At 52.8% G+C, this 115,343-nt stretch carries 99 protein-coding genes (1 of these 99 running past the window's edge); 42 read left to right on the top strand and 57 right to left on the bottom strand.

Annotation, left to right across the window (positions count from 1 at the left end; all coding sequences use genetic code 11):
- Positions 1-389 carry the 5' portion of a very short patch repair endonuclease gene (locus Q8W24_RS03655; RefSeq protein ID WP_305474444.1) on the bottom strand. It extends 67 nt beyond the left edge of the window, so 389 of the gene's 456 nt are visible here — the first part of the coding sequence; it begins with the start codon at positions 387-389; the stop codon falls past the left edge of the window.
- Positions 390-464: 75 nt separating this feature from the next.
- On the opposite strand from Q8W24_RS03655, the gene Q8W24_RS03650 reads away from it, so the two are divergent.
- Positions 465-2,030, top strand: a complete 1,566-nt coding sequence (locus Q8W24_RS03650; RefSeq protein WP_305474442.1) for a DNA cytosine methyltransferase — start codon at positions 465-467, stop codon at positions 2,028-2,030.
- On the opposite strand, the gene Q8W24_RS03645 is transcribed toward Q8W24_RS03650, so the two are convergent.
- The 13 genes from Q8W24_RS03645 to Q8W24_RS03585 form a co-directional block, all read right to left on the bottom strand.
- Complete coding sequence (locus tag Q8W24_RS03645) at positions 2,020-4,089, bottom strand: AIPR family protein (protein WP_305474441.1); 2,070 nt, start codon at positions 4,087-4,089, stop codon at positions 2,020-2,022. The two genes, Q8W24_RS03650 and Q8W24_RS03645, sit on opposite strands and share 11 nt — an antisense overlap.
- Positions 4,090-4,097: 8 nt before the next feature.
- Positions 4,098-5,081 carry a PD-(D/E)XK motif protein gene (locus Q8W24_RS03640; protein ID WP_305474439.1) on the bottom strand — a complete coding sequence of 328 codons (984 nt, stop codon included), beginning with the start codon at positions 5,079-5,081 and terminating at the stop codon, positions 4,098-4,100.
- On the bottom strand, positions 5,056-7,728 hold the full coding sequence (locus Q8W24_RS03635; RefSeq protein ID WP_305474437.1) for a Z1 domain-containing protein: 2,673 nt from the start codon (positions 7,726-7,728) through the stop codon (positions 5,056-5,058). The genes Q8W24_RS03640 and Q8W24_RS03635 overlap by 26 nt, the downstream gene beginning before the upstream one ends.
- Complete coding sequence (locus Q8W24_RS03630; RefSeq protein ID WP_305474435.1) at positions 7,725-9,203, bottom strand: ATP-binding protein; 1,479 nt, start codon at positions 9,201-9,203, stop codon at positions 7,725-7,727. Before Q8W24_RS03630 ends, Q8W24_RS03635 begins: the two co-directional genes overlap by 4 nt.
- A 306-nt stretch (positions 9,204-9,509) precedes the next feature.
- Positions 9,510-10,316, bottom strand: a complete 807-nt coding sequence (locus Q8W24_RS03625; RefSeq protein ID WP_305474434.1) for a sterol desaturase family protein — start codon at positions 10,314-10,316, stop codon at positions 9,510-9,512.
- 41 nt (positions 10,317-10,357) lie between these two features.
- Positions 10,358-11,386: a methyltransferase domain-containing protein gene (locus tag Q8W24_RS03620; RefSeq protein WP_303431286.1), complete on the bottom strand. Its 1,029-nt coding sequence runs from the start codon at positions 11,384-11,386 to the stop codon at positions 10,358-10,360.
- A gap of 44 nt (positions 11,387-11,430) precedes the next feature.
- Entirely contained in the window at positions 11,431-12,075 is a 645-nt protein-coding gene (locus tag Q8W24_RS03615; RefSeq protein ID WP_305474432.1) for a TIGR04282 family arsenosugar biosynthesis glycosyltransferase, read from the bottom strand.
- The gene (locus tag Q8W24_RS03610; protein ID WP_305451434.1) at positions 12,072-12,821 is read right to left on the bottom strand and encodes a TIGR04283 family arsenosugar biosynthesis glycosyltransferase; all 750 of its coding nucleotides are present in this window, start codon (positions 12,819-12,821) and stop codon (positions 12,072-12,074) included. The genes Q8W24_RS03615 and Q8W24_RS03610 overlap by 4 nt, the downstream gene beginning before the upstream one ends.
- Positions 12,790-13,785 carry a DUF547 domain-containing protein gene (locus Q8W24_RS03605; RefSeq protein ID WP_305474431.1) on the bottom strand — a complete coding sequence of 332 codons (996 nt, stop codon included), beginning with the start codon at positions 13,783-13,785 and terminating at the stop codon, positions 12,790-12,792. The genes Q8W24_RS03610 and Q8W24_RS03605 overlap by 32 nt, the downstream gene beginning before the upstream one ends.
- The gene (locus tag Q8W24_RS03600) at positions 13,778-16,000 is read right to left on the bottom strand and encodes an FAD-dependent oxidoreductase (RefSeq protein WP_305474428.1); all 2,223 of its coding nucleotides are present in this window, start codon (positions 15,998-16,000) and stop codon (positions 13,778-13,780) included. The genes Q8W24_RS03605 and Q8W24_RS03600 overlap by 8 nt, the downstream gene beginning before the upstream one ends.
- 18 nt (positions 16,001-16,018) lie before the next feature.
- Positions 16,019-16,972, bottom strand: a complete 954-nt coding sequence (gene arsS / locus Q8W24_RS03595; RefSeq protein ID WP_303431293.1) for an arsenosugar biosynthesis radical SAM (seleno)protein ArsS — start codon at positions 16,970-16,972, stop codon at positions 16,019-16,021.
- Positions 16,973-17,430: 458 nt separating this feature from the next.
- Positions 17,431-18,072: an LON peptidase substrate-binding domain-containing protein gene (locus Q8W24_RS03590; RefSeq protein ID WP_305474425.1), complete on the bottom strand. Its 642-nt coding sequence runs from the start codon at positions 18,070-18,072 to the stop codon at positions 17,431-17,433.
- A gap of 127 nt (positions 18,073-18,199) precedes the next feature.
- Positions 18,200-18,787, bottom strand: a complete 588-nt coding sequence (locus Q8W24_RS03585; protein ID WP_305451430.1) for a gamma carbonic anhydrase family protein — start codon at positions 18,785-18,787, stop codon at positions 18,200-18,202.
- 146 nt (positions 18,788-18,933) lie between these two features.
- Between Q8W24_RS03585 and Q8W24_RS03580 the strand changes: the two genes are divergently transcribed.
- The 6 genes from Q8W24_RS03580 (at position 18,934) to Q8W24_RS03555 (ending at position 26,110) form a co-directional block, all read left to right on the top strand.
- Complete coding sequence (locus tag Q8W24_RS03580) at positions 18,934-20,007, top strand: alkene reductase (RefSeq protein ID WP_305474422.1); 1,074 nt, start codon at positions 18,934-18,936, stop codon at positions 20,005-20,007.
- 151 nt (positions 20,008-20,158) lie between these two features.
- A complete protein-coding gene (gene prlC, locus Q8W24_RS03575; RefSeq protein WP_303431297.1) occupies positions 20,159-22,234 on the top strand; it encodes an oligopeptidase A in 2,076 nt (691 codons plus the stop codon).
- On the top strand, positions 22,234-22,515 hold the full coding sequence (locus Q8W24_RS03570) for a YheV family putative zinc ribbon protein (protein WP_303431298.1): 282 nt from the start codon (positions 22,234-22,236) through the stop codon (positions 22,513-22,515). The genes prlC and Q8W24_RS03570 overlap by 1 nt, the downstream gene beginning before the upstream one ends.
- A gap of 126 nt (positions 22,516-22,641) precedes the next feature.
- On the top strand, positions 22,642-24,327 hold the full coding sequence (locus tag Q8W24_RS03565) for a hypothetical protein (RefSeq protein ID WP_303431299.1): 1,686 nt from the start codon (positions 22,642-22,644) through the stop codon (positions 24,325-24,327).
- A 79-nt stretch (positions 24,328-24,406) separates the two neighbouring features.
- Positions 24,407-25,039: a penicillin-binding protein activator LpoB gene (locus Q8W24_RS03560; RefSeq protein ID WP_303431301.1), complete on the top strand. Its 633-nt coding sequence runs from the start codon at positions 24,407-24,409 to the stop codon at positions 25,037-25,039.
- A 3-nt stretch (positions 25,040-25,042) separates the two neighbouring features.
- Positions 25,043-26,110 carry a hypothetical protein gene (locus tag Q8W24_RS03555; RefSeq protein ID WP_305474420.1) on the top strand — a complete coding sequence of 356 codons (1,068 nt, stop codon included), beginning with the start codon at positions 25,043-25,045 and terminating at the stop codon, positions 26,108-26,110.
- Positions 26,111-26,153: 43 nt separating this feature from the next.
- Here the strand turns inward: Q8W24_RS03555 and Q8W24_RS03550 are convergent, their stop codons facing one another.
- On the bottom strand, positions 26,154-26,723 hold the full coding sequence (locus Q8W24_RS03550) for a YceI family protein (protein WP_303431304.1): 570 nt from the start codon (positions 26,721-26,723) through the stop codon (positions 26,154-26,156).
- Between the two features lie 77 nt (positions 26,724-26,800).
- A complete protein-coding gene (locus Q8W24_RS03545) occupies positions 26,801-27,340 on the bottom strand; it encodes a cytochrome b (RefSeq protein WP_303431305.1) in 540 nt (179 codons plus the stop codon).
- 181 nt (positions 27,341-27,521) lie between these two features.
- Here Q8W24_RS03545 and Q8W24_RS03540 point away from each other — a divergent pair, with 181 nt between their 5' ends.
- Positions 27,522-28,439 (top strand): LysR family transcriptional regulator, encoded by a 918-nt coding sequence (locus Q8W24_RS03540; RefSeq protein ID WP_305474419.1) that lies wholly within the window; start codon positions 27,522-27,524, stop codon positions 28,437-28,439.
- Here the strand turns inward: Q8W24_RS03540 and Q8W24_RS03535 are convergent.
- On the bottom strand, positions 28,436-29,026 hold the full coding sequence (locus tag Q8W24_RS03535) for a hypothetical protein (protein ID WP_303431307.1): 591 nt from the start codon (positions 29,024-29,026) through the stop codon (positions 28,436-28,438). The two genes, Q8W24_RS03540 and Q8W24_RS03535, sit on opposite strands and share 4 nt — an antisense overlap.
- A gap of 97 nt (positions 29,027-29,123) precedes the next feature.
- Entirely contained in the window at positions 29,124-30,542 is a 1,419-nt protein-coding gene (locus tag Q8W24_RS03530; RefSeq protein ID WP_305474417.1) for an MATE family efflux transporter, read from the bottom strand.
- Positions 30,543-30,580: 38 nt separating this feature from the next.
- Between Q8W24_RS03530 and Q8W24_RS03525 the strand changes: the two genes are divergently transcribed.
- Positions 30,581-31,219 (top strand): SCO family protein, encoded by a 639-nt coding sequence (locus Q8W24_RS03525; RefSeq protein WP_305474415.1) that lies wholly within the window; start codon positions 30,581-30,583, stop codon positions 31,217-31,219.
- A gap of 56 nt (positions 31,220-31,275) precedes the next feature.
- Here Q8W24_RS03525 and znuB read toward each other — a convergent pair whose 3' ends face one another.
- From znuB to Q8W24_RS03510, 3 genes are read right to left on the bottom strand one after another with little or no spacing between them, the layout of a single operon-like run.
- The gene (gene znuB, locus Q8W24_RS03520) at positions 31,276-32,073 is read right to left on the bottom strand and encodes a zinc ABC transporter permease subunit ZnuB (protein WP_305474413.1); all 798 of its coding nucleotides are present in this window, start codon (positions 32,071-32,073) and stop codon (positions 31,276-31,278) included.
- Positions 32,070-32,837, bottom strand: coding sequence for an ATP-binding cassette domain-containing protein (locus Q8W24_RS03515; RefSeq protein WP_305413650.1), 768 nt, complete (start codon positions 32,835-32,837; stop codon positions 32,070-32,072). The genes znuB and Q8W24_RS03515 overlap by 4 nt, the downstream gene beginning before the upstream one ends.
- Positions 32,830-33,333: a Fur family transcriptional regulator gene (locus tag Q8W24_RS03510; RefSeq protein ID WP_303431312.1), complete on the bottom strand. Its 504-nt coding sequence runs from the start codon at positions 33,331-33,333 to the stop codon at positions 32,830-32,832. The genes Q8W24_RS03515 and Q8W24_RS03510 overlap by 8 nt, the downstream gene beginning before the upstream one ends.
- 57 nt (positions 33,334-33,390) lie before the next feature.
- On the opposite strand from Q8W24_RS03510, the gene Q8W24_RS03505 reads away from it, so the two are divergent.
- Together Q8W24_RS03505 and glmU are read left to right on the top strand one after the other, a co-directional pair.
- A complete protein-coding gene (locus tag Q8W24_RS03505) occupies positions 33,391-34,365 on the top strand; it encodes a metal ABC transporter solute-binding protein, Zn/Mn family (protein WP_303431313.1) in 975 nt (324 codons plus the stop codon).
- A 187-nt stretch (positions 34,366-34,552) separates the two neighbouring features.
- Positions 34,553-35,956: a bifunctional UDP-N-acetylglucosamine diphosphorylase/glucosamine-1-phosphate N-acetyltransferase GlmU gene (glmU, locus tag Q8W24_RS03500; protein WP_305474411.1), complete on the top strand. Its 1,404-nt coding sequence runs from the start codon at positions 34,553-34,555 to the stop codon at positions 35,954-35,956.
- 122 nt (positions 35,957-36,078) lie between these two features.
- Here glmU and Q8W24_RS03495 read toward each other — a convergent pair whose 3' ends face one another.
- The gene (locus tag Q8W24_RS03495; RefSeq protein ID WP_303431315.1) at positions 36,079-37,425 is read right to left on the bottom strand and encodes a TolC family outer membrane protein; all 1,347 of its coding nucleotides are present in this window, start codon (positions 37,423-37,425) and stop codon (positions 36,079-36,081) included.
- Positions 37,426-37,579: 154 nt separating this feature from the next.
- Between Q8W24_RS03495 and Q8W24_RS03490 the strand changes: the two genes are divergently transcribed.
- From Q8W24_RS03490 to parE, 5 genes are all read left to right on the top strand, one after another.
- The gene (locus Q8W24_RS03490; RefSeq protein WP_303431316.1) at positions 37,580-38,194 is read left to right on the top strand and encodes an NUDIX domain-containing protein; all 615 of its coding nucleotides are present in this window, start codon (positions 37,580-37,582) and stop codon (positions 38,192-38,194) included.
- A gap of 36 nt (positions 38,195-38,230) precedes the next feature.
- Positions 38,231-38,722 carry a DUF1249 domain-containing protein gene (locus tag Q8W24_RS03485; RefSeq protein WP_305474534.1) on the top strand — a complete coding sequence of 164 codons (492 nt, stop codon included), beginning with the start codon at positions 38,231-38,233 and terminating at the stop codon, positions 38,720-38,722.
- A gap of 45 nt (positions 38,723-38,767) precedes the next feature.
- The gene (gene cpdA / locus Q8W24_RS03480) at positions 38,768-39,574 is read left to right on the top strand and encodes a 3',5'-cyclic-AMP phosphodiesterase (RefSeq protein WP_305474409.1); all 807 of its coding nucleotides are present in this window, start codon (positions 38,768-38,770) and stop codon (positions 39,572-39,574) included.
- A gap of 31 nt (positions 39,575-39,605) precedes the next feature.
- Complete coding sequence (locus tag Q8W24_RS03475; protein ID WP_305474408.1) at positions 39,606-40,214, top strand: YqiA/YcfP family alpha/beta fold hydrolase; 609 nt, start codon at positions 39,606-39,608, stop codon at positions 40,212-40,214.
- 68 nt (positions 40,215-40,282) lie between these two features.
- Positions 40,283-42,217, top strand: coding sequence for a DNA topoisomerase IV subunit B (parE, locus tag Q8W24_RS03470; protein ID WP_305474407.1), 1,935 nt, complete (start codon positions 40,283-40,285; stop codon positions 42,215-42,217).
- Between the two features lie 133 nt (positions 42,218-42,350).
- Here parE and Q8W24_RS03465 read toward each other — a convergent pair whose 3' ends face one another.
- The 12 genes from Q8W24_RS03465 to Q8W24_RS03410 all read right to left on the bottom strand — a co-directional run bounded on the left by Q8W24_RS03465 (position 42,351) and on the right by Q8W24_RS03410 (position 53,655).
- Positions 42,351-43,289 carry a TonB family protein gene (locus tag Q8W24_RS03465; protein WP_305474405.1) on the bottom strand — a complete coding sequence of 313 codons (939 nt, stop codon included), beginning with the start codon at positions 43,287-43,289 and terminating at the stop codon, positions 42,351-42,353.
- The gene (locus Q8W24_RS03460) at positions 43,286-43,789 is read right to left on the bottom strand and encodes a biopolymer transporter ExbD (RefSeq protein WP_305474404.1); all 504 of its coding nucleotides are present in this window, start codon (positions 43,787-43,789) and stop codon (positions 43,286-43,288) included. Before Q8W24_RS03460 ends, Q8W24_RS03465 begins: the two co-directional genes overlap by 4 nt.
- Entirely contained in the window at positions 43,786-44,307 is a 522-nt protein-coding gene (locus Q8W24_RS03455; RefSeq protein ID WP_303431323.1) for a biopolymer transporter ExbD, read from the bottom strand. Before Q8W24_RS03455 ends, Q8W24_RS03460 begins: the two co-directional genes overlap by 4 nt.
- Before the next feature lie 13 nt (positions 44,308-44,320).
- Positions 44,321-44,971: a MotA/TolQ/ExbB proton channel family protein gene (locus Q8W24_RS03450; protein WP_303431324.1), complete on the bottom strand. Its 651-nt coding sequence runs from the start codon at positions 44,969-44,971 to the stop codon at positions 44,321-44,323.
- Between the two features lie 167 nt (positions 44,972-45,138).
- Positions 45,139-45,435: a hypothetical protein gene (locus tag Q8W24_RS03445; protein ID WP_303431325.1), complete on the bottom strand. Its 297-nt coding sequence runs from the start codon at positions 45,433-45,435 to the stop codon at positions 45,139-45,141.
- A complete protein-coding gene (locus tag Q8W24_RS03440; protein WP_305474403.1) occupies positions 45,435-46,196 on the bottom strand; it encodes a tetratricopeptide repeat protein in 762 nt (253 codons plus the stop codon). Before Q8W24_RS03440 ends, Q8W24_RS03445 begins: the two co-directional genes overlap by 1 nt.
- Positions 46,177-48,888, bottom strand: a complete 2,712-nt coding sequence (locus Q8W24_RS03435) for a tetratricopeptide repeat protein (protein ID WP_305474401.1) — start codon at positions 48,886-48,888, stop codon at positions 46,177-46,179. The genes Q8W24_RS03440 and Q8W24_RS03435 overlap by 20 nt, the downstream gene beginning before the upstream one ends.
- A gap of 112 nt (positions 48,889-49,000) precedes the next feature.
- Positions 49,001-50,932, bottom strand: a complete 1,932-nt coding sequence (locus Q8W24_RS03430; RefSeq protein WP_305451418.1) for a hypothetical protein — start codon at positions 50,930-50,932, stop codon at positions 49,001-49,003.
- A 3-nt stretch (positions 50,933-50,935) separates the two neighbouring features.
- Positions 50,936-51,442, bottom strand: coding sequence for a hypothetical protein (locus Q8W24_RS03425; protein WP_303431329.1), 507 nt, complete (start codon positions 51,440-51,442; stop codon positions 50,936-50,938).
- A gap of 10 nt (positions 51,443-51,452) precedes the next feature.
- Complete coding sequence (locus Q8W24_RS03420; protein WP_303431330.1) at positions 51,453-51,971, bottom strand: TlpA disulfide reductase family protein; 519 nt, start codon at positions 51,969-51,971, stop codon at positions 51,453-51,455.
- Positions 51,941-53,011 (bottom strand): hypothetical protein, encoded by a 1,071-nt coding sequence (locus Q8W24_RS03415; RefSeq protein WP_305451417.1) that lies wholly within the window; start codon positions 53,009-53,011, stop codon positions 51,941-51,943. Before Q8W24_RS03415 ends, Q8W24_RS03420 begins: the two co-directional genes overlap by 31 nt.
- Entirely contained in the window at positions 52,993-53,655 is a 663-nt protein-coding gene (locus Q8W24_RS03410; RefSeq protein ID WP_303431333.1) for a hypothetical protein, read from the bottom strand. The genes Q8W24_RS03415 and Q8W24_RS03410 overlap by 19 nt, the downstream gene beginning before the upstream one ends.
- Before the next feature lie 877 nt (positions 53,656-54,532).
- Here Q8W24_RS03410 and Q8W24_RS03405 point away from each other — a divergent pair.
- Together Q8W24_RS03405 and parC are read left to right on the top strand one after the other, a co-directional pair.
- A complete protein-coding gene (locus Q8W24_RS03405; RefSeq protein WP_305474400.1) occupies positions 54,533-56,365 on the top strand; it encodes a bifunctional diguanylate cyclase/phosphodiesterase in 1,833 nt (610 codons plus the stop codon).
- Positions 56,366-56,420: 55 nt separating this feature from the next.
- Entirely contained in the window at positions 56,421-58,679 is a 2,259-nt protein-coding gene (parC, locus tag Q8W24_RS03400; RefSeq protein ID WP_303431335.1) for a DNA topoisomerase IV subunit A, read from the top strand.
- 21 nt (positions 58,680-58,700) lie between these two features.
- Here the strand turns inward: parC and rsmD are convergent, their stop codons facing one another.
- Positions 58,701-59,252 carry a 16S rRNA (guanine(966)-N(2))-methyltransferase RsmD gene (gene rsmD, locus Q8W24_RS03395; protein ID WP_305413664.1) on the bottom strand — a complete coding sequence of 184 codons (552 nt, stop codon included), beginning with the start codon at positions 59,250-59,252 and terminating at the stop codon, positions 58,701-58,703.
- A gap of 170 nt (positions 59,253-59,422) precedes the next feature.
- Here rsmD and ftsY point away from each other — a divergent pair, with 170 nt between their 5' ends.
- The 4 genes from ftsY (at position 59,423) to rpoH (ending at position 63,593) form a co-directional block, all read left to right on the top strand.
- Positions 59,423-60,853, top strand: coding sequence for a signal recognition particle-docking protein FtsY (ftsY, locus tag Q8W24_RS03390; RefSeq protein WP_305474399.1), 1,431 nt, complete (start codon positions 59,423-59,425; stop codon positions 60,851-60,853).
- A gap of 9 nt (positions 60,854-60,862) precedes the next feature.
- On the top strand, positions 60,863-61,540 hold the full coding sequence (gene ftsE, locus Q8W24_RS03385) for a cell division ATP-binding protein FtsE (protein WP_305474532.1): 678 nt from the start codon (positions 60,863-60,865) through the stop codon (positions 61,538-61,540).
- The gene (gene ftsX, locus Q8W24_RS03380) at positions 61,521-62,555 is read left to right on the top strand and encodes a permease-like cell division protein FtsX (RefSeq protein ID WP_305413667.1); all 1,035 of its coding nucleotides are present in this window, start codon (positions 61,521-61,523) and stop codon (positions 62,553-62,555) included. The genes ftsE and ftsX overlap by 20 nt, the downstream gene beginning before the upstream one ends.
- Before the next feature lie 165 nt (positions 62,556-62,720).
- Positions 62,721-63,593, top strand: coding sequence for an RNA polymerase sigma factor RpoH (gene rpoH, locus Q8W24_RS03375; RefSeq protein WP_303431340.1), 873 nt, complete (start codon positions 62,721-62,723; stop codon positions 63,591-63,593).
- Between the two features lie 170 nt (positions 63,594-63,763).
- On the opposite strand, the gene rho is transcribed toward rpoH, so the two are convergent.
- Positions 63,764-65,026, bottom strand: a complete 1,263-nt coding sequence (gene rho, locus Q8W24_RS03370) for a transcription termination factor Rho (RefSeq protein ID WP_303431341.1) — start codon at positions 65,024-65,026, stop codon at positions 63,764-63,766.
- Between the two features lie 185 nt (positions 65,027-65,211).
- The gene (gene trxA, locus Q8W24_RS03365) at positions 65,212-65,538 is read right to left on the bottom strand and encodes a thioredoxin TrxA (protein ID WP_303431342.1); all 327 of its coding nucleotides are present in this window, start codon (positions 65,536-65,538) and stop codon (positions 65,212-65,214) included.
- A 160-nt stretch (positions 65,539-65,698) separates the two neighbouring features.
- Here trxA and ppx point away from each other — a divergent pair, with 160 nt between their 5' ends.
- Complete coding sequence (gene ppx, locus Q8W24_RS03360) at positions 65,699-67,210, top strand: exopolyphosphatase (protein WP_305474398.1); 1,512 nt, start codon at positions 65,699-65,701, stop codon at positions 67,208-67,210.
- Positions 67,211-67,276: 66 nt separating this feature from the next.
- Here the strand turns inward: ppx and ppk1 are convergent, their stop codons facing one another.
- The 4 genes from ppk1 to rpiA all read right to left on the bottom strand — a co-directional run bounded on the left by ppk1 (position 67,277) and on the right by rpiA (position 74,068).
- A complete protein-coding gene (ppk1, locus tag Q8W24_RS03355) occupies positions 67,277-69,376 on the bottom strand; it encodes a polyphosphate kinase 1 (RefSeq protein ID WP_303431345.1) in 2,100 nt (699 codons plus the stop codon).
- 9 nt (positions 69,377-69,385) lie between these two features.
- Positions 69,386-70,396, bottom strand: coding sequence for a porphobilinogen synthase (gene hemB / locus Q8W24_RS03350; protein WP_303431346.1), 1,011 nt, complete (start codon positions 70,394-70,396; stop codon positions 69,386-69,388).
- A gap of 217 nt (positions 70,397-70,613) precedes the next feature.
- The gene (locus tag Q8W24_RS03345) at positions 70,614-73,394 is read right to left on the bottom strand and encodes a YdbH domain-containing protein (protein ID WP_305474397.1); all 2,781 of its coding nucleotides are present in this window, start codon (positions 73,392-73,394) and stop codon (positions 70,614-70,616) included.
- Complete coding sequence (gene rpiA, locus Q8W24_RS03340) at positions 73,394-74,068, bottom strand: ribose-5-phosphate isomerase RpiA (protein WP_303431348.1); 675 nt, start codon at positions 74,066-74,068, stop codon at positions 73,394-73,396. The genes Q8W24_RS03345 and rpiA overlap by 1 nt, the downstream gene beginning before the upstream one ends.
- A gap of 143 nt (positions 74,069-74,211) precedes the next feature.
- Here rpiA and ilvA point away from each other — a divergent pair, with 143 nt between their 5' ends.
- Positions 74,212-75,729 carry a threonine ammonia-lyase, biosynthetic gene (gene ilvA / locus Q8W24_RS03335; RefSeq protein WP_305474396.1) on the top strand — a complete coding sequence of 506 codons (1,518 nt, stop codon included), beginning with the start codon at positions 74,212-74,214 and terminating at the stop codon, positions 75,727-75,729.
- 17 nt (positions 75,730-75,746) lie between these two features.
- On the opposite strand, the gene Q8W24_RS03330 is transcribed toward ilvA, so the two are convergent.
- The 3 genes from Q8W24_RS03330 to smrA form a co-directional block, all read right to left on the bottom strand.
- On the bottom strand, positions 75,747-76,061 hold the full coding sequence (locus Q8W24_RS03330) for a ribbon-helix-helix domain-containing protein (RefSeq protein ID WP_303431350.1): 315 nt from the start codon (positions 76,059-76,061) through the stop codon (positions 75,747-75,749).
- A gap of 94 nt (positions 76,062-76,155) precedes the next feature.
- On the bottom strand, positions 76,156-76,710 hold the full coding sequence (locus tag Q8W24_RS03325) for a DJ-1/PfpI family protein (RefSeq protein ID WP_305474394.1): 555 nt from the start codon (positions 76,708-76,710) through the stop codon (positions 76,156-76,158).
- Between the two features lie 125 nt (positions 76,711-76,835).
- A complete protein-coding gene (gene smrA / locus Q8W24_RS03320; protein WP_303431353.1) occupies positions 76,836-77,420 on the bottom strand; it encodes a DNA endonuclease SmrA in 585 nt (194 codons plus the stop codon).
- A 198-nt stretch (positions 77,421-77,618) separates the two neighbouring features.
- Between smrA and Q8W24_RS03315 the strand changes: the two genes are divergently transcribed.
- On the top strand, positions 77,619-78,317 hold the full coding sequence (locus Q8W24_RS03315) for a hypothetical protein (protein ID WP_305413676.1): 699 nt from the start codon (positions 77,619-77,621) through the stop codon (positions 78,315-78,317).
- 87 nt (positions 78,318-78,404) lie between these two features.
- On the opposite strand, the gene Q8W24_RS03310 is transcribed toward Q8W24_RS03315, so the two are convergent.
- Together Q8W24_RS03310 and Q8W24_RS03305 are read right to left on the bottom strand one after the other, a co-directional pair.
- Complete coding sequence (locus Q8W24_RS03310; protein WP_303431355.1) at positions 78,405-79,124, bottom strand: YdiY family protein; 720 nt, start codon at positions 79,122-79,124, stop codon at positions 78,405-78,407.
- Positions 79,125-79,305: 181 nt separating this feature from the next.
- Positions 79,306-79,521, bottom strand: coding sequence for a DUF2798 domain-containing protein (locus tag Q8W24_RS03305; protein WP_303431356.1), 216 nt, complete (start codon positions 79,519-79,521; stop codon positions 79,306-79,308).
- Between the two features lie 367 nt (positions 79,522-79,888).
- On the opposite strand from Q8W24_RS03305, the gene phaZ reads away from it, so the two are divergent.
- A complete protein-coding gene (phaZ, locus tag Q8W24_RS03300; protein WP_305451407.1) occupies positions 79,889-81,394 on the top strand; it encodes a polyhydroxyalkanoate depolymerase in 1,506 nt (501 codons plus the stop codon).
- A gap of 155 nt (positions 81,395-81,549) precedes the next feature.
- Here phaZ and Q8W24_RS03295 read toward each other — a convergent pair whose 3' ends face one another.
- Both Q8W24_RS03295 and Q8W24_RS03290 read right to left on the bottom strand, forming a co-directional pair.
- Positions 81,550-82,728 (bottom strand): acetyl-CoA C-acetyltransferase, encoded by a 1,179-nt coding sequence (locus Q8W24_RS03295; protein WP_303431358.1) that lies wholly within the window; start codon positions 82,726-82,728, stop codon positions 81,550-81,552.
- A gap of 123 nt (positions 82,729-82,851) precedes the next feature.
- On the bottom strand, positions 82,852-83,364 hold the full coding sequence (locus tag Q8W24_RS03290; protein ID WP_303431359.1) for a MarR family winged helix-turn-helix transcriptional regulator: 513 nt from the start codon (positions 83,362-83,364) through the stop codon (positions 82,852-82,854).
- Between the two features lie 292 nt (positions 83,365-83,656).
- Between Q8W24_RS03290 and ectA the strand changes: the two genes are divergently transcribed.
- From ectA to tal, 9 genes are all read left to right on the top strand, one after another.
- Positions 83,657-84,202: a diaminobutyrate acetyltransferase gene (gene ectA, locus Q8W24_RS03285; RefSeq protein ID WP_303431360.1), complete on the top strand. Its 546-nt coding sequence runs from the start codon at positions 83,657-83,659 to the stop codon at positions 84,200-84,202.
- A gap of 13 nt (positions 84,203-84,215) precedes the next feature.
- Positions 84,216-85,487 carry a diaminobutyrate--2-oxoglutarate transaminase gene (gene ectB, locus Q8W24_RS03280; protein ID WP_303431361.1) on the top strand — a complete coding sequence of 424 codons (1,272 nt, stop codon included), beginning with the start codon at positions 84,216-84,218 and terminating at the stop codon, positions 85,485-85,487.
- Positions 85,488-85,568: 81 nt separating this feature from the next.
- Positions 85,569-85,970, top strand: a complete 402-nt coding sequence (locus Q8W24_RS03275) for an ectoine synthase (protein WP_303431362.1) — start codon at positions 85,569-85,571, stop codon at positions 85,968-85,970.
- A gap of 60 nt (positions 85,971-86,030) precedes the next feature.
- On the top strand, positions 86,031-87,491 hold the full coding sequence (locus Q8W24_RS03270) for an aspartate kinase (protein WP_303431363.1): 1,461 nt from the start codon (positions 86,031-86,033) through the stop codon (positions 87,489-87,491).
- Positions 87,467-88,411, top strand: a complete 945-nt coding sequence (locus tag Q8W24_RS03265; RefSeq protein WP_303431364.1) for a hypothetical protein — start codon at positions 87,467-87,469, stop codon at positions 88,409-88,411. Before Q8W24_RS03270 ends, Q8W24_RS03265 begins: the two co-directional genes overlap by 25 nt.
- 180 nt (positions 88,412-88,591) lie before the next feature.
- Entirely contained in the window at positions 88,592-91,972 is a 3,381-nt protein-coding gene (locus tag Q8W24_RS03260) for a hypothetical protein (protein ID WP_305474392.1), read from the top strand.
- A gap of 100 nt (positions 91,973-92,072) precedes the next feature.
- Positions 92,073-93,164, top strand: a complete 1,092-nt coding sequence (locus Q8W24_RS03255) for a hypothetical protein (RefSeq protein WP_305474390.1) — start codon at positions 92,073-92,075, stop codon at positions 93,162-93,164.
- A 16-nt stretch (positions 93,165-93,180) separates the two neighbouring features.
- Positions 93,181-94,488 (top strand): sugar ABC transporter substrate-binding protein, encoded by a 1,308-nt coding sequence (locus Q8W24_RS03250; RefSeq protein ID WP_303431367.1) that lies wholly within the window; start codon positions 93,181-93,183, stop codon positions 94,486-94,488.
- Between the two features lie 237 nt (positions 94,489-94,725).
- On the top strand, positions 94,726-95,676 hold the full coding sequence (gene tal, locus Q8W24_RS03245; protein ID WP_305413685.1) for a transaldolase: 951 nt from the start codon (positions 94,726-94,728) through the stop codon (positions 95,674-95,676).
- A 35-nt stretch (positions 95,677-95,711) separates the two neighbouring features.
- On the opposite strand, the gene Q8W24_RS03240 is transcribed toward tal, so the two are convergent.
- The 3 genes from Q8W24_RS03240 to glnE all read right to left on the bottom strand — a co-directional run bounded on the left by Q8W24_RS03240 (position 95,712) and on the right by glnE (position 100,595).
- Positions 95,712-96,524: a class II glutamine amidotransferase gene (locus Q8W24_RS03240; protein WP_303431369.1), complete on the bottom strand. Its 813-nt coding sequence runs from the start codon at positions 96,522-96,524 to the stop codon at positions 95,712-95,714.
- Between the two features lie 169 nt (positions 96,525-96,693).
- On the bottom strand, positions 96,694-97,623 hold the full coding sequence (locus Q8W24_RS03235; protein WP_303431370.1) for a branched-chain amino acid transaminase: 930 nt from the start codon (positions 97,621-97,623) through the stop codon (positions 96,694-96,696).
- Positions 97,624-97,646: 23 nt separating this feature from the next.
- On the bottom strand, positions 97,647-100,595 hold the full coding sequence (glnE, locus tag Q8W24_RS03230) for a bifunctional [glutamate--ammonia ligase]-adenylyl-L-tyrosine phosphorylase/[glutamate--ammonia-ligase] adenylyltransferase (protein WP_305474388.1): 2,949 nt from the start codon (positions 100,593-100,595) through the stop codon (positions 97,647-97,649).
- A 245-nt stretch (positions 100,596-100,840) separates the two neighbouring features.
- Here glnE and mrcB point away from each other — a divergent pair, with 245 nt between their 5' ends.
- Together mrcB and Q8W24_RS03220 are read left to right on the top strand one after the other, a co-directional pair.
- Entirely contained in the window at positions 100,841-103,438 is a 2,598-nt protein-coding gene (gene mrcB / locus Q8W24_RS03225) for a penicillin-binding protein 1B (RefSeq protein ID WP_305413690.1), read from the top strand.
- Positions 103,417-103,920: a M48 family metallopeptidase gene (locus tag Q8W24_RS03220; protein WP_305413691.1), complete on the top strand. Its 504-nt coding sequence runs from the start codon at positions 103,417-103,419 to the stop codon at positions 103,918-103,920. Before mrcB ends, Q8W24_RS03220 begins: the two co-directional genes overlap by 22 nt.
- Positions 103,921-103,991: 71 nt before the next feature.
- Here Q8W24_RS03220 and Q8W24_RS03215 read toward each other — a convergent pair whose 3' ends face one another.
- The 4 genes from Q8W24_RS03215 to Q8W24_RS03200 all read right to left on the bottom strand — a co-directional run bounded on the left by Q8W24_RS03215 (position 103,992) and on the right by Q8W24_RS03200 (position 108,286).
- Positions 103,992-104,636 (bottom strand): hypothetical protein, encoded by a 645-nt coding sequence (locus tag Q8W24_RS03215; protein WP_305453332.1) that lies wholly within the window; start codon positions 104,634-104,636, stop codon positions 103,992-103,994.
- On the bottom strand, positions 104,636-105,931 hold the full coding sequence (gene hemL / locus Q8W24_RS03210) for a glutamate-1-semialdehyde 2,1-aminomutase (RefSeq protein ID WP_305474387.1): 1,296 nt from the start codon (positions 105,929-105,931) through the stop codon (positions 104,636-104,638). Before hemL ends, Q8W24_RS03215 begins: the two co-directional genes overlap by 1 nt.
- 111 nt (positions 105,932-106,042) lie before the next feature.
- Positions 106,043-106,465, bottom strand: a complete 423-nt coding sequence (gene hemJ / locus Q8W24_RS03205; RefSeq protein WP_303431376.1) for a protoporphyrinogen oxidase HemJ — start codon at positions 106,463-106,465, stop codon at positions 106,043-106,045.
- A gap of 57 nt (positions 106,466-106,522) precedes the next feature.
- Positions 106,523-108,286, bottom strand: a complete 1,764-nt coding sequence (locus Q8W24_RS03200) for a chloride channel protein (RefSeq protein WP_305474386.1) — start codon at positions 108,284-108,286, stop codon at positions 106,523-106,525.
- Between the two features lie 129 nt (positions 108,287-108,415).
- Here Q8W24_RS03200 and argC point away from each other — a divergent pair, with 129 nt between their 5' ends.
- The 4 genes from argC to erpA are packed head-to-tail and all read left to right on the top strand — an operon-like array spanning position 108,416 to position 111,066.
- Complete coding sequence (argC, locus tag Q8W24_RS03195; protein WP_303431378.1) at positions 108,416-109,453, top strand: N-acetyl-gamma-glutamyl-phosphate reductase; 1,038 nt, start codon at positions 108,416-108,418, stop codon at positions 109,451-109,453.
- A gap of 31 nt (positions 109,454-109,484) precedes the next feature.
- Entirely contained in the window at positions 109,485-110,225 is a 741-nt protein-coding gene (locus Q8W24_RS03190) for a DUF6776 family protein (RefSeq protein WP_305474384.1), read from the top strand.
- Between the two features lie 12 nt (positions 110,226-110,237).
- Entirely contained in the window at positions 110,238-110,663 is a 426-nt protein-coding gene (locus tag Q8W24_RS03185; RefSeq protein WP_303431382.1) for a polymer-forming cytoskeletal protein, read from the top strand.
- A 55-nt stretch (positions 110,664-110,718) separates the two neighbouring features.
- Positions 110,719-111,066: an iron-sulfur cluster insertion protein ErpA gene (erpA, locus tag Q8W24_RS03180; protein WP_303431383.1), complete on the top strand. Its 348-nt coding sequence runs from the start codon at positions 110,719-110,721 to the stop codon at positions 111,064-111,066.
- A gap of 39 nt (positions 111,067-111,105) precedes the next feature.
- Here the strand turns inward: erpA and Q8W24_RS03175 are convergent, their stop codons facing one another.
- Complete coding sequence (locus Q8W24_RS03175) at positions 111,106-112,209, bottom strand: anhydro-N-acetylmuramic acid kinase (protein WP_305474382.1); 1,104 nt, start codon at positions 112,207-112,209, stop codon at positions 111,106-111,108.
- On the bottom strand, positions 112,206-113,465 hold the full coding sequence (locus Q8W24_RS03170; RefSeq protein WP_305474380.1) for a peptidoglycan DD-metalloendopeptidase family protein: 1,260 nt from the start codon (positions 113,463-113,465) through the stop codon (positions 112,206-112,208). Before Q8W24_RS03170 ends, Q8W24_RS03175 begins: the two co-directional genes overlap by 4 nt.
- A 144-nt stretch (positions 113,466-113,609) precedes the next feature.
- Here Q8W24_RS03170 and tyrS point away from each other — a divergent pair, with 144 nt between their 5' ends.
- Complete coding sequence (gene tyrS / locus Q8W24_RS03165; protein ID WP_305474378.1) at positions 113,610-114,908, top strand: tyrosine--tRNA ligase; 1,299 nt, start codon at positions 113,610-113,612, stop codon at positions 114,906-114,908.
- The last annotated feature ends 435 nt before the right edge of the window (positions 114,909-115,343 follow it).

Raw genomic sequence — 115,343 nt, 5'->3', positions numbered from 1 at the left:
AGTGCTTCTACAGGCAAGCGCTGTTTGCCTTTGATTGCACACTCCCAGATTACCAGAGTGCGCCAACCCAGATCGTGCAGTAATTTGATATTACGCTGGTCTCTGGAGTAATTGCCTTCCAGCTTCTTGCGCCAGAAGTCTGGCCTGGATGATGGCCACTTGAACAGGTGACATTCATGTCTATGCCAGAAACACCCATTGATCAAGATTACCGCCCGGTATTTAGGGAAAACCAGGTCGGGTTTTCCTGGTAAGCGGCTGCTGTGCAAGCGGTAGCGAAAACCTCGTGCAAACAAGCTCTTACGGATCAGTACTTCCGGTTTTGTGTTCTTTCCCCGGATTGCCGACATCATGCGGGACCGAATACTTTTATCAACGATGTCAGTCATCTGGAAGGCTCCCCTGGAATTAGGATGATTTGACCAGTATTCTGGCGAACTCACACGGAAGATTTGCCCTTATTTATGACATCCCGTATCAATATTATCGATTTGTTCGCAGGCCCTGGTGGTCTTGGTGAAGGTTTCAGTGCATTTGTCAAGAATTCGTCTGATGGGAGTGGAGCATCACCATTCAAAATCCGAATGTCTGTTGAAAAAGAGCCCAGTGCCCACCAGACACTTACCTTGAGAGCATTTTATCGAATACTCAAGGAGCGCAATGATACTTCTGCATATTTTGAATATACGCAGGGGATTCTTGAAAAAAAGGAGATGATTAACAGATTTCCTGATGAGTGGGAGGAAGCTTGCAGGGAAACCCTTGATAGGCCTACTGCTCTAGGGGAAGATAATGAAACAATTCACCATAGACTCAATGAGCTAAAGGAACAGTATTCTGGTGAGTCCTGGATCGTTATTGGAGGGCCTCCATGTCAAGCCTATTCCTTAGTCGGGAGAGCGCGAAACAAGGGGATTAAAGGTTATGAAGCAGAGACAGACCTTCGTCATTTTCTGTATCAGGAATATCTGAAAGTATTGTCCATTATTCAGCCTGATGTCTTTGTTATGGAGAATGTAAAAGGAATATTGTCATCACAAGTTGATGGTGAGCGCATATTTCCCACGATCAGGAGAGATTTGAGCAATCCATCTATAGCTTGTGGTGATTTTTCTGGAGGGAATGAATACAATATCTATTCATTTGTAAAGGCGCCAGATGATGAAGAGCAAAAATATAAAGATGACCATGATTATATTATTCGCGCAGAAAAATATGGAATTCCCCAGGCTCGACATCGTGTGATTTTGCTAGGTGTGGCAAAAAAAATAAAACGAGAGCCAGAATATCTTCAAAAACAGAAAATGATACCTATAGAACATGTACTGCATGGACTTCCTGTTCTTCGTAGCAAACTTTCTAAAAAGAAAGACTCCCCTGAAGCTTGGAAGGAAGTACTTCAAGAACAAATTTCTTCGATGAGTAATGAATTGAAGGAGATGAATCATACTGTTTTATTGAAGAAATTGATAGATACCAAAAAACTCCTTAAGTATGATTCACCTGCGCTATCCCGTATATATCCAGAAGAACGTTTTTCAAATTGTTTACCTGTTAATTTGCGTAATTGGTATAGTATAAATTGCCCGGAATATGTATTGAATCATGCAGCACGAAGTCATATGGAAAGTGACTTGGGTCGATATATATTCAGCGCTTGTTGGGCCTTGATATATGGTGATTATGATAAACCATTTCCAAAGTCAGAAGATTATCCTGAAGTTCTTGCTCCCAATCATGCAAATTGGAACACGGGAAAGTTTGCAGACCGGTTTCGTGTTCAGCGTTATGGTAGACCTGCAACAACAGTAACTAGCCATATTTCAAAAGATGGACATTACTTTATTCATCCAGATGCAAGGCAATGCCGAAGTCTTACTGTACGGGAAGCCGCTCGGATACAAACATTTCCTGATAACTATTTTTTTGAAGGAAATAGGACTCAGCAATACGTACAGGTCGGTAATGCTGTACCACCATACCTGGCGGTACAGCTGGCAGAGGTGGTGTTCAAGTTGTTTAAGGTTTGATACATCCTTCTTCTTTGGCTTTGGCAAGCAATGTCAGTAGTATGATACATTGCTTTTCTGAGGGTATTTTAAACGGAATTTTCTCAGCCAAGCGAAGGATTTCAGCTTCTTTAGGGGTAAGAAGTCCCCGATTATTCAGCTCTGTGTGAATTTTATGCCACTGCGTCGGAGAAATTGAGATTGCTTCCTTTTGGGCTTTAATGCCATCATCAATTTTTTGTATTATTTTTGCCACTCCCTGAGATTCTTTTTCATCGGTATCGGATATTAATGTTCCAAAGAAATCATCTGGTAACGATGCGGAAATAATATCAGTTTGATCCTTTATCTTGTTCCAACATGAATCTTTTTTGCACCATTCAGTAACATTGGATATTCCTTGTGGTGGATGGCTTATAATCTCAGATATTTTCTTAGCAGTAATAGAGATGGCTTTTTCAAGAACAGGATCTATTTTTTGACTTTTCCATATTTTCAGAGAATCGATAGACTGCTTGTTGTTCTTGGCTATTTCTCCAATGGTTGCGAGAGTATATGCGACAATATTGGCTCTATAACCACCATTGTACCAGGCCTGAGATGAAATTATTTTTTCTGTAGCTCGAAATATTATGCCACGTGCTATAGCTCTTTTGAAATAAAATTCATTGAAAATACTTTGATCTTTACTCCAGCTTTTACCAATTCTAGTAGCATATTGAGAGAAGTTTTTCTGTGCTCCAAGATTGACCCATTTGGGGTGTTCATCCCATACATTTTCAAATTTGGCGAGATCAGTTTTTGTGAACATTTGTGTTTTTGGGTTTTCAGTCTTGAATTTATTTTTTTGTGCAGGTGTAAGTATGGATTGCGCGTCTGCATATTGTCCACGTACTCGTTCATAGAACCAATGTGTTTCAATTTGCGCACCTTGTTGTGCAGGGGCCCAAAGACGCCGGGAAAGTTCTTCCATTTTAATATGAAATGGATGGTTAGAAAAAAAATCTGCAGCATTAACCTTGTTTTGTGTATTGGCATATTCAGAAATTTTAGGAACAACAGATTCACTGATATCATTGTCGTCAATTACGGATAGTTTCATTTGTACGAATATTTTTGAAAGATCTGCATTGTCTCGTTTTTTTGTATGGAATAATGAAGCGGTTGTTTGCCCACCATTTACTATTTGTAAGTCAATGATTCTGGTTATTTGAAGTCCTTTTTCATTTTCTTTTACACCAACACCTCTGGCTGTGGCCGTAATGCCATTGTTATAAGCAAAAAACATTCCCGGTTCGGTCAATATGGTTGATCTCATACCTTTGTTGACGTTACCCCGTGCTTGTAAGAAAGTACGGACATTTTGTTCCAGAAGTTGTGCTCCGTATTTCCCATATAATGAAGCGATAATTTCTGCTGGCATAACAATAAGAAAGGACTTGTAAGAGTCTTCGCCAAGGTGAGCAGGAAGACAGTATATACCATTGCCAAACATTTCTTCAAAATTCAGATCCAAGGGTTCTTTTTTATTTCGAGAATTTCGTTGCCTATAAAGTCGTGAAATATCCCAAATATTAAAGGATGTTGGTATTCCTAATATTTCATCGTCTGGAATTTCCTTGATTCGGATACTGATAGCTCTTTCTGAGAAAATAACCAGATTTAGTTTCTGAATATGTTTGAAGCGATCAGTTATCTGTCTGGCAAGTCCATATTCTGGTGAAGTTACTTCAAGATAAGATGCCAGATCTTTAGTGATACATGCATTAAAAAAATTGATAACACGTTTGAAAATTGTAGAAATTTCAGTTCTGTTAATAGATTCCAACTCGACCCTTGAGTCAAAATCTGCAATGAAAAGACTGAGAACACCTTCATCATTGAACCAGTAGCCATCTATACGCATTCCCCTCTGAGCACGGTAATGACATAATTCAAACCCTTCGGTAAATCCTGTTTCCAGCAGCTCATCAGCTATTGTTTCCATGAACGATGATAGTTCAAAGCTGCCATTAACGAGAGCACTGCTCATTAGCTCTTGGCGAAACGAATGAAAGAATTCTTCAATACTGTCTTTCATCAATATTCCTACTCCTTGAAAACATGTGCTCTATCACACTCGAATGAGGTAATGGATTCCAAATTTATATCGTATTTTACATTTGTCAATCCAGAAGAAATCTCTGATCGTATTATTCTGGGGAAATCATGATTTATTTTATAGGTTCGGCATTCATTAACCAAAAAACAAGGCTTGTCATAAATTGCTATTGGGGTGTAACCATAAAGAGATAATTTTTCATTAAAATTATCAATGTCATCGGGGTCGTTTAATGTGCAATAAACTGACTCAATAATATTATTTAATGATTGAGCATTCTTTGACTCAGATAGGCTACTCAACCGATAAATCCGCAGAAAAAGATTGTCATTGAGTGATTCAAGCTGATCCTCCGATGATATATTTACTGAATTTCTTTCTATGCCAGAGATAGCTTTGATTTCAACAGAAGTATTTCCATATATAAAATCCTGATGGGACATCTCCGGCCCTAACCAAGATTGTAGCGCATAATCTTTTGATTTGTCTTGTTCTAATAGCTCCAGAAGAAATGTAATCTCTGCGAAAAGACCAAGGACTTGTCTCGGAGACATGTGATGGTTGCGTCCAGCCAAAAAAACCTTCCAGCGGCGAAGGTGTGCAAAGGTGATCGCTAGTGAACTGACAGAGTCTGAAGCTTTCTCGAGTGCGATGGCTAATGTTTGACAAAGGCTTTCAAAAATATCTCTATCGGTTTGTTTTTCTAAAGTCAATATCAGTCGTTGTTTTGGACTGTGAATTGATTCGCCACGAAGATCTATACTAACCCCTTTTACCGGTATCAGGCCCAATCGATACTGAGGGATTAAGTTACCTGTAAGCTCTATAATAAACAGGCAGTTTCCATTGGTATCTCTCCCCCAAAAGCAAGGGACAGCTGTTTGGTGAGTCAGCCTTCTTGTATGTAAGTCTTGGTGTGGGACAGAAATTTCATCCCATGGAGAATCATGCATCATAATCTTCTTCATCATCTGGATTGTCGGGAGTACCTTCTGCCTGTTGTTTTAGCCAAACCTGATTCACAACAACATTTATAGTTTGGAGCCAATTACCACTTGGAAAACTAACTCCAAATGCCGCAATCGGACCTTGTATTATATCGCTTTTGGGAGACAAGCTATGAAGCATAAGAAGTGGTTTTTTTCTGACTGCTCGATAATGTACATCAGATACATTAGCTGTAATTTTATCATTTTTAGCTAGGGAGTATGCTTCTGAAATTTGCTCATCAGAAAGCCCTAGCTGCTCATCTCCTCGTGATGCAACCCGACTTTTATTTAATTGCCAATAATTATTACCTAGCCTGCCTTCATCAACGGCACGCTCCTGATTTTTGAGTGTGAATGGACGTTCACCACCAGATCCATTGGGAGGTGATATGAGTAAAACATCGGCAACAGGTTGTATATCGATTAGCTCCTCCAAATAATTGATAATATTCATCTTGTCTTTATCAAAAAGATAATGACATTCAAACTTAGTAAGAAAATCTACAATAATATCAATTGAAACGTCTCTGAATATATAGCCTTTTTTGGTTGGTTCGGCAATTTTTCCATTAAATCCATTTTCCCAGTATTCTGAAATAAGATTTATATTGTGACTATTTACATCTGTATTGGTAGAAACAATATGGCTTTCCTGGAGCTTTCCACTGAAACTCAGCTGGAAAGATTCTTGTTGGGCTGAGCGCATTTTATTGGCTGCCGTTATAAGCAATCGTTCCGGGTGAGATCGTACGTACAGGCCAAATTGTTTAGGAGTCAGGCCATCTCTCCTCATTTTTTTAACTTGTTGTACAAGTTCTTCTGATGCCTCTGCAATGTGGGAGTACCAATCTATTGAATCATTGGATAGATATATGCGGCACAAATCTTCAAAGCCAGGTCTGTAGCCAAACCATCTTCCCATTTGCATCAGAGTGTCGTACATCTTTGTATTTCTATACATATAGCTGACAGTCAATCCTTCTATTGTCAATCCACGAGACAGACTCAGTCCACCAATAGCAATTGCCGTCAGACCAATATCTTCTTTTTCATACTTTTTGTAGTCAAGGACTTCATCACTTTTGCTATTAATGACATAAAGATGGAGATTATCAAAAACACCAAAGAGTGCACTCTTTACATCTAGCCATGAATATCCATAATTTGAATATTCATTATCAAAAGCCAAGCGCAGCTCTTGCATATACTTGTTTTTAGATGAAATTTCTTCAGGCATTGCATAATTAGCCCTGACTGCAGCACGGACTTGCTTTTCTCTCAGGCTTAAAAAACTACGAACAGCTTGTTGTATGGGGACAAAACGGGATACATTGATCATCATTGAGCAATGCTTTCTTTTCTGGCCTCTAAGATTACGAATAGCACGAGCAATTATAAATATATTAAAAGCTGTGTAGAGACTGGTTGGTAATTCTATTATAGTGTCATCACGTTTATGTGATTGAGGAAGTAACTCTTCACAGTCATCGATCGATCGAATAACTTTTTTACTATTCGCTTCATCGATGAAAACCTTTTCAGCACCAAAATAACTTGTAGGTGCATCAAGGCAATGAATGAAATCTTTTGGGAATAATTCTTCTAGAGCTTCTTTGTCATAAGAATCGGGATCAATGAAAATGTTAGCAAAGGGTGTTGCGGTGTAACCCACATAACAGGACTTGTCGAATAACCCAAGGATTTTACGAATCATTGAATTTGTTTTAGTTGGATTTATTTCTTCTTTGTTGGTATTGATTGATGCATTGTCTGCCTCGTCATCAATTAATAACATTGGAACATCGGAAATTCGGCCATTTTTTTTGGCATTAAGCGTTTTTAGCCATTTGTGTAAAGCGGACAAGGTTGAAACATTTTTTTTTATAACCAGAATGATAGGTTTGCTGAAATCGTTTATTTGCCAGCCACTTTTCTCTGCAGTATTTTTATTGAAATCTTCGTTTATATTTGTCAGTGTAGCGGGGTGAGGATATTTGTCAGAAATAATATTCCCGACTCCAATACTGCAACGATTCTCGGGGTCACTTGATCTACCAATAAAAGCTTCATCAATTCTCTGCTGGGTCTGTTTTCTGAGATTGTTATGAATACCAGCAATAACAATAATGAACTTATAACCAGAGTCAGATGCTCTGGCGATCAAACCAGTATAATTGGCTGTTTTACCGGATTGTACATGCCCTATAACAAGGCCTCTACGGTTCCAGCGTGCTTCATCACTGAGGGGGTCTTGAAGATGGCCGAGAATACGCATAGTGACATCGCTGAGGGATTGCACCAGTTCGGGTCCCCAGCCTTGCTCTTTTAAAAAACGTTCATAAGCATCAGTATAAACCCCATTAACTCCATTACGTTTAACCCAATCAGGGTCATGGTTGGCATCTTCGTCAACCAGAGAAACTCCAACTCCCATACGTGTGACTAGAGCTATCAATACATCTGTTACAACAGTGTCCAGTTCATTAGTGTATCCGAACATTAAAGAAATTTGCTTTGCTATTTCTTCAACCTCCTCATGAGTTGGCACTTCCTTGTTAGCTTCACCAGATAATAAAGTAATAAGAGCACTGGTGAGCTTTTGTTTTTCTCCATTGATTTTATTCTTCATGAGAATTCCTCCTTGATATGTTTTTCTATTTCATCAAAGTTATCTTCAAAAATTTTAATTGAACGTAAAATATTTAAGAAATCATCAGTATTGCCAAGGCTTTCACCATATATTGCCTGCCATAAATTCAATATTTTATCTTTTGTTTCTCTATCTGTTATTGATGATTTTTTGATATCGTGAGGATTGGTTGAGTAATCGGAATATATCATTTCTATTGGGAGAGAGGCAGATATTGAATCCAAGAGTATATGTAGGATATTTATTTCCTTGGAAGCAAGTTTTTTTTCCAAAGCGGCTATCAATGGGTGCTGTTCATTCAGAGAGAAGTGAATGCCATTGTGGTCGGCGTAGCGCTCCCATAGAGGAACACGACTTTCCTGGAATAGCCTTTCTCCACGGCCGCGATGAACCTGTACGCTCCTACATGTTATTCGGTCGATAATTTGGCGTAGTCGTTCACGTACAACTTGTGGAGGACGGGCTCTGGATTTTTTAATGTCAATTGTCCACGCTTCGTCCAAACTGTTGGGAAAGTCGATTTGTACTCTGGCAAGCTTGGTTGCTTCTCCTTTGGGCACCATTCGGAACCAGTCTCCCCAAGCCATCAATCGCCCGTTTCTGTACACATAGGCACCTTGGTTTGATATGAAGTCACTACGGCTTTGGTAATAGTCATATTCTGAAGTAGACAAGCGACTGTGATGTGGAAGGATGTATGGCTGAAACCGAACTTCTGTTTCATTGATACGGATTATTTCTTCAGGCAATACTTGGGTGGCCGGGTTTTTTCTACAAAATGGATCGAATGGAGTTACAGGATGGCCATTGATTGTTATGGATAGTTGTTTATAACCTTTGACTTCACCAGCAAGAAAGCGGTGAAAAACCAATGCAAGGTGTCGATGTACAACTTCAAGTTTTTCATTGACGATAGCATCCCGCTGATCTTCTTCTTCACTTTCCAGCAGGCGATCCAGGTTTGTCCAAATAACAGCTGTTCCATGTTCATTTAGTTTCTGGATGAAAGGCAATGCATCAATGTCAGCATCATCCAGAATCGTCAGATTCCAGTCGTCATCGGCATTAATCTGGTCCAGATTCCATTCTGCACCGCTGGTTACTCCATCTTTTCTGCTTACTACTGTTAGAGAGCGGCATTGTGAGAATGAAGAAGTTTTTAGCCCGAGGCCAAATCGTCCAAGATCATGTTGAGAACGGTTCTGTTGTGGGCTGATTGTGCCATGGCGCATGGCATTTATTAACTCTGTTTCACTCATCCCATGACCGTTATCGTGGATAACGAGAGCAGGTATTTCAGAAGATTGATCGCAAATTATATCAACAGTGCTGGTGTTTGCACTGATACTGTTATCAATTAAATCTGCGATTGCAGCTTCCAGTGAATAACCCAGGTCTCTCATTGAAGCAGACAGACAAGCGGCACTTGGAGGCAAGTGAAAAAGCCTTCCCATAGCTATTCCTCCGTTGTAATCAGAATCCAATTGACATTGATCAGTATGTTATTCTGACTCTCTCGGGGAGTCGGTGCAAGCTTTAAAATCCTGATCAATAAATGACCTGATTGGGTTGGAGAGTGTGGATTTTTATAACAATATGATGGGAGGCTTAAATAAATTATTTATATAATTAAATTATATGATGATTTTAGTTTCTTGGTTATTCTGCCCAACTATTACCAGGCAGTACTGGAAGTTTTTTCTCAGCAACTCTCCCCAATCTGCATAATCGCTGGAATTGATCCGCTCTTCTCTCTCCCCTCACTCCTTGAATGGTTGTATTAATAACTGATCAATCCTTGAATCCTGAGGCTGTCGATATTGTTTCAGGCCAATGGTCATATTGAGGTGGCCATCCTTGGGTTGAGGGACGTAGGTGCCAAACAACTGATCCCATACACTCAGGAAGAAGCCGAAGTTGGAGTGGGTTTCAGTTGGGTGCCAGGAATGATGCACGCGGTGCATATCGGGGGTAACGATGATCCGTCGCAGGTGGCGGTCGAGGTGGTTGGGCAACCTGATGTTGGCGTGGTTAAACATGGCAGAGGCGTTCAGCAGGATTTCAAACAGCAGGACGGCCAGTGCCGGTAAGCCAAGCAGGGTGATAACGGCGGTTTTGATCAGCATCGACAGCAGTATTTCCAGCGGATGAAAACGCAGGGCGGTGGTGACGTCGATATCAAGATCGGCGTGGTGCATGCGGTGTAATCGCCATAATAACGGCACGGCGTGAAAAACCCGGTGTTGCGCCCAAATCAGGTAGTCCAATAGCAGGATGGTCGCAACCAGCAGCAGGGGGCTGGGCAGCTGTTCAAGCAGTGGGGTATGCAGTAGTCCCCAATGGTGTTGTTCGGCCAGCAGGGCGATGCCGACGGCAGCGGCAGGAAACAGCAGTCGCAGTATCAGGCTGTTGAGAACGACGAGGCCGAGGTTGTTGAGCCAGCGTTGTGGTTTGCTGGCGTGGAGCGGTCGGCGCGGCTGGAGCATTTCCAGCAACGCCATCAATAACAAGACCCCAAAAAAGACGCTGGTACGGATGATCGGTTCATATGTCTGCCAGTCGGTCATGGTCTGTCCTGTGTGTCCTTGAGGTCTGTGTTGGCCGTCTGTCAGCAGCAGGCCTGGGTATTGGTGTCGGTTTCCGGTAGCGCATTGCCACAGCCTTCAAATAACCCGAAGTGCTGGCTGAAGTCACCGATAAAACGGAAATGTTCTGCAAAGCGGGTATCGTGCAGCATTTTCCAGGTGTTGCCGCACACCGGGAACAGGCGTCCGGCTTCGATGCGGTGGTGGCTGTCCAGTTCAAAACAGTGAGGCGACAGGGTCTGGGTGCCGTTATAGATAACAGCCTGGCCATAGTCTTCGCATTCACTTTCCAGCCCTTCGAGTTTGAACAGTCGATAGGTGGCGGAAGAGAAGCGTAAATTGCCGGTCGACAAGGCCAGGGCATCGTCGGTGATTTCCAGCGGGTGAGCCTCGACTAAACGCGGGTCAGCAAAGCCATTGGCTTTTGAGAGCCGCAGGAAATCCTGGGTATACAGGGCGCCGCCCAGGCATTCGCCATATAACACCGGGTCGTTACGTACGGCAGCGGGGACGCGGCGGTCGGAATACACATCGGAGAAGAAAAATTCACCACCGGGTTTCAGCAGTTGGTGGACGCCTTTCAGCACGGCGGCTTTGTCGGGGGAGAGGTTGATCACGCAGTTGGAAACAATGACGTCGAATGACTCAGGTTCCAGACCGAGTTCGTCGAGTTTTTCGATAAAGCCTTGAATAAAACGAACGTTGGAAAAACCAAATGCATCGGCGTGCCAGTCTTGATGTTGGCGTGCAACGGCCAGCTGTTCGTCAGTCATATCGACACCAATCACTTCACCTTCAGGCCCGGCCAGCTGAGCCAGGGCGTAAACATCACGACCGGCACCACAACCGAGGTCGAGAATCCGGCAGCCGCGTAATTGGGTTGGGCATACCAGTCCGCAGCCGTAGTAGCGGGTTAATACTTCCGGGTGAATGGCGGCCAGCAGGGGTTTGAGCCAGCCTGGCATGGCGGTTGGGTCACAGCAGGCGGTGGTTTTCAGGTCGGCGGAGCTTTGTAGCTGTTTGCCGTAGTAGTCTTGAACGATGTCATGCATATCAGTGGCTCCGGAGCGGGGCTGGTTGTGAGGTCGATGGGTAATCAGCAGGCGTTGAGCGCTTCTGTCACCAGCCAGTGGCTGGGCAGATGTCGCAGGTCGTCGGGTTCGTCGATATCGTGCAGCATGGGTTGTTCGGCCAGGGTGCGCTGGTCAGCCAGAATGCGTTCACGGCTGAGTTGTGCCACGGCGGCGGTACTCCAGGGCATATTGGTAAACAGGCTGTCCAGCGGTTGCCGTAATCCGAGCAAGGCATAGCCGCCATCACTAACGGGCGTGAGGCAGGTGTCATGGCTATCGAGAGCATGTGCGGCTGTCTGTAAATGGTCACGGCTCAGGCCGGGGCAATCGGTGCCTATCAACAGTATGGCTTCACCGGCGGCGGTCGCACGGTGTACGACCCGGTTGAGGCGCTGGCCAAGATCGCCACCGCCTTGTTCACTGAGGGTGACGAGAGCTGGCAGTGCCAGAGTCGACCAGATCGGATGGTGTACCGAAGGGCTGACACACAGTTCAACCGGGCCAATCCCGGCGGCCAGTGCTTCGGTGAGAGTGTGTTGCAGCAGGCGCTGGGCCAGTTGGGCAGACCCCTGTTCTTCCAGGGCCGGAATCAGCCGGGTTTTGGCGTAACCCGGCAGTGGCGCTTTGGCCATGATTACCAGTCGTGTACGGGTGTTAGGTTTGCTCATGTTTTGTTGTATTCCTTTGCCAGTTGTTCTGCCGGCGCGCCGCGCCAGTAAGCCCAGCGTAACCGCCACATCAGGAAAATGGTGCGCCACACGCCATGTTGCAGCCAGCGGCGGCCTGAGGTGTGTACCTGGGCGCGCAGGCAGTGTGGGCGTTGTTGGCGCTTCAGGCGCTTGGACAGCTCGATATCTTCCATCAGTGGCTGGTCGGGAAACTGGCCAACGTGGTCGAACAAGGTACGGCTGACGAACATGGCCTGATCTCCGGTAGCAATACCACTCAGGCGAGAGCGCAGGTTGATCAGGGTGGCAATCACCGTCAGCATCAGGGCGTCACCGCTGATCGTTACATCAAAACGTCCCCAAAGTGGTGATAAATGATGTTGAAGCAGTGGCTCGATCACCTGGTGTGGCTGTTCCGGTAGCCGGGTATCGGCATGCAGGAACAGCAGCAAGTGCCCTTGGGTATGCTGAGCGCCGGTGTTCATTTGTCTGGCCCGGCCACGGGCTGACGGTACTACCCGGAACCCGGCTTGGGTGGCAATGGCGACCGAATCGTCCCGGCTGCCGCCATCGACCAGCAAAACGTCGCAGCGGTGGCTGCCTATCTGTCCTCTAACGCGAGTCAGATGGGCCAGCAAGTCGGGCAGGGAGCCGGCTTCGTTCAGCATCGGGACGATGATGGACAGCACCGGGCTGTGCTCCGGTATCCGGTGCTCAGGGCAGGGTGCGGTTAAGTCGCCAGTCATAGTCCAGATACTCGATGTCTTGTTGGCCTGCTTGCAAGCGTTGAATGGCGTCGTCTGGTAATGCCAGGGCGGCATGATAGTGAAGGAAGAAATCTTCCAGCCGTTGGTAGCCTTTCCAGCCCTGTTCAAAATCCTCGCGATACCATTTGAAAATCGAGGAGACTGCCAGAACGTCGCCATCGAGGCGGTTTTGCTGACGGTTGCTGAGGAACTGGCGCGTCTGTTCATTCAGCTGAATGTCGAGCTGGGCGCCGCTGTAGGCTTCTGCCCGTAAGGGCGGACAGCCTATGCTGGCGCAGTTCACGGCAAAGTGAATCAACGGGTTGTTGTAGCGTCCGGGCTGTCGAATCAGCGTGTGTTCAATATCATCCAGCGAGCGGGTTTGGCCCAATAAAGGGATAATTTTCTTGCTCCAGGGTGAGCTGAAAAAATTACCCAGGTCTTTGATGGAGTCCAGGTTGGGCCAGGAGGTCAGAATGCGTTCGACCGTCCAGGCGTTATAGGCATTGATCAGGAAGGCCAGCTGTTCGTCTTTGTGCCATTGCTGGAAATCGGCTTCTGATGCGGTCGCGAGCGCTTCCAGATACTGCGTCAGTAACGGTCGTTCGGCATTGATGCCTTGATAATCCACCTGGGTGGATTGGCCATCGGCAGTGGTGTGTACATAACGGCTGAGCAGCTGATTCCATTGGGTATGGTCGAAGGCTGGTCCAGCTTCACTGTTGTCCATTGCTTGTTCGGTATGTACGGCTTGTCCGGCATTAACCGTTTGCCCGGCGTCGATAACCTGATCGCTGGCGTCAGGCTGGTCAGGTGCCGCGGTGTCAGCCTGGACAGGCAGTGAACCCAGCAGCGAGAACAGTAGGGCCAGGCCGCTGGCCATAACCCGTTTGGGCCGGCGTTGACGTCCTGGTTCTGCCATTGGAGGATGAACTTGACGGTGAATCTCGTGAGTATCAGGCATTGCCGCGTCTCCAGTTATGGTAGCGTTCCAGCCAGGCCAGTACGCGCTCTGGTGCATGTGCCCGCTTCCATTCGCCAGCGACGTATTTATTGGCTTCGGCCCAGGTTGGGTAAGCGTGGATGGTGCCAAGCACCTTGTTGAGTCCCAGGTTGTGTTTCATGGCCAGTACAAATTCGGCCAGTAGATCGCCGCCATGTTCACCAACAATGGTGACGCCGAGAATGCGATCTTTACCCGGCACGGTCAGTACTTTGACAAAGCCATGGGCGGCACCGTCGGTGATGGCCCGGTCGAGGTCGTCGAGGTTGTATTGGCTGATTTCGTAATCGATGCCTTGGGCTTTGGCTTCTTGCTCGTTGAGGCCAACCCGGGCAATTTCAGGGTCAAGAAAGGTCGTGGCCGGGATGACGCGATAATCGACGCGGAATTTCTTGAATGAGCCAAACAGTGCATTCACCGCAGCGTACCAGGCCTGGTGGGCGGCAACGTGGGTAAACTGATACGGCCCAACCACATCCCCGGCGGCAAAGATATTGGGGTAGAGCGTTTCCAGATATTCGTTGGTGACCAGGGTGCGGTTGGTTTCGATATTAAGATTTTCGAGGCCATAGCCGTTCAGTCGGGCACTGCGGCCGATGGCACACAGTAGCTGGTCAAATTCCAGGGTGATTTCTGTCGTGCCCTGAGACGGCTTGGCCGGGTCATGGGCGACCAGAACAATACGCTTGCTAACGCCTGCTTCAGTCTCGACCTGTTCGCAACGCACGACGCGATGATGGGTCAGCAGCGTGACGCCATCTTGTTGTAATGAATCGGCAGCCAAGGTGGACACGTCTTCGTCTTCCCGTGCCAGAATGCGTGGACCACGTTCAATTTGCGTAACCTGAGAGCCGAGACGGGCAAAGCTTTGGGCCAGCTCGCAGCCGATCGGGCCGCCTCCCAGTACCACCAAGCGTTTTGGGGCCTGATCCAGCTGGGCAAAGGTGTCCCATAATGTATCGCTGGTGACGTAACCAACTTCATTCAGGCCAGGAATATCCGGGATCGTCGGGCGAGCGCCAGTGGCAATAATGACTGAACGGCTGGTCAGATGTTGAACCTCGTCTTCCCCACCGGTGGACGACGGGCGACGAATTTCAACGGTCCAGGGGTCAATCAGTTTGGCGTAACCCTGCATGACCTCAACACCGAGTTTGGTGTAACGTTCGACGCTGTCGTGGGGTTCGATGGCCTGAATCACCTGATGCACCCGCGCCATGATAGTACGGAACGAGAAGCGGGGGACGTCGGTTGCTGGTGTCTCTGCTGTCAGGCCATAGTGTTCGGCATGGCGAATCTGATGCGCGACCTTGGCGCTTTTGATCAGGGCCTTGCTGGGGACACAGCCATAGTTGAGGCAGTCACCCCCCATCTTGTTAGCTTCAATCAGGGTCACTTTGGCTTTGACGGCGGCGGCGATATACGCCGATACCAAACCACCGGCACCGGCTCCAATCACTATCAGGTTACGGTCAAAATGACGGGGTTTTTTGTAGCCATCGTAGACACGTCTGGCTTTGATGACGGCCAGCAGTTTTTTGGCTAGCAACGGGAACAAGCCCAGCAAGGCAAAGGATAAAATCAGCGATGGTGACAAGATGCCAGACAGGCTTTGCAGCTGCGATAACTGGGTGCCTGCGTTAACGTATACCGCCGTGCCGGCCAGCATGCCGAGCTGACTGACGCCGTAAAATGTGGCGGCCCGGACAGGGGTTAGTCCCATCAACAGGTTGATCAGAAAGAAGGGAAAGACCGGTACCAGACGCAAGGTAAACAGATAAAAAGCGCCGTCTTGGCGGACACCATCGTTAATGGCTTGCAGGCGCTCGCCAAAACGTTTTTGTACGGTGTCTTGCAATAGATAGCGTGAGGCGAGGAATGCCAGCGTGGCACCGATGGAGCTGGCGAACGATGCAATCAGCGTCCCCCAGCCTAATCCGAACAGGGCTCCTGCGGCAAGGGTCATGATCGCCGCGCCGGGTAGCGACAGGGCTGCCATCACGATATAGGCCAGCAGGAACAAACCGCCGCTGAGCAGAGGCTCCGCCTGACGCTGCTGTTCAAAATCGCTCAAGCCGTTTTTCAGGCCGTCGAGTGTCAGTAGCTGGTTCAGGTCGAAGTAAAAAAAGCTGCCAACCAGTGCCAGCGCCAACAGTATCAGGGAAAGCTTCTTCATCGGGTTCTCCAGGTTGGGCTAAAGTGCGCCGCCACAGCTGCTGCCTTGGCCTGCGGTACAACCGTAACAATGGTCGGCCACGGCGACCGGCTGGTTGTTCAGGTCGTGGGTCAACAAATCACGCAGGTGTCGGGTGGCATGGTCGGCTAACGGCATTTCAAGTTGTTGGTTAAAGTCGCAGTCGAACAGATTGCCCTGCCAGTCGACGCTGACGGTCGTGCGGCACATCACGCCAGCGAGGTTGTCGTCCTGATGGTGGCTTTTCAGCAGCTGCATATAGTCGGCAAACTGACCCTTGGAAATCAGCGTGGAACCAAAGCGTTTGATGGGCATATTGGCGAGCACAAACAGTTGGTTGAATTCGATATCAAAGTGTTGTTTCAGCTCGCGGCGATAGTCGGCTTCGAGGGCTTGTTGATTGGGCGGCAATACTGGGCCCTGAGGGTTAAATACCAGGTTCAGGGTCAGGCCACTGTTGGCTTTGCCGTAGCCCAGTTCGTTCAACAGTCGTAGTCCGGTGATGCTTTTATCGAAGACGCCATTCCCCCGTTGCTGGTCGACATTTTTCACCGAGTAGCAGGGCATGGAGGCGACAATCTCGACGCGGTGTTCGGCGAGAAATTGAGCCAGTTGTTCTTGCCCGGGTTCGCATAATACGGTGAGGTTGCAGCGGTCGATGACCTTGACGCCAGCGGCAGTGGCCTGGCTGACCAGATAACGGAAATCATCGTGTAATTCCGGTGCGCCACCAGTCAGGTCGAGGGTGTGAATCTGACGGGCTTTTAGTATCGGTACGATCAGGTCGATGGTCTCTCGGTCCATCATTTCGGTGCGGTTTGGCCCGGCGTTAACGTGACAGTGCAGGCAGCTGAGATTGCAGCGATAGCCCAGATTGACCTGCAATATTTCCAGCGGTTGGCGTTGCAGGGCAGGGAAGTCAGTCACTTCCAGCAAGGGGAGTGTCGCGTGCATAAAGGCTCCGGTTTTGGGTAATCAAGCGGCGTTAATCGGTTGTTATTTATAAGTGTGGTCGCTGCTCGGCGCGATTGCTTACAAATAAAGAGATTTTTTTGCGACTGTTTATGCGCAACCAAACGACGGACAAGCCCCGGGAGCAGAATATCGGCCTGCAGCCTGGGGTGTCACAGGGGGTTACGGTTCAGGTTGGCGCCTTTGTGGGGTAAGTGGGATGAGTGTGGTGCAAGTCGGCTTCGTGATTCGAAATCATCCGGTAGCCCAGAGTGAGCACCGGATTAAATAGATGTCCTCAGGACTCTGCCCAGCCAAATAATCGCTTTATGGACAAGGCAATGACTCCGGTGATGTGAACGGGCGGTGTAAACAGTCTGTGTGGATAGAGGGGGGGAGCAGAAAATAATTCCCTGGCGGCCCAATCAAAGAGCGATTGGGCGACGCTGCCAATCGCCAAATCAGTCAATGCCTAGCAGCAGTTCCAATGCACGCTCGAGCCGGTCGGTAATGGTATCCATTGCCAGCAGTTGTTGCTGGGTGTCCGCATCAAAAGCAATCAGTCCAAACAGTTGGAAACTGAACTCGTTGACCGGTTTGGTTTGCCAGTCGTGGGCCTGGTACACCGCCTGGAATTCCGGTTGGCGGAAAGCCAGGATATCCAGCCGTTTGAGAATCCGCTGCTTGAGTTCCTCGTGGTAGTCGTGATCGTCCGGGTCGGCCTCGAGGTCCAGGAAGGGTTCGCAGTCGTAGACCATATAAGGCAGCGTCTGTTTTTCCGCGATAGCCCGGTAGCGTTGGCGAATATGAATATTAAGCAGCAAACGGCCATCATCGAGGGCCTTGAGCAACTCTGGCTGACCTGCCGAAAATATCGGGTAAGGCTTGTAAGTCGCCTGGTTGGAGTGCAGCGCAGTGTGCGGATCCTGATTGGGCTTGGCCGGGCTGAGCAGCTTTTGGGTATGGCAGATAGCAACCGGTGTCTGGGTATCAAGACAGTGCTGGATCATCTTGCGATAACGGGGTTCGAACACATGTAAGGGGAAGACGGTGCCAGGGAAGGTCACGCAGTCCGGGATGGGGAAGATACAGATATCGGTCATAAATGGTCTCCGGAACGGACGGGCGTGTGCCCGTATAACGCTGGTCAGATTGGTCTGTTATACCCTGATGACTGCGGTTGGACGATGAAAGATTGTTACGGCGGGCAGCAGGCACCCGCCGCGAGGTTCAAGGCTGGTCGTACCCCTCAGCCAGGTGTTTGTCTTTCAGTTTGACGTAGTTACCGGCACCGTAGGTAAAGAAGCTGCGTTCCTTGGCGGTGATTTCCCGTACCGGTTTGGCCGGTGTTCCCATATAAACCCAGCCGCTTTTGAGGACCTTGCCCGGAGTGACGGTCGCGCCAGCGCCGACAATCACGTCGTCTTCGACAATGGCGCCGTCCATGATCATGGCTTTCATACCGACCAGCACGCGATTGCCGATGGTACAGCCGTGCAGCATGGCCTGGTGGCCGATGGTGACGTCGTCACCAATGATCAGCGGGTAGCCGCCGGGGTTGTAATCGCTGGCGTGGGTGATGTGGAGCACTGAGCCATCCTGCACACTGGTGCGGGCGCCGATGCGAATATGGTGCATATCGCCACGAATCACCGCCAGTGGCCAGACCGAGCTGTCGTCGCCCAGTTGCACGTCGCCAATAACGACGGCGCTGCGGTCAACAAAAACCCGTTGGCCCAAGTCTGGGGTTTGGCCCTGAAAACGGCGGACGCTGTTCATCGTGGTGTACTCCTGTGTGGTGGCTTGTCTGTTATGCATGCGGTGTTGCCAGGCAGAAACAATAATAGCTTTATAGTGGCCTGTTGGTCTTCTGGTGCAACAATGTGTCTCGGGTCGGGTGGGTGAAACACGTCTTTACTGTACTTATATTAGCGCTTCCCCACCATTCTCTAGAGGTCTTGTTTATGTCGAATCTGGATGTGTTGTTTACGCCAGTGTCACTGGGTGACATTGAGTTGGCTAACCGTTTTGTGATGGCACCACTGACCCGTTGCCGGGCTGTAGGTCATCTGCCGAATGCATTAATGGCGGAATATTATGGACAACGGGCCAGTGCTGGTCTGGTGATTACAGAATGCACGATGGTCACGGAAGGAACGTCGGCGTTTGGGAATGACCCCGGCGTGTATGCTGCCGAGCAAGTGGATGCCTGGAAGCAAACGGCTGATGCCGTACATGCCCGTGGCGGCAAGGTGTTTATGCAGATCTGGCACGCGGGTCGTGCTGCTCATCCTTTGCTCAATCATGGTAAAGAAGCCGTGTCGGCGAGTGCCATTGCAATCGAAGACGAGGTGCATACCCCGGAAGGCAAGCAACCCTATACCGTGCCCCGAGCATTAACCACCACTGAGATTGCCGATATTGTGCAAGACTTCCGGCGGGCGGCAGCCAATGCCATCCGTGCGGGTTTTGATGGTGTGGAGGTACACGGTGCCAATGGCTATCTGATAGATCAGTTTCTGCGGGACAGTTCGAACCAGAGAACGGATGCGTATGGCGGCTCATTGGCAAACCGGGCTCGGCTGTTGTTCGACGTTCTGGATGCTGTCACCGCAGAAATCGGCAGTGGTCGAGTGGGATTGCGCTTGTCGCCACTAAACAGTTTTAACAGCATGCGTGACAGTGACCCGCTGGGCTGGATGCAATATCTGGCGACTGGGCTGAACCGCTACCAGCTGGCGTATTTACACGTTATGCGGGCGGATTTTTTTGGTATTCAAAGCGCCGACGTCGTGCCCGTGGCTCGTGAGTATTACAACGGCTCCTTGATCGTCAACATGGGCTACAGCCCGGAAGAAGCGGCGGCAGCCCTCAGTGCCCGTCACGCTGATGCCGTGGCCTTTGGTACCGGTTTGCTGGCCAACCCGGATTTACCAGCCCGGGTCAAAGCCGGTGCGGCACTGAATACACCGAATCCGGACACTTTTTACACCTCAGGGGCAGAGGGTTATACCGACTATCCATCAATGGATGCCTGAGCGGTCATTGCCCTGCGGCCAGCGTCGCTTGACGTGGTTGCAGGGCGATTGTCTTCATAGCCAAAATATATCGTTACAGGATTCTGCTTGAATTGTGGCTACTTGCCCCAAATACTCTGTGTATTGCCCTCTCGATTACGGATGACTATTCATGACCAATCCTTTGCTTGAAGATTCGCTGTTGCCTGCGTTTTCGGCGATTCAGCCTGAGCATGTACAGCCTGCTATTGAATTCCTGCTGAACCGCAATCGTGAGCGCATGGCGCAATTGCTGGCCGACCTCAAGACATCGGGTGAAACCCCCGGTTGGGACACCCTGGTGGCACCACTGGAGCAGTGGGATGACGAACTGAGCAAGGCCTGGTCGCCGGTGGGTCATTTGAATGGCGTGAATAACTCGGATGAACTGCGGGAAGCCTATAACGCCTGCCTGCCATTATTGAGTCAGTACAGCACCGAAGTCGGCCAGAATGCAGAACTGTGTAATGCCTACAAAGCGCTGCAAGCGTCGGACGAATTTGCCACCTTGAGTGTCCAGCAGCAAACCACCATCAATAACGAATTGCGGGATTTTCACCTGGCGGGTGTCGATTTGCCCGCCGAGAAAAAACAGCGTTTTGGTGCTATCAGCCAGCGCTTGTCGGAAATCACCAGCAAGTTCAGCGAGAACGTTCTGGATGCCACCCACGCCTGGCATAAACAGATTACGGATGAGGCCGAGCTGGCCGGGCTGCCGGATAGTGCCAAGTCATTGCTGGCGCAACTGGCGCAGCAGAAAGAACTGGAAGGTTATCTGATCACACTGGATTTTCCTTCGTTTTACCCGGTGCTGACCTACGCCGACAATCGTGAGTTGCGCCGTGAGGTGTACACCGCCAACGTCACGCGGGCATCCGATGTGGGCCCAAATGCAGGTGAGTTTGATAACTCCGCCCTGATGCTGGAAATCCTGCAACTGCGTTATGAGCAGGCCCAATTATTGGGTTATGAAAGCTACGCGGCGTTGTCGCTGGCCAGCAAAATGGCTGACACTCCGGATCAGGTGCTGGAATTCCTGAACGATCTGGCGCAAAAAGCCAAGCCTCAGGCGGAGCGTGAAATTGCCGAGCTGAAGCAGTTTGCGCTGGAAGAATACGGCGCCGATGACTTGCAACCCTGGGATGTTGGTTACTACGCCGAGAAACTGCGGCAGCAGCGTTATGCCTTGTCGCAGGAAGATATTCGTCCTTATCTGCCGGTTGATACTGTCATCAAAGGCATGTTTGAAACCGTCTCCCGGCTGTTCGAGCTGGAGTTTGTGGAACAGCAGACGTTTGACCGTTACCACCCGGATGTCCGCTTTTTTGAGATTCATAAAGACGGCCAGCATCTGGCGTCTTTTTATCTGGATCTGTACGCCCGGGCGAAAAAACGCGGCGGTGCCTGGATGGATGTCTGCCGTACCCGGCGTCATACCAGTACCGGGCTGCAATTGCCGGTGGCGTATCTGGTGTGTAACTTTACTCCGCCAGTGGGCGAGCAACCGGCGTTGTTGACCCATGATGAACTGACCACGCTGTTCCACGAATTTGGTCATGGCTTGCACCATATGCTGACGCGTATGGATGTGGCGGCGGTGAGTGGTATTTCCGGGGTTGCCTGGGATGCCGTGGAGCTGCCGAGCCAGTTTCTGGAGAACTGGTGTTACGAGCCAGAGGCGCTGGCGTTTATTTCCGGACACTATCAAACCGGTGAGCCATTGCCAAAAGCATTGCTCGATAAATTATTGGCTGCCAAAAACTTCCAGAGCGCCATGGGCACCATGCGGCAAATTGAATTTGCCTTGTTTGATTTCCGTTTGCACCACGAATTTCGTGAGCAGGGTGCCGATGTCCAGGCGTTACTGGACGATGTGCGTCGCCAGGTTACCGTGGTACCAACCGTGCCGTTCAGTCGTTTCCAGCATGGCTTTACCCATATTTTTGCCGGTGGTTATGCCGCCGGGTATTACTCCTACAAATGGGCGGAAGTATTAAGTGCCGACGCCTTTTCCCGCTTCGAAGAAGAAGGGATCTTTAATAAACACACCGGCTTGAGTTTTCTTGATGAAATTCTCAGCCAGGGCGGCAGTCGCACAGCGGCGCAGTTGTTCGAGAACTTCCGGGGCCGGGCGCCATCGGTTGAACCCTTGCTGCGTCACTGTGGTATCGACCTGTCACAATCCGCTACTGAAGAAGAGATTGCCTGATGACTGCAATTCGACGTCCACGCCGCTTTATTGCCGGGGCGGTATGCCCCAAATGTGCTGAAATGGACCGGCTGGTGATGTTCACCAATGAAGCCGGTGAAGAAGTCCGCGAATGTGTCAGCTGTGGCTATACCCAAACCACTTCGGAACAGGTGCTGGAAGATGAACAGAACAACCTGGCGACCGAGCTGACCACCCGGGTCTCGCCGCTGGATGGCAAGGCACTGCTGGATGATGAAGAGCAGCCGCTCAAAATTATCGGTCTGACCCCCGACCCCTGAGTTCTGTACCCGGGAGCTGGCAATGAGCCTCGGGTCTGTGTGTATACGTAAGGAAACGCATTTTAAACTTGGTCACGGCGATCGGGATGGTTAGACTGGCCATCTTCCAACACGGAGTCGTTTGTTGTGATCAAGTGGCAGGTGCGCAATATATTGCCGATATTATTCTTGCTGTTGCTGCAAGGCTGCGCCACGTATGGGGCCGGTCTGGGCGCAGTATTGGAAGACGTCAAGCAAGGCAATTTTGCTGCGTCAGAAGCGCAGCTCAAGCAGGCGCTTTCTCCTGGCGGCAGCGACCGCTTGCTCTATTACCTCGAACTTGGCGTGATCCGCCACCTGAATGCCGATTATCGCGGCAGCAATCAGGCCTTCGAACAGGCTGAACGTATCAGTGAACAGCTGGAAACCACCAGCCTGGTAAACAGCACACTGGCAATGTTCAGTAATGCCCGGCAGGCGGACTACGCTGGCCAACCCCACGAAAAACTGTTGATCAATTATTTCAAGGCACTGAACTATCTGGCGTTGGCCGCTGGGCAGGAAGGTCGTAATGAACGCCTGGATGCTCTGGATGGTGCCCGGGTTGAAGCGCGGCGCTTGATTCTCAAACTGAATGATATGCGAGACCAGCAGGGCAGTTACGCCGAGCAAGCCGAACAGGACAGCGGTACGCTCGCGCTGCTGAACGACGTATTCAGTGCGTTATCCGGCAGTGTGATCAACGAAGATAACCTCACGTATCGAGATGATGCGTTGGCGCATTACCTCACCGGCCTCAGTTTTGAAATGAATCGCGAGTACGATGATGCCCGTATCAGCTACCAGCGTGCCGCGGAAACCTATGAGCAGGGCTACGCCAAACAATATCGACTGGGTAACGGCATGGCTCAGCAAGCCTGGCTGGATAGTGCCCGGATGATGGCCCTGGCTGGTGGCTACGATTCTGAACTGGCGCGCCTGAAACAGGACAAGCTGACCTCGGCCCAGCGTCAGCAGCTGGAGCAGTTTGATCCGCAGCAGGCGCAGGTGGTCGTGATTGAACACAAGGGGCTGGCCCCGGAGCTGGAAGAACTCAACGTCAATATGTGGGCCGACCCGTATACCCGTTCACTCAAGCTGCAGCCCTATTTGTTGGCCAATGACTCGGATGCCTGGGCCTGGTTCTATTTGCTCTACTCCGACAAGGGTGTTTACAACATCCTGACGGCGTATCTGGATGGCACGCAGTATGGTTTCAGCTTTAGCCCGTTTACCAAAACCATATTGCTCGGGCCGGCCTGGCAACAGCTGGAAAGCCTCGGTCTCGACAAGGCGATTGGTTCTTCGTTACGGGTAACTGTGCCTTACTATCGACGTATCACGCCATTGGGAGGCTCTACCTTGACGGTGAACACTTCCGGGCAGGAGCAGTCGTTGGTGATGGACAAGGCGGCCAGCCCAGCCCAGCTGGCACTGCAGCAACGCTTGCTGCACTCTTCGGCAGACATCCAGCAAGCACTGGCGCGTTCAGCCTTGAAAGCCGTTTCGGCCCAGGCGGTGGGTGACAGTGTGGATTCACAGGGGCTGGTGTCGTTTATTGGCAAAATGGCCGCGCAATTAACCGAAGCCGCGGAAACCCGCAGCTGGTTGCTGTTGCCCAACGATATTCGTATCCGCCGGGTGATGCTGCCCGCTGGCGATAATGAACTGACACTGACGTCGACACTGGAACCTGGAGTGGTCGACCGTCATCAAACCCGGATGACATTACAGGCGGGCGAGATTGCCTTGTGGCAGGTACGGTCTCTGGGGAATATATCAACAAGCAAATAATCGGCGCCTGTTATGGTTGGCAGTGCGCCGATGATCAATTCAGACCGGCAAATAGTTGTCGAAAAGGGAGAGGATGACCATGTTTAGTAGATTTCGCACGTCCCCGTTGATCACATCACCACGGACGGTGTTACTCGGTTGTGTGGTACTTGCCACGGCTACAGTGAGTGGTTGTGGCAGTACCGAAGTCAAGCGGGTCGACAGCAACGAAGAGATCGCCTTGAGTGATCGCTGGAATGCGACCGACTCTCGCCTGGTGGCCGAAGAAATGGTGACCGACATGGTGTCGTTCCCCTGGGCGACCGAATTTGAAATGGATCATGGTCGCAACCCGACGGTGATTATCCAGCGTATCAGCAATAAATCCCACGAGCATATTGCCGTCGATACCTTTATCAACGACATCAAGCGCAGCATTATCCGCTCCGGTAAAGCCAGTTTTGTGGCGAGTGGCGAAGAGCGTGAATCGGTACGGGATGAACGTTCGGATCAGGAGCTGAATGCCAAGGACGCCAAGTCGCAAGGGCAAGAAAAAGCCGCAGATTATGCACTGTCCGGGACGCTGAATTCGATCGTGGACCAGGCCGATAAAGAGCGTGTCACTTTTTATCAGGTGGATCTGAAACTGATCGATATGGAGTCCAATATCGAGGTCTGGAATGGTCAGAAGAAGATTCAGAAATATCAGAAAAAGTCGTCATTCGGGCTGTAATTCATGACTAATCAAACACGCCTCTCGATCTTCAAAAACCTGGCGGCGGCAAGCTGTTGTCTGCTGCTGGTGGCGTGTGCCTCCACGCCCAGGCAAACAACAGACAGCCTGGCGGAGACCAGCACCGGCCAGCGGCCAGGCGGCATGCCGGACTGGGCACTGACGCCACCTTCTGCTGCCGGGATGGCGTACGGGGTTGGCAGTATCGAGGTGTATGGTGACCCGGTCAGTGCCATCAAGCGTGCCAGCGAGCTGGCGCGGGTTGATCTGGTCAGCCAGTTACGGGTGACAATCAGCGGTGATTTTTCGTCGACGGTGACAGAAACATCAGGCAGCGACAAGGAAACCCGGGTGCAGCGTAATGTCAGTCAATACGCTCGCAGTCAGGTGGCCGAGGTACAGCTGGACGAGGTAACGATTACCGATGCCTCCGTCGCGGGTGGTTATGCTTACGCGTTGGCAGAACTGGATCGCACCGCGGCAGCAGCCCGTTTGCGCCAGCAGATGTCGGAAATAGAACAGCAGCTGGACCAGTACACCGATGTTGCGCCGCAAGGCGATACCTTGCAGCAGCTGCGTGTGATGTTGCCGGTATTGGAGCTGATAGCCGAGCGCCAGGCCTTTGCTGACAAACTCGGGCTGGTCAGTGTCCAGCATCAGATCCCGGCACTGTCTGCAGAGCATCAAGCCTTGCAGCAACGGGTTTATAGCTTGCTGGATCAGTTGACGGTACGGATATCCTTTGACAATGACGATGCCCGCCTGATGCAGGGCGAACTGATCGAAACGCTGGCATCACAGGGCTTGCGGGTACAGACCCAGGGTAATACCGATCTGGTTTTTGCGGTCAGTGCTGAACGCAGTTCGCGGCAGCAGGGCGGCCGTTTTTATGCCTTTGTGCAGGCGCGTATCACCATTGCGGATAGTCAGAGCCGGGTGTTGTCGTCATTCAGTGACACAGCGCGAGGTGTATCCGGGCTGGAAACCAAGGCCTGGCAGGGGGCTGCGAGTGCTGTGGCCGACCAGTTGCAACAGGAATTGGCCAAAACCCTGGCGGAGCGGTTGCGCTAAAACAGATACCGGCTCCTGCAACAGGAGCCGGTATCCCGTTGTCTTACTGACGAATACCTTCGATATACAGCTCCAGATCGACGGGCAGATTCCCCAGCGGGCCATCCATTTTGTAGTCCTTCAGCATGATCGTGGTTGAGCCACTGAAGCCGGCACGGTAGCCACCCCATGGATCATCACCTTCACCAACCTGGCTGACTGGAAAGGTAATGCTTTTGGTGACGCCATGGAAATTAAAATCACCGCTCAGTTCGCCAGTGCCAGCCCCTGTTGGTTTATAACCGGTGCTTTTGAACGACGCTGTGGGGTACTGGTCGGTAGACAGGAAGTCTTTGCTGCGCAGGTGTTTGTCACGCTCGGCATGGTTGGAGTCGATTGAAGCGGTATCAATCTTGATTTCGATCTCGGTATTCGCCGGTTTGGTTTTGTCCCAGTCGAAGTTGCCTTCAAAGGTATTAAAGCGGCCGGTCAGCCAGCTGTAACCCAGGTGTTTGACCTTGAACTGGATGGAGGCATGGGCACCCTTGGTATCCACAATGTACTCCGCCGCGTTGGCGACGGTAGCGGTCATGGCCGCGGCAGATACGGACAGAGCAATAAGCAGTTTTTTCATAGAGGGGTCCTTGATCCGGGGATCGTCAGTCGTTCATTAAATGGTGTATTCAATCGCGTGTATGGATGTTGACGGTCTTATGGCCGCAGCATGCGTTTCAGGGTGTTGTCCTTGTTGATGACATGATGTTTCAGGGCTGCAAGGGCATGCAGCGCCACCATGCCGGCCAGTGACCACGCCAGCAGCTCATGAATCTGTCCGGCAATTTCTTCCTGGCTGCCGCGGTCTGTGAGGGTGGCGGGCACAGAAAACAGACCAAAAACGTCCACCGCCCGGCCATCGGCGGTCGAAATCAGGTAGCCGCTGACAAACAGCGCCGCCATCACCAGATACAAACCCAAGTGCATCCAATGGGCGGCTTTGTTTGCAATGGCCTTGTCCGCCAGACCGGTGGGGACGGTGTTGAGCTGACGCCAGATCAGTCGGGCAAGAAAGACCAGCGCCAACAGCACGCCCACGGCTTTATGAAATTCCAGCGAGCCGTGATACCAGTTGTCGTAATAGGTCAGCTCAACCATATAAAGGCCAAGCCCGAACATGCCAATCACTCCCAGCGCCATCAGCCAGTGCAGGGCAATGGCAACCAGTCCGTAGCGATTCGGGGTATTTAGGATCATGGCAGGTTCTCTGTTCAGCTCGGGTTGATTCGGCACTGCATCAGGGAATGCTGATGTCGCCATTTTTCAAGGTAAATGATAACGCTATACATTACGTACAATTGAATACGCCAAACAGAGCGATTACTCGACAACTATTGTGCAAAAATGCACAGAACTAAAGGGATGGGAGTAATAAGCTGTGCAAAAAGATAGCTTCAGTTGGGACGATTTATACGTTGCGTATCGAGTGGCGGAAGTCGGGACGTTGAGTCAAACCGCGGAGCAACTGGGGATGAATCACTCGACCGTGCTGCGCCGCCTCTCACGCCTGGAACAGCAGTTAGGGGTAAAGCTGTTTATCCGCCATCAGCGAGGCTATCGACTCACCGATGCCGGGCAACTGATGCGGGAACGTATGCAACCGGTTGCTGATGAAATGCTGCGACTGCAGACGAGTCTGACGGCGTTTGATGCATCGCCACCAGGGACGTTGCGGATTTCAACGGTGTCGGATTTTTCGTTGTTTTTTGCCCCCTTGTTGCATGACTTTCGCGAGCAGTATCCACAAACCCGGGTTCAGCTGGTGGCAACGGACGATAAGATGTCGCTGGCCAGTGGTGATGTGCATGTGGCGATCCGGATGGGGCAGCAGCCACAAGAGCCGGATTTGATTGCACGGAAACTGTTACCGGTTGAGATGGAATTCTACGCCGCCGACCGTTATATCCAGCGTTATGGCATGCCGGCCTCGCTGGCTGATGTGAATCGTCATCAATGGGTGTTGCCATCGGGTAACAAGCGGCATATTCCCGGTATTCGGCAATTGTTGGCAGCCCTGGATAGCCGGCAAATTGTGTTTGAGAGCAACAGCTTTACCGATATTCACTCTGCGGTGTCGGCAGGGATGGGCATTGGCCCGGTGGGGGCTTTGCAACGGATAGGCAGTCGTGATGCGTCACTGCAGCAGGTCGACTTTGGCGTTGTAATGGAGCCGTCGTATATGTGGTTCGTGTACCATAAGGATATGCGTGGGAGTGGCAGAATTCAGGCGTTACAGAAATTTATTGTTGAGCGATTACAGCTCATGGCAGCCCGTGCGATCAGCCACCCGCGCTAGAGTAACTGGCTCGGGGTACCTAGTTTGGCCGACAGACAAGGCCAGGGTTGGCAGATGCGGGTGATGGTTGAGCGGGTTGTGGCGATCGCAGGATATTGGCGCACCAACTGATCCGGGCAATAGGTCAAGGCATCGACTTGTGCGTCAATCCGGAGCGCATCGTCCCCCAGTAGCGTATGAATCACAATATTGGCGGTTGACGGGTCATGATCCAGCAAGGGTCGGCCATGGTGATGAATAAACGCATCGCTGCAGGCTTCCAGCATCCTCAGGGTAAAATAGGCGTGGCATAGTGAGACCATATTGGCAGAGGTGTTTGCCGGGAGCGAGCGATCCAGGTAGGGCAAGTTGTGTTCGATACGCTGATACAGACGTGGCGCCCGTTGCTCAAGCTGGTCCTGAATCAGGCGCTGGTAAACACAGTAAGCCATACTGTATTGGGATAGTTGGCTGACAGCGGCCTCGCTGGCGAGGTGGACAATACGGCTCAGATTATTGAGGTTGGCAGTAATACGCATTTCCAGTTCCGATGCAGGCAGGTGGTTGTGCTGTTCTCGCAGGCGGTGGGCCATGGGTGTCATTTTCACCTCTGATTCTTTTTATATCAATAAAATCAATTACTTACTGATTTCAAATTGAGCTGATAAAAAAAGTATAGCCAAGATTGGCAAACTGGCCAGTCGATTAGTGGGCCGGTGCGAAAGAGACAGGTTGGCGATAGAGCTGAATTGCGAACCGGGTCACAAATACCGCCCGGGCCAACAGAAAGGCGTAAAAACTTAGCCACAAGCCGGTATTACCCAGATCCGTGGTCAGCCACCAGAGCGGCATAAAGACCAGCAAGGCTGCAGCCAACATGGCATTACGCATGGTATGAGTGGCCCCGGCACCGATACACAAACCATCCAGCCAATAACTCCAGAAGCCTGCTAGGGGTAATCCGACCAGCCAGATTTGATACTCGTCCAGCAGAGGCAGCAGTGCCGTATTATCAGTGAGCAGTGGCCATAACCAGCTGCCTGCTGCGGCAAAAAGCAGGCTCAGCAATACGGCGAGTAATACGGAATTGACGCCGGTAATCAGAATGATACGACGAACATTGGCAGACTGATCCTGCTGCGACTGATTGGGTGGGGGCGACTTGTGTGTGGTTTGGCTGGCAGACGCTTGTGCCAGGGTTTGCCCTGTCAGGCTTTCTGCGGCGTGAGCGATGCCATCGAGGGCATTGGAAATCAGCATCAGTAAGGTGATGATCAGGCTGTTGGCCGCCAGAATCAGCTCTCCCTGACGTGCCCCCTGGGCGTTAAAAAATGCAAACAGCAATAATAGGGTCAAGGTACGGACAAACAGCTGGTGGTTGATGCGGATCATGGGTTGCAGTTGCTGCCAGGAAGGGCGCTGGAGCCAATACTGTTTGGCCCGGAGGAGCAGGGGTTGATCGGCACTGTTTGTTTGTCGCAAAACAAACCAGAGACCGGTGGCAAGACCGATATAATCAGCCATCACGCTACCGAGAGCCACGCCGTCGGTGGTCATATCCATACCATAGACAAACAGGGCGTCGAGACCGCCGTTGGCCAGATTGGTGATGGTCATGATGATCAGTGGTACGCGGGTCTGGCCTCGACCAATAAACCAGCCCAGCAGAGCGTATTGAGCAAAAACAGCCGGTACCGAGATCACCCGAATACTGAGGTACAGCTGGGCGCCATCTGATACGGCAGGAGTGGCTCCCATCCAGGGAATCACCAGAGGTAACAGCAACCAGCCACACAGGCCAATAATGGCACTCAGGGGGATGGCCAGCCAGAATGCATGCCCCAACACATCAACCTGCTCTGTGGCCGAGCGGCTGCGAGCTGTCAGGGCTGTTGTGCCCATGCGCAGAAAACCGAAGCTCCAGCACAGCAGTGTAAAAAGTTGAGCGCCAATCGACACCGCACCAAGATACGCTGCATCAGGTAGATGCCCCAGAATGGCACTGTCGACCAGTCCCAGTAACGGGACGGTGATATTGCTTAACATAACTGGCCAGGCAATGGTCAGAATGCGACCTTGTGTCGCGGCCCAGCCAGTCGCAGGGGCAGCAGGTGTCAATGACATGACTGATATACTCAATACTCAGAAACAGGAGAATGACAATGAACAACCGGGTGTCTTCAGCGTCTCGTCTCGGCGCTATCTTACTCTTCGTGGTGTTGGCTGTATCGGCTGTAGTGGGCACATTGGCAGCTCGTCTGACCGACCCTGCTACTCGATTGGGTTCTACCAGTGACATGATGTTATTTCAGAGCGGCAGTCCAGTTTCAGACTTCGAATTTATTGACCAGCATGGTGAGCGGCGTGATCAGCGCAGTTTCTCCTCTGGCTGGAAGCTGGTGTTTTTTGGCTATACGTTCTGTCCGGATATTTGCCCGACCACATTAGCGGACCTGAATCGGGTGTGGAAGGCATTGCCTGACGAGACGCTTCAGCATCTGGAAGTGGTCTTCGTATCGGTAGATCCTCAGCGCGACCGGCCGGCCAGTCTGGCACCTTACCTGCAATATTTTAATCCAGCGTTTGTAGGGCTGACGGGTAATCCCCAGGCCTTGTCATTGCTGGCGCAGGAAATCAACGGATTTTATGCCAGGGTTGATCGTGGTGATGCACCGTATCTGATGGATCATTCGGCCAACCTGATGCTGGTCGATGCGGATTGGCAGTTTCGTGGCTATATCGAACCGCCATTCCGGCCTGACCGCTTAATCCCGATTTTGACGGCTATTGTTGATAGATAACAAAATGGCGGATATTGGCCCGGTACAGTACGTTACAGTACGATACGAAAGGAACCTCACCGCCGGTTAACGGCGGTGCTGGCAACAAACAGCAGGGTGGCCGCGACGACAACACTGGGGCCAGCGGGGGTGTCCCACCAGAACGAGGCCGACATGCCCATCAGTACCGATACCAACCCGATCAGACTGGCGAACAGGGCCATCTGCTCAGGGGTGCGGGATAAACTGCGAGCTGCTGCTGGCGGAATAATCAGCATGGCGCTGACCAGCAGAATGCCAACAATTTTCATGGCCAGGGCAATCACCAGCGCCAGCATCAGAATCAGTAATAATTGCAGTCGAGCCACCGGGTAGCCATCAATAGCGGCCAGCTCCGGGCTGACAGTCGTTGCCAGCAAGCCGCGCCATTGCCAGATAATCAGGCCGATACAGATTACAGCCGCTATCGCTACCATCAGTGTATCGGTGCTGGTGACAGCCAGTAGATCACCAAACAAATAACCCATCAGATCCACTCGCACATCCTGGGCCAGACTCAGAACGACGAGTCCAACGGCCAGCATGCTGTGCGAAATAATCCCCAGTAACGTATCCGAAGACAGAGAGGCAATACGTTGCATCGGATACAGTAACAAGGCCAGTATCACCGAGCTGAGCAGCAAGGCCAGGGTCGGGTTGATATCGGAAATCACACCCAGGGTAATGCCCAGCAGCGCGCCATGGGCCAGGGTGTCGCCGAAAAACGCCATGCGTCGCCATACAACAAAGCTGCCCAGAGGCCCGGTGACGCAGGAGAGCAACAAGCCGCTGAGTAATGGCATTAACCACCAGTAAGATATCATCAGTGCATTCATGGCTGGCGGGTTTCCGCTGTTGGGTCGTCATCGGTATGGCCAACGAGGCAATGCTGGTGGTCATGGTGATGGGTGTAGTGAGCGATTGGCGCCGTACGTTGGCCAAACAGTTGTTGGTAAGCATCACTGACGGAGACCAGGTCGGGATGGCCGGAACAACAAATATGGCCATTCATACAGATCACTTCATCCGTCGCTGCCATGACCAGATGCAAATCGTGGGAAATCATCAGCACCCCACAGCCGAGTTCGTCACGCAATGTTGGGATCAGCCGGTAGAGCTCATGCTGCCCCTGGACGTCGACCCCTTGCACAGGCTCATCCAGTACCAACAGGTCGGGTTTCAGCAGCAGGGCCCGGGCCAGCAAGACGCGCTGCCATTCGCCACCGGACAAGTCCTGGATATCCTGATTGACCAGGAGCTGAATACCCAGGCGATTGAGCCAGCCATGAATGGCACTGTCCTGGGCGCTGCGAGCCAGACGCAGAAAACCGAGTACGGTGAGAGGCAACCTTGGTTCCAGTTGCAGATGCTGTGGCATATAACCAATCGTCAGCGGCTTGCGACGCCAAACGGAGCCGGAGTCGACCTTCTCCAGCCCCAGTAAAATACGGATCAGGGTCGATTTACCACAGCCATTAGGGCCGATCAGGGTCAGAATCTCGCCGGCGTGCAGCTCCAGGGAAATATCCGTCAGCACCTGTTTATGACGACGCTTGAGATTCAAACCAGTCGCTTTTAATAGCAGAGGACGATCAGGCATGATCATTGGCCGTGGTTTCCCCAGATGCTGGCTGACAGCTCGGGCATAAGCCGGTCAGTTCGGTCAACTGGTGGTGCACCTGCACTCCCAGCACCTGTTCGACTTGTCGGGTTAATGCATTCAGCTTGTCGTTGGGCAGCTCCTGGGCCTGGCCACAGTGTTCACAGATAAAAAAACACACTGGGTGATTGGCTCCCGGATGATTACAGCCTACATAGGCATTTAATGAATGCAGCCGGTGTACCAGTCCCAGATCGAGCAAGAAATCCAGTGCCCGGTACACCGTCGGAGGTGCAGAGTTGAAGCCATCATTGGCGAGGGCTGGCAGCAGTTCATAGGCACCAACCGGCTTATGGCTTTGCCAGATCAGTTCCAGCACCCGTTGGCGGACTTTGGTCAGGCGTGCTCCCTTGTCATGGCACAAGGATTGGGCCTGGCTCAGCGCATTGGCGACACAATGCGAATGATTGTGGGGTTGGTACACATTCTGACTCATGGAAGGTCAACCTTAGGTTATAATGTTGCAATATTACGAAAGACTGAACGAGACACAATGAACAAAGTGATATTTTTACTGTTATTGGTACTTCTTGGCGCCTCCACACCAGCGTTTGCCGCTGCAGATATGGACGATGCCCTTACATCCGAAAGCCGGATGCCATCCGTGTTGGCCAGTGTGCACCCGCTGGCGCTGGTCGCGGCTTCTGTCGTTCCGGCAGAGCGGCTGAATGTGCTGGTGCCTCCGGGGATGACACCCCATGATTTTGCCTTGCGCCCTTCGGATATCGACCTGATCCAGAATGCTGACATTATTCTGTGGGCCGGGCCGGTGACTGAGCCGTACCTGAAAGGCTTTGCCAACCGCTGGCCCGACAAAATATGGATCAACGTGGCGGAACTGGGGCAAGACAGCCCGATTCAGGACCCCCACTGGTGGCTGTCGCCCAGCGTTATGAAGTTGGCGCAGCAGCAGCTGGCAGAGCAGGTCGGGCGAGATTCGGCAACTTTTGCGGCAGCCGTCGATCTGGCGGTGGCCGAAAGCCGAACCCTGTTGGCCCCTGTGCGGCAGCGTGGCTTTTTTGTTTTTCATCGCGCTTACGACCATTGGGTCGCGGCACTGGGCTTGAACCAGGTGGGTTATTTCACCCTTAGCCCGGAACAGAAGCCGGGTATCCGCACCTTGCAGACCATGCGTTCACAGTTAATGAGTGGCGAGGTGGTCTGCGTCTTCAGCGAACCGGAATTCTCACCGGCCTTGGTGGATCGTATTGTTGAAGGCATTACGGTCGGTCGTGGTGAACTGGATCCGATGGGACTGCAAGTCGAGATTGCCAGCGATGCCTATCCTGCACTCTTGATGGATATGGCACACCGCGCCAGGACTTGTCTGGAAGCGGTCGCAATGGATAAGGCCGGTGTTCTGGAGTGGGAAACCGAGATCGACAAGGCGTCGCCGGGCCCGGATGATCCGGAAGACGAAGCGAGTGATCACCACCATCATCATGAATCCGATCACCACCATGAATAATCATGGCTGATCGTTGTTTTACCCCGGGTTTGGGCTTATGGCGCAGACCCGGCAATTCCCTGCGTGGATGACCCTTGCTTGAAGCGTCGGGTTTGATATTCAGCCAACTGCGTTTTGGAAGCGCGCTGCAACAACCTGCTAGAATGATGCTTAATTCAGGTAGCCACCCGGTAAGCGAGCACTCATCATGTCTCAGCCCTCTTCTTCGATCGATCTCCCGCTAGCAATTGTTACCCTGGCCGCAGGCAAGGGTTCTCGGATGAAATCCGATTTACCCAAAGTGTTACACCCGCTGGCTGGCAAGCCGATGTTGCAGCATGTGCTCGACAGTGCCAGTCAACTGGCCGGTGCGCGTCAGTATGTGGTGATTGGTCATGGGGCAGAACAGGTGCAGGCCGCGATGACACAAGATGTTTGCTGGGTCATGCAATCACAGCAGCAAGGTACCGGCCATGCGGTTGCCCAGGCGATGCCCGAAGTGCCGGATGACGCTGTCGTACTGGTGCTGTATGGCGATGTGCCGCTGATTAGCACATCAACCTTGTCTGCTCTGTTGGCGGAGACTCACGCATCGGCCGAACAAACCGGCGGGTTGGCATTGCTGACGATCGAGCTGGCGGATGCGACGGGTTATGGCCGTATCGTACGGGATGACAGTGGCAATATTCAGGCGATTGTCGAACACAAGGATGCGACGCAAGAGCAACGGACTATCCGGGAAGTGAATACCGGTATTCTGGCGGTGGCAGCCAGTCATCTGAAGCGTTGGTTGCCGCTCTTGTCAGATAGCAATGTGCAGGGTGAGTATTATTTAACGGATATTGTTGCGCTGGCGGTGGCGGAAGGTACGGCGGTACGGGCGATTCATCCCCAATATGGGCACGAGGTGCAGGGGGTGAATGATCGCTTGCAGCTGGCCGGTCTCGAACGGGTGTTTCAGCGACAGCAAGCGGATGAGCTGATGCGGCTTGGGGTGGCGCTGGCCGACCCGGCACGGTTGGATATTCGGGGTTCACTGACGGTGGGCCAGGATGTGTCGATTGATGTGGGGTGTATTTTTGAAGGTGATGTCGTGCTGGGAGACGGCGTCAGTATTGGTCCTTATTGTGTGATACGAAACAGCCAGTTGGCGGCCTCAACCCAGGTTGAGGCCTATTGTCATCTCGATGACGCGGCCGTGGCGCAGACATGTGCCATTGGTCCTTATGCCCGGTTACGGCCGGGAGCGGAGCTGGCCGACGGTGCCAAGGTTGGCAATTTTTGCGAAGTAAAAAAATCACGTATCGGAGCCGGCTCCAAGGTCAACCATCTCAGTTATATCGGTAATGCCGATGTTGGCGTCGGTGTGAATATCGGTGCTGGTACCATTACCTGTAATTACGATGGGGTGAACAAGGCAACGACGCGTATCGGGGATAATGCCTTTATCGGTTCCAATTCAGCCCTGGTGGCACCGGTCGAGATCGGTGCCAATACCACGATTGGTGCCGGGTCTGTGATTGTCAGGGAAGTGACTGATCAGCAATTGGCGATTGCACGGGGCAAGCAGCGCAATATCGATGGTTGGCAGCGGCCGCAGAAAAAGTCCTGATTACTGTGCGACGATAAAAAAGACAGACAATAAAAAGCCGGAAAGTTGTTCCGGCTTTTTATTGTCTGTCTGCTATGGATATGGATGACAGGAACCGGTATGACCCGTTTGCCCTGTCAGAGCTAGCTCTCCAGCCAGCTGTTTAATACATCGATATCCTGTTCGCTCAGAGTACCGGCATAAAATTTCAGGTTAAGCAGGTTGATAATGTAGTCGTAGCGGGCATTGGCGTAGTCGCGTTGGGCGCTGAACAGGTTCTTTTGGGCATCCAGCACTTCAACGATATTACGGGTTCCTACCTGGTAGCCAGTTTCTGTGGCTTTCAGAGCACTTTCAGCCGAGGTAATGGATTGTTTGCGGGCATCGATATTTTGCACGCTGGTCTGCAGCTGACGAAACAGGCTGCGGATATTCTGTTTTACACCGCGACGTTGCTGCTCGAGCTGATAATCAGCGGTTGCCAGATTGCTGGCCGACTGTTTGCTTTGTGCGTACAGAGAACCACCGGTAAACAGCGGCATGGATACGGTCAGGCCAATGGTGCCAACGGTTGAGTCGGTTGGATCGGTGGTGTAAGTGGGTGCCACGTCCGAGATGGTGTAACTGGCACTGAGGTCGACGGTTGGCAAACGGTTGGAGCGGGTTGCGTTACGTTGCAGGCGAACCCCTTCTTTTTGCGCAATCGCCATACGGATGCCCGCGTATTTTTCCAGGCCGGATTCAACCCAGCTGGAAACATCTGCCGGGGCTGGCATTTGCATGCTGATGTCATCCTGCAGGCTGGCAACCTGATCGTAGCGTTGGCCGGTCAGGACTTCCAATGCCTCATAACTGATATCCAGGGCGGCTTGCAGGCTCAGCAAGTTGACATAGGTGAGGTCATAAATCGCCTGTGCTTCATGGACATCGGTAATGGCAATCAGGCCAACATCAAAGCGTTGCTGGGTTTGTTCCAGTGAGCGTTTGACGGCACGTTCTTCTGCTTTGGCTGTTTCGAGATTATCTGCTGCCCGCAATATATTGAAATAGGCCTGTGCCGTACGGAGCAGCAACTGTTGTTCCGCCAGTTGCAGTTGGGATTCGTAGCTACTGTCTATGGTTTTGGCAGCTTGATAGGTGTACCAGCTGTTGAGATTGAACAGGGTTTGGGAGGCGGACAGCTGCAGCGCGCCCAGTTCATAATCGGCGGTGCTGGTTGATACCGAGTAGTCATTGTTATTAATGATACTGATGATGCTGGCACTCTCAGCTTCGACATCATAATGGGTATAGCTATAGCTGGCCTGGGCTTGTGGCAAAATGGCACCACGAGCAATCGTCACATTGTAGCCATTTGCTTCCCGCTCTGTTCTGGCAGCGGCGATTTCAGCGTCGTTGCTGGCCGCTTGGCGGTAAATGGTGCTAAGGTCACTCGCGGTAGCGATACTGGATACAAGTACCAGGGTTGAGATGGAAAGCAGTTTTTTCATGACAAAACCTTTGCTGAATCCTGGAAAATAGACTGCCATTGAGTCTATCAGAAAAAAACTGATGGGCTGTCTTGGCATTGTGCATGCGTTCAGAACAGTGCGTGCCTCCCGCGAAGCTTAAGTATTCTTGTTGAGTAATATAGTCAGGTCAAGCATGGATAATAACAAATCGACTCCTGGCCATAAGGACTGGGAATTAACGCATAAAGAAGTGGCGTATCAGGGCTTTTTCCGTATTGAGCGGTTGTGGTTGCGGCACAAAACATTCGCCGGTGGCTGGACCGACACCTTTAGTCGGGAGTTGTTTGAACGCGGCGAAGTGGTGTGCGTGCTGTTATATGACCCGCAACGGGATGTGTTGGTTTTCACGGAGCAGTTTCGCGTAGGGGCTATCGGTGCGGATAATACGCCCTGGCTGACCGAGTTGGTGGCGGGCATGGTAGAAGCCGGTGAGTCGGTGGAAGATGTCGCTGCCCGTGAGACGATGGAAGAGGCCGGCTGTCGGTTTGAGCGATTGTTGCCTATCTGCAGCTACTGGTCTTCTCCTGGTGGTACCAGTGAGCGGGTGCATCTCTTTTGCGGATTACTGGACAGTCGGGGTGTTGAAGGGATTCATGGACTGCCAGAAGAACATGAAGATATCCGGCTGCGGCCCATGAGTTTTGAGGACGCCTGGCAGGCGTTCGAAGCTGGAGAAATTGACAACGCGGCCACTATTATCGCGCTGCAATGGATGAAAATTCATCACAGTGAGCTAAGTCAGTACTAACCGGGTATTGGCTTTATCGACTGTATCACCTTGATTGTGATTATGAACAACCGTATACGACAGCGTTATATTCCTGACCTCACGGTCTTGTCTTCTTTGGGGCAAGCGAACTATGCCCGGCTGCAAAAACTAGTGACAGATCACACTGTAGGAGTGGAACATGCGTACAGCATGAGTAATGGCTCGCAGCCTGCCAGCAGAATATCCGTTAAAATCGAGGAAAATCACCGCTATACCACGATGTTGAAAGTGTCTCAGATGGATGAGGCCAAGCGCTGGGTTGCTCCGCCAGTCATGACGGTTCGTATGTATCATGATGTGTGCATGGCGGAAGTGATTGGTTATCAGAACGAGCGGGTTGGTGAAGGGCGATATGATTATCCGAATGACCAGATGCGGCTGCCTGATGAAAAAACGCAGTTAAACCGCTTTCTGGCTGACTGGCTGGAACATTGTATGAAATTCGGACATATTGACCAGTCAGTGGCTTTGAGTTCTGGAAGTCATTCTCCAGCTGACGGCGTGTAGGGAATCTCGGTTGTTGGATCGCCTGTTATTTGATGGGAGTGGCGTTTGGTCTTTTTTGATAGAGCATCAACTTTCCGGTTGATCCAGATTACAGATACCCATTTGTGTGCTCTGAGAAGCGGCCACTTGTTGGGCATGAATACGCTGGACAGCTTGCGCTGTGTTCTGGACATTATTCGTGCTGGACACCTGAACGCTGATGCCATGCTAGTCACAGGGGATATTTCCCAGGATGGCAGCATTGAATCCTATCGCTGCTTACAGGCTGAACTCGCGCCTTTGGCAATACCCAGTTTCTGGATTCCCGGCAATCATGACGACCTCACGGCAATGGCGACTGTCACAGCTGGTACAACACTGCAAGATCGCATACTGCGCACACCGCACTGGCAAGTGATTATGCTCGACAGCAGCGTATCCGGGCAGGTGTACGGTGAGCTGGCTGACAGCGAGTTGGCCCGGTTGGAAGCGATCCTGACGCAATCCCCTGATTTGCATACGCTGGTGTGCTTTCACCATCACCCTGTGTTTATGGATTGTCGCTGGATTGACAGTATCGGTCTGCGTAACGCAGGGGATCTGATGGCGATTGTCTCGCGTTTCTCCAATGTACGGGGATTGCTCTGGGGGCATGTGCATCAGGAAAGTGATCAGATAGAGGGTGATTTACGCTTGTTATCGACACCCTCGACGTGTGTCCAGTTTGCCCCCAGGACGGATGAATTTACCATCGATCGATTGAGCCCGGGGTTTCGCTGGCTGGATCTGTTGCCTGATGGCCGTATCGAGAGCGATATCAAGCGGGTTGAGCATATAGAGTTTGAAGTCGATTATTCGGTTAAGGGATACTGACGCCCCTTCTTGTTCAGGAACGTTCTCGACCGTGATTACCCCCGATAGCATTGGATGCTTGTACTTACATGGTTTTCTTAGTTCACCACAGGCGCTGAAAGCGCAAGAAACTCTGGCCTATTTTCGGCAGCAAGGCCTGGAAGCATCATTACGATTACCTGAATTGCACTTTACCCCGGCAGAAGCCATCGCACAGGCCGCCGATCAACTGCAGCAACTGCAGCAGCGCCATGAACATGTGTTTGTTATTGGCAGTTCTCTGGGTGGATTCTATGCGACCTGGTTGGCACAGAACTATCAAATTCCTGCCATTCTGGTTAACCCTGCGGTTAGGCCTCATCAGTTGTTCCGACATTATCTTGGCCCTCATCAGCACTACCATAGTGGTGAGACGTTTGAAGTGACAGAGTCATATCTCCAGCAGCTGGTTGCATTGGAAGTAACTGAGATTGCCTATCCTGAGGATATGTTGCTGCTGTTGCAAACGGCCGATGAGACGCTGGATTATCGCTACGCGGCTGATTTGTATCGGGCTTGTCCGGGATGGAACCAGGCCGGTGGTTCTCATGGATTTGATAGTTATCAACAGTTCTTGCCGCGCATTATGGCATTTGTCAGCCACCGTTTCCGGTTGCGTTGAGCGGCGGGTGAATGATACCCGATGGCTGGGTATACTCCGTGCCTGCCGTACCGTTAACAGAGGTCAACATGTCTGACACCCGCAAAACATCTGGTCAATACACCGCCGCATCCATTGAAGTTCTGAGTGGACTGGATCCGGTGCGCAAACGTCCGGGCATGTATACGGATACCACGCGTCCTAATCATCTGGCTCAGGAAGTGATTGATAATTCGGTGGATGAGGCTCTGGCTGGCCATGCCTCGCGTATTGATGTCACATTGCATGCTGATGGCTCCATGACAGTACAGGATGACGGCCGTGGTATGCCAACAGATATCCATCCGGAACATGGCGTTTCTGGTGTTGAGTTAATCCTTGGCCAGCTGCATGCCGGAGGGAAGTTCTCTAACGACAGTTACCAGTTTTCTGGTGGGTTGCACGGTGTTGGGGTTTCGGTTGTCAATGCCTTGTCCAAGGCATTGGAGGTGACAATCTGGCGAGATGGCCAGGTGCACCGCATCGGCTTCAAGGATGGTTATAAGGTAACCGACTTGCAGGTGGTTGACCGTTGCGGCAAGAAAAAAACCGGTACCAGCGTGCGCTTTATGCCGGATGAATCGTATTTTGATAGCCCTCGCTTTTCTATTGTACGGCTGAAGCATGTATTACGGGCGAAAGCGGTGTTATGCCCGGGCTTGCGTATTGTCTTTGTGGCTCCTGACAGTGCTGATAATGCGGAATGGTATTACGAAGATGGCCTCAAGGATTATCTGGTAAGTGCCGCCAGTGGTTATGAGGTGTTACCCACAACCCCTTTTACCGGTGTTACGTCAGGCCCCAGCGAAGGAGTTGATTGGGCGGTACACTGGTTGCCGGAGGGAGGTGAGTTATTGCAAGAGAGCTACGTCAATCTGATTCCTACAGCTCAGGGCGGCACACACGTCAACGGCTTCCGTTCGGGATTGTTGGATGCCTTGCGGGAGTTTTGTGAGTACCGCAATCTGCTGCCAAGAGGCATCAAACTGACGCCGGATGATTTGTGGGAACGCTGCTCCTATGTTGTCTCTGCCAAGTTGACCGATCCCCAGTTTGCTGGACAGACCAAGGAGCGACTGTCTTCACGGGAAGCCTCGGCCTTTATTTCTGGTGTGGTGAAAGATGCGTTTGCCTTATGGCTGAATGACCACATTCCTGCTGCGGAGCAGTTGGCAGAGCTGGCGATCAGTAGCGCTCAAAGCCGATTACGCAAATCGAAAAAAGTAGCTCGCAAAAAGATTACCCAAGGCCCTGCACTTCCTGGCAAGCTGGCGGACTGTACCGGACAGGATGGGGAGCGGACGGAGTTGTTTCTGGTCGAGGGTGACTCCGCCGGTGGTTCTGCCAAGCAGGCCCGGGACCGGGAATTTCAGGCGATCATGCCGCTACGCGGCAAAATTCTTAATACCTGGGAGGTCGATTCGGATCAGATTCTGGCCTCACAGGAAGTCCATCATATTGCCATTGCTTTGGGTATTGACCCTGGCTCGAATGATCTTTCCGGTTTGCGATATGGCAAGGTCTGCATTCTGGCTGATGCTGACTCGGATGGTTTGCATATTGCGACCTTGTTGTGTGCGCTATTTTTACGCCATTTCCCGGCACTGGTATCCGAAGGTCATGTGTATGTGGCAATGCCTCCTCTGTATCGGATCGACATTGGCAAGGATGTCTATTATGCGCTGGATGAAGCCGAGCGCAGTGGCATTCTCGAGCGTATCGGCGCAGAGAAAAAACGTGGCAAGATCAACGTGCAACGATTCAAGGGCTTGGGTGAAATGAATCCGATGCAGCTGCGAGAAACGACCATGGATCCGGATACCCGTCGATTGGTGCAATTGGTGCTGGAAGAAGATGATCCAGAAGAAGAAGTACAGCAAACCTCCGAGACACTGGAATTGATGGATATGCTGCTAGCCAAAAAACGAGCCGGTGATCGCAAGGCCTGGCTTGAACGCCGTGGTAACGAGGCTGAGCTGGCATAACAATTCTGAGGCTGTCATAGAGGAAAATGGCAGTCCGGGTATGGATAGGTCGGGTTGAATACGGCAAACAACAAAAACAAATAAGGGCTGCAAATGCAGCCCTTATTCTTATGCAACGTACAGTATCCGGTTATTACGGGACAAAGTTGATGGGGAACTCAACACTGGTCACCTCGACTTCCGGACGATCCTTGAATCGCATACGACGGCATTGTGACAGCAGACGTTTATGCAGAGCTTCATCGTTCAGCTCGCTGCGACCAATTTCACACGACTGAACTGTACCCGAAGGGGTAATTTTCAGAGCCAATACCACGGTACCTGCCAGCGTAGGGTCTTTCTGCTGAGCTCGGCGATAGGCATTGAAGAAGCTTTGTTTGCTGGTTTCAAACACCAAACGCATTTCTTCCTGAGTCCGATTGCTGCCGGCTTCCTCTGTCTTGCGAATTTCTTCGCTGGAAACTGCAACAGCCGTTGTCGTACGTTCACCAAGCTGCTCGCCACTGGTAGCTGCTGTCAGGGTTGACTCATCAATACCGCTTAAGGCAATGACAGCATTCGGATCAACAACACTACCAGCACTGACTGCGGTGCTACCAACGTTGCTCAAAGCCGCACTGCTGGTATCCAGCTTGACGTTCGGAATGGCAGCTGCCAAAGCAGCCAACGAGTTCAGAGCATCACTACCCAGTGCTTCTTTTACCTTCTCCTGAGCTTTTTTACGTTCTTCTGGCTTGGCTTCTACCTTGGGTACAGGCTTGGGCCTAGGCTTCGGTACGTCGGCAACTTCAGGTTTAGGCACCTCCGGTTTTGGTTCTTCTACTTTCTCTTCCGGCGGTGGCGGCGGTGGTGGTGGTGGCGTTGGTTTTTTCTGTTCCAGCAATTTTGCCAGTGCAGGTGGGATCTTTTCCAACTCACTCCGGTCCGGTTCCGGTACATCCATCATCGGGATCAGAATACCCACTACTGTTGTGAACAGCAGGGCTATCACCAGAATCGAGATGTAACGCTTACCGCCAGTATCTACCCAGGGTAAGACCGGCTCGTGTCGATTAATGAGGGCTTCACTCATGGGGCACCCCCATCGACTTTATTGACGGCCAGAGAAATATTACTGAATGTTGCTTTTGAACATGTGTTCATTACTTTCTTCAGCAAAGCGTATGGCGTGTCTTTGTCACCCACGACGGTGATATACCGACCCAACTCCAGCAGTTCTGGTGAGAGAGGTGAACGTTCGGCCATATACTGCAGCTCGGTAAGGAGTGCATCAATGGTTTCACCTTCAGACGCTTCAACCTGAGGTATGGTAACAATAGACCGACCCTGAACCAGAATCTCTTGCTTGTTCACCATCACGACCAGATTTTCGTCTGGCATGTTTTCAGCAATGGAGTTCGGCAGCTCAATCTGTTCACTATCTTCAACTTTCACGTCGTTCTGGTTCACCATAAGGAAAAATACCAGAATGGTGAAAATATCCATCAGCGACGTCAGATTAAGAGTTGCTTCCCCTCTCTTGCGCTTATGGTTGCGATCCATGCGCTTGGCGCGGCGGGACGTCTTCTTCATTGTGTCACCTCCGTTGTGGTCGCCAGGTCAGGTGCTGCACCCAGAGAAATATCAGGGAACAGGGCTGCATCAACCACTGACGTTACAACAACGGCAGGGTATATACGAACCGCATCCATCACTGATACCAGAGTCTGATAATCAATTCCTGCTTCAGGAAGCAGGCTGATGTCGGTTTTTTGAGCAAATACAGGATCTTTTTTGATCTCTTGCAGGATGGTTGACAGTCCTTCCAGGTCATAGCTTGCGCCTTCTTCCTTCGGGAATGTCGCGTGCACCACCGTCTGCAACAGATAGCTATGAGAAACTTGTATGCTGTCTGAGCGGATGATGACCTCTAGCGTCACATCTTTTGGGTCTACAACAGTAGGCTGATCGCCCGCCGGCAACTTGAGATCGATTACGGCCAGTTGTGAGAACACCATGTTCATCAGCAGTACTGGTACCAATACGATCATCAGGTTCATAAAAGATGTAACGTTGAGCTCCGCCTGTTCTTGATTGCGTTGGCGTCTCATTGGAAATTACATCTCACTTGTTGCCGGTAGTGGATTGACCTTGCTTGCGCTCGGTAATGATGTTCAGGAACTTCACTCCGGCCATTTCAATGCTGTCGACAATTTCATTGGTTTTGGTTTGCAGGTAGGTATGCAGCAACAGCAGCGGAATAGCAGCCATCAAACCAAATGCGGTGGTGTTCATCGCAACCGAGATACTTTGTGACAGCAGCGTGGCTTTTTCTGCCGGAGCTGCGTTGGCAACCGCGGTAAAGGCCGCGATCAGACCCATAATGGTACCCAGCAGTCCCATCAGGGTGGCAATGTTTGCCATGGTGGCAACATATTGAGTACGTTTTTCAAGCTGTGGAACAGCTTCCATCAAGCCTTCTTCAAGAGCATATTCGATTTCTTCACGACGTTGGCTGCCAGGAATACGGGCAATGGCAGCAGAGAATATATCGCCCAGTTTGGTGCTGGACTCATTGGCATAGTTCAGAGCCGCACGCATATCACGGCTTTCAAGCATTGGCAGGATTTCATCAAACGTCTTGCGATTACTTGATTTTTCTCTTGTCAAATAGATCAAACGCTCCAGTGCAATGGCAACACCTACTGCCATGATGAAGCCAATCGGGTACATAAATACGCCGCCTTCTTGAAAAAAACGTACGATGGAATCCATAGAATTTCCCCCAGATTTATTACGTGGTAGATAGTATTTTACTGTTATCTTCCAAGCTGTTATCGGTATTTAACAGCAAGAAAATTGCATTTAATCGACAACCGGCCAATAAAAACAGTCGATATGACTTATTTTTTTCCAGCCTTCGCGATCCTTGTGTTAGTTAGTTAGTTCGCTTTCCTTTCCGTTGCCTGATCACCAAAACCGTCTCTGAAACGCCTGGCATATTCCACTTCAAGATGAAACTGCTTCGGTTGTAACGGCTCGAAGCGTTCTTCTTCATAGCCAGTGAGCGGTTCGAACGGTATTTCCACGTCGGGTGTATCTCTCCACGAAGTAATCGTCATCATGCCAGCGTCTTCAGAATTACCAAGAATGGATATACCTTCCAATTGAATGACGTCGGCTGCGAAAACACTTGTCGGGGTAATCAGAGCCAGTAAAGTGAATAACCATATTTTCATCAGGAGTCTCCTTCCGAATCCACAGCAGCCTCTGTTGGTTGCGGCTCTTCTGGTTGATCGGATGTTTCATCAGCTTGCGGGTTCGAGTCTTCTGTTGCAGTGGCTGCCGCATCTGTATCAGGTGCTGGAGTGCTGGGAACCCGTCTGGCAAGATCCTGTATCCATATATTTAACAGTGGATCTTCCTCTGTATTCAACTGCTGTGCTGTCCGGTATTGCAGCAGCGCCTTGCCATACTGCCTCATATACAGGTCATACAAAATCCCGAGATTGTAATGCAAGTCGGGATTGGGTGCAGAACACTGAATGGCTTTGGAGTAGCTTTCCTCGGCCAAGGTAAAATCACCTAGTTCCCGTGCAACTGGCCCCATGGCCTGAAATGCCGCACAGAATTCACTATCCAGAGTCAAAGCCTGCTCGATGCTGGCTTTGGCTCCTTCAAAATCCTCGGTCTGATATTGTGACAGCCCAAGATTAACCCAGACGCCAGGGTAGTCCGGGGTCCGTTCCGACATAATGGTCCAGTGTTTCAGGGCCTGATCATAGCGCTGGGATTTGAGCAGCAACAAACCATGCTTGAAGAAACCAAGGGTTTCAGCATCAAGGCCTGCGTTTGCAGAGTCTTCTTGCCCAGAGGCATCGGTCTCTTCTTCTGCTGTTGTTTCCTGTTCTGGTTCGGTGGCCTCGTCGCCACTCTTCATCAGCGAGCTACAACCTGCCAGCGTCATCACCAAGAGAAAACTAGCGAATCTCACTAACATAGCTCAATTCCTTTTCTTTCTTGCGGTATTGGGTCGGTGCCAGGTCAGCCATGACATCGAAGCTCTTTTTAACCCACTCATCATAAATACCATCATAGGTACGGTTGATGTTCTTGAGATGAACGTCCATCGCAGCCTGCTCGAAGGGGTAAGACTGGTCTTCCAGCAAGAACTGGTACTCTTCCAGCTCCAGTTCATCCAGGCCTTTGGGTCGCTCAGACTCCAACAATGCCTTGCTCAGCTGAGTGTACAGCTGACCGATCCGGTAGGTCGAAGAGGTCGTGAACTCAAGCACTCCCATTGCCACGGCCTGGGTATACAGGGCTTGGGCTTCTTGCATGGCCTTGTTTTTGGCCGGAATACTCTCGTTCAGCGGCAGGGTCAGTGGCAGATTCACGTATTTTTCCCGTGCGAATTCAGCCAGCTCGTAGGAAGCCCCTGCAGCCAGGTATTTTGACCGCTCTGTTTGCTTGTTACCCGCTTCAGCATTCAGACTGATAATCTTGTCGAGCCAGTAGCGGCGTTTTTCTTCGTCTTTTTCGCTGCTTTCCATGCCGTACAGTTGTTCCAGTTTGTAGCGAGACTCAATGGCCGGATCAAAAGGCTCGGAATAGTTGTTGGCATAGCGCTTGAACATCACAATGGCGCTGCCAATATCTCCAGCTTTCTCATAATATTCACCGGCCTGGAAGGCTGCAATACGCTGTTCTTCCTCATCTTCGCTGGTGCGCCACACATCCGCCAAAGCATTGGCTGCGGCTGACCATTTCTCCTGTTTCTCATAGGTGAAAATCAGCTTTTTGGGAATATCCTGGCTGAGTTTGTGATCCGGATACTTGTTCTGGAATGTGTTGAGCGCTTCTTCTGCGCCCGCATAATCTTCCACTTCAAACAGCAAGGTGATGGCATCGTATTCTGCAATAATGGAGTTTTCGCTGCCTGGCGTGACGTCACTGATACGGTTCCAGCTGGAAGCCGCCAGTTCATAGTTACCTTCTTCACGGGCTTTTTCACCCTGCTTATAGATCGAGGCGGCGACTTTTTCACGAATATCATTGCGGACATCAGGGTCGATATCGCTATATTTCAACGCTTCCTGAAGCGATTCTTCTGCTTCTTCGTAATAGCCCAGTTCAAAGGCGGCGTGACCGCGAACCAGTGCTGCACCATAACGATAGTTGTCCGCAAGGCTGTCCTGAATATCCCAGGCCGTACGGGATACAATCAGTGCTTCTTTGTAATTCTTGTCAGCAAGAAACAGTTCAGAGGTACTGACCAGCACCTTGCCACGTTCTTCGTGATCCGGGAATGTGCGTACAAAGCGCATGGAGTTTTCTGCACTTTGCTGCCGCCATGCCGTCGCTTCCTCAGCATCATCCGGCTGGTATTTGTTGTATGCCAAAACGGTCGCGTAAGCAGCTTCCGGTGCCAGCTCATGATCCGGGTAATCGTAGGCTACGATCTGGTAATGGTCGCGAGCCTGTTGATAATTACCCAGTTCATAGGCGATTTCTGCCAACAGGAAGTGAGCTTCCGGTGCATCTTTTGCGTCTGGGACACTGCGTAAATAAACGTCATACCATTTGGCGGCTGCAGCGTAGCGTTCGGCTTTTTCTTCATCACCCTCGGTTTGTTGCGCCCAGCCATGGTTGAATTTGGCCAGATCCATAATGTAGACAGCAAGTGGCTCTCGGATGGTGTCGCGTACGGCATCGTCATGATTGGCCCAGTAGTCACTGTCGATACCAAAGCGATCGATATAATCCGCTTCACGTTCCCGTTGCAGTACCGGATAACCCGCGAGGGTATATTGTTCAATCATGCGTTGGAAATACAGTGGCGCCTGCTCGCTGTCCGGATAGCGTTCGATGTACGCGGTCAGAGCAGATGCACCACTTTGATAATATTTTTGGTCGTAGTAATAATCCGCCAGGCGGTTGTAAATCAGGTATTCGTAATGGCGGTGGCCATACTCATCAAAAAACTCACCGATTTCTTCCCACTCTCCGCCATAGCTGAAGGTAACGGCCATGGTGTAAATGCTGTCTTTCAGGATCTCTAGACTGGCACCTGTGGCGTTATCAATACTATTCTGGTCCGGATAGTCTTCATCCAGCAAACGGGCAAAGGCAATCTGGCTGTCATCGTAACGGCTCTGTTTGAACAGCGACCAGCCCAGCATGTAGCCGGCGTTACTGTAATATTTGTTGCCGGTACGGCCGTACTCAATCAGGCGTCGAAATGATTGTTCCGCTGCGACATAGTCTTTCATGGCATAGCGTAATTCACCGAGGCGGAATTCGGCATCCAGATAATAGATAGAATCCGGGTATTGTTCCGCCAATTGCTGGAAGGCCTCGGCTGTGTCTTCCGGCTGCATGGCTATGCTGTAGGCTTTGGCCAGCTGGTAGAGGATTTCGTCATTGCCTTCACTATCAGGGTGCTCTTCCAGGATGGCTTTAAATTCCTGAATAGAAGCAGCGAGTTCTTCAGGATCTACGTCTTTCTCTTCCTCGGAAAGGAGATCATCACCAGCCCAGGCAGCTTCTTGTTCATGCAAGCGCAGTGCGGCAATGCGTCGAGAAGCCAGCACTTCGTACTGGTGTTGATCTGCTACTTCAATATAAGCCCGATAACGAGCCACCACGTCTTCATTGGTGACGATCAGTGGCTCATTGGATGGTGCTTTCAATCCGTAATATGTGAGATCCGATATGGTGCCAGCCTGGTGTGGTTGTACCTGGGCACAGCCAGCAGTTACAAGCAGACAGGAGACGACAGAGGACCATATCAGTGAGCGCTGGTCAGTCATATTCACCCAGGCCTCCGCTGTTGGTGTTGCGACGTAACTCGCCATCGTAAAGTCGTGCGATCGACAAACGGGTAGTCGCGAGATAATCCTTGAGTCGGTCTTTCAACATGCCGATATGGCTCTGAGCAACGGTGACAACCTGCTGCTGCTGTTTGGTGTGAAGTGCTGTTAGTGTCTGCTCCAGTGCGCCGAGCTTGTTCGATACTGCATCGATCGTTGCCAGGTGCTCTTCTGATCTGGCATGAAAAGCGCCGGCCTGTGCCAATAACTCATTAATATTGGTCAGTTGAGTATTCAGATCCTGATATTGCTGTTCCAGAACAAGTTGCTGTTTCTGGAGTGCCCAAGCCCGCTGAGGCTGGGCTTTGGTCAGCTGCCACAGCGTGATGCCCTGCAGGATACTTGCCTGTGTTTGTACATCCTGTTCCATAGAGGTGCCATCTTTGGATTCATTGGTAATGGCCTCCAACTGATCCAGCCTGTTCCGCTCAGGTTGTATTGCAAACCCCAACGGTTGGTTGCGGTGCGCTTGTATCTGATGATTGATCTGTATGATTTGTTGTTGTAGCTGTTTGGTGTTGTCTGCTACTTGGGCCAGATGATCAGATTCAACCACTTCCAGGTAAATTGCCTGATTGGCGAGCTTGTCGGCTCTTGCGATTGACAGGTGTTGCTGCTGTTGCTGAACCCACCCAAGCATGCTGCGAATATCGATCAGACGTTGCTGTTCTTGCAAGAATGCACTGGTGCTCAGCAAACCTTCGAGATGACGACTGGTTGATGATGAGGCAACCCCCTGGAGGTCGGGGCTAAGTATGTTGTCAGAAGCGCTGGACTGCCGCTCTTCCCAATGGCTGACCCACTGGGAAAGTGTGTCGATATTGTTGAGCTGGTCAAGTTGCTCAAGTGCTTCGGTCATACGTTTTTCTGTGTATTCATAAACCGGCAACGATGGCACTCCGCCATTCATCAGCTCGGCAACGTAAGAGGTCGCCATTAATGATTCGAGTGTATGAATGTTGAGTAAAGGAAAGTGCTCTTGCAAGACCCTCCATGGCTGTAAGGCCTGGTCGTATTGCCAGCGTTTTGATAGTGCCCAGCCATATTGCAGTAGCGCATCAGAGGTATAAGGACCGTCTTTGGAGACCAGCCGCAAGTAACTGATCGCTTCATCGTAATGCTTGTTGCGTAATTCATACTTGCCAGCTGTTAGGCGAAAGCGGTCATTCAGTGCCGATTGTTGCTGGTCTTCTGCTTCATCAACAAGAAACTCGCCAACCCATTGCTGTAAGTCTTTGGAAGAGATGCCCAGTCGCATTTTTGCCAGCATCAGGTTGTAACCCGCAAACCGGTACCATTCACTCTCCTCGTCAATCAAATCAAACGCTTGTTCGGCTTGTGTTATCTGATCGCGGTTGGCGTGTGAGGTGGCAGCAATAAATGCCGCTTCCGATGTGTCCGTCGGGTTTAGCAAGGCATCGTTGGCCATGGCTCGACCAATCAGCCGACCGGCTTGTAGCCAGTCATTTCTGTCGGAGGCGTTACGAGCCAGCATGAACCAGGTATTTCCCATTCCTGGAGAGAGGCCAAGAGCCGGGTCGTTAAGCAAGACGTTGGCATAAGAGTCCATTCCCAACTCTGACAAGCCTGCTGGAAGGGTGTACATGATATCCATATCTGAGAGCGTGGGTTCTGCATCATCATCGGTTATGGCGTCCAGCGGTGTGCTGGTCAGATAATGAAAAAAATACACGCGTTTGCCCAGCTCATGATTCAATATCTCAAGCGGGGTCTTGGGTGCCGGAACAGAGGCACTCAGTGTGGATATAAGGCCGTTGTCTGGCGCCGTAGGCTGTGCGCAGGCCGTACTGCTTACCCAAGCGGTAGCCGCTACGGCCAGAGCGAGTAATCCTGACTTTTGCATGACTTACCAAGCCTTCAGAGTAGCAACTGCGCTGCGTTTGGCGGTGTCGTCCGTAATAGAAAGCAATAGTTTGAGATGGTTGCCACCTTTACGAAAAACGCCTTCATAGACCAGATCGCGGACACGGTTGTTGTCGTCACGTCCACGAACGACCACTTTCAACAGGTGGTTACCTGGTGCCAGTTCAAGATCGGTCAGAGGCTGGACAGCACCAAACTTGAGGGCCTGAACTTCTTTCTCTGTATACAAGTAATTAATTGGCGAGATGCCATGCCCTGATATGGTAATGGACATGGGGGTAAAGAATTTACCGTTACTGAGTGCCAGGTAGAGTGATGTCTTGGTACTGATCGGGCTGATCAGTTGTTTTTCGATGGCTGACAGTTCACTACTCAACTCAACGACCGAGCGTTTGGCTGAATCGATTTCAAGCTGAATGTCTTCCGGGGTTGCAGCTACGGCCTGGAATATACCGAAGAACCATAGCATCCCTGCAACTAAAAACTTCATAACCACCTCATCAACGTTGACGTACCACGCCGTCCACAGATAACCAGTGACTCAGGGCGCGACGAGTGAATTCCATATTTCTGAAAAGGTTACCTGCGTACAGGTAATCCAGTGTTCCGTCCGGGCTGACCAGCATAACGGCAGGCAAAGGGTTGATTTGCCATGCCCTGGTGAGCGACTGGTCGTATGCCAGTAACGGCAGACGTGTACGGGGTGCGTCTTTTACAAAACGGTCATTGGCATCCCAGATCACCCAGGTAACCAGTCCGTCTTTGCTGTACTGACGCGCCAGCCGTTCGTAGTGTCCCAGTGCTTTCTGGCAGTCTTTACAGGCACCCACCCAAATCAGCATGACTGGCTTGCCGCGCTGTTCTTCCAGGCTCAACGCATAGCCACCTTTTACAGGAGGGAGCGCAAGCTCGGTCAGCGTATCGCCAATCGACAGTTTGTTCGGAGCTGCTTCAGCTATCGAAAAACTGCTGATCAGGGCTGTCAGGATTAGTAGTAAAAACCGACTGCTATGCTCCATTGCAGACCTCGGTGCGAACCTTCTTGGTTGAGTACTTCATCATCGACGTGGTAGTAACGGGTTTCGGTACCAATCCAGTAGTCGCCCATCATGACCTGAAGCGATGTCCCTACACCGAGGTACATACCATGGCTGCTGCCTGTGAACTGTTCACCAATAAGGCCATCCACATTCAGCTGCCATGGCAGGAATGTTTCACCATCGAGGCTGGTAATACCTTTGAGGAGGGAATAACCCAGACCGGCGGTGATGGCGCGGAAAGATGAATGCTCTTTCAGGTCAACATTGCCATCGTCATCTTCAATTGTTGGATTACCAAATGATGTTAATCCAAGCTCGATATTACCCAATGCATCCAGGCGATCGGTCAGGTGGTAACGGATAGAGCCACCAAACAGCAGGCTGTCACCGTATTCGGCGGAGGTTTGTTGCCCAAGGGACATGCCGATCAGCATGGTCTGCTCAGGTATGCCATCAGAAAAATCGAAGGTGCGGGGAATAGGTTCAAATATCTCTGCCGTTCGTGGCGTTGCGGCAACACCGGCGAGAGGCAAGATGCCTTGCATGATATTGGCCCCATTAAGAACAGAGCTGGGATCAGTCGGCACTTCATCTGCCATATAGCTCTGCTCTGAGCTCAGTTGTGCCATCTGAGCCAGGATGGTTTCCATCATGGCCGGGTTATCAAACGCGGATACCTCGGTCGGCTCTTTTTGAGGAACCATGGAGAGCATCTTCTCTAGCACTCTCGGGTCGTTCAGAGCATCCGGGTTTCCTGGAGCCAGCTCGGCATCGGCTTTGGCCTTTTCAGCGACCACCCCCAGCATTTTTTCGAGCACTCTTGGATCATTCAGAGCATCCGGGTTTCCCGGCGCCAGCTCAGCATCAGCCTTGGCTTTATCTGCGACCAAACTCAGCAGATTTTGCAATACAGCGGGGTCGTCAATAGATGATGGAGAAGTCTCGGCAGCTGCAATTGACGACGCTGCCAGGAGGAAACCCAGTGCAAGACTGGATCTTTTCAGAAACGAATTTTCCATACTAGGGCCAACGCTCCGTGATTTGCACTATTGCCAGACAAGGCTTGCTGGACCTGAACCCGGCCGCCGATGCTGACGTTGTAAGCTATATTCCAGTTGATGTCGGTCGTGGCTGACAGTACCGGCACAGTTGTGTCGTCCCCATCATCATCCCAGCGGGTCGAACCGCCGGAACTCTTGCCAATGCCAACTCCCAAATACCCATCCCATGACCAGCGGCCGTTCTCTGCAAAAGGGAAGCGCTTGCCTGCTTCCACTGAGTACCAGTCGTCATTTGTGTCGGTGGAACGGGTTATACGTACCGCTGCAGCCTGATCAAACAGAGTGAAGTTGGCTCCCAGAGTCAGAGCGGTTTCAGATGTTGCGGCCACTTCAAACTGCGGGTTGTTGTCGTCACTGTGATCAAGAAACTGCAGTGGTTCAAGTCGTTTGATATTTTCTGGCAATGCGTCGAGTGATTCAACACTGATCCAACCGTGATATTCACCTGCCTGTACGTATAGCCAGTTGAGCTGGCGCTTCAGGGGAATCAGTGCGGTATCCGACGGTACATCCGTCGTCACGGGATAAGTATCGGCCGGCCCCATGCGCAGCTGAATGGGCGCTGCGGTCGCAACAGAAACAAGACCGACACTCAGTGCCATAGCCTTGATCAGCGTGAGCAGTCTGCCGACTAAATAGTCTGTCGAACGTTGCTTTGTTTCCGGATTCGCCTGCATGTCGGCACCAGTTCCTTGTGTGAGTTACCAGTATTCGTGGCTGTGGCACAACGGCGGGCAGTATGCTTAGCCGCTCAGTGCTCGTCAACACAGTGTATCAATTATGTTACATCACGTTAATTCCGACATCTTTTGCGCACTTCGTCGGTATGGTACTGATCGCTGGCTTATGACGAAGCGATGAGAATAACAGTCTATTTGGACGGTTTTATGTCACTTCGATAATAAATAGAAGGGGCCTGAGTGATTGTCCGACATGGCGAACAGGTATAACCACTCTGTTTGTGCGCAGGAATGGCGGTATTGCGTCATCTGCAGGGAAGATATGGCTCAATCATCATTGAGCCCTATTCAGACCGAGGCTTCTTGCTAATACTGTGCCTTTGGATTGTTAGCAAATCGACCAAGCATGTTGAATATAAGCAATAAAGTTGCCTGTTATCCGCACTTTCCCCGGCGTTTGTAACCACCGTCAGGATAAAAAAAATTTACAGATTGTGAATTGATTCCGATTTGATCAAGGGAATTTTTCTGGTTACTTCGATGTTTCAGGCAGCTGACAGGCGACTGCTGACATTCTGATCACAGTTCGCTAACCGGTCAATTGGGGAGATAGAGTTACATAAGTTAACACTATGCAGGATATGATGCCTTCACAGGGTTCCGACAGGAATCGGTTTTACAGACTTCTTTAGCGGGACAATGGATGCATTTCACCTCATCTCGTAGGGCAGGTCATTTCGACTGGCTGAAAAGTTATCATTCGCTGATGCTGTTGCCGATGGTGACAGCGCTTCTGCTTATGCCTTTTATGGATGGCACTGAAGTTCGTTACTGGCTGGTTTTCTGGGTGTTGGTGGTGGTGGTTTTGACGATTTGTCGAGCCTGGATGATGCACTCTAACCGGTTGCATTTGCAGCAGCACAGTGGCGTATTACAAGCCATCTTTGATGGCCTGCCCGATGGTATTTTTTTTAAAGACCGTGATGGCGTATACCGTTATGCCAACGAGCGGGCAATGGGAGCCATCGGGACCGACTTGCTAGGCAAAACAGATATTGAGCTGTTTGATGGTGACCCGGCCTGGGAATGCCAGTGCGCTGATGATGAAGTGTCTGACCAGGGCTGTCGCTACCGCCGAGAGCAATGGGTAACGTCATCCAGAGGAGAGCGAGTGTTGATGGAAATCAGCAAGTCACCGCTCTTTGATGCGCAAGGGCACTGTCTGGGGGTGCTTGGTGTCAGCCGCGATGTGACCGAGCTGCGCAAGATTCAGAATAATCTGGAATTTGTTGCGCATCATGATGCGCTTACCGGCCTCCCTAACCATACGCTGTTGTCGAAAAAAGCTGACTATGCCTTACGTCTGGCGCGGCGTCAGGGAGGGAGCCTGGCGCTGCTGCTTTTTGATCTCGACCGCTTGAAAGGGATCAATGACACCTTTGGTTACAATATCGGTAATTTGTTGTTGCAGGACGTGGCGCGCCGTTTTAGCAGCAATCTGAGAGATTCCGATCTTTGTGCCCGTATGGGCGGAGATGAATTTCTGCTCGTACTGCCAGAGTTTGGCGGTCACGATAACCTGGTCGCCAAGGCGACGCAGTTGTTGGCTGTGATTGCAGAACCTTATGAACTTAATGGCCATACTCTGTCACTTTCCAGCCATGTGGGTATCAGCTGTTTTCCACAGGATGGCGATGAGTTTGACATCCTGGTTCGCCATGCTGACGCCGCCTTGCATCAGGCCAAATCCCAAGGACACAAGGCATTGTGCTTCTATGAAGCATTCATGCTGGAAACCCTGAACGAGCGCTCGGTGCTGGATCACGATTTGCGTGAGGCTGTCGATCTGGGTCAGCTGGAGATGATGTATCAGCCACAATTCCGTTTTGGGGACAAACAGCCACGACGGGTTGAGGCATTGATGCGGTGGCGGCATCCACGGCTGGGCAGTGTCTCGCCGCTGGAATTTATCCCGATGGCGGAAACCACGGGTCAGATTCACGATATGGGACAGTGGGCGGTGGAACAAGCCTGCCGACAATTTCTGGACTGGCGCGAGCAAGGCCTGTGGCTGGAAAAGATAGCCATCAATGTGTCTGCCATTCAGATCAACAGCGGATTTGCCGACCGGCTAATGGCATCGATGAATGCCATGTCATTCAACCCCGCCTGGCTGGAGCTGGAAATTACCGAAACGGCCATCATGAGCAGCATTACTGAAGTCAGCCGCCAAATCACCCTGTTGTGTAATCAGGGAGTCGAGTTTTCGATCGATGATTTTGGTACGGGTTATTCTTCACTGAGCAAACTGAAATCGATGCCTGTGACGGTACTGAAAATCGACCAATCCTTTGTGCGTAATATCAACGACGATATCAATGATTATGAAATCGTTCGGGCGATTATCCTGATGGCCAAAAGCCTGGGCCTGCATGTGGTGGCTGAAGGCATTGAATCGCAGCCACAAGCAGCGATACTGCAGCGCCTGGGTTGCGACTGGGTGCAGGGCTTTTTGTTTAGTCAGCCATTGTCCGGGGACGACTTTCTGGCTCGCTACCGTGACGACACCAGCGCTTGTGTTACCCCGGCTGCGGCAGAAAACGACAGCATGACCACGGAGAATGATTGCTGATCTGATGGGCCTCAGTCACAATCAGTCCACTTGAATCCAGCCGTATCCGATACCAATGACGCAAATCAGCTATACCGATGATGGCGTAGAACGCCAGTCTCTACGCCAGTACACCGAGAACGCTTACCTGAATTATTCCATGTACGTCATCCTAGATCGTGCCTTGCCTCACGTAGGAGACGGACTCAAACCGGTACAGCGTCGTATTATCTATGCCATGAGCGAACTGGGCCTGAAAGCCACGGCCAAGTACAAAAAGTCCGCCCGGACCGTGGGGGATGTGCTCGGCAAATACCATCCCCATGGTGACAGCGCTTGTTATGAAGCGATGGTCCTGATGGCTCAGCCCTTTTCCTATCGTTACCCTCTGGTGGATGGCCAGGGCAACTGGGGAGCTCCGGACGACCCCAAATCCTTCGCGGCCATGCGTTATACCGAAGCCAAATTATCGGCCTTTGCCGATGTGCTGTTGTCCGAGTTGGGACAGGGGACCGTCAACTGGCAACCCAATTTTGACGGCACACTGGACGAACCCACCACCTTGCCAGCTCGTTTGCCCCATGTTTTGTTGAATGGCACCACCGGTATTGCTGTGGGGATGGCCACGGATATTCCGCCACATAATATTCGTGAAGTTGCCAGTGCCTGTATTCATTTGCTGGATCATCCGGGGGCCACCAGTGACGATATCTGTCAGCTGGTTCAAGGGCCGGATTTTCCGACCGAAGCGGAAATCATCACCCCTCGGGAGGAGCTGCAGAAGCTCTATCACAGTGGGCGTGGCAGTATCAAGATGCGAGCGGTCTACACCCGTGAAGACGGTGATATTGTCATTACCGCTTTGCCACACCAGGCATCCGGCTCCAAAATCATGGAACAGATTGCCGCCCAGATGCAGGCCAAAAAACTGCCGATGGTTGCCGACTTGCGTGATGAGTCTGATCATGAAAACCCGACCCGGCTGGTGATTGTACCGCGCACCCGCAAGGTCGAGGCCGATGCGCTGATGACTCACCTGTTTGCGACCACCGATCTGGAGCGTAACTACCGCGTCAATATGAATGTGATTGGTCTGGATGGACGGCCGCAGGTAAAAAACCTGATCACCATGTTGAGCGAATGGCTGACCTACCGAACCGACACCGTGCGCCGCCGTCTCCAGTTCCGGCTCGACAAGGTGCTGGCCCGTTTACACATCCTTGAAGGCTTGTTGGTCGCTTTTTTAAATATCGACGAAGTGATCGAGATTATCCGTGAGGAAGACCAGCCGAAACCGGCGCTGATGGCGCGTTTTGGTATTTCCGACAAGCAGGCCGAAGCCATTCTGGAATTAAAACTGCGGCATCTGGCCAAACTCGAAGAAATGAACATTCGGGGAGAGCAAGATGAACTGGAAAAAGAACGCCAGTATCTGGAAAAAACCCTGGGTTCCGAACGGCGCCTGAAAACCCTGATCAAGAAAGAAATCAGTGCCGATGCCGAGCGATACGGTGACGATCGCCGTTCACCACTGGTTGTACGGGCCGAAGCCAGGGCATTGACCGAGACCGAATTACTGAGCGCTGATCCGATCACCGTGGTGTTGTCACAAAAAGGCTGGATACGAGCGGCCAAAGGCCATGATGTGGATGCGGCAAAGCTGAGCTACAAGGCTGGGGATGCCTTTTTGCAGGCCACGCCAGGCAAGAGTAATGAGCCGGTGGTGTTCCTGGATGATACCGGCCGCAGTTATAGCCTGATTGCTCACACCTTACCTGGTGCCCGCGGTCAGGGAGAGCCACTGACCGGCCATTTGAATCCTCCCCCGGGGGCGACGTTTGAGCATATGCTCATGGGGCAAGACAGCAGCGAATACTTGCTCTGTAGTGACGCCGGTTATGGTTTTATTACCCGCTTCGCGGATATGCAAAGCAAAAACAAGGCGGGCAAGGCGCTGATCACCTTGCCCGCCAATGCCCGGGTATTGGCACCAAGTGTATTGCCTGCCGGCGATGAGGTCTGGATTGCCGTGGTGACCAACGAAGGCCGTATGCTGGTATTCCCGGCTGCCGACCTGCCTCGCTTGAGCAAGGGCAAAGGCAACCGGATGATTAATATCAGCGCTGCCAGTGCGGCCGAAGGTGTGGAGCTGATGGTATCGGTCCAGGCATTGCAAACAACCGATACCTTGCTGGTTTACTCCGGCAAGCGTCATCTGAAAATGAAATTCAGCGACCTGGAGCATTATTTCGGTGAGCGGGGACGGCGAGGCAACAAGCTGCCGCGCGGCTTCCAGAACGTTGACCGACTGGAACTGCTGTCGCCACAGGACTGACAGCAATCGTCAGTAATCGAATCAGTCGCTGACAATAAACAACCGAAAGCAGAACTCCTTGGTGGTTTTGCTTTTGCGTTCCTGCCAATGGCTGGGCCAGGTTGGTTGCAGCGCTGCTTCATGCTCGATATAGACCAGGGTGCCAGGTAATAACGTCAGCGCATCAATCGCTGGTTGCAGTAGCTGCTTGCCAAACGGCGGATCAAGGAAAACCAGATCAAAAGGCTGTGGGTTTTGTTGCAACCAGGCCAGGGCATCACCGGCCCACACCTGGGCATTCAGGGCGTTTAACACGCTGAGATTATCCTTTATCTGTAGCGCAACCTTGGGGTGCTTTTCCAGAAATACCACCTCCCGTGCTCCGCGAGACAGCGCCTCGATACCAAGTGCACCACTGCCAGCAAAGGCATCCAGCACCCGCGCGCCTTCGACATCAAACTGTAGCCAGTTAAAAATGGTTTCACGAACCCGGTCCATGGTTGGACGCAAACCATCAACCGCAACAAAGCGCAGTCGACGGGAGCGCCATTCGCCACCAATAATTCTCAGTTGTTGGGTTGGTAACTTACTCACGCAGAATCTCATCAATAACCATGGGTATCGGCGGATGGTATCAAGCGCAGCCCGAATGTCGACATCGGACTTGCAACCCGGGACATCCAAAAGACAGGAATAGTGGTAGCATAGCCGCCTATTTCAGCCGTTTCCGGCATATTCTCCCAGCCACGCTGACAGTGAACGCCATGTTTAAGTTTTTTAAGCGCAAAAAGAAAAACCAGCCAGCCACCGAATCACCGGCAGAGACCGATGCGGTAGTCAGTGCTGATGTAACAACCGACCCGGCAGAGGCCGGACCAGAGAGTGATGCCGGTGTGGTCGATGCCCCACAGGTAGACGCTACCGATGCGATTGAATCGGATGACCTTGACCATCCACCGATTTGGGCTGTCGAGGATAACAGCCCATCCGGGATGTCTGCCTTTCCCGAGCTGGAAGATACTCTGGATGAAGAAGCAGCGCCGATAACAAACGATCTTGCCTCAGACTCTGGTTTGGCAGCGGCTGAGGAGCCTGCTGTTCGTACTTCTGTTGACGCCCAGGTTGACGGCCTTGTTGACGATGCTCTTGAACCTGAGCCGGTCGTGGAAGCATCCATCGAGCCAGTCGTGGATATAACCCCTGAACCCGACTCCGAACCCATCGCCCCAGCCACACCAGCAGCACCAGAAAAAGTCTCAAAACCCGGCTTTTTCGCCCGCATCAAGGCTGGCCTCAGCCGCACCCGCAGCAGTCTGACCGATGGGCTGGCGAACTTGCTGTTGGGCAAAAAAGCCATTGATGACGATCTGATGGAAGAGCTGGAAACCCAGCTGATTATGGCGGATGTTGGTGTAGAGGCCACCGCAGATATCATGTCGCGACTGACCGACCGCGTAAGCCGCAAGGAACTGAAAGATTCCGACGCGCTGTACGACGCCCTGATTGATGAATTAAAAAGCGCACTATCCCCGGTGGAAGCACCACTGCTGGTGACAGCGCAGGCGGCACCCTATGTCATCCTGATGGTGGGTATCAATGGTGTGGGTAAAACCACCACGATTGGCAAACTGGCTCGCCAATTCCAGAGTGAAGGCAAGAGCGTGATGCTGGCTGCAGGCGATACCTTCCGGGCCGCGGCGGTTGAGCAACTGCAGGTATGGGGTGAACGTAACGACGTACCGGTGATTGCCCAACATACCGGAGCCGATTCCGCCTCAGTGATATTTGATGCGCTGCAGGCGGCGAAAAGCCGTAAGGTCGATGTGCTGATTGCCGATACTGCCGGACGTCTGCACAACAAGGACAATCTGATGCAAGAGCTGGAAAAAGTGGTTCGGGTGATGAAAAAACTTGATCCGGCAGCCCCTCACGAAGTCATGCTGGTGCTGGATGCCGGTACTGGCCAGAATGCCATCAATCAGACCCGGCAATTCCTGCAGTCCGTCGGCGTGACCGGCCTGACGCTGACCAAGCTGGACGGCACTGCCAAGGGTGGGGTGATTTTTGCACTGGCGAAACAGTTTGGTATTCCGGTGCGATTTATCGGTGTCGGTGAAGGCATTGAAGACTTACGTCCGTTTCATGCCGGTCAATTTATCGATGCTCTGTTCCAGCGCGACAACAGCGGAGACTGAGCGATGAGCATGATTCGCTTTGACCAGGTGGGCAAACGCTACGCCGGGGGCAAGGAAGCGCTCAGTGGCGTCAGCTTTGAGCTGGAACGGGGTGAGCTGGCTTTCCTGACCGGCCACAGTGGCGCTGGTAAAAGCACACTGCTGAAGCTGATGATGCTGATGGAGCGGCCCTCCCGGGGACAGGTGTTTGTGGATGGCCAGAACCTTAACCGCTTGCGGGCCGGACAGGTGCCTTATCACCGCCGTAAGGTCGGCGTGGTATTCCAGAATCACCAATTACTGTTTGATCGTCCGGTATTCGATAACGTCGCGTTGCCGCTGCAGATTGCCGGGTATTCACCACTGGATTGTGCCCGACGGGTACGGGCAGCGCTGGATTCCGTTGGCTTGCTGCATCTGGAAGGCCGCAATCCGGTGGAATTGTCTGGAGGAGAGCAGCAACGGGTGGGTATTGCCCGCGCCGTGGTCAACAAACCCCCTCTGCTGTTGGCTGATGAGCCAACCGGTAATCTTGACCCGGAACTGTCAGCAGAAATCATGGATTTGTTTGTACGCTTTCAGCAAGTGGGGGTCACCGTATTGATCGCCACCCACGATATTGCCCTGATTGAACGTATGGGCAAGCGTCGCCTGATTCTTGATCATGGTCAGATGGGAGGCGATTTGCATGTCGACCACTCCGGATAAAAAACGGGGCGCCGTTGCGGCGTCGCGTTCCGCCGCATCTGCGGCTCAGCCCACGCGTTCAGCGTCGTCAGGAGCCTCGGCACAAAGTATTGGTTTTGTTCATCGGGCGACCGCCTGGCTGGCTCATAACCAGCTTGTGGCGGTAGAGACCTTGCTGACCTTGCTGGCACGACCGGCATCGAGCCTGTTGACCTGGCTGGTGGTTGCCATTGCCTTGACGTTACCGGGGGCATTGTGGATGTCTCTGACCAATATTGAGCAGCTGAGTGGAAATTTTCAGCAGTCCGGCCGTATTACCCTGTATTTACAGCAAGAAGCCAGTGTGGCTGCAGGGCAGACATTACTGCAACGTATCGAAGGGCTGGAAGATGTGGTCGACACCGAATACATCAGCGCCGAGCAGGCACTGGCGCAATTCAGTGCCGCCAGCGGCCTGGCGGATGCGTTGGCCATGTTGGCGGAAAACCCGTTGCCTGCGGTGATTCTGGTGGAGCCGCCGTTGGGGCTGACTGCGGAGCGCTTGCAACAGTTGCTGCAGCAGCTGACCTCTTTCCATATCGTCGATAGCGCACAGCTGGATATGGCCTGGCTGGAGCGGTTACGGGCCATCATTGCATTGGGCGAACGCCTGATCTGGGTGTTGGGGGTGATGCTGGCCTTGGCTATCTTGCTGGTGGTCGGTAACACCATTCGCTTGTCCATTGCCGCGCGGGTGGATGAAATCCGGGTGATCAAGCTGGTGGGGGGCACAGACGCCTATGTGCGTCGGCCTTTTTTGTATACCGGCTTGTGGTACGGCATGGTGGGCGGACTGCTGGCCTGGCTGATGTTGATTGGTTGCTGGCTGTTGCTGAAACAACCGGTGGCAGAACTGTCCGCCCTGTATGGCTCTGCCTTTGAGCTGCAACCCTTGTCCGCCAATGCCGCTCTGGTCTTGTTGTCTGGCGCGATGTTGCTGGGTTGGTTAGGTGCCTGGTGGTCTGTAAGCCGCCATCTGCATGAAATAGAACCCTGATCGTGTGACTTATGCCGTTATTGTTGCTGTAATGGAACTCAGTGCTGCCTTGGATGTCGGAGAATCCGGGTGCTACACTGACCCTGAAATTCAGATTCTGTAGCGAACCTCGCCACAGTTTATGCGGTGGAGCAATTCGCTACCTTGTCGCTAATGGAGTATGTAATGAACAAAGGCTTGCAAGCCGTCGATGCACTGTCCCCGGGAGCCAATCTCGAGGCATACATTTCAACGGTTAATGCGATTCCTATTCTGAGTGTTGAAGAAGAGCGAGAGCTGGCCAACCGCCTGCACTACCAGGAAGATCTGGAAGCGGCGCGTCGACTGGTTATGGCTCACTTGCGCTTCGTTGTTCACATTGCCCGCAGCTATTCCGGCTATGGGCTGAACCAGTCCGATCTGATCCAGGAAGGTAATGTTGGTCTGATGAAGGCCGTCAAACGTTTTAACCCGGAAGTGGGTGTGCGTTTGGTGTCATTTGCGGTGCACTGGATCAAGGCCGAAATTCACGAATTTATCCTGCGTAACTGGCGTATCGTCAAAGTGGCTACCACCAAGTCACAACGCAAACTGTTTTTTAATCTGCGTAGCCAGAAGAAGCGTCTGGGTTGGTTGAGCCAGGCAGAAGCCAAATCCATCGCTGCCGATCTGGGGGTTGAAACCCGTACGGTATTCGAGATGGAAGGCCGGCTGAATGCTTACGATGCGGCGTTTGATGCCGGTGTCGATGACGATGATGATTCCGCCTATCAGGCCCCTGCGTATTATCTGGAAGATAAAAGTGCTGATCCGGCACTGACCGTCGAAGCCGATAATTATGAGCAGGATGCCAGCGAACGTTTAAGCTCGGCGTTGAGTGATCTGGATGACCGCAGTCGGGCGATTCTGCAGCAGCGTTGGCTGAGCGATGAAAAGGCGACCCTGCATGAGCTGGCGGCGATTTACAATGTTTCCGCTGAGCGTATTCGTCAGCTGGAAAAGAACGCCATGAAAAAGCTCAAGAATGCCATGGGCGGTAGCCTGATTCCGGCAATCTGATCTGCGTTTTGCTGGCTGGGGTCAGCCGGGTCCGTCAGTCTGTTTCATGTTTCAAGGTATAAATTCAAGCCATAAAAAAAGCCACCCGAGCGGTGGCTTTTTTTATGGCTGTTTTAACCCTTGTTCCGGTTTTGTCCGGCAGGGCCAAAAAGCATCAAGGGCGTAACAAATTATTTGCCGCCACGCATGGAGTCGAAGAACTCATCGTTGGTCTTGGTTTGGCTCAATTTGCCCAGCAAGAATTCAATCGATTGCACATCTTCCATTTCGGTCAGCAGTTTACGCAAAATCCACAGACGCTGTAGCGAAGACTCATCAAACATGATGTCCTCACGGCGTGTACCGGAGCGACGAATATTGATGGCTGGGTAGATGCGTTTTTCGGCGATCTTGCGATCGAGGTGCAGTTCCTGGTTACCGGTACCCTTGAATTCCTCATAGATCACTTCGTCCATTTTGGAGCCGGTGTCGACCAGAGCGGTGGCGATAATCGTCAGGGAACCACCTTCTTCCACGTTACGGGCAGAGCCGAAGAAACGTTTTGGTTTTTCCAGTGCATTGGCATCGACACCACCGGTCAGTACCTTGCCTGAGCTGGGGACGACGGTGTTGTAGGCACGTGCCAGACGGGTAATGGAATCCAGCAGGATCACCACGTCACGTTTGTGTTCAACCAGGCGCTTGGCTTTTTCAATCACCATTTCAGCAACCTGAACATGGCGCGCAGGTGGCTCATCAAAGGTGGAGGCAACCACTTCACCACGTACCGAACGTTTCATTTCGGTTACTTCTTCCGGACGCTCATCAATCAGCAGCACAATCACATCACATTCCGGATTGTTACGGGTGATGGATTGGGCGATGGTTTGCAGCAGCATGGTTTTACCGGCTTTGGGTGGCGCGACAATCAAACCACGCTGGCCTTTACCAATGGGTGCTACCAGATCGAGTACTCGGGAAGAGAGGTCTTCGGTTGAACCATTACCTTGTTCAAGGAAGAAACGATGATCGGGGAAGAGGGGGGTGAGGTTTTCAAACAGGATTTTGGATTTGGCGTTTTCAGGTTTGTCGTCGTTAATCTCAGCGACTTTCAACATCGCAAAATAACGTTCGCCATCCTTGGGAGGCCGGATCTTGCCTGCTATCTTGTCACCCTTGCGCAGATTGAAGCGTCGAATCTGGCTGGGTGAAACATAGATATCATCAGGGCCGGCAAGATAAGAACTGTTGGAGCTTCTTAAAAAACCAAACCCGTCTTGCAGGATTTCCAGCACCCCATCACCATAAATATCTTCTCCGCCCTTGGCATGATGCTTGAGAATGGCAAAGATAATATCTTGTTTGCGGGTACGGCTAACGTTCTCGAGACTCATTTCCTTGGCGATAGCCAAGAGCTCAGGAACGGCTTTCAATTTAAGGTCGGAAAGATTCATAGGGACAGATAGATGCAATTTAGTGGGTGTTGGGGCGGAGCTTGAATGATATCAAGAGGAGAAAAACTTTGGAGAACCCAAGGCGTACAGAAACTATAGACCCAATGTCCGGGGGTGTCCAGTCCAACCAACCCAAAAATGTTGAACCATTTTTGGGTTGGTTGGACGTGTCAAGCAAGTCGCATTTACAGGGCTTGCTGGATAAATGCTGTCAGTTCCGATTTGCTCATGGCGCCAATTTTGGTGGCTTCGACGTTGCCGCCTTTGAACAGAATCAGGGTCGGGATGCTACGGATGCCGTATTTGGGTGCAGTGGCTTCATTCTGATCGATATTCAGTTTGGCTATTTTTAACTGGCCTTTGAACTCTTCAGCAATTTCTTCCAATACCGGGGCGATCATCTTACATGGACCACACCATTCAGCCCAAAAATCCACCAGTACAGGCAGGTCGCTGGCCAGTACATCTGTTTCAAAACTGTCGTCACTCGTCATTGTGATGAGATCGCTCATGGTTTCCCCTTGCGTGTTGAGGTCATAATTTATGTCATTGTACGCGGGCTTCTGTGGGAATCAATCGCAGAGATAGCGCAAAGATCTACTGGACGCCTGCCCCTGTGAGTTGCATATTCGTGGCCTGCCCTCAAAAAAGACAGTTTCAGGACTTCGAGTTATGTCAGATTCCTCAGCCCAGCCAGGCGAATTGATTGCAGCGGTTGATCTGGGCTCCAACAGTTTTCATATGGTCATCGCCCGCGAATTTCATGGTGAATTTCGTACTCTGGAGCGGCGCGGACAAAAAGTTCAGCTGGCTGCAGGCCTGGATGACGAGTTCATGTTGTCTGAAGAGGCCCAGCAGCGTGGTCTGGATTGTTTGCGTGAATTTGGCCAACACTTGCAAGGTATGGACTCCACCAGAGTAACCGTACTGGCCACCAATGCGTTACGGGCCGCTCGCAACCGGCAAGACTTTATCGATCGTGCCGAAGCGGTGCTGGGTTACCCCATTGAGGTGATCGCCGGGCGCGAAGAAGCCCGCCTGATTTACCTGGGTGTGGCTCATACGCTGGCCGACGATGTCGGTAACCGGCTGGTGGTGGATATTGGTGGCGGCAGTACCGAATTTATTATTGGTGAACGCTTCGAACCCAAGGCGCTGGAAAGCCTGCATATGGGATGTGTGTCGTTTACCCGGCGCTTTTTTGCTGATGGCCAGATTACCGAAGCCGCGTTTGAGCGGGCGGTGGCGGCGGCTCGTCAGGAATTGCTGCATATTGAAACCGACTACAAGCATCTTGGTTGGCAAAACGTTGTCGGCTCATCCGGCACGATCCGCGCAGTAGAGCAATCCGTGGTGGAATTTGGCTGGTCAACCGAAGGCATTACCCGCCAGGCGTTAAAAAAACTGCGCAAACAGACGCTGCAGTTCGAGACGCTGGATGATGTGGTTTTGCCTGGTGTAAAGGTTGAGCGTCGGCAGGTCTTTATTGGAGGCCTTGCTATCTTGACCGCTGTTTTTGATACCTTCGATATTGAACACATGGTGTATTCCGACGGCGCTTTGCGTGAAGGCGCACTATGGGATCTGTTTGGACGCTCAAGCCATGAAGATGTGCGTCAGCGCACTGTGCGTTCCTTGCAGGAGCGTTTCTATATCGATGAGGCCCAGTCCGCCAGAGTCAGTGATATGGCCCGTGCATTGTTTCTGCAGGTGTACCAGGATCTTGGTCTGGAGGAGAGCCAGGTGCGCTGGCTGTTGTGGGGGGCCGAGTTGCATGAAATTGGACTGAGCCTGTCGCATAGCGGATTCCATAAACATGGTGCTTATCTGCTGCAGCATGCCGATATGCTGGGCTTTACCCGCCAAGGGCAAGCCAAACTGGCGGCCTTGGTACGTTGTCACCGACGTAAATTCAATCTGGGTGAATTTGCAACCCTGTCTCCGGAAAGCCGGGCTTTTGTTATCCAGCTGACGCGCTTGTTACGTATTGCGGTGATTCTGAATCATGGCCGGGGAGCACATCCGGTACCGGTGCCGGAACTGAAGGTTATTGCCGGTGACCATGACTCGCTAAGCCTGACACTGCCGGCTGGCTGGCTGGCAGGGCATTCGTTGACGGCGGGTGACTTGATGGCGGAAGTGGATTACCAGAAAGCGGCGGGTATGGCACTGACGGTTGAGTAACCGGTGCCAGCATCGGCGACGGGTGACCAGTCGCCTCGGCCTGGCGGCCGAGGCGGGCTTGAAAGGCTAGCTTGAGGTTGTGGCGAGTGTCGCCAACAGGATATTTTGCGCGCGGATAACTTCTTCGCCCTCTGCTGGCTCGCTGCGCAGGTAACGGCCATCCGACTGTAAGATCCAGGCTTGGCTGTTGTCGAGCATATAGGCTTCAAGCTCAGACTTGACGCGCTCTTTCAGTTTGTTGCTTTCGATCGGAAAGGCCGTTTCAACCCGGTTGAGCAGGTTACGCTCCATCAGGTCTGCACTGGCAGCGTAGACTTCGTCCTTGCCATTATTGAGGAAGTAATACACTCGGGTGTGTTCAAGAAAGCGGCCAATAATGGAGCGCACTTCAATGTTTTCGGAAACACCTGGTACTCCCGGTCTCAGGCAGCACATGCCACGGATAATCAACTCCACCTTCACCCCTGCCTGAGACGCCTTGTACAGCGCCCGGATCAGCTTGGGTTCCGTCAAGCCATTGGCTTTCAGGCGAATCAGTGCTGGCAGACCTGCTTCGGCATGGCTGCGTTCGCGATCAACCAGTTCGATCAGTTTCTTGTGCAAGGTAAAGGGAGCGTGAAACAGCTTCTTGATTTTCAGTGCTGCGCCCATGCCCGTCAGCTGCTGGAACACCGCGGCGACATCTTCACCAATCACATCGTTACTGGTGAGGAAGCTGTAATCGGTGTAAGCACGGGCATTACCAGCGTGATAGTTGCCCGTTCCCAGATGCACGTAGCGTTTGTAGCGATCTTCTTCCTTGCGCACGATCAGCATCATCTTGGCGTGGGTCTTATACCCAACTACACCGTACACCACCACCGCTCCGGCTTCTTGCAGGCGGTTGGCAAGGTAGAGATTTTCTTCTTCGTCGAATCGCGCGCGCAGCTCGATTACAACCGTGACTTCCTTGCCACTGCGGGCGGCGTCGACCAGGGCGTTAACAATTTCAGACTTGGCACCGGTACGGTACAGCGTCTGTTTGATGGCGCGTACCGCAGGATCTTTGGCGGCTTCCCGCAGCAGGTCGACGACAGGAGTAAAGGATTCGAACGGGTGTAAGAGCAGCGTGTCGCGTTCGCGCATGCTTTCAAAAATGCTCTTTTTGAACTTGATGTTCTTGGGTAGGCCAGGAGTGAATGGCGTGTATTGCAAGTCGGGGCGATTGATCTGGCCAATCACTTCCATCATGCGGCCCAGATTCACCGGACCATTCACCATATACAGATCGTTGGCCGCCAGGTTGAACTTGTGCAGCAAGAAGTTCACCAGCTCGGACGGGCAGTTGTCGGCCACTTCCAGTCGCATCTCTTCACCGAAGTTACGGGAGTGCAACTCATCCTCAAGCGCGGAGGCCAGATCGTTGGTGCCGTCTTCGTCGATCTCCAGATCCGCGTTACGGGTTACCCGGAACTGGTAACAGCCTTTGACCTTCATGCCTGGGAACAGCTCAGCGGCATGCTCGTGAATCATGGAGGACAGGAAAATAAAGTGGTCGCCACCGCTGGTGAGATGATCCGGAATCCGGATGATACGCGGCAGGGAACGTGGTGCCGGAATAATCGCCAGGCCGGTTTCACGGCCAAAGGCATCCTTGCCATCCAGCTCCACAATAAAATTCAGGCTCTTGTTGACCAGTCGTGGGAACGGATGGGAAGGATCCAGACCAATCGGACTGACCAGTGGCTGAATGCTGTCGCGAAAATATTCCTCCACCCAGAGCCGCTGCTCTTCGGTCCAGTCCCGGCGTCGCTGGAAGTGAACATTTTCCTGCTCCAGCGCCGGCAGAATGGTTTCATTGAGAATACGATACTGACGCTCGACGGTTTCGCTGCACAGGGTATGAATCGCACTCAGAACCTGCTGTGGATGCATGCCATCGGCACCGGCCTGTTCACGGGCGAAGGTGAGTTGCTGTGTCAGGTTGGCGACCCGGACTTCGTAGAACTCATCCAGGTTGCGGCTGAAAATGCACAGGAAAAACAGGCGATCAAGCAGTGGATGGCTTTCATCCAGTGCTTGCTCCAGTACCCGGATATTGAACTGCAAATGGCTCAATTCACGATTGAAGTAGTATTCGCTGCTGCTCAGATCGATAGGTGCTTCGGTTGTCTGTACGTCGCTCATTCGGCTTCCTTAAGCGTTGATCCACTCGGCGTATTGCTTGGCATAGTAGGTGAGGATGCCATCGGCACCGGCTCGTTTGATACAGGTCAGCGATTCCAGCATGATGGCTTCATCGTCCAGCCAGCCATTAAGAGCCGCTGCTTTCTGCATGGCATATTCACCACTGACCTGATAGACAAAGGTTGGCACCTGGAATTCATCTTTTACCCGACGCACGATATCAAGATAGGGCATGCCCGGTTTGACCATCACCATGTCGGCCCCTTCTGCCAGATCCAGCGCCACTTCATGAAGGGCTTCATTGCTGTTGGCCGGGTCCATCTGATAGGTGTATTTGTTGCCTGTGCCTATGTTGCCGGAAGACCCGATGGCGTCCCGGAACGGGCCATAGAAAGCGGAAGCGTATTTGGCGGAATAGGCCATGATACGGGTGTTCACAAAGCTCTCTTCTTCCAGTGCTGCGCGGATATCACCAATCCGGCCATCCATCATATCGGACGGCGAAATAACATCGGCACCGGCTTCGGCATGGGACAGCGCCTGTTTCACCAGGGTTTCAACGGTGATGTCGTTAAGCACATAACCATCGCCATCAATAATGCCATCCTGACCGTGGGTGGTAAAAGGATCGAGTGCGACATCGGTCATGACGCCCATGTCTGGTACGGCGTCCTTGATGGCACGGATTGCCCGCTGGATCAGACCATTGGGGTTAAACGATTCTTCCGCCCGTTCAGACTTGGCATCTGCCGGGGTATAGGGAAACAGGTCGATGCAGGGAATGCCCAAGTCATAGAGGTATTTGACCTCTTTTACCAACTCATCAATGGACAGGCGTTCGATACCCGGCATGGAAGCAATAGGCTCACGTTCCTGATGACCTTCGAGAACAAACATCGGGTAAATCAGGCTATCCGTCGTCAGCTGTGTTTCGCGCATCAGGCGGCGTGAAAAATCATCCCGACGCATGCGGCGCATGCGGGTTTCTGGGAACATTCGCTGTGAATCGTTAAAGGCCATGATGTACTCCTGAGTTACCCGTGAAAAATCAGTCCGATTGTAGCCCGCTTTGGCCAAGGCTGGGGACATTATCCGGCAGGACAACGCGGAATTCTGAACCTGAATCAAAGGAGCAGCAGCCTAGAGCAAGAACATGACGGTTTTACGGCAAAATATCCGCCGCCGCCCTGTCGGGTTTGATCCGGTGCCCAGAGCGGAACCGTGGCCGGATCAACAGCTATTGGTATTTCTGTTCCAGCCGGTTGATCACGTCGTCGGCGACCCGCAGGCTCGAGAGCAAATCGAGCAGGTTGTATTCCAGATTGACGTTGAGGTGGGTGGCCTGGCCGTCAAAAAAATCGGGGTTGTTGCCTTCAAACTGCAAACTGAGGTTAAGCGCGCCATCGGGTTGGTAGCGTACCCCGGATTTGAGTTCCTTGAAGTGGAAGTTTTCCAGTAACTGCATGGCCAGGGCGACGCTGGGGTCGCTTTGTTTGAGGGCTTCGCTGGCGTCAGTCTGATAACGAATGGTGCCACCGGGAGCGCGGGCAAACAGATTGCCGGCAGGAATGCTGGGGCCTTGCGGGGTCAGGACAATCGGCAAGGCACCGTCGAGCAGACCGTCGGCATCCAGTTCGGCACTGGGTTCCAGCCTGGCCAGACTGCCCAGCTGCAGTTGTTCAATGGCAATACCGAAGGAGTTGATCTCTTTGCGGCTGTCGTATTGCACAGCTGGAATATAAATCCGGCCACCCAGTAACCGGGTATGCAGTTCGTGGACATTGGCCGTTGCCCAGCTGAAATCCTGGGGCAGGGTGATGTCGGCCCGGGCCAGCAGTTCGGACAGCTCGACGCCAGTGTTCAGGGTGCTGCCACTGATCTGGCTGTTGATCTGATAGTGCTGGTCTGCGTCGGAGCGCATGGCCATCAGGAATTGCCAGCGATCCAGAGTGATGCGGTTGTCGTAGACCAGGCTGATATTGTCGCCGCGTAACATGATATCGGGCTGGATGCGCTGTTGTTCCAGATCCCAGTCAACCCAGCCCTGGCCAGACAGCTCACCACTGAGAATCTCGACACCGGTCAGGTTGGGCATGCTGTTCAGCCCCAGCTGGCTCCAGACGATGCTGCTGTCCAGTAGCTGGAATTGCCAGGAGCCAATACCGGAATCGAGCTGGTGCTGCAGCTGGCTACGTAATTGTAACTCGCCGTTGCCCAGGCGCAGCTCGGGGTTGGCGGTCAGTCGGGTGGTGGCAACATGGTAGCGAAGGTTGGCCGTCAGGCGAGCATCGGGCAAGGGCCACTGCTGCCATTGGGATGGTCGCAACAGCAGCCGTAACTGACAGCGTGGTTTTGCCAGATCGAGCATGCAGCCAAGCTGTGATGCACCGGTACGGATTACCCGATCTTCTTGTCGGGCCGTCAGCGGTGACAGGTCGAACGCCAGCTCCGTCAGGGCGGCAAAGGGGGCGGTGCTGTTCTCCGTGTCCCAGGTCGCCAGCAAGTGATCGCTTTGGCGCAGCTGCAGGTCAGACAGTTGCCACTGTTCAATCGGCTGTGGCTGGGCGTTGATCCGGGTGTTGTCCAGTTGCAGTGTAATCGGGCCGGTCGGGTTGAGGGTGAGCTGTAGATGACTGGTGAGGTCCCAGGCGCTGGTCAGGCCGGTGCTGTTCAGCGTGCCGGTGGCGGCCAGCTGTATCTGGGCCGAGAGCATGGGGTGGCTGGCGGTGCTGAGGCTGTGCCACTGCAGCTGCATCGGTACCTTGATCTGGCTGTCAATGCGGGTCTGGTCCTGGTCTTGCCACTGGAAGTGCATACCGGGCTGGGTCTTGGCCTGGCAGTCCGTCAGCAACCGGTCACATTGCATCGTCGCCTGCCATGGTGATATGTGAACGCTCTGGCTTGGTTGGCGCAGATGGATGGCTGGGCCACTGAGCTGGCTGTGCCAGGCATCCTGTTGGTGTTGCAGACTGAATTGCCATTGGCCGAGGCGGTGACCGGTGTCAGTCAGGGCTTCAATCGTTGTATCGGGGAGCTCGCGACTGAGCTGGTGTTGGCCGGGGCGCATGGTTAAAAGGGTGGTCGACTCCACCTGCAGGTCTTGAGGAAAACGAAACCGGTTGTTTACCGACAGGGTGGCAGTGGATTCCAGTGTTTCGAGTGCTGACAACACGGGGTGGGAGCTGAATAGCTGGCGCAGGTCGTGGGGGAGTCGATAGGCCTGGCGGGATAACTCCGGCAGTACCAGTACCTGACGAACGTTAGCCTGGGTGGTGGTGTCATCCTGTTGCAGCTGGACAAACCAGTGTGCCAGCAGGGTCGACTGGTCGGAGATTTGCGCCAGAATCTGGCCGTCAGCCAGTAACTGCAGGTTCAGGTTCCACGGTGCGGCGCTGCTTGTACTTGCGCTTGCCTCGGCAGGAAAAGGGGTTAATTGTCCGAGCAGTTGCCAGCGTTGTGAGTTCAGGTGGGCACTAAGTCGGGCGTGTAATTGGGGGTGTTCGATGCGCAGAGTATCAATGGCTATATCGTTGATCGGCAGAGTGGTCAGTAGCTGACTTAATTCTGGTAACTCGATCCACTCACTTTCCAGCTGTGCGCGGGCAGCGGCTTCAGTGCTGTCTGCGTGCGCTGTCGCCAGTTGGGTGCTGGTACTGCCGAGTACAATATTCAATTCGTGAATCTGCAGTTGCTCCAGCTGGCCGCCCAGTAGTCCGATGGAGTCGTATTGCAGGCGTGCGTCCTGCAAAGCCAGAGTGGTGCCATCGGTGAGCCGGGCTGACAGGTAATCCAGTTCGAGCCGATCCAGCTGCAGGGTCTTGATATGCCAGCTGACTTCAATACCGGTCACTTGCTGCACCAGGCCGGGCAGCCACTGGTTGGCAGCCGATTTGACCAAGGCCGGTAATGACACCAGCACCAGAATCAGCAGGCAGATAACCAATAACCCGACGGCCGCCAAGCCGCGGCACAGCCACGCGCCCAGGGTCCGCCAGCCGGTCGGGTGCTGGGCGCTCATTACTGCGCAGTCAGGGTCTGGACGCCCTTGTCGGTGCCCAGCAGCAGGGTATTGGCCGGGCGCATGGCAAACAGGCCGTTGGTGATAACACCTGTGATCTGGTTCAGCTGTTTTTCCAGTGTGATGGCAGCATCGATACGCAGGTTATAGACGTCGAGGATCTGGCCGCCATTGTCGGTGATCACGCCTTCCCGGTAGACCGGGTCTCCACCCAGTTTGACGATTTCGCGGGCTACGTAAGAGCGGGCCATGGGAATCACTTCTACGGGCAGCGGGAATTCGCCCAGGGTGGTGACCAGTTTGCTTTGGTCGGCAATACAAATGAAATGACGGGCAACGGCGGCAACGATTTTTTCGCGCGTCAGCGCGGCCCCGCCCCCCTTGATCATTTCCAGATGGTGATTGATCTCGTCGGCACCATCGATGTAGTAGTCGATGACATTGGCGGAGTTCAGGTCATACACCGGAATACCATGATCTCGCAGTCGTTGGGCTGAAGCATCGGAGCTGGCGACAGCGCCATCAAACAGATCCTTGTGCTGGGCGAGGGCGTCAATAAAGCAGTTGGCGGTGGAGCCGGTGCCTACGCCGACAATGCTGCTGTCTTCGAGGTGAGGCAGAATATATTGCACCGCGGCGGCACCGACGGCTTGTTTGAGTTCATCTTGAGTCATGTTGATTCCGTATGTGCAAATGATACTGGCGCTTAAACGGTGCCCATTATAGAGCGCTGTGCGTTACAATGTCTGGCTTCATTCTTATTCTTCCCCCGCCAGGCAATCCGGCCTGGCCTTGTTTCTGGATTGGCCACTTCACCATGTTGAACGAGTATCTGAAAAAAATCCTTACTTCTCGGGTTTACGATGTCGCTACCGAGACGGCGTTACATATTGCCCCGTTTTTGTCTGAGCGACTGGGCAATCAGATCTGGATTAAACGTGAAGATCAGCAAGATGTGTACTCCTTCAAAATTCGAGGTGCTTACAACAAAGCCGCTCAGTTGACGGCTCAGGAAAAAGCACGTGGTGTTGTCACCGCTTCTGCTGGTAATCACGCCCAGGGGCTGGCTCTGGCTGCCAGCAAGCTGGGGTTGAAAGCCGTTATTGTGATGCCGCGTACGACACCGGAAATCAAGGTGCGTTCGGTCAAGGCCCGTGGGGCCAAAGTGGTGTTACATGGTGATGCCTTTGATGATGCCTTTGCCTACTCGCAAAAGCTGGTGGTTGAAAAAGGCATGACCTATATCCACCCGTATGATGATCCTGAGGTGATTGCCGGTCAGGGAACGATTGGTATGGAAATCCTGCGTCAGATGCCGCAGCCGATTGATGCCATTTTTGTTCCGGTTGGTGGAGGTGGTCTGGTGGCTGGAGTGGCGGCGTATATCAAGGCCCTACGCCCGGAAATCCGGGTGGTTGGTGTTGAAAGCACGGAGTCAGCCAGTCTGGCAGCGGCGTTGGCAGCGGGTGAGCGCGTTACCTTGCCATCGGTGGGCATTTTTGCCGATGGGGTGGCGGTAGCGACTGTTGGTGAACACACCTGGGCAATCGCCAAAGACTGTGTGGATGAAGTCATTACCTGTACGCCGGATGAAATTTGTGCTGCCATCAAGGATGTCTTTGATGACACCCGGGCGGTCTGTGAGCCGGCCGGTGCACTGGCCATTGCCGGGGTCAAAAAATACGTTGAGCGCGAAGGTTGTGAGAACCAGAATCTGGTCACGGTCTTGAGTGGCGCCAACGTTAACTTCGACCGCCTGCGGTATATCTCGGAAGTGGCGGAAATTGGTGAAGGCCGCGAAATTATTCTGGCAGTAAGCATTGCGGAACAGCCGGGCAGCTTCCAGCGTTTTTGTGCGTTGCTGGGCAAGCGTCCGATTACTGAGTTCAACTATCGTTATGGTGATGACGATATGGCGAGGATTTATGTCGGCGTCAAGGTCGGGCCGGAACCGGGGGCACGGGATGCGTTGCTGGCGGAATTACGCGCGGATAATTATCCGGTGCTGGATCTGACCGATGATGAAATGGCCAAATATCATATTCGCCATATGGTCGGTGGGCACGCACCGGCATCTGTTCAGGATGAGCGTTTGTACCGCTTTGAATTTCCGGAGCGTCCGGGAGCCTTGTTGCTGTTTCTGAAAACACTGGGCAAGCGCTTTAATATCTCGCTGTTCCACTACCGTAACCACGGTGCGGCCAGTGCTCGTACATTGGTGGGCTTACAGGTACCGGCCGAAAAACTGGCGCAACTGCATGGTTATCTGGATGAGCTGGGTTATCCCTACTGGGACGAAAGCGACAACATGGCGTACCAGTTGTTTTTGCGCTAGGGCTGATGCTGCTGCCGTCAGTGCGAAATGTCCGGGCTTAACCGGGTTCGGGCAGCTGGCACCGTCAGGCGCTGGCCCTGATTCAGATGGGTGGTACAGGCCACCCGCAGCAAAGAGGCAAAGTTACCGACTTCGCCGCGCCGTTCAATCACTTCTCGGTGAATACGGCTCAAGAAGGTCCCCAAAGACAAGTCGGCATCGCTGGCAATGTCTTCCAGCAGATGCCAGAAGACCGCTTCCAGCCGAATACTGGTGACCACACCATCGAGTCGGATGGAGCGGGTTTTCAGTTCAAACAGCTCCGGTTCGGCAGCAGAATAAATCTCACACATAACACCCTCTCCTGGCCCTGGCCAAGGTCAGTATGCCCTGCGGTATGGCAGGGCATGTCTGGATGATTCTAGCGGGTTTGGCAGGAAGGGAAACTTACAATGCCATCAGCAGTTGGTTAAATTGAGCCAACCAGGCCGGGTGGGCAGGCCACGCGGGTGCGGTGACCAGATTACCATCCGTTACCGCGAGGTCGGCATAAATACCACCGGCCATGGCAACTTCCGGAGCGCAGGCCGGGTATGCGGAAATGGTACGCTCACGAATGACATCGGCGGCGGTCAGGATCTGGGCACCATGGCAGACAGCGGCAATGGGTTTGTTGTTGTCAGCAAAGTATTTGACCAGTGCGATAACGTCGCTGTTCAGACGCAAGTACTCTGGCGCGCGACCACCGGGAAGCAGCAAGGCATCATAATCGGCAGGGTCCAGACCGGCAAAATCGGCATTCAGGGCGAAGTTGTGGCCCGGCTTTTCGGTGTAGGTCTGGTCGCCTTCAAAGTCGTGGATCGCGGTTTTGACGATATCCCCTGCGGCTTTGTCCGGGCAGACTACATGCACCTCGTGACCAACCATCTGCAACGCCTGGAAAGGCACCATCAACTCGTAGTCTTCAACAAAATCACCAGCAATAAACAGTACTTTAGCCATGAGTCAGTTCCTTTATTGTTATCTGAATCGCCGCTGTAACGACAATGGGCTTTTACTCTAAGGGCTGGTGAGTGGCGGTGGGTAACAGCGGGTTACTACATGGCAGAGGCACCTGGCATTGGCCGTTACAGTCGGCCCTTGCTGTAGCGCTCACGCGCTTCCTGTTTCTTTTTCTCGCTTTTTCGCAACAAAACATACAAGACTCCGGTGCCGCCATGTTGAGGCTGGGCAGTGTGATAAGCCTGAACGTCATCGATCTGTTCCAGCCAATACACCAGATAGCTTTTCAGAATGGCCGGATCACCTTCGCTGCGGTCTCCTTTGCCGGGCAATATCACCACACTGCGAATGTCATGTGCCATGCAGTCCTGCAAAAAATGAAACAGTTGGCGGCGGGCTTCTTCGACGGTACGTCGATGCAGATCAAGGCGGGCTTCGCTTTCGTACTTGCCCAGGCGCAATTTGCGAAAAACACCATCCTGGATACCGGGGCGCTTGAACCCCACGACGTCGTGGGGGCCGACACGCTGGACGCCGGTCGTTTGCAAGTGATTCGGGTCGCGTTTCGGGCTGCTATCCACCGCGGCAATACGGCGGGCTTGCTGTGAGGCGCGGGTAATATCACCTTTTTTGATGGCGACTCTGTCCCGGGTTTGCAGGGGTTTGACGTCTTGCATGTGCTGGGAAAACGTATCGTCGTGATCAGTCATGAGGGGGCGCCCTTGCCAGTGTTCCTGTCTATAATAACCAGTATTACTGAGATGCGGTAAAATTGACGACCCTTGAACCGAGGGCATTGGATCATGTGGTGACAAATCTTTGCTCAGAATCACAGACTGGGGACGGTCAGTGATCTTAATGTGGTATATCGTTGGGTGTTTAATGAACAGGATCGCTGAAGGCGAGTCATGACAATATTTCGACGATTATTATTGCTGTCAAGTGCATTGGCGATGCTCGGCATTGGCGTTGTTGCCAATGCCTTCGAGGGCTCCCATCGGGTGATGGATTGGGCACAGCTACTCGATTTGAGCAGCCAGCAGCAAGCTGACATTAAGGGTATAGAAGCCAGCTTCCTGCAGCATTTTCAGCAGTTGCGTGATGACGCCATCCCCCGGTGGGGACAAGGGTTTGATGAGCAGCGGTGGTTGGAGCAGCGAGCCAGGGAGCGGGAGCTGGAGGCTGGCATAAGACAGCAATTACGGCAGGTACTGAATGAATCGCAACGTCTGAAGGCCGATACCATTGTGCAACGTTTTCACACTAAAGCGGCGGCTGGCATGTTGGAGAGAATCACCCAAGAACTGGATTTGACTGCCGATCAGCGTCATCGTCTGAAAAAAGCCCAGGCCTCGATTGCAGCAGATTTCCACTGGCCGATTGATCATCGCCAGATGGAGCTGACCCGCATTGGAGTCGAAAAGCTGTTAAGTGAGTATTTGACACCAGAGCAGCTGGAGGTCGCGCAACAGCGGCGTCAGAACAATAATAAACGCTGGCCAAAACCAGAAGATTTCAGGGACGACCGGGAGAGGCGAGATAACAGACCTCGGCCGCCTTTTGATGCGCCCCCTCGTCCTGACGACTTACCTTTCATGCACGAATAGAAACCCGGCGACAGGCGAAACCATAACCGCCATTAAAGACCAACCGCCGGGCGGCTCTGAATGCGGCCCGGCGTGCAGGTTCTATGATCAGAAGCTGTAGACGAGTGTGACGCCAAATTCCTTGTCCATGTTCTTGTTGGCATCCGGTACTTCTTCAACGTATTTGATTTTATAGGTCAACTTGGTAGCCAAGGAGCCATTGATCTGACTTTTGAGGCCGGTTTCACTTTTGTAGGTACTGTTGTCATCGCCCATTTCAGCGCTGGCAATTTGAGTAAAGTGGGTAGTCTTGCTGATTTTCCAGCCGTATTTCATCGCCAGACGCAGCATGCCCTGTTCTTCAATTTCATCGCTGTTTTCCAGCTTGTCGCGGTTATAACCAGGGCCAGCCTCGAGATCCAGGTTGGTGGTGTCTGAGTCGATTGCCCGGTAGCCGTAGCCAACCGAAATGGTGCTTTGATAGGTGAAGCCGGAAAAGCGGGCACGTTCCTGATCTGCATGCAGCGCCAGGTAGGAATGCTCACTGAAATTGCGGTCCAATTGTATGGCACCGTAATAGGTTTCTTTCGAAACGGTGTCATCTTCTTTGCTGGTCAAGGCTTCAAGACGGTAGTGAGAGTCCCAGTTGATGCCTTTGCGCGACAGTCCGAACTTGCCGTTCAGGCTACTGGTCTCGGTATTACCCGAGGTTATGATGCTACCCAGCTCCGCAGATCCTCCCCAAAAAGGTGGCATTTTTTCGGTGTCGGCTGCCTGGGTGTGAGCGGCGATAGCCAGTAGGGTCAGAGCAAGGGCCTGTTTGGACATGAGTGTCTCCGTAAGAGGTGTTGCATTTAGTGCGGCAGAGTAACGATGCCTGTTTGACAATTCAACCTTATAAATTGCGTGTGTATGGTCACGCAACGTCAGGTTTATTGACGCAGCAGAACAGCCAGCTCTGACGACCGTAAGGGTGAAGATAATGGCTCTATATCGTAGACGTTCAGGCTTATTTCGCCAGTTTTTGTGCCAGTTTCAGTATGGCGGGTCCGGCAATAAATGAAATAACCATCGCGGCTGGCCACGCCAATCCCCAGGCTTTCATCCAGAATGATAAAAAATGACTGGAGTAACCAAGATTGATAAAGACGATCCAGCCACTCATCAGAAAACTCAGGACGCCGGACATTAAGGTGCTGTGTATCAGTCTAAGCTTGAAATGCATGATTTTTCCGAGGTTGGGGCCAGAGAGACCGGTGCCGCAGTCTGGAATCTGGCGCAGGCGATGGGTGTATGGTGCTGAGGCAAACTCTGATATGGCTTGCGTATTGGTTGATGCACTGGGCCATTATAAACGGTCTCGGTCTGCCAATGCGTGCATCACGATTGTATGGACTGTTGCGTGTGTTGCTTTATTCGATAAAAAAGCCGGGTGATACAGGTTAATTCTCAGGAATCTTGGCAGTGGTTATTGGCTGTCTGGTTTATAGATGATTTCGACCTAACCCTTCCTCCGATGAATCGCTTTATTTCTGTTAGGATTTTAATTACTTACCAGGCCTGCGTGTCAGGCAAAGCGAAGGAAACAGATTATGCTCTATAAACTGAATGCGAAAATAATGGACGCCATGCGCCCCGTTCACGTTTGGTCCCGGATGACTCGACAGAGCCTGTACCAGCCGTTGAATCCCCTGAATAGCAGCTGGACTTTCCGTAGCATGCGAGCGGGGCTCGAAACGGTTGAGCGTTTGACCGACTGTTATGAAACCCCAGTATGGGGGTTGGACACGACCGAAATTGATGGTCGTGAAGTGGCGGTTCACTACGATGTAATTGTGGATCGGCCTTACTGTAACCTGCTGCATTTTCGTCGCGAAGAGGCACCGGAAGGCCAGCCCACCGTATTGTTGCTAGCTCCTCTGTCCGGGCACTATGCGACCTTGCTGCGCAATACCGTGCGGGAGTTCTTGCCTGATCACGAGGTGTACATCACCGAATGGAAAAATGCGCGGGATGTACCGATGGCCGATGGCGCCTTTCACTTCGACGACTACGTTGAGTACCTGATCGACTTCTGTCGGGTCTTGGGGCCGAATATTCATGCGATTGCGGTGTGTCAGCCTTGCGTGCCTGCGCTGGTCGCGGCCAGTCTGATGTCGATGGATGGTGACCCCAATCTGCCAAGCAGTATGACGCTGATGGGAGGGCCGATTGATGTGCGTATCAACCCGACCGGAGTGAATGACTACGCCTCCGGCAAGGATCTGGAATGGTTTGAAGATAACGTTATTTGCCGGGTGCCCCGTGACTTCAAGGGGCGCGGGCAACTGGTGTACCCAGGGTTTATCCAGCTGTCAGGGTTTATGTCCATGAACATGGACTCGCACGTCAGCAAGCACTTCAAGTTCTTCACCGATCTGGTCAAGGGCGATGGTGAAAGCGCAGAAGGACATCGGGTGTTCTATAACGAATACCTGGCCGTGATGGATATGCCTGCGCACTACTATCTGGATACGATTCGACGGGTATTTCTGGATCAGGCATTACCCAAGGGCGAAATGGATTATCGGGGGCGTCGCATTGACCTGACGGCAATTACCGATATGGCGATGATGACTGTCGAGGGCGAGCTGGACGATATTACCGGTCGTGGCCAGACCTCGTGCGCGCTGGAGCTGTGCTCCGGTATCCCGGCGGATCGCAAGCAGCATATGGAAGCTGAAGGTGTAGGCCACTATGGCATCTTTAATGGTCGTCGGTTTCGGGAATTGATTGCACCCAAAATAAAGGCGTTTATTGCCGAGCAGCCCATAAGAGAGAGCCAGGACGTTGCCGCTGCCGAGTCAAAGGCTGGGGTGACGGACGTTGTCAAACCCGCGGCTCCAAGCGCTCCGGAACCTGCCAGTGCATTGGCACGGGTATCGGATCGTAAACCTCGTACGTTGAGAAAGCCGGCTTCAGGCAAATCGGCAGAAAACAAGCCAGCGGCAAGCAAACCGGTAACAGGCAAGCCAGCAGTAGAAAACAAGACCGCGACCAGCCAGCCAGCGGCAAGCAAACCGGTAACAAGCAAACCAAAGCCTGAATCGTCAGAATAAACGGCGATAGATAATAAATAGATATACGTAGCCCAGCCGCCAGGCCGGGCCATAAAAAAGCCAGTGACTACGATGTAGCCTCTGGCTTTTTTTGTGATTTTTATCCGTGCAAATGATTTGGCGATATCACTTTGCCATTCGCACAGACCGGGTGTTTAGCGTTCGATCGCCAAGGCAACACCCATACCGCCACCGATACACAAGGTCGCCAGACCTTTTTTGGCATCCTGACGGATCATTTCATGCAACAGGGTGACCAGGATACGACAGCCGGAAGCACCAATCGGGTGGCCCAGTGCAATGGCACCGCCGTTGACGTTAATCTTCTCGACATCCCAGCCCAGCCCCTTATTAACAGAGAGCGATTGCACAGCGAAGGCTTCGTTGGCTTCAACCAGATCCAGATCTGATATATCCCAACCGGCTTTTTCCAGGCACTTCCTGGTGGCCGGAATCGGACCGGTTCCCATGATTTTCGGGCTTACCCCGGCGCTGGAATAACCCTTGATGGTAGCCAGAATCGGCAGCCCCAGGGCTTCGGCTTTTTCTTTGCTGGCCAACATAACGGCTGCGGCGCCGTCATTGAGGGACGAAGCATTACCGGCGGTGACAGAACCATCACGCTTGAAGGCAGAACGCATACCGGCGAGTTTCTCGACGGTTACACCGGCACGCGGGCCTTCGTCGGTATCGACGATGATCGGATCGCCTTTCCGTTGTGGAATTTCGATGGCAGTAATTTCATCTTTGAACTTGCCAGCGGCAATGGCTGCAATCGCCTTGGCCTGGGAAGCCGCGGCGAAGGCATCCTGCTCTTCACGGGTAATGCCGTATTCATCGGCGATATTTTCGGCGGTAATACCCATATGATAGTCGTTAAAGGCATCCCACAGGCCGTCGGAAATCATGGTGTCGACCATATTCCAGTTGCCCATGCGCTGGCCATTACGGGAGTTGGGTAATGCGTGAGGTGCGTTGGACATGGATTCTTGTCCACCGGCGATAATCAGGTCAGCATCACCACAGGCAATGGATTGTGCTGCCAGGTGCAGTGCCTTGAGGCCAGAGCCACACACCTTGTTGATGGTCATGGCGGAAGTGGTTTCGGCCAGGCCTGCCTTGATCATACTTTGACGTGCCGGGTTTTGCCCGCATCCTGCGGTCAGTACATGCCCCATGATGACTTCGTCAACCTGGTCATTCGCAACACCCGTTTTGCTCATGAGTGATTTGATGATTTGGGTGCCGAGATCGATAGCCGACATACTGGCCAGTGAGCCGCCAAAACTGCCGATGGCGGTACGGGTTGCTGCAACGATTACTACGTCTGTCATGGATTTCTCTCCTTCCTGGGTTGATAAGGCTATGTATTGAGTACCACAGCCAGCGTGACAAGTGTGTGACTGGCGTCAGGTCAAGACAATTAATACAGCGTTGTCCTGAGATGCGGCAGTAAATCAGGAGTTCCCGGGCGCAAGGTCCGTCGAGGCATTATTGCCGATACGATCAAGAGCACCAACATCCAGCACCGGGGATGCGTCAATATGTTGCGCATCCATCATATAGGCCACGCGTTCCAGTGAACTGAGAATCATGGTCTGTTCCCATTCCTGCAGATCCTGGAACTGGCGAATAAAACTTTCCTGTAACGGACGAGGTGCATGCAGCAAGGCTTTTTGTGCGTCTTCCGTCAGATGAACATACACCTTGCGTTTATCCTGGCTGCCGCGCTCCCGTACAACGTAACCCCGTTTCTCCAGCCGATCAATAATGGTGGTGACGGTGGCCTGCGACAAGCTGACCTTGCGCGCCACTTCGCCAACGGTCATATCGTCGTTGTGACGCAAGGTTTGCAGTATCAGTAGCTGGGGAGCGGTCAGGCCAGACGTTTTACTGAGTTGTTTGGAGTGTAAATCGGTGGCACGGATTATACGTCGCAGGGCGACCAGGACTTCATCATAACGTTTCATGAGAGGCACAACTGTCGGGTAGATAGAGAGCAGATTCTACCTTGTCAGTGATCATTAGAATACGAAGAAAATGGTGATTGTCTGGATGGGACTGAATCCGGCGTTTGGGGGCAAAAACGGTACAGGTTCTGGTTTTTGGTTAAATTTTGATCTTAATTTTGTTTAGGGTTGTAAGTATTTAGGTGAGCGACTAAAATGCTTCGTGTACTAAATAAATGGTTGAGGCGTAATGAGGCTGTATGTGGCTTCAGTAGGCGGCTCTATAAAATGTGTGACTGATGCATTGTCGGAAATGTCCGAAATTACCAATACAGATCAAAGTAATATTCTCTTCCGGAAACCAAATTCCACTGATGGGAATTCAGTTTTCAAGCTGATCAATGAATGTAAGCCCTTAGATGTCAATTCAATGTATTGCAATTTGCTGCAATGCACGCACTTTCGGGATACCTCGATTCTGGCGGAATCCTCCAACCAGCTGGCCGGATTTATTTCGGGCTATCGGGTGCCGGAACAGCCGGATGTGCTGTTTGTCTGGCAGGTGGCGGTTGCCCCTCATGCCCGTGGTCAGGGACTGGCCAGCCAAATGCTGTCACGACTGATCGAACAGCAAGGGCCTCACATTCGTTATGTCCACACCAGCATCACCGCTGACAACACTGCTTCCTGGAATACCTTCCGCCGTCTGGCGCGGGACCTGGGTGCAGCGTTGGAAACAGATGTGATGTTCGATCAACAACAGCATTTTGGCGGTGAGCACGCTACCGAGACCCGAGTCTCGATCGGACCTTTTGTTGTGTCTGACCCGGCAGTTGCTGAACCACTGGTTAATCAATAAGGAGCACTGGATTATGGGTATTTTCAAAGAGATAGAGTCGAACGTTCGTGGTTACTGCCGTGCTTTTCCGGTTGTGTTTCAAAAGGCATTGAATGCCACTCTGGTTGATGACCAGGGCAAGGAATATGTCGACTTTCTTGGCGGCGCAGGAACCTTGAATTACGGCCATAACAACCCGGCATTCAAACAGGCACTGATTGAATATATTGAGGCTGATGGTGTGACACATGGCCTCGATATGCATACTGAGGCGAAGCGGGATTTTCTGGAAACCTTCCAGAGCCATATTCTCAAGCCCCGCGGCATGAACTACAAAGTCCAGTTTACTGGCCCAACCGGTACCAATGCGGTTGAAGCGGCCCTGAAAGTGGCGCGAATGAATACCGGCCGACAAACCATTGTGTCGTTTACCAATGGTTTCCACGGTGTCACCCAGGGCGCAGCGGCAGTCACTGCCAACGGCTATTACAAAAAATCCATCGGCATGCCGACAACCGGTGTGCAGTTTATGCCGTTTGATGGCTACCTCGGTGATTTTGATACGCTGAAGTACTTCGAAAAAGCATTAAAAGACGGTTCTTCAGGTCTGGGTCATCCCGCTGCAGTCATCGTTGAGTGCATCCAGGGTGAAGGTGGCCTGAATGTCGCCAGCGCCGAATGGATGCGTGGTCTGCAGGCGCTGTGCCGTCGTTATGACATGTTGCTGATTGTGGATGATATCCAGGCCGGTTGTGGCCGTAGCGGTACGTTTTTCAGTTTTGAAGAGTTTGATATCCAGCCGGACATCATCACCTTGTCCAAATCACTGGGCGGTTATGGTTTGCCGATGGCCGTGGTGTTGCTGAAAGACAAGTACGACACCTGGAAGCCAGGTGAGCACAACGGTACCTTCCGGGGTAACAACCACGCCTTTGTTACCGCCCGCCGGGCGCTGGAGACCTACTGGGCTGATGACAGCTTCTCGACAGAGGTCAAGCACAAGGCTTTTGTACTGAAAAACCGTCTGAAGAGCATTCAGGCGCAGCACGCCGGAGACTGCAAACACAAGGGTCGCGGCATTATGCAAGGGCTGGAGTTTGCGTCCGGTGACGTGGCCGGTGACATTACCGCACAGGCGTTCACACGTGGGTTGATTATCGAAACCAGTGGTTCCGATGGACAGGTGGTAAAAATCCTGACGCCGCTGACGATTGAAGAAGCCAACCTCAACAAGGGGCTGGATATTCTGGAATCCTGTATCAACGATGTGCTGGCTGAACGCAGCCGGGTTGCTGACGCGTCCTGACCTCCCCACTGACGGGTGGCCTGTACACTGGTCGCCCGTTGCTCGTTTATTCTGGTTTGAAAAATTTACAAGGGACTATCCATGATTGTTCGTACTCTGCAAGACTGTGAAAACTCTGAACGCTCGATTGACGGCGGCACCTGGAAAAGCGTGCGCATGTTATTGGCCGACGATAATATGGGCTTTTCCTTCCATATCACGACGATATTCAAAGGCACAGAAACCCCGATCTGGTATAAAAACCACTTGGAATCGGTCTATTGCATGAGCGGTGAAGGCGAGATCGAAACCTGTGCCGATGGTAAGATATACCCCATTACCGCGGGTACGCTTTATATCCTCGATCAGCACGACAAACATTTGTTGCGTGCCACGACCGCCGATATGGAGATGGCGTGCGTCTTTAATCCGCCGTTGAACGGCAAAGAAATTCATGATGATGATGGTGCTTACAAGCTGAACGATGAGCCGCTGTCGGTATAAGTCGGGCAACCGCAACCGGGCATCTCGTTCAGTCTGAACCTCGCAGGAGAGAGTGTTTACATGACACATAGTGTCGAAAAAATCGGCGGTACGTCGATGAGTCAATATCAGCATGTGCTGAAGAATATCTGGATGCGTCCGCGTTCAGTCAGTAATGCTGACGTCAGTCTGTATCGCCGGATTTTTGTAGTATCCGCTTACAGCGGCATTACCAATGGTTTGTTGGAACATAAAAAAACCGGTGAAGCCGGTGTTTATGCCCTGTTTGCCGAAATGGATGATGCCCGCTCCTGGCAGTCGCGTTTACAGGACGTATTGAATGCCATGCTGGCGATCAATATGGGCATGTTCGGTTCCGCCGGTCTGAACAACGATATGGTGCGCAAACGGGCTGACCAGTTTATTACCAATCGTATGGACGATGTCCGGGATTGTCTGGAGCATCTGGAAGCGGTGTGCAGCTTTGGTCACTTCCAGCTCGACGATCATTTGCATCGTGTGCGCGAAATGCTCAGCGCCATGGGAGAAGCCCACAGTGCGTATAACTCTGTGTTGTTGTTGCGCCAGCATGATGTCAATGCCCGTTTTGTTGACCTGACCAACTGGCGCTCTGATACCCAGATGAGTTTTGCTGACCATATTCTCAAGGCGTTTCAGGGCATTGACCTGGAAACGGAAATGCCCATCGTGACCGGCTATACCCAGTGTCGGGAAGGCCTGATGCGCACCTATGATCGTGGTTATAGCGAGATGACGTTCAGTAAGATCGCGACCATGACCGATGCCTGTGAAGCGGTTATTCACAAGGAATATCACTTCAGCACTGCCGACCCCTTGCTGGTGGGTGCCGAGAATGTCAAACCGATCGGCATGACCAATTACGATGTTGCTGACCAGCTGGCCAACCTGGGCATGGAAGCGATTCACCCACGGGCAGCTGCCGGTTTGCGTAAAAAGAATATTCGCCTTATTGTGCGCAATACTTTCGAGCCGGAACATCAGGGCACCGAGATTCGTCGAGACTACTGCAGTAGTACCCCAAAAGTTGAAATCATTGCCGGAACGCGCAACGTCTGGGCGTTGGAAGTGTTTGACCAGGATATGGTTGGTGACGCTACCCACGGACAGAAAATGGCCGATCTGGTCTTTGAATCCGGCGTACGGGTACTGACCAAAGACTTTAATGCCAACACCGAGACCTTTTACCTGAAAGGTAACAAACGCCGTATTAACTGGCTGATGGATCGTCTGCGTCAGGTATATACCGATGCAGATGTTCGGGTTGAAAAATTGGCGATGGTCAGTGCTATTGGCAGTGATATGAAGATACCCGGGCTGTTGCAGAGCGCCGCTGGGGCTTTGTCGGATGCCGGTGTCAATATCCATTCGGTTCACCAGGCAATGCGCCAGGTGGATATGATGTTCCTGGTCAGCGATGCGGATTACGCAACCGCCGTCAAGGCACTTCATTCCCGATTGGTAGAGCAGGCAGATATATGGAAACAGCAGCAAACGGCATAACACAATTCACGCATCTGCTGCTTCGGCTTGGCGCAGCAACTGGCTTATGGCTGGTTGCTGCGTTTTGCTTTGCGGCATCCGAACCGTCGGATGATCGCACCTCCATCACGGCCGACGAAAAAGCCGAAACCACCATTAATCAGTTACAAGCCCCCTTGTATACCGCGTTCACCGAGCGCTACATCCTTGATGAAGTGAAAAACCTGCGTCAGATGCTCGCCGATGCACGGGTTGAGTTCACTGAAAAGGTCGTCGAGCGTGAGTTTCAGGTGGCGGATCGGGCACTAACCTACGCTACCGACACGGTTACCTATTTCTTTTATCTGATTGCCGGATCGTCAACACTGCTGGTGTTGGTGGGCTGGAACTCCCTGCGCGACGTCAAAGAGCGGGTGGGTGCCTACGCCAACGATGAAATCAAACGCATTACCGACTCTTATGAGTCGCGGCTGGAAAAGCTCGAACGGGACTTACACAGTAAGTCGCGCCATATTGCGGCCGCTCAGGAAGAAATTGAGCTGACCAACGAAATCCACTCACTGTGGCTGAAGGCATCGCAGGAAAGCAGTCCGCAAGGCAAGATTAATGTCTACGACCAGATTTTGCTGTTGCGCCCGGATGATGTTGAAGCGCTGACCTACAAGGCCGATGCCGCACTGCTGCTGGGGCAGGCACAATGGGCCAGCAGCCTGGTCAACAAGGCGTTGGATATTGACCCGGAAAACAGCCACGCCATGTATCAGCGTGCCTGTGCCCATGCTGAATCCGGTTTTATTGAAGAAGCATTACGCGACCTGGAACAGGCGATTCAACAATCAGAGACTTTACGTTTACAAGCCAAGGACGACAGCAGTTTTGCAGCCATGGCAGATCATGAACAGTTTTTACTGTTGGTGTCGGGTGCGGTAGCGGGGGAATAATCACCTTTTTCATTGCCCATAAGTGTATTTTATTGTCATGAAATGATGATGAATTTGGCGGCCGAGCTGTTTTCCTTTGGTTGTTTTTCCGCCATTATTGCCGCAATTGCATCTGGCTTGGCAGATTTTCTGTTACGACGGTTCAGATGTCTGGCAATCTAACCAACACGGACAGTGAATATGACTCGATTTTCTTTGACGCCATTGGCATTGGCTGTTGCACTGACTCTGACTGCATGTGGCGGCGGTAGTGATAGTGGTGATAGTGATGGTAGCAACAGCGGTACTGGCTCTGGTTCAGGTACCGGATCAGGTACTGGCTCTGGCTCTCTTACAGCGGTCAGCCTGACCGGTCTGGCGGTCAAAGGGATTCTGACAGATGCTGACATTAGCGTCACCAGCCTGGATGGCACCACCAGCTACGGTACCACCAGCACCGATAGCACGGGCCGTTACAGCCTGGATGAGATGGATATTCCATCCGATGTGCCCGTCAAGGTCACCATGACCACCAATGCCCAGACCCAGGTCAAATGTGATGCTGCGGGTGGCTGCACCTGGGGTGGCCAGAATTATGCCTTTGGCCAATTCTATTTTTACAACAACAGCGACTTTGTTCTGTCGGCCATCTTGCCATCCTATGGTGCAGACACTGCCAAGAACCTGATGGTAACGCCAATCACGCATTTGGCCGCGATTCGTGCCGCCGCAGCGTACCCCAGCGGCGCCAGCGCTGCCGAAGTTGAAGCTGTCAACAAAGCCACGGCCACCTTGCTGGGTCTGGATAACGTCGATATTACCAATGTTTCTCCTGCCGATATCACCGCCGCCAGCTCGTCCAGCGCCGATATTGACAGCCAGCGTTATGGCACCATAGTTGCCGCCATTGCCACCATCGCAACCAACAAAGATACCGATATCGCCAATGTCGTGAATGATCTGGCTACCGATTACAGCGATGGCGGTATTGTGATTAATGCCAGCGACGACAACACCGTCGACCTGGAGGACATCTTTGCCGGAGCCGCCGATGCGGCAGAGGAAGCGGGCAGTAATCTGGAAGACGGTGCGCTGATTGCCAGCGAATACCATCTGGAAGAACAGCAAGCCAGCATTGCCCCTGAAGATGAAGAAGCCACCGCGGATACAACCACGATAGATGACGGTTCTGAAGATCTCAGCGAAGAAGAGCGTAAGGCGGCAGCGGTTGATGATGCAGTGAGCTTGCTGGAAGATCTGAACGACTGGAGTGACGCCATCCAGAGCGTCGATACCGGCACACTGCTGACCGCTCTGGATGCCGAAGCCGAAGAAACCGAAGCATTGATTGGCGCGATGGAAGACAACTCGGATATTTTCCGGGGTCTGGCAGAGTTGGTTGTTGATACCGACGATGAACCCGGTTTGGTGTTCGAAGCCACGGATATCCTGCTACAGCACATTGCATTGGGCGCCTATATTGCCCAAAACCATGCAAGCCTGGACAGTACCGATCATGGTGATGACAGTTTCACCATTACCGCCAGCGAGCTGTTGGCCAGCGGCGTCAGCTTGTCGATTCTTGAGTTTCTGGATGATGACGGCGACGGTGAGCCAGACGATGGCAAAGACATCAGTGTGACCTACACCACCACAACTTCATTTGGTGAAACCTATGTTGATAGCTTGAGCTTCTCTGGTGAAGGTGTTGGGGCGAGTGTTGATGCCGATTCGGTGATGACCGTCAGTGTTGGCCTCAGCAGTCTGACGGCCGGGATCACCGGTTTCCATATGACCGGGCTGGAGGATGGCGAAGTCTTCTCCGCAACTGGCAATATAGAAATGACCTTTGATTCGCTTAATGGTCTGACCGCATATGTTGATTCTGAAGCCATTGATGGACTGAAAACACTGAGTATTCAGCTCAACAGTCATTTGGATGGCGTCAGTGAATTGGCTGATAGCACACACTTCGCCCAAGCCAGCACAGACCTGATCATCGATATCGAAGCCAGTCGTGCGTCTGATAGTGAGGGTAATTACACCGGTGATCTGGACGGTTCACTGACGATGGACGTGCTGGTGAAAAATGATGCCGGTAACGATGACAAGATAGAAGGCACGCTGACCGCCGTGGTTGGTGGTTCTGCGGAAGACATCAATGATCTTGAACGTTGGTTTGTGGCCGATACCGGCTCCGTTAATTTTGACGGTGTCTTGCAGGCAACCGATACCGATGGCAACGTACTTTCTTTTGACGGCAGTATCGGCATCGTACCAACACTGGTCGATGGCGACGAGGCCGGTATGAATCTGAACCTCGATGGTGCCACCAAACTGGCCAAGGCCAGTGGCTATTCTACCGCCTTTGCCGGCACGATTGGCGTTCGTGATGAAGCGTTACTGACGGCTGATGGCTCGATTATCGAAGACAGTTATGGCTTCCCGATATATGTGTATAGCGAAGCATCGTTATCGGGGGAACTGGAAGTAATCAACGCTTCTGGTACCACCAGTTTGTCGTTGTCCGCCTATCTTGGTGCCAATAATCTGCAGGAAGTGGCCGCATTGGCGAACCTCGATGCTGGTCCGCTTGATCCTGGTTATGGTACGACCGTCGACACGATTACCTTCACGGGAGCAACGGTAACCTATAACGATGATGGCAGCGTGGGTGTGGTGATGGCAAGCGACTACGATGATAGCTTTGCCAACCTGCTGGATAACATGACGGACTATGGCTGGACAGCCTATCTGACCAGCGGTGATATCAGTATGCCAACGGCGAGAACATTCTCGTTAAGTGACTGCTCTGGTGATGAGGAATCGGGCTACGAATGTGCGATTTACATGTACGGTGCAAGTATCCAGGATGTTTCTCTGGATGGCAGTGTGGATATCAAGGATGCACAGTCGTGGTGGACGGCAGTGTCCAGCAGTCTTGATTATTACGAATTGGCATCTGTCGGTTTGAATATTGCCGATGCGAATGGTTCAACGGCAGCGATCGGCGGCTTTCGTTACGTTTATTTGTCCGATCTGGTCGCTGGTGATGAGGTAGCCCTGGATCTGGACATCAACGGTGTCTATCTCAACGACATCAATGTTGAAGAACAGATTCTGGATGCCGAAACCACTTCCACTTATCTGGAGTATTCCGTCGCTTTGGAAGCCGATGCAACCGCCCTGGGAATGGACGATGCCAGCATTCGACTGGTGGGTGAGCGTACCGGTCTGGAAGATGGTGTTGGCCTGTTACGTCTGCAGTACGGCGACCGTTCGATTACCATCAACCTGGATACGGCATACCTGAGCACGACTTCTGTGACCAATCTGACGATCAGCAACGGTGATGTCACCATGGTGATCGCAGCGACCTGTGCCAGCGGTGACGTCACGGATATGGGCATTGCAGCCTGTGACGAAGATCTGGAGTTTGCGGGCAATATCACCTCAGGTGGTTATGAGGTAGGTACCCTGGAAATTCGCAGTGGCTTGCCTGTGTTTATTTTTGACGATGGCAGTAAATACAACCTGGTCGTCACACCGGCCTTTATGGTAGAGCTGGCAACCGCGCAATAAATGACTCGTTGCCGGTGATAAAACAGGGAGCTGCGGCTCCCTGTTTTTTTGCCTGTTTGTTTTTGCCGGAAAGTCATCAATCTCCCAGAGAGAAGGCATTATGCTGACAAGGAATTATCGTTCCCCATGGTCTTGGCTATTGGCATCGACGGTACTGATGGCCGGCTCTGTGCAAGCGGAAGACTGGCATATCCGCTATACGCAAGATATCCATGCCTGGTCGGGAGCCATGGCCGTTGCAGAAATTACCAACGACTGGAACGGCACCTTGAAAGACGACGATGACGGCTTCTTATGGATGCAGACCAGTGCCTCTGTGGGCTACGGCGCGTTCTCTGTGGCTTATATCAGCCGCCATCATGCCGAATACGAGTTCTCCAATGCCCTGGCGCGCGGGTTTTATTATCAGGCCAACGACGTGGCACTGGATCAGGTGTACGAAGTGGAAGCCGATGTACATGCCCGCCACTATCAGGGCGAAGGCCTGAACCTGTCCTGGGTATTTGCCGCGGCAGATAACCGGCGTTGGTCCATTACCCCATCGGTGACCTGGTTACGCTTGTATCGGCTGATCTGGGGAGAGGTGAGCGGCACCCTGAATTATCTGGATGCGGATCACTGGGGCGGTGATCTGGATGTGGATTATGGTTATACCGAAGATAAAATCCCTCTTGAGAGAACTCTGGCAGAACGTTCCTATGGCGACCTGTACAGTCTGGATCTGGCTTTCCACTGGCACTGGCAGCAGTATCAAATCGACTATCAAGGTTACAATCTGCTGGCACGAATCGATTGGCCGGACATGCCAGGAACGATTGCCAATAAAAACTGGCAATACGATGATGGCAGCCTGACTACTGACAGCGGTTATTTTGTGTATGGTTATGAGTTCTATGAAGACCGTGTGTTGCGACCGCCACGATTGCATACGCTTCGTCAGCGTTATGGCCTCAGCGATACTCTGGCGGTGACTCTGCGCAGTTACCTGAACCAGATCCGCCAGGGCCATGAGCTGGGTCTCCGTTGGCAAGCGGCTGACCTGGCCTGGATGCTGGCAGTGGATTCACAAGGTCATGCCTTTCGGGCGGGGCTGCATCACCCGAAGGTTCAGCTGGAGCTGTTGAGCGAACGCGTTAATATCTCTCGCAGCCGTTTATTGGCGCTGCAGTTCGGGATTACACAGACATTCTAGGCAATAGGAGCCCAACATGCCCTTCAAGCTAGTGACAGCGGTACTCACGATCATGATGGCGCTACCGGTGTCTGCCAAAGCGGTGACGGAGCTGGTTATTGCGACCGTGAACAACGGCCATATGATCGAAATGCAAAAGCTGACCCCCGAGTTCGAACGCGCTAACCCGGATATCAAACTCAGATGGGTCACCCTCGAAGAAAGTGTACTGCGCCAGCGTATTACCACCGATATTGCCACCCGCTATGGCCAATTCGATGTGATGACCATTGGCTCGTATGAAGCACCAATCTGGGGAGAACGAGGCTGGTTAAGACCCTTGGAGTTTGGCCCACAGTATGACGTTGACGACTTGCTGCCTGCGATTCGCAGCGGTTTGTCGTATCAGGGGCAGCTGGTGGCGGCACCTATTTACGGCGAAAGCTCGATGCTGATGTATCGTACCGACCTGGTCGAAAAGGCCGGCTTCACAATTCCGGATCAGCCCAGCTGGGCGCAAGTTGCCCGCATCGCCGCCGCTATTCATGACGAAAAGAACGGTGTTTATGGCATCTGTCTGCGTGGCAAGCCTGGCTGGGGTGACAACATGGCCCTGCTGACAACGATGGTGAATACCTGGGGAGGACAATGGTTTGATATGGACTGGAAACCCCAGATCGACACCCAACCCTGGCATGATGCAATCCAGTTTTATGTCGACCTGGTCGCCCGCTATGGCCCACCCAATACCTCGGCCAACAGCTTTAATGAAATATTGACGCTGTTTAATGCGGGTAAATGCGGCATGTGGGTGGATGCTACCATTGCCGCCTCGTTTATCTCCGATCCAGCAATCTCACAAGTGGCAGACAAGGTTGCCTATGCCCAGGCACCGATCCAGGTGACGACCAAGGGTGCCAACTGGTTATGGGCCTGGGCTCTGGCAATTCCGGCATCGTCCCGCCAGCCGGATGAGGCACTGCGCTTTATTGCCTGGGCCACCTCGCGTGAATACATTCAGCTGGTCGGACAAACGGCAGGCTGGGCTAGAGTGCCGACCGGTACCCGTTTTTCTACCTACGAGCATGACGGCTTTCAGCAAGCCGCGACATTCTCGGCCGCCGAATTACAGGCTATTCGCAGTGCCGACCCGCAAGACAGCACCCTGCATGAATCGCCCTACAGCGGCATTCAGTTTGCCGCTATCCCGGAGTTCCAGCGAATCGGTATTGTGGTTGGTCAACAAATCAGTGCGGCACTGGCCGGTAAACGCAGCGTTGACGATGCACTCAAGGCAGGGCAGCGTTTTGCAGAACAGGAAATGAACAAAAAGCATTATTACTGAGCCATGATCTATGCCGGATGCCATTGCGCGGAAACAATGGGCGGAAAAAGACAGCCATCCGGGTGCTATTGGCATCAAGTTGTTATAACGTCGACCTGAACAGGCGATAGGAAAACAATCACTGTTGTTATCGTCCTGTCTTGTTTGAAGGTCATCCTCTCTGGCTATACGGCGAGGGTGACGTTTACTCCAGCTCTCCCTGTTAATGCAGCATGAACACGATAAAAGGAACCTGTTATGCCCAGTCTGTTAGAGCAACTGAAACAACACAGCACGCTGGTTGCCGATACCGGTGACCTGACAGCCATTCAGACTCTGAAACCGGAAGATGCCACCACCAACCCCTCGCTGGTGTTAAAAGCAGTGCAATCCGGGCAGTACGACGCCACTGTCGATGCCTCCCTGCAAGCCGCCACGGGTGACTGTCTGGAAGACAAAATCGACGACGCGTGTGATCGGCTGGCCGTTGCCATGGGAGCTGCCATTCTGCAACACATTCCCGGGCGTATCTCCACCGAGGTGAATGCCCGGCTGTCGTATCAGCGTGATGCCAGTATCGACAAGGCTCGCCGGCTGGTGGCCTTGTATGAAGAGCAGGGGGTCAGTCGGGATCGTATCCTGATCAAACTGGCCGCCACCTGGGAAGGTATCAAGGCTGCAGAGCTCCTTGAGCAAGAAGGCATCCAGTGCAACCTGACATTGATCTTCAGTTTTGCTCAGGCCCGTGCTTGTGCTGAAGCCGGTGTCTTTTTGATCTCGCCTTTTGTCGGGCGCATTCTGGACTGGTTTAAAAAGGCCAACCCCGGCACGGAATACGCTCCAGCCGATGAACCCGGCGTGTTGTCGGTGGCCAGTATCTACCAGTATTACAAACAACACGGATACAACACCGTGGTGATGGGGGCCAGCTTCCGTAACAGTGGTGAAATCCTGGCTCTTGCCGGTTGTGACCGTCTTACCATCAGCCCAGCCCTGCTGACAGAACTGTCTGAAACAGAGGGTGAACTGGATCGTGCTCTTTGCTATGACGGCGATATCAGCGAACCCCCGGCCGCCATGACCGAAGCGGAATACCGCTGGGCTCTGAATCAGGATGCCATGGCCACCGAGAAACTGGCCGAAGGCATCCGTGGCTTTGAGAAAGACCAGCGGACCCTCGAAGGATTGTTAGCCGAGAAATTGGGCTGATCTTCGACTTATCAAGGGCTGCTGCCCTGCCGGTACTACTGATCAGGATTAGGGATAGTCTTGTGCACCGGCACATCCACCTGGCCGCAGGCGATCACTTCGCCCTGCTGCCACAGCTTCCATTCCCCCGGTTGATACAGATCCCAGGCTTCATCGCTGGTCAGTGGTTCGGTGGCGATCACACTGACGACATCATTGGGGGTGGTTTCCGCGGCGAAATCGACGGTGACGTCGGCATCGGCCAGTTGTGCCGGGCCAAATGGCGCCCGACGGGTAATACTGGCCATTTTGGTGGTGCAAAAACTGAACAGCCAATCACCGTTGCTCAACAGGCCGTTAAATACACCTTGTTGGGCGTATTCTTCGGCCAGACTAACGAGTGTTCGGGCGAGTTGCTCCGGCATGGCATCGCGAGGCAGGTTTTGCCGCACCTGATTCATCAGATCACAAAATATTTCTTCGCTGTCGGTATCGCCGACAGCTTCATATGTTCCGACCCGGCGCACAAAGTGCGGAATCTGGCCGTTGTGGGCAAATACCCAATAGCGACCCCATAGCTCACGGGTAAACGGGTGGGTATTGGATAGATTGATATTGCCGACGTTAGCCTGGCGAATATGACAAATTGCCGTTTTGCTTTTGATCGGCAGCTGCGATACGAATTCAGCAATGGCCGAGCTGGCGGATGGTTCCGGGTCATGGAAGTTTCTGACTCCCTTGCCTTCGTAAAAGGCTACGCCCCAGCCATCTTTATGAGGGCCGGTTTCACCGCCACGGCGGGTCAGGCCGGTAAAGCTGAAACACAAATCGGTGGGGGTGTTGGCGCTCATGCCCAAGAGTTCGCACATTCGTTAATGCTCCAATACGTCGGCCAGTGGCTGAATCGGATTTGAGTGGCTCGCCATGCCTGGCCGGTGGCTCACAATATGAGCCTGATAAATATTGATCGAAATCCGGGAAAAACAAAACCCCGTCAGATGACTCTGAGCGGGGTTTTTTTATGGTTGCCACAGAGGATTATTTTACCGCTGTTTGCCACTCAGGTTTGTAATCACGTTTGCCGGTCACCTGTTCAAAGTACATGCTTTGCAGCTGTTCCGTGATCGGGCCACGATGTCCGGCGCCAATAACCCGGCCATCCAGGCTTTGAATCGGCAGTACTTCGGCGGCGGTGCCGGTAAAGAAAGCTTCATCGGCAATGTAGACTTCGTCGCGGGTGATGCGTTTTTCACGCACCTCGTAACCCAGGTTACGGGCGAATTCCATAATGGTGCGGCGGGTAATGCCGTCCAGGCAGGAAGTCAGTTCCGGGGTATAGATCACCTTGTCTTTGACCAGGAAGACGTTTTCGCCAGAGCCTTCAGCGACGTAGCCTTCGTTGTCGAGCAACAAGGCTTCTTCACAGCCGCTGTCGAGGGCTTCGCGCAGGGCCAGCATCGAGTTCATGTAATTGCCGTTGGCCTTGGCCTTGCACATGGTGATGTTGACGTGATGGCGAGTGTAGCTGGAGGTGCGGATTTTGATGCCTTGGGTTTTGGCATCTTCGCCCATGTAGGCGGGCCATTCCCAGGCTGCGACCATCAGGTGCACGCGTAGGTTGTCAGCACGCAGGCCCATGCCTTCGGAACCGAGGAAAACCATCGGGCGAATATAAGCACTGTCGAGGTTGTTTTCACGTACGGCGGCGCGTTGGGCTTCGTTAACTTCTGCTTTGCTGTATGGCATTTTCAGCCCGAGGATGTGAGCAGAGTTAAACAGGCGGTCGGTATGCTCCTTCAGGCGAAAAATCGCCGCACCCTCGTCTGTGTTATAAGCCCGCACACCTTCGAAAACGCCCATGCCGTAGTGCAGGGTATGAGTCAGAACGTGGACTTTGGCGTCACGCCAGTTTACCAACTCGCCGTCTAGCCAGATCAGACCATCACGGTCAGACATGGAAGGTTGCATAAGGACCTCTCAAAAAATGTAAATTAGTTTTCTATCCAGAGTTTCCACAGTCGGGTCACACCCTCGCGGCGCTCGTCGAAGCCAAGTTGTTGGCTCTGCGTTTGGTCCAGAATCAGGTTTGTGTTCTGCAGCGCGCGCCGGTGGGTTTCGGCTCGGTAGGTCAGGTAGGTTTCCTGCAGGGTCTGACGATCTTGTGAATCGAGCAGGCCGACTGTTTCAAACGAATCCAACAAACGCATGTTGTCGGTTACCGCTAACAGATCTGGATATTGGTGTGACCAGGCCAGAACCCCGTATTGAACCAGAAACTCGATGTCAACAATACCCCCGGCATCCTGTTTGAGGTGGAATTTATCGGCAGATTTTTCTGCCATGCCCAAGTTCTCGCGCATTTTCTTGCGCATGGAACGGACTTCTTCTTTCAGAGTGGGCAATGGCCGTGGTTGTGTCAGCGTCTGGCGACGGATCTGATTGTAAGCGGCGGCCAGTTCCGGGTTGCCGCAGAGCACGCGAGCGCGCACCAGCGCCTGATGTTCCCAGGTCCAGGCATGGTGGGCCTGGTATTCTTCAAAGGCCTTGAGCGAGGCGACAATCATGCCGGAGTTGCCGGACGGGCGCAGGCGCATATCGACCTCATAGAGATCACCGGAGCGGGTCTGGGTGGTGAGAATATGGATCATGCGCTGACCCATGCGGGTGTAGAACACGTTGTTGTCGATACTGCGTTGCCCCGCTGCCGGGCTGGCCTGGGTGCTGCCCATATTCCAGCTGTTGTGCAGAAAAACCAGGTCGAGGTCGGAGCTATAGCTCATTTCCAGACCACCGACCTTGCCGTAGCCGACGATGATAAATTCCGGCTTGGTGACGGCATCGCCCTGGCGGTTGGCCGGGTAGCCGTATTTGTTGGTCATTTGTTGCCAGGCCAGCTGCATGACATTGTCGAGTACGACTTCGGCTATCCAGGTGAGGTAGTCGGAAATGTGCATCAGCGGCAGAGCATTCATCACTTCACCTGCCGCGGCCCGGAGTTTGTGAGCGTGCACAAACTGGCGCAGGGCTTCCATTTGTTGTTCGAGGTCGTCCTGGTCGATACGTAACAGTCGCAGTTGCAGTTCTTCTTGTAATTCGTGACGTTGCGGACGGTGGTAGAGCGTGGCGGGGTTGAGTAATTCATCCAGTAGCAACGGCATCTGGGTGATGTAGTGGGCGACCCACTCCGAGGCGCCGCACAGCTGTACCAGCTGGGTACGGGCCTGGGGGTTTTCTTTCAGTAGCACCAGATAAGCGGTGCGACGCAGGACGGCTTCCAGCAGGGGAATCAGTCGCTGTAAAGTGTTCAGTGGCTCCGGGCACTGGCTCAAATCGTACAGCAGTTGCGGCATCAGGGTTTCCAGCCGGTCGTGACCGATGGCCTGCATGCTGCTTACGGCGCGGGAGTGGCGGAAGTTGGCCAGACATTGGCTGAATTCGGTAGTCAGCATGACTGGGCAATGGTGGCTCAGATGGGTATGGGCTTCATCTGCCAGATCACCGTGCCAGACGTCGACCCAGATGTGGTCATTGCTGTTGTTAGGTTGTTCGTCATCGTCATTGCAGACGATGTTGGCAAAGTGGTGTTTGACATGGCTGCGATGCAGACTGAGCTGTTGTACAACGGCGTCCCAATGGTCGCAATCCAGTGCCAGAGCGATGCGGTCCTGGGCTTCAGCCTCGGTGGGAAGTTGCTGGGTCTGCTCATCATTGAGGGCTTGCAGGGCGTGTTCGACGTCGCGTAAATACAGATAGGCATCACGCAATTCATGGGCGGCATCGGCGGGTAGATAGCCATCGTCGATCAGTATATTGAGCAATGGCACCAGTGCGCGTTGTTGCAGTTGTTTTTCCTGGCCGCCACGAATCAATTGGAATGCCTGGACGATAAATTCCACTTCGCGAATGCCACCCGGCCCAAGCTTGACGTTGTCGTCGAGGCGACGACGACGCACTTCGGCGTTGATCATGGCTTTCATCGAACGCAGGGATTCAAAGGCGCTGTAATCGATGTACACCCTATAGGTAAAGGGCCGCAGAATGGCCAGCAGCTCCTGTGCCGCCGGAGTGTCTTCACCGGTCAGAATTCGGGCCTTGACCATGGCGTAGCGTTCCCAGTCACGACCCTGGTTCTGGTAATACTCTTCGAGGGAGTCGAAGTTCATCACCAGAGGGCCGCTCTGGCCATAGGGGCGCAAGCGCATATCGGTACGAAAAACAAAACCGTCGATGGTGTGTTTATCCAATGCCCCGATCAGCTTTTGGCCCAGTTTGACAAAATACTCCTGGTTGCTGATGGATTTTTTGCCGTTGGTCTGGCCGGATTCCGGGTAACTGAAAATCAGATCGATATCGGAGCTGAGATTCAGCTCGTAGGCACCGAGTTTCCCCATGCCCAGTACCAGTAATGACTGCGGCTGGCCGGATGCCTTACCCATGGGAACGCCGTATCGTTGCTGCAATTGCTGCTCAAAATACCGGATGCTCTGGCAAATCACTTCATCGGCAAGGTCGGATACCGTGCGGGTAGTGGTGAGGGTATCGGCGAGGCGCAGCAGATCGCGCCAGATGGTTTGCACCATGACCCGGCGGCGTAATATACGCAGGCGGTGTAACCATTGCTCTTCACTGATACCGGTTGTCGGTACCGGTTCGGCTTCTTGCCCGCTGTGTTCGTTCAGGTCGTGCAGCCACTGTCCAATGTCCGCCCGGCTTACCGGCTGACTGAGCTGATTGCTTTGCAGTTGCTGGACAAAGTAGTCGCTGTCTTTTGGTAGCGCATCAACCACGTACTGGCTGACCAGCAAGACCTTGCGCAGTTGTTGTTGCTGTTGTGGCGGCAGGGATTGCCAAAGGCTGGGCCAGTCGAAATCGAAGCGGGCACCGGTGTCCGTCAGTTGGTGATTGATTTGTTGCCAGCGGTGTTCGAGCCGTTCCGTCATGATGGTAGGTATCCGTTTGTTTTTTCCAAGTGTAAGCGCTCTGTGGAATGGATGCATGGGCACGGCGAATTTTGACCGGGAATAAGATGCTGTCAATTACGTGACATCCGGTGTTGCCCGGACGTTGTGCGACCGATATATCGGCCAAGGGCAGGCACCGGCTGTTAGACTTCTGGTCATAGTGTTTGGGCCATGCCAGCGCGTGGTCAATTTTTGTATTTACAGACCGGATGATTGTCATTGTTATGACTGGTAAAACTCCCAACAAGCCTGCGCGGGGCAAAACAGACGGCAGTTCGAAAGCAACGCCTGCCAAGCCTGCCAAGCCTGCCTCGAAAGCCGCCAAACCGACTTCCAAAGCCACTTCAGCGTCTTCAAAGCCTGCTCCAAAAAAGCCTGCCCCAAAAAAGCCAGCATCACGGACCAGGGCCGCGGATAACAGTGCCAAGGCGGGCTCAAAACCCAAAGACGCTGCAACGACCAAAACTGCCAAGCCGTCTCCCAAGCGTGCCCAAGCGCCGAAAAAACACACCTCGGCCAAAAAAGCGCCAACGGCCAAGAAAGCCTCAACGTCGGGGGCCGGTAAACCGTCACGCTGGCGTACTGCCTGGCGCATCAGCTGGCAGCTGGGGCTGGTTGGTGTGCTGGTACTGGGCGTCTGGATGGTGTTTCTGGATGCTCAGGTACAGCAACAGTTTGATGGCAAAAAATGGACCTTGCCTGCCCGGGTATATGCCCGGCCACTGCTGTTATACCCCGGTCGCTTGTTGCCGCCGGCACAGTTACAGGCGGAACTGGAGTGGACGGATTATCAGTCCGGGGCCGTGTCTCGCCCGGGCCGCTATCAGCAGCAAGGATCCCGCTGGCGAATTCATCGTCGCCAGGTGAATTTCTGGGACGGGCCGCAACCGCAGGCGGTGATTGAGCTGACGCTGGTGGATCAGCGGGTCGAACAGTTGTCGGTAAATGGCAAGGCGGTGCCGCTGGTCCGGCTGGAGCCGCAATACGTTGGCGGTATCTTCCCGTCTCATAACGAAGATCGTGAACTGGTGACACTGGATCAGGTGCCCAGCGATCTGTTGGCTGCGCTGGTGGTAACGGAAGACAACCACTTTTTTGAACATCATGGTATTTCATTACGAGGCATTAGCCGGGCGCTGGTGGCCAATATTCAAGCCGGTGGTGTTGTGCAGGGTGGCTCGACACTGACACAACAGCTGGTCAAAAACTTCTTTTTAACCAGTGAGCGCACCTTGATGCGCAAGGCGCAGGAAGCCTTGATGGCGATTCTGCTGGAGCTGCATCACAGCAAGGCCGAGATTCTGCAAGCCTACCTGAATGAAGTGTATCTGGGGCAAGCGGGTCGCCGGGCCATTCATGGTATTGGTCTGGCCTCCCGCTTTTATTTTGGTAAACCGGTACAAGAGCTGGAGCTGGCAGAAATCGCCACCCTGGTTGGACTGGTGAAAGGAGCGTCTTATTATAATCCGCGGCGACATCCACAACGGGCGTTAGAACGTCGTAACCTGGTGTTGGGGTTAATGGCCAAACAAGGGCTGATTGGTCAGGACCGTTACCTGGAAGTCAGCCGTCAGCCACTGCGTACCGCGGACAGCCAGCGGGTCAGTCAGCGTGAATATCCCGCATTTTTGGAGCGGGTGCGCAAACAGCTACAAGAAGATTATCGCCGCGAGGATTTGGAAACCGAAGGGCTGAATATCTTCACGACGCTGGACCCCTGGATTCAGCATGCACTGGAAGTATCGGCCACGACCCAGCTCGGCCGGCTTGAAGCCCGTTATCCGGCGCTGGCAGGCAAGCTGGAAACGGCGGCCGTGATTACCAGTGTGGATGGGGCCGAGATTCGTGCCATGATCGGCGGGCGGCAAGCCGGTTATTTTGGTTTCAACCGGGCGCTGGATGCACGTCGATCGATCGGTTCGCTGGCCAAACCGGTGGTCTATCTGGCGGCGTTGCGCAGTGGCCGTTACCACTGGGGCACTTTGGTGGATGACAGCCCGGTACAGGTGACGGGGCAGGATGGCCAACTCTGGCAGCCGCAAAACTACGATGGCAAAAGCCATGGTTTGGTGCCGATGGTGGATGCCCTGAGCCATTCCTATAACCAGGCCACAGCGCGTATTGGTATGCGAGTGGGTCTGGAGCAGGTGGCCCGGACGTTTAATGATCTTGGCCTGCAACAAGAGGTGCCGCCGTATCCATCGGTGCTGTTGGGGTCGCAGGAATTATCACCACTGGAAGTGGCCGGGGTTTATCAAACGCTGGCTGCGCGAGGGTTTGTGATGCCATTGCGGGCGGTAGAGGCGGTAGCAACGGCCAGTGGCAAGACCTTGTCGTCGTACGCGATACATGGGCATCAGGGCGTCGCAGCAGAACAGGTCGACTGGTTGCGCTACGGGCTTGAGCAAGTGGTAAACGATGGCACGGCGAGAAAATTATTAACCCGGTTTGCTGGCCCGCTGGCGGGTAAAACCGGCACCAGTGATCAGCAACGGGATGCCTGGTTTGCCGGTTTTGATAACCGTCATCTGGGCGTCGTCTGGGTTGGTCGAGACGACAACCAACCGATGCCGCTGGCGGGCAGCTCAGCGGCATTACCTATCTGGCAGCAAACCTTTGCTCAGGCTGGTGTTGAGCCACTGTTACCCACTGGTTTGCCATCGGTGGTGGTGGATGCGGATGGACAGATTCTGGAAGACGGTTGTGACGGGCGTTCCATGCCGATGCCGACCAGTGCCATCAAACAGGTACCAAAACCTTGCCAAACGGTGAGTAAACCCACAGAAGGAGAGCGGAAAGGATGGCTGGATTGGTTGTTTTGAATGTAAAACCGCGCATCGAGTGGCTGGCGGTAGTACTACTGCTCGCAGGCTTGGCTGGTTGTAGCAGTACACAGGTGATGGCACCGGATACCACCACCGCACCTGCGGCCGATGAGGAGACGGTTTGGCAAGCCGGTGGCCTGGCGACACTGGATCAGGGCCAGCATCATCCGGCAGTGAGTGCGCTATTAAAACAGGCAGAGCAGGCACGGCAGGCCGGTAACTGGCCGAAGACCATGAGTTATCTGGATCAGGCGCGCCAGATCCAGCCACGGAATGCGGCTATTTTTTATCGTCAGGGCTGGGTGAGCTGGCAAATGCATCGGCCGGAAGAGGCAGAGCAATTATTGCGGCGTGGGTTGTTGTTCAGTCGTGACAAGGGATTGAGCCAGCGTATCCGGTGGTTGCTGGTGGATGTACTGGAAGATCAGGGCAAGCAGGCTGAAGCGGCACAATTAAGGGCGGATTTGATGCAAGGATAAACGGAATAAACAGAGCGCAGCGGGTCGGCGCTCTGTTTATTCCATGGCGGTGCATGTGTTTGACGGTGTGCCTAGGACGGTGTGGCCTTGTTGTCTGATCCGCGCTTGGCCATCTGATAAGACAACGGCTGAGCGTTATGCAGCGCGATCAATGCCAGCGTCAGTCCAGCCATTTGAACCACAGGATCGGTGGTGGACTGGGTGGCCTGTCCTGAGCACAGCAGCAGCCAGGCAATCACCGGAAAGTACGCCCGTTGCCAGCTGCGTTTGCCGCCATCCGTCAGATCGGTCTGGCGTAATGCCGAGAGTATCCAGGGCAATAGCAGCGTGACCAGGCCGATAATCAGTGTCGCAATCAGTACCCATTCGAGGACGTTGCTGCGGCGCGTCAGCTCGAACACCACACACCAGCCCAAGAAAATCCGGCCCCAGATCTGGCGATTCCAGTTATAACCCAGGCGTTCGGCCAGATGACTGGATACCAGCATCGGCAACGCGGCGTACAAGCTCAGCTGCTGCATCAGCAGGGCGGTATGTTGCACCCCGTCGCTGGTTAGCCAGGCGGTCAGTAACGAGGTGATACCATAACCCACCAAAATCAATCCGGCGGTAAAACGCCCAGCCGCCGAGCCTGGCCATTGGCGCGACGTTGCCGGACGGTTCTGCCAGCTTGATACCAGCGCGGCAGCCAGCAGACAGAGAGCGGCCAGGATCATCACAGTGCAGCCATAACCTTGTCGGCGGCAGCAATGGTGTACTCGATGTCGGCTTCAGTGTGAGCCAGTGACATAAAGCCTGCTTCGAACGCCGATGGCGCGAGATACACTCCTTGCTCCAGCATGCCATGGAAGAATTTGCCGAAGCGGTCGGCATCACACTGGTCGGCGACCTGACGGAAGTTCTCGACCTTGTCCAGTTCCGTAAAGAACAGGCCAAACATGGAGCCGGCCTTGTTAAAGGTGAATGGAATCTGGTGCTTGATTGCTGCGGCCTTGAAGCCGTCCAGCATCTGGTCGACGCGGGTGGTCAGTTGCTCATAGACGCCGTCATGCTGGATTTCTTTCAGCATCGCCAGACCGGCGGCCATGGCCAGAGGGTTACCAGACAGTGTTCCGGCCTGATAGACCGGCCCCAGTGGAGCCAGGCATTCCATAATGGCGCGCTTGCCACCAAAGGCACCGACGGGTAAACCGCCGCCGATCACTTTACCCAGGCAGGTCATGTCCGGAACGATGTCGTAATAGGCTTGTGCGCCGCCAAGGGCGACCCGGAAACCGCTCATGACTTCGTCAAAGATCAGCACGATACCGTGCACATCACACAGCTCTCGCAGCCCTTGCAAAAAGGATTTGGCCGGTGGGATGCAGTTCATGTTGCCTGCGACGGGTTCGATAATGACACAAGCGATCTGATCACCCATACGGGAGAAGCACTCACGCACGCTGTCGAGATTGTTGTAGTCCAGTGTGATGGTATGTTCTGCCACGGAAGCCGGGACTCCTGGGGACGTGGGCACGCCCAGCGTCATCATGCCGGAACCGGCCTTGACCAGCAGCGAGTCTGAGTGGCCGTGATAGCAACCTTCGAACTTCACCAGCTTGTCGCGGCCGGTGTAGCCACGGGCGAGGCGAATGGCACTCATAGTGGCTTCGGTACCGGAATTGACCATGCGCACCATATCCATTGATGGAATCAGTTTGCACACTTCGCTGGCCATATCGTTTTCAATCGCGGTTGGAGCACCAAAACTCAGCCCCATTCCCATGCGGGCAGTGATTGCCTCAAGAATCTGCGGCGCACTGTGGCCCAGAATCATCGGCCCCCAGGAGCCAACATAGTCGACGTAGCGGTTGTCGTCGGCATCGTAGACATAAGCGCCCTTGGCGTGATCGAAAAAAATTGGCGTGCCACCGACACCCTTGAAGGCGCGTACCGGGGAATTGACGCCACCGGGGATATGCTGCTGGGCGGATGCAAACAGGGCCTGTGATTTGGTCGTGCTATAGCTCATGGAGTTCTCTCTTGAATCTGTTTGTTTCGGTACGGGGCACCGCAATGGCCGGTATCGTTACTGTGCGTCCAGGCCCTGATCAGCGCCTGGACAGACTATTTAAACGGCCTGTTAAAACGGCCTGACCACCACCAGAATGACGATCGCAATCAATACAAAGACGGGCAGTTCGTTAAACCAGCGGTACCATACATGGCTGCGATGGTTTTGATCCTGTTTGAACATCTGGTTCAGCTTGCCGCAATACAGGTGATAGCCAACCAGCAGGACAACCAGCGCCAGCTTGGCGTGTAACCAGCCACTTTGCAGGTAGTAAGCAGGATTAAAGCTGATCAGCCAGGTGCCCAGGGCGATGACTACCACCATCGAAGGCCACATGATGCCACGATAGAGTTTGCGTTCCATGATCTTGAAGCGCTCGCGGGAGGCTGTGTCTTCCGCCGCCGCATGGTAGACGTACAGGCGCGGCAAATAGAAAATACCGGCGAACCAGGTGATCACGGCGATAATATGGAAAGCCTTGACCCAAAGCATAAATAACATCCTGAATGGTGTTTTGAATGACGTTGCAGCACCGCTGTCGCGGCGCTGCTAGCGGATAATTTGTGGCCGGTAACGATAGTGGCGTTCGATCATGGCTCGCGATACCAGACCAACACAAGGCCCAGGGCCTTTACGTGAATCCGGATCGCGACGATACACCGCCAGCCAGTGTAAGTCATGAGTCTGCATATGATCGAGAGCATCCTGCAGATTGGCTTTAAGGGCAATCCGGCCAACGCTGAAACGCTCGGCAGGTATGCCAAGCAGGTCGATATCGGCTGGCAATGAGGACTTCTCGGCAATACTGCTTTCCTGGCTATCGATAAATTCGGCCAGCTCAGCGGGCGGCAAAATGGTCTGCTCGTCTTCAATATAAAGCCAATCGGTCTGTTGGTCGATCAGATGTCGAGCGGCCTGCAGGCTGATATGACGAGCGCTGATTGCAATGGATCGGCTCAAGGCTTCTGCTACCCAGGTACTGCGCAACATCATCTGGACCGGATGCGGTGGCTGATACAGGCCATTATTGCCCAGCTGGACCTGGAAAATGGAAGGCAGCCGGAATACTTCACCGGCGACCAGAGTGGCAATCACAATGGCCAGCATGCCAGGCATGATAATGTGTGGATTGGCGGTCAGCTCCAGCAACGCAATTAACGCCGCCAGCGGGGCTCGCAGTACCGCACCCATCATGGCACCCATGCCCAGCATGACGTAAAAACCGATTTCGACCGGATAGTCCGGCATCCAGAACAAGGACAGCTTGCCCAAAATTCCACCGGCCAAGGCTCCCATAAACATCGTTGGACCAATCAGACCGGCAGGAAATCCGACTGCCGAGGCCCACGCAGCCAATACCAGCTTGCCAGCCAATAAGCCGAGGCACAGCCCTATCGCGACATTACCCGCCAGAGCGGCATTCACGGTGTCGTAGCCGATCCCCAGAATGCCCGGCAGCCACCAGGCAATGGCGGCAGTGGTGAGGGTCAGGCCCCCCCAGCGAATCCAGAGCGGGCTGGGTGCCAGTGCCTGAAAGCGTTGGGTCAGGGTAATAAACCCGGTGGCCAGCAAGCCACAAGTCAGACCGAGGGCGACCACATAAGGCAGTTCAATCAGGGAGTGCATGGCCAGTGGTGGAACATCAAAGGCGGTGGCACTGCCAAACACGACCTGACTGATTACCGCCCCGGCAACCGACGCCAGAATAATAGGAATAAAGCCGCGCAGGTTGTATTCCAGCAACACCACTTCCATGGCAAAAATCACCCCGGCCATTGGCGTATTAAAAGACGCCGCAATGGCACTGGCCACACCTGCTCCGGCCAGAATCCTGAGACGATGGTGGGCAACCCCGGCAGCTTGCCCTAACTGACTGGCGGTTCCGGCGCCCATATGAATCGCCGGGCCTTCACGACCGACGCTGTGACCACTGAGCAGCGCAATGGCGGCAGCCAGCCATTGCAGTACCAGATTGGCGGCGGGCATATAACCCTGATGGCGTTCCATACGCATCAAGACATGAGTGACGCCAACGCTGCGTTGTGCCGGGGAGAGGGGTTGGAACAGCAGGATCAGCAGCAGGCCGCCGCCAAGCAACAAGGCAACCCGGGTGATGGCACTGAGTGCCTCGTAGTCATCTTCGCTGGCCATCGGCAGGAATATTTCCAGCGGCCAGGCAATGGCAAGGCGAAACAGGGTAATGACCAGTGCTGCAGCGATGCCGGCCAGCAGCGCCAACAGCGCGAGACCCAGCGGATTATCGGATAACGTCAGGTGTTGTAGCCATTGCTGGCTGCGAGTTTTCAGTAGCAAACCAAACCTCTGTGTTTGCAAGGAATGTGCAACGTGACTGGAAGGAGTATCAAGAAGCGGTATTATAAGCGGCTTCGGGATGAACTGCCCCCGCTTATGGCAGGAAATGGTTTAAACAGAGGTAATCGCGTGATCAAAGTAGGTATTGTTGGTGGCACCGGCTATACAGGTGTGGAATTGCTACGCATTCTGGTCAACCATCCGGACGTTGAGTTGCGCGTAATTACATCCCGAAGTGAAGACGGTACTCCGGTTGCCGATATGTATCCCAACCTGCGCGGCCATACCGATCTGACGTTCAGCGTGCCGGATACCGCAACGCTGGGAGCCTGCGATGTGGTCTTTTTTGCCACTCCGCATGGGGTTGCCCATTCATTGGCGGCAGAGATTCTGGCCACCGGAACGCGCGTTATCGACTTGTCGGCTGATTTTCGTATTCAGGATGCCGACGAATGGGAGGCATGGTATGGCCAGCCCCACGGCGCTCGTGAGTTATTGCCGGAAGCCGTATATGGCTTGCCAGAAGTCAAACGTGATGAGATTCGTAACGCGCGACTGATTGCCGTGCCAGGCTGCTACCCGACCGCGGTGCAACTGGGGTATTTACCGCTGTTGGAAAACAACCTGCTGCCGGAACAAACACTGATTGCCGATTGCAAGTCAGGGGTGTCCGGTGCCGGTCGTGGGGCCAAGGTCGGGTCGCTGTTATGCGAAACCAGTGAGTCGGTCATGGCTTACGGGGTTGCCGGGCATCGTCATTTGCCGGAAATCCGTCAGGGCTTGTCCTGGTTTGCTGGCAAGCCGGTGGCACTGACCTTTGTGCCACACCTGATGCCGATGGTGCGGGGAATTCATTCGACGTTATACGCTTTTGCTCCCGATTTGGATGCCAGTGTGGATCTGCAGGCACTGTATGAGGCCCGTTATGCCAATGAGCCATTTGTGGATGTGATGCCAGCGGGCAGCCATCCGGCGACACGTAGCGTGAAGGGCAGCAACGTCTGTCGTATTGCGATCCACCGTCATGCCGATACTGGCCAAATCGTGGTGCTGTCGGTGATCGATAATCTGGTCAAGGGTGCCTCTGGACAGGCGGTACAAAATATGAACCTGATGTTTGGTCTGGACGAAGCGGCCGGTCTGAATCACGTTGCATTGATGCCGTGATTGATTCCATGGCGATTATCGAGGATTCATCATGCCTTTGAAACCAGGAGCTGCCGTAAAGGGCAGCTCGCAAGATGAGCTGGTTATTTTATCCCTTGAGCACCCAGGACGTGCTCCCCGTCCTCGATTCTGGATACTGATCCTGTTGGTATTCGTCGCTGCAGGTGGTTTTGCCGCGGGCTGGGTGGGCAGTTATCGCTTGCTGGACTCGTTGCAGACCGAGCGGGATCAGTTGTTGCGTGACCTGTCGCGTAATGAGCAAACGATTACTGAGTTGACCCAGCATGTGGGTATTCTCGAAAAAGGCGGGGAAGTTGATCGCTATGCCGCTGACTCGGTGCGTGGCTCAATCCGCAGTCTGGAGCAGCAGGTCGATGATCTGGAACGGGATGTGGCTTTCTACAAGAGCATTATGGACCCGGATGCCGTTGAAAAAGGCTTGAAGATTCATGGTCTGGTTTTCGACAGTCTGGGAGAAAGCCGGTACCGCTATCAGCTGATGCTGACCCAGGTGGCTGACAACGGCAATCCGGTTGCCGGAACAGCAACCGTCAATGTGGTTGGTAAAAACAGCCAGGGTGCCCGGCAAACAGTGTTATTGAATCAACTGGATTCTGGGTTTACGGGGCGTTTCCGTTTCCGCTACTTCCAGGAATTGTCCGGTGAGCTGGTATTACCGGACGGCTTTGTCCCCCAAACCGTGAATGTTGTCGCCCAGCCAACGGGTAAAAAATCCCGTCGTGTTGAACAAACCTATGATTGGACTCTATAAAGGAACCCCTGCATGTTTAATTCAAAAGACAAAAGTGGCAACAGCTCCAACGTTCAGTACGACACGCTGATTTCTTCCAAAACGGCCATTACCGGTGATATCCATTTCTCCGGTGGTTTGCATGTGGATGGTGTTATCAAAGGTAATCTGATTGCAGAAGCCGGTAGCAGTGCGGTGGTCCGGGTCAGTAACAAGGGCCGGGTAGAAGGGCAGATACATGCACCGAATATCATTATCAATGGCCCTGTTGTTGGCGATATACACGCTGGGGAATACATCGAGCTGGCGAAAGACGCGCAAGTCACTGGGGATGTGTACTACCAGATGATGGAAATGGTGTTGGGGGCATCGGTCAATGGCCAGCTGAAGCACCAGACTGCCGATGCGCCGGCCAAAAAAGGCAAAGCCACCGCGGCGACAGCGGTTAAAGTTGACTAAAATAGTCAGGTAATCGCATAATGATGTTATTTCCAGACTGAGCCAGAGTCCCGCCATGAATGCTGTCGTATCCGCTGACCCTATCGAATTGACCCCGGCTGCTGAAGCCAAGGTGAGAGAGCTGCTGATTGATGAGGCTGACGACCAGCTGTGTCTGAGAGTGTTTGTTACCGGTGGTGGCTGTTCCGGGTTTCAGTATGGCTTCACGTTTGATGATGAGCGGGCAGAAGATGATTTCTTCATCGAGCGTGAGAACATGCGTGTGCTGGTGGACTCTCTGAGTTACGGTTATTTGACGGGATCGGTGATCGACTATCAGGAAGGCCTGGAAGGCTCTCGCTTTGTGGTTAACAATCCCGCTGCCACGGCAACCTGTGGCTGTGGTTCGTCCTTTTCTGTCTAGACCCATTGTCGCCACTACCCACACGGGATAGTGGCTGTTTCAGGCTGGGTAAATCGCGCCCAGTATGCGTGGGCCTCTGGCTCCTGTGACCCCCGGCAGGTTGCCCGGCAACGAGTCCAGCGTCTGCTTTGCCAGCCAGGCAAAGGCCGCGGCTTCTATCCACCCCGGGTGAATCCCTGCCGTTGCAGTACTGCACAGCTGGTGGTTGGGTAAATGAGCGGCGAGTCGATCGATCAGGCTGCGATTATGCAAACCACCACCGCAAATCAATAATTCCCCTTGAGCGTGACCAAACTGTTGTACTGCAAGCGCGATGCTGCGGGCCGTCCATTCAGTCAGTGTGGCCAGTGCATCCGCCGCTTTCATGGTTCGCAGCGGTATTTCCAGCCGTGGTAGTGAAAACTGCTCTCGACCTGTACTTTTGGGAGGAGGAGCTGTAAAAAACGCAGCCGCCAGCCAGTCGTCAACCAGGGCCTGGTCTGCCTGGCCACTGGCGGCGATCTCGCCATTGTGGTCGCAGGGTAGATTCAAGTAGCGCTGGCAGTATTCATCCATCAGGGCATTGCCTGGGCCGGTATCAAAGCCGAGGGTGTGAGCACCCTTGAGTATGGTCAGGTTGGCGATACCGCCGATATTCAGCACCATGCGTTGTTGGTCTGGTTGTTCGAAGACCAGTTGATGGAACGCTGGCACCAGTGGCGCACCGTGCCCGCCAGCGGCGACATCCCGGCGACGGAAGTCAGCAACACAGCAGATACCGCTATGCTCGGCAATCCAGGAAGGATCGCCAATTTGCCAGGTAAAACCATCCGGCTGGCTTTGATGTCTGAGTGTGTGACCATGGCTGCCAATTGCACAAACATCAGCCGCTGCGACATCGTACTGTTTCAGCAACTGTTGGATAACGGCAACACTGGCTGTCGCGATAAAGCGATCAAGGTGCATGATTTCATTAACTGGCAGCTGGTCTGCCAATGCCGAGTGCCTGAGCCATTGCTGTTTGTCCGCAGGATAAGGCAGAGACGCAAACCCCAGGGTAGAAAAACCGTTGTGATCACTGCGAGTCAGCACAGCGTCCATGCTGTCAGCACTGGTGCCTGACATTAAGCCGATAAAGATCCGCTCCGGGGTAGACGGCATCATTGAATCATACTGACGCGATAGCCATCCAGCCAGGTCAGCATGGCGTGGGCTTTTTTGAGAAATGCCGGCTTGTCTGCCGCGGCAATGGATTGGGCTTTGGGCAGTTTGACGCGTAACGAATCCCTGTGCACTCCATCGACCCGGAACTCATAATGAAGATGCGGCCCGGTGGCGAGACCAGTGCTGCCGACGTAACCGATGATTTGCCCTTGTTTGACGGATCGGCCCCGGCGCACACTGCGGTGAAAACTGTTCATGTGGGCGTAGAGTGTCTGGTAGCGTGTGCCATGTTGCAAAATAACCACGTTGCCATAGCCTCCCTTGCGTCCGGCAAAAATGATTTTGCCATCACCGGCAGCCTTGATCGGAGTACCTGTTGCGGCGGCATAATCGGTGCCTTTATGGGCCCGAATGGTGTTCAGAACCGGGTGTCTGCGGCCAAGATTAAAGCGTGAGCTGATACGGGCGAAGTCGATAGGGTTGCGCAAGAACTCCTTTCTCATGCTGAGCCCTTCCGGGGTGTAGTAGTTGGCGTTGCCGTCCTTGTCTTCGTAGCGTATGGCGGTGATCTCTCTGCCCTGGTTGACAAAGCGGGCTGCCAGAATATCGCCATTGCCAATCTGCTCGCCATCGAGAAAGACATCTTCGTAAATCAGGCTGAAGTGGTCCCCGGTGCGGATATCCAGTGCAAAGTCGATATCCCAGCCAAAAATACCGGCTAGTTCGATCAGGATTTTTTCCGGTACGCCAGCCCGTTCACCGTCGAGGAACAACGAATTATTAATGGTTGCGCTGGCAAAATGGGGAATGTACTCGGCATCGCGCTCGATCAGCTGATAATTGACCGCACCATCATCAGCCCGGTCGATACGGTGGCGGGCCAGTGGCGATAATGGAATTTCCAGTGCCTTGACACGGCCGTCCCAATTTCTCTCCCAGCGTACTTCTTGCCCGGGGTAAAGCTGAATCGCCTCTTTCGGCACCTTGCTGGCAATCGTAACCACATCGGCAGCGCTCAGATTGTTGCGGCTGAACAGTGTGGACAGGCTATCGCCGGACTTTACCTTGTCCTGTTCCCACTTTACTTCCGGTTTCGCTGCCTGAATGGTGGCTTCGGGGAGAGCAACTTTAAGACTGGTAACTTGACGAGTATTACCCGAAGGCCAAAGCAGAATTAAGAGAATAAGGATGGATGCGATAATGACGCCGGCCAGGTGAGTGGCTGGAAAATATTGGAATCTGCTTGGCTCAGCCATAACGGGTAAATAGTTCCTGAAACGAGAAAACGAGCGAATATCTGCATATTAGCGACTGAGGGCATTTTAACCAGTGTGCTTGATTTTGCACATCGATCAGGTATTTTCATTTTCCCTATTTATCAGACACCTCTAGAGTATGTCATGACAGCTGCATTGATCGAAGATTTGAAAGCCCGTGGATTGCTAAACCAGGCGACCGCAGATGAAGAACTGATTCAACATCTCGAATCTGGCATGCGTACACTTTATTGTGGATTCGATCCAACAGCAGATAGTCTGCATATTGGTAGCTTGGTTCCCCTGTTGATGCTGAAACGTTTCCAACTTGCGGGGCATCGCCCATTTGCGTTGGTTGGTGGGGCTACCGGCCTGATCGGTGATCCCAGTTTCAAAGCGCAGGAACGCAAATTGAACGGACCTGACGTCGTTGCTGGCTGGGTAGAAAAACTGAAAGCCCAGGTCAGTCAGTTTATCGATTTTGACTGCGGCGACAACAGTGCCGATGTTGTGAATAACCTCGATTGGGTCGGGGATATGACAATACTCGACTTCTTGCGGGATGTGGGGAAGCACTTCTCCGTCAACAGCATGATTCAGAAAGAGTCCGTCAAGCAGCGCCTTGATCGCGAAGGGGCTGGTATCTCTTTCACTGAATTCACCTATATGTTGCTACAGTCCTTCGATTTTGCCGAGTTGGCCAACCGTGGGAACTGCACGCTGCAGATCGGTGGTTCAGATCAGTGGGGTAACATCGTTGGTGGTGTTGATCTTGCCCGCCGTATGTTTGGCAAATCGGTCTTCGGCCTGACCATGCCATTGGTAACCAAGTCGGACGGTACCAAGTTCGGCAAGACAGAAAGCGGCACGATCTGGCTGGATGCCAGTAAAACCTCTCCTTACGCCTTTTATCAGTTCTGGCTTAATACCGCCGACGCCGACGCCTATAAATTCCTGCGTTACTTCACCTTTCTCCCGGTTGCACAAATAGCGGAGATTGAGGCTGCGGATGCTGAGATCCAGGGACGTAAAACAGCGCAGCCGATTCTGGCCGATGAAGTGACCCGCCTGGTTCACGGTGATGCGGCGCTGGCTTCAGCCAAACGTATTACCGAAGCCCTGTTTGCTGGTGACGTTTCGCTGTTGTCTGAAGCGGAGCTGGAGCAAATCAAACTGGATGGCTTGCCTGCCAGCGACCTTGATCTGGCAGCAATTACAGAAACCCCACTAACAACCCTGCTGACAGACTGCGGGATGGCCAGTGCCGGGCGGGAAGTCAAAGATGCTCTTGGACGCCAGGCTGTGCTTGTTAATGGTGAAGCGAAGGGGGCGGCAGACAACATGAAAACAGCGGAGTGCTTTGCGGCCGATAAAGCACTTTATGGGCGTTTCTTCCTGGTGAAACTGGGGAAAAAGAAATACCACCTGTTTGAACAAAAATAAGTGTGGAAAAATGTTGACCTCTTGGGTGGTATCTTTATAATGCGCCGCTCTCGAGACAACAACGCCACCAGGTGTTGCAGTTGAAAGAAAGGGGTTGACACTCTAAAGAATATCTCTAGAATGCGCGCTCCTCTCCAAGCAATAGATCTTATGGATCGAAGCGAAAGAGAAATAAAGGGTTGACATTCTAGTTAAGCAATATAGAATACGCCCTCCGATTTGAGGTGAAAGCGCAACGCGCTGGCCGCACCGGAAAGATTGAAAGAAAGTGGTTGACATTGAGATTAAGTTCTGTAAAATGCGCAGCCCGCTTCGAGATAAACGAAGCACGCTCTTTAACAAAGTATTTAGACAATTACGTGTGGGTGCTTACTGAGATGATCTGAAGTCAAGATTATCAAGAAGTAAGAACTCGTCGATAATTCATTTACGTGA

Origin of the sequence: Oceanobacter sp. 4_MG-2023 (assembly GCF_030689165.1) — a bacterium.
Taxonomy (GTDB): domain Bacteria; phylum Pseudomonadota; class Gammaproteobacteria; order Pseudomonadales; family Oceanobacteraceae; genus Oceanobacter.
Note: the sequence above shows the minus strand (reverse complement) of the source record. Positions and strands in the feature narration are given on the sequence as shown.

Bases quoted from the DNA above. Each gene is read 5' to 3' on its own strand.
- Q8W24_RS03650 (WP_305474442.1), top strand. From the start codon at position 465: ATGACATCCCGTATCAATATTATCGATTTGTTCGCAGGCCCTGGTGGT.
- Q8W24_RS03645 (WP_305474441.1), bottom strand. From the start codon at position 4,089: ATGAAAGACAGTATTGAAGAATTCTTTCATTCGTTTCGCCAAGAGCTA.
- Q8W24_RS03640 (WP_305474439.1), bottom strand. From the start codon at position 5,081: ATGATGAAGAAGATTATGATGCATGATTCTCCATGGGATGAAATTTCT.
- Q8W24_RS03635 (WP_305474437.1), bottom strand. From the start codon at position 7,728: ATGAAGAATAAAATCAATGGAGAAAAACAAAAGCTCACCAGTGCTCTT.
- Q8W24_RS03630 (WP_305474435.1), bottom strand. From the start codon at position 9,203: ATGGGAAGGCTTTTTCACTTGCCTCCAAGTGCCGCTTGTCTGTCTGCT.
- Q8W24_RS03625 (WP_305474434.1), bottom strand. From the start codon at position 10,316: ATGACCGACTGGCAGACATATGAACCGATCATCCGTACCAGCGTCTTT.
- Q8W24_RS03620 (WP_303431286.1), bottom strand. From the start codon at position 11,386: ATGCATGACATCGTTCAAGACTACTACGGCAAACAGCTACAAAGCTCC.
- Q8W24_RS03615 (WP_305474432.1), bottom strand. From the start codon at position 12,075: ATGAGCAAACCTAACACCCGTACACGACTGGTAATCATGGCCAAAGCG.
- Q8W24_RS03610 (WP_305451434.1), bottom strand. From the start codon at position 12,821: ATGACTGGCGACTTAACCGCACCCTGCCCTGAGCACCGGATACCGGAG.
- Q8W24_RS03605 (WP_305474431.1), bottom strand. From the start codon at position 13,785: ATGCCTGATACTCACGAGATTCACCGTCAAGTTCATCCTCCAATGGCA.
- Q8W24_RS03600 (WP_305474428.1), bottom strand. From the start codon at position 16,000: ATGAAGAAGCTTTCCCTGATACTGTTGGCGCTGGCACTGGTTGGCAGC.
- arsS (WP_303431293.1), bottom strand. From the start codon at position 16,972: ATGCACGCGACACTCCCCTTGCTGGAAGTGACTGACTTCCCTGCCCTG.
- Q8W24_RS03590 (WP_305474425.1), bottom strand. From the start codon at position 18,072: ATGACCGATATCTGTATCTTCCCCATCCCGGACTGCGTGACCTTCCCT.
- Q8W24_RS03585 (WP_305451430.1), bottom strand. From the start codon at position 18,787: ATGCATAACAGACAAGCCACCACACAGGAGTACACCACGATGAACAGC.
- Q8W24_RS03580 (WP_305474422.1), top strand. From the start codon at position 18,934: ATGTCGAATCTGGATGTGTTGTTTACGCCAGTGTCACTGGGTGACATT.
- prlC (WP_303431297.1), top strand. From the start codon at position 20,159: ATGACCAATCCTTTGCTTGAAGATTCGCTGTTGCCTGCGTTTTCGGCG.
- Q8W24_RS03570 (WP_303431298.1), top strand. From the start codon at position 22,234: ATGACTGCAATTCGACGTCCACGCCGCTTTATTGCCGGGGCGGTATGC.
- Q8W24_RS03560 (WP_303431301.1), top strand. From the start codon at position 24,407: ATGTTTAGTAGATTTCGCACGTCCCCGTTGATCACATCACCACGGACG.
- Q8W24_RS03555 (WP_305474420.1), top strand. From the start codon at position 25,043: ATGACTAATCAAACACGCCTCTCGATCTTCAAAAACCTGGCGGCGGCA.
- Q8W24_RS03550 (WP_303431304.1), bottom strand. From the start codon at position 26,723: ATGAAAAAACTGCTTATTGCTCTGTCCGTATCTGCCGCGGCCATGACC.
- Q8W24_RS03545 (WP_303431305.1), bottom strand. From the start codon at position 27,340: ATGATCCTAAATACCCCGAATCGCTACGGACTGGTTGCCATTGCCCTG.
- Q8W24_RS03530 (WP_305474417.1), bottom strand. From the start codon at position 30,542: ATGTCATTGACACCTGCTGCCCCTGCGACTGGCTGGGCCGCGACACAA.
- Q8W24_RS03525 (WP_305474415.1), top strand. From the start codon at position 30,581: ATGAACAACCGGGTGTCTTCAGCGTCTCGTCTCGGCGCTATCTTACTC.
- znuB (WP_305474413.1), bottom strand. From the start codon at position 32,073: ATGAATGCACTGATGATATCTTACTGGTGGTTAATGCCATTACTCAGC.
- Q8W24_RS03515 (WP_305413650.1), bottom strand. From the start codon at position 32,837: ATGCCTGATCGTCCTCTGCTATTAAAAGCGACTGGTTTGAATCTCAAG.
- Q8W24_RS03510 (WP_303431312.1), bottom strand. From the start codon at position 33,333: ATGAGTCAGAATGTGTACCAACCCCACAATCATTCGCATTGTGTCGCC.
- Q8W24_RS03505 (WP_303431313.1), top strand. From the start codon at position 33,391: ATGAACAAAGTGATATTTTTACTGTTATTGGTACTTCTTGGCGCCTCC.
- glmU (WP_305474411.1), top strand. From the start codon at position 34,553: ATGTCTCAGCCCTCTTCTTCGATCGATCTCCCGCTAGCAATTGTTACC.
- Q8W24_RS03495 (WP_303431315.1), bottom strand. From the start codon at position 37,425: ATGAAAAAACTGCTTTCCATCTCAACCCTGGTACTTGTATCCAGTATC.
- Q8W24_RS03490 (WP_303431316.1), top strand. From the start codon at position 37,580: ATGGATAATAACAAATCGACTCCTGGCCATAAGGACTGGGAATTAACG.
- parE (WP_305474407.1), top strand. From the start codon at position 40,283: ATGTCTGACACCCGCAAAACATCTGGTCAATACACCGCCGCATCCATT.
- Q8W24_RS03465 (WP_305474405.1), bottom strand. From the start codon at position 43,289: ATGAGTGAAGCCCTCATTAATCGACACGAGCCGGTCTTACCCTGGGTA.
- Q8W24_RS03460 (WP_305474404.1), bottom strand. From the start codon at position 43,789: ATGAAGAAGACGTCCCGCCGCGCCAAGCGCATGGATCGCAACCATAAG.
- Q8W24_RS03455 (WP_303431323.1), bottom strand. From the start codon at position 44,307: ATGAGACGCCAACGCAATCAAGAACAGGCGGAGCTCAACGTTACATCT.
- Q8W24_RS03450 (WP_303431324.1), bottom strand. From the start codon at position 44,971: ATGGATTCCATCGTACGTTTTTTTCAAGAAGGCGGCGTATTTATGTAC.
- Q8W24_RS03445 (WP_303431325.1), bottom strand. From the start codon at position 45,435: ATGAAAATATGGTTATTCACTTTACTGGCTCTGATTACCCCGACAAGT.
- Q8W24_RS03440 (WP_305474403.1), bottom strand. From the start codon at position 46,196: ATGTTAGTGAGATTCGCTAGTTTTCTCTTGGTGATGACGCTGGCAGGT.
- Q8W24_RS03430 (WP_305451418.1), bottom strand. From the start codon at position 50,932: ATGCAAAAGTCAGGATTACTCGCTCTGGCCGTAGCGGCTACCGCTTGG.
- Q8W24_RS03425 (WP_303431329.1), bottom strand. From the start codon at position 51,442: ATGAAGTTTTTAGTTGCAGGGATGCTATGGTTCTTCGGTATATTCCAG.
- Q8W24_RS03420 (WP_303431330.1), bottom strand. From the start codon at position 51,971: ATGGAGCATAGCAGTCGGTTTTTACTACTAATCCTGACAGCCCTGATC.
- Q8W24_RS03415 (WP_305451417.1), bottom strand. From the start codon at position 53,011: ATGGAAAATTCGTTTCTGAAAAGATCCAGTCTTGCACTGGGTTTCCTC.
- Q8W24_RS03410 (WP_303431333.1), bottom strand. From the start codon at position 53,655: ATGGCACTGAGTGTCGGTCTTGTTTCTGTTGCGACCGCAGCGCCCATT.
- Q8W24_RS03405 (WP_305474400.1), top strand. From the start codon at position 54,533: ATGCCTTTTATGGATGGCACTGAAGTTCGTTACTGGCTGGTTTTCTGG.
- parC (WP_303431335.1), top strand. From the start codon at position 56,421: ATGACGCAAATCAGCTATACCGATGATGGCGTAGAACGCCAGTCTCTA.
- ftsY (WP_305474399.1), top strand. From the start codon at position 59,423: ATGTTTAAGTTTTTTAAGCGCAAAAAGAAAAACCAGCCAGCCACCGAA.
- ftsE (WP_305474532.1), top strand. From the start codon at position 60,863: ATGATTCGCTTTGACCAGGTGGGCAAACGCTACGCCGGGGGCAAGGAA.
- ftsX (WP_305413667.1), top strand. From the start codon at position 61,521: ATGTCGACCACTCCGGATAAAAAACGGGGCGCCGTTGCGGCGTCGCGT.
- rpoH (WP_303431340.1), top strand. From the start codon at position 62,721: ATGAACAAAGGCTTGCAAGCCGTCGATGCACTGTCCCCGGGAGCCAAT.
- rho (WP_303431341.1), bottom strand. From the start codon at position 65,026: ATGAATCTTTCCGACCTTAAATTGAAAGCCGTTCCTGAGCTCTTGGCT.
- trxA (WP_303431342.1), bottom strand. From the start codon at position 65,538: ATGAGCGATCTCATCACAATGACGAGTGACGACAGTTTTGAAACAGAT.
- ppx (WP_305474398.1), top strand. From the start codon at position 65,699: ATGTCAGATTCCTCAGCCCAGCCAGGCGAATTGATTGCAGCGGTTGAT.
- ppk1 (WP_303431345.1), bottom strand. From the start codon at position 69,376: ATGAGCGACGTACAGACAACCGAAGCACCTATCGATCTGAGCAGCAGC.
- hemB (WP_303431346.1), bottom strand. From the start codon at position 70,396: ATGGCCTTTAACGATTCACAGCGAATGTTCCCAGAAACCCGCATGCGC.
- Q8W24_RS03345 (WP_305474397.1), bottom strand. From the start codon at position 73,394: ATGAGCGCCCAGCACCCGACCGGCTGGCGGACCCTGGGCGCGTGGCTG.
- rpiA (WP_303431348.1), bottom strand. From the start codon at position 74,068: ATGACTCAAGATGAACTCAAACAAGCCGTCGGTGCCGCCGCGGTGCAA.
- ilvA (WP_305474396.1), top strand. From the start codon at position 74,212: ATGTTGAACGAGTATCTGAAAAAAATCCTTACTTCTCGGGTTTACGAT.
- Q8W24_RS03330 (WP_303431350.1), bottom strand. From the start codon at position 76,061: ATGTGTGAGATTTATTCTGCTGCCGAACCGGAGCTGTTTGAACTGAAA.
- Q8W24_RS03325 (WP_305474394.1), bottom strand. From the start codon at position 76,710: ATGGCTAAAGTACTGTTTATTGCTGGTGATTTTGTTGAAGACTACGAG.
- smrA (WP_303431353.1), bottom strand. From the start codon at position 77,420: ATGACTGATCACGACGATACGTTTTCCCAGCACATGCAAGACGTCAAA.
- Q8W24_RS03315 (WP_305413676.1), top strand. From the start codon at position 77,619: ATGACAATATTTCGACGATTATTATTGCTGTCAAGTGCATTGGCGATG.
- Q8W24_RS03310 (WP_303431355.1), bottom strand. From the start codon at position 79,124: ATGTCCAAACAGGCCCTTGCTCTGACCCTACTGGCTATCGCCGCTCAC.
- Q8W24_RS03305 (WP_303431356.1), bottom strand. From the start codon at position 79,521: ATGCATTTCAAGCTTAGACTGATACACAGCACCTTAATGTCCGGCGTC.
- phaZ (WP_305451407.1), top strand. From the start codon at position 79,889: ATGCTCTATAAACTGAATGCGAAAATAATGGACGCCATGCGCCCCGTT.
- Q8W24_RS03295 (WP_303431358.1), bottom strand. From the start codon at position 82,728: ATGACAGACGTAGTAATCGTTGCAGCAACCCGTACCGCCATCGGCAGT.
- Q8W24_RS03290 (WP_303431359.1), bottom strand. From the start codon at position 83,364: ATGAAACGTTATGATGAAGTCCTGGTCGCCCTGCGACGTATAATCCGT.
- ectA (WP_303431360.1), top strand. From the start codon at position 83,657: ATGTCCGAAATTACCAATACAGATCAAAGTAATATTCTCTTCCGGAAA.
- ectB (WP_303431361.1), top strand. From the start codon at position 84,216: ATGGGTATTTTCAAAGAGATAGAGTCGAACGTTCGTGGTTACTGCCGT.
- Q8W24_RS03275 (WP_303431362.1), top strand. From the start codon at position 85,569: ATGATTGTTCGTACTCTGCAAGACTGTGAAAACTCTGAACGCTCGATT.
- Q8W24_RS03270 (WP_303431363.1), top strand. From the start codon at position 86,031: ATGACACATAGTGTCGAAAAAATCGGCGGTACGTCGATGAGTCAATAT.
- Q8W24_RS03265 (WP_303431364.1), top strand. From the start codon at position 87,467: ATGGAAACAGCAGCAAACGGCATAACACAATTCACGCATCTGCTGCTT.
- Q8W24_RS03260 (WP_305474392.1), top strand. From the start codon at position 88,592: ATGACTCGATTTTCTTTGACGCCATTGGCATTGGCTGTTGCACTGACT.
- Q8W24_RS03255 (WP_305474390.1), top strand. From the start codon at position 92,073: ATGCTGACAAGGAATTATCGTTCCCCATGGTCTTGGCTATTGGCATCG.
- Q8W24_RS03250 (WP_303431367.1), top strand. From the start codon at position 93,181: ATGCCCTTCAAGCTAGTGACAGCGGTACTCACGATCATGATGGCGCTA.
- tal (WP_305413685.1), top strand. From the start codon at position 94,726: ATGCCCAGTCTGTTAGAGCAACTGAAACAACACAGCACGCTGGTTGCC.
- Q8W24_RS03240 (WP_303431369.1), bottom strand. From the start codon at position 96,524: ATGTGCGAACTCTTGGGCATGAGCGCCAACACCCCCACCGATTTGTGT.
- Q8W24_RS03235 (WP_303431370.1), bottom strand. From the start codon at position 97,623: ATGCAACCTTCCATGTCTGACCGTGATGGTCTGATCTGGCTAGACGGC.
- glnE (WP_305474388.1), bottom strand. From the start codon at position 100,595: ATGACGGAACGGCTCGAACACCGCTGGCAACAAATCAATCACCAACTG.
- mrcB (WP_305413690.1), top strand. From the start codon at position 100,841: ATGACTGGTAAAACTCCCAACAAGCCTGCGCGGGGCAAAACAGACGGC.
- Q8W24_RS03220 (WP_305413691.1), top strand. From the start codon at position 103,417: ATGGCTGGATTGGTTGTTTTGAATGTAAAACCGCGCATCGAGTGGCTG.
- Q8W24_RS03215 (WP_305453332.1), bottom strand. From the start codon at position 104,636: ATGATCCTGGCCGCTCTCTGTCTGCTGGCTGCCGCGCTGGTATCAAGC.
- hemL (WP_305474387.1), bottom strand. From the start codon at position 105,931: ATGAGCTATAGCACGACCAAATCACAGGCCCTGTTTGCATCCGCCCAG.
- hemJ (WP_303431376.1), bottom strand. From the start codon at position 106,465: ATGCTTTGGGTCAAGGCTTTCCATATTATCGCCGTGATCACCTGGTTC.
- Q8W24_RS03190 (WP_305474384.1), top strand. From the start codon at position 109,485: ATGCCTTTGAAACCAGGAGCTGCCGTAAAGGGCAGCTCGCAAGATGAG.
- Q8W24_RS03185 (WP_303431382.1), top strand. From the start codon at position 110,238: ATGTTTAATTCAAAAGACAAAAGTGGCAACAGCTCCAACGTTCAGTAC.
- erpA (WP_303431383.1), top strand. From the start codon at position 110,719: ATGAATGCTGTCGTATCCGCTGACCCTATCGAATTGACCCCGGCTGCT.
- Q8W24_RS03175 (WP_305474382.1), bottom strand. From the start codon at position 112,209: ATGATGCCGTCTACCCCGGAGCGGATCTTTATCGGCTTAATGTCAGGC.
- Q8W24_RS03170 (WP_305474380.1), bottom strand. From the start codon at position 113,465: ATGGCTGAGCCAAGCAGATTCCAATATTTTCCAGCCACTCACCTGGCC.
- tyrS (WP_305474378.1), top strand. From the start codon at position 113,610: ATGACAGCTGCATTGATCGAAGATTTGAAAGCCCGTGGATTGCTAAAC.